Here is a 115,343-nt window from a genome sequence, read left to right as displayed (position 1 = left end):
TCGTTAAGCATATTAACGACGATGCCACCTATTTATGTGTTTGCCTGTACACGAAAGCGCGCCGCCAATATGCCCTAGTCGAAGTCCCTACGAAAAATGTGCCCCGCTTTATCGAGTTGCCCGCTGAAAAAAGTAAAGCCAAAAAACACTTGATTTTGTTGGATAATATTATTCGTCATTGTGTTAATGAGCTCTTTGGTCCCTTCTTCGAATACGATGCCATAGAGGTTTATTCGATGAAACTCACCCGCGATGCCGACTTCGACATCACCGACGAGTTAGAACAAACCCAGCTCGAAAAAATGACCAAAGGATTAAAAAAACGCCTCACCGCCGAACCCGTGCGTTTAGTCTATGACAAAGAAATGCCTGAACACATGCTAGTGATGCTAAAAGAGAATTTGAATATCAGCTCCACCGAATGTTTAATTCCTGGGGGCCGCTATCACAGCTTTAAGGACTTTATCGATTTTCCGAATCCAAGCCGCGATTACCTCGAAAATGAGAAGCTCCCCGCACTGAATAGCGCGGGTTTTGGCCGCTGTGCCAACAGTTTTGATGCGATAAAAATGGGCGATATTATGCTCAATTATCCGTACCATAAATTCTCCCATTTCACTGAAATGGTGCGCCAAGCGGCCTATGATCCTGCGGTGCGTTTTATTCGGATTAATTTATACCGCGTGGCGAAAAAATCCCATGTGATGCAATCGCTTATCGATGCGGTGAAGAACGGCAAGCAAGTGACCGCCGTGATTGAACTGCGGGCCAGATTCGATGAGCAATCCAACATCGAATGGACCCGCATCTTGGCCGAAGCGGGTGTTAAGGTTCACCATGGGATCACTAGCCTTAAAGTGCACTCTAAGCTATGCCTAATTGGCCGTGAAGAGCAGGGAGAGATGAAACTTTACTGCCATGTAGGTTCGGGTAACTTTAACGAAGGCACAGCGCGGGTCTATACCGATTTGTCATTGTTCACCGCCAATCAAGAAATTGCGCGCGAAGTTGAGCAAGTATTTGACTTAATTGAACATCCCTATCGCCGAGATAACTTCCAACACCTGATTGTCTCCCCCTACGATGCCAGACAAAAGCTAGCCCATTTGATCGATCAGGAAATTGTGAATGCAAAAAGCCATATCAAAGCGGCTATTACCCTAAAGCTCAATAACTTACTCGATGATTCTTTGGTTCAAAAACTCTACGAAGCCTCGGCCGCTGGGGTTAAAATCAAGCTACTTATCCGTGGCATGTGCTCACTTATCCCACAAATTCCAGGGATCAGTGACAATATTGAGGTCTACAGTATTGTCGATAGATTCCTTGAACATTCCCGCGTCATGTTGTTCCATGCGGGCGGTGAAAATAAGCTCTTTATCTGCTCTGCCGACTGGATGAGCCGCAATATTGATAATCGCGTTGAAGTCAGTACACCTATCTATGATCTCAATCTAAAGCAGATGATAATGGATATTTTATCTTTACAATTCAACGATAATACTAAGGCACGCATCATCAATAAGGAGCAGAGTAACCCCTATAGAAACCGGGGTAACAAGCGTAAAGTGCGTTCTCAAATTGCCATTTATCAATATCTGATTAATTATGAGAAGCGCCAACAGCAAGAATTTAATGCCTTACTTGACACTGCAAAGGTTGAGGCAGAGCAAACCTCAGGCACACTGACCGCAAGGTTTACGCCCGAGTTACAGGCCAAAGCCAGTTGACAACGCTGGCTTTATTATCGTCTTGATTGCCTAAGGATAATCCGATTGGTTGCCACACATTCACAGCCGCGACACTTTGTCGCCATCGACATGGGCTCTAACAGTTTTCACCTCGTTATTGCCCGTGAACAAGACGGCAGTTTGCAGATATTACACAAAGAAAAACAACAGGTTCAACTCGCGATAGGGCTTAATGCCCAGAATATATTAAGCCAAGAAGCGATGGAGCGTGGCCTCAATTGTCTACGGGATTTTAACCAGCGCTTCTCAAATCTAGATCAAGCCCAAGTCCGGCTAGTTGCCACCCATACCCTCAGAGTGGCCAAAAATCGTGAGCAGTTTATCGAGGCAGCCTTGGGCATTATGCCCTACCCGGTCGAGGTCATCTCTGGCCACGAAGAGGCTCGTCTTATCTACAATGGTATCGCCCAGAGCCAAGTGCTCGGTAAACGGAATATCGTTATCGATATTGGTGGGGGTTCAACCGAGGTTGTTCTCGGGCAAAAAAATACCCCAACCCATTTATCTAGCCTACGTTGTGGTTGCGTCAGTTTTAACGAGCGTTTCTTTATCGATGGGCAAATCACCCCCGCCTCCTTCCGCGCCGCCCAAAGCGCCGCCGATAAACAATTTGCTTCATTATCAAAAGAATACTTTAGTGGGGATTGGGACTTAGTCCTAGGTAGCTCTGGCACAGTCAAGGCCATCTGCGAGGCGATTCAAGAACAACACGGCGATGAAACCATCACCTTACCACGGCTAAAGCAGCTCAAACTCACGCTGATCCGATACGGCCATATCAACCAGATCCAGTTTGCGAATGTGGATGATAAGCGCATCCCCCTTGTCCCTGCTGGGCTTGCCATTTTAATCAGTTTTTTTAGACGCTTACCTATTCAGCAGTTAGAGTTTAGCCCCGGCGCCCTGCGTGAAGGCGTGCTCTATGAGCTGGCAAAAATCGGACAATATCAAGATATCCGCCATCGCACCGTCGACAGTATTGCCCAGCTTTACCACGTCGATATGCCCCACGCCACGAAAGTCCGTGATACCGCCATGGCATTGTTTGAACAGGTCGCCGATGAGTGGGCATTAAGGCCCCATGCCCGCCTGCTTGCCTACGCCGCCACCCTGCACGAAATAGGGTTACACATTAATTCAAAGGCATTGCATAAACACGGCGCCTATATCATTAGCAATAGCGACTTGCCTGGATTTAGTGAGGCGCTGCAACAGGATTTAGCCCGGCTTATCGCCAACCATAGGAAGAAGCCCACCGAGTTGCTGCTGGCCGAAGTAGAACCTCACCATAAACTGACGCTGATCCGCTTACTGTGCCTATTGCGTCTGGCGGTACTGCTTAACCTTGGCCGCATTGCCAAGGCGCTGACCTTAGACAAAATTCAGGTCATCCAAGGTGGGCTAATATTGTTTATCCCCAGCCATAAACGAAAAATCAGCCTGTTTATGAAAGATTTACAGCGAGAACAAAAACAAATGTCGAGCTTAGGAATGACGCTACAACTCGTGTCTAACCTAGGGACAAACGGCGACAGGGGCGTGGATATCAAGCAAGACACCCCTGAGGCCGTTCAAGCGGTTGCAAGCTAAATCTCAGTGCTAAATGAAAGTGCTAAATGAATTATCCCTTTGATTTGGGTAGCTCAAGCCTGTCGAGTTCACAACCACAGCCACTACAGTACAGGGCATCGAGATCATGGCCTAATTTATGGCATTGATTACACGAGCGTAAATCCCGGTGACGCCCCACTTCTTGGGATATTTCCGCCGTCAAGATCCCTGTGGGTATCGCAATAATGGAGTAGCCCAACAACATGGTAAAGGCCGCAATTGCTTGGCCTAATTCCGTTTTGGGCGTGATATCGCCATATCCCACTGTGGTAATAGTCACGATGGTCCAATAGACAGATTTAGGAATAGAGCTAAAGCCATTTTCGGGGCCTTCAACAACATACATCACAGCACTGAGCACCATAATGATCAGACTGACCGAGAAAAAGAACAAAAAGACCTTGCGGCTCGACTGCATCATGGCCCTGAGCAGCAAATTGCCCTCACTTAAATAGCGCAGTAATTTCAGCACGCGAAAGATTCTAAAGAGCCGCAGTATCCTAATGACTAACGTAAAATTCGCCCCAGGAATAAATAAGGCTAAATAAGTAGGTAGTACCGAGAGAAGATCCACCAGACCATAAAAGCTACGGGCATAGAGCACAGGCTGGGTAGCACAATAAAGCCGCAGGCCATATTCGAGGGTAAATATCAGGGTAAAGACCCATTCCAGCACGCGGATCACCTCACCGTAGTCGCGGTGGAATGACTCCACAGTATCGAGAAACACTAAAGTCACACTGAGGACAATACAAATCATTAAGCCGATATCGAAGTAACGCCCCGCAGGGGTATCGGTTCCAAAAATCACGATACGTAATTGGCGCTTTAATGGGCTCTCGGAGTCAACTTGCTCGGGGATTTTTTCAGACATAGGGCTTAAAACGTCCTCACTAAATGGGTTACTATGCTTAATCAGCGAATTTCACAAGTCTGCCACGCAATTGCAACTAGCTCAAAATTATCTAGTCACAGAGAGTGAAAATTGCGGTATGATGCGCGAAAAAGATAATCATCGGTTAATTTTTTAGAGGACGACATGCGCGTTACCTTACTCTCCACACTGACATCACTCGCTATCACCCTAGCGGCATTCGTTTCACCCCAAGTGCTTGCGTCATCGAGTATGGGCAAAGTCGACTTAGTGGTGATTACTAAGTCAGAATCTAATATGGCGCTGCTGCGCGATGGTAAAATCCTCAAACAATACCGGATTGCCATGGGCGACCTACCCGCAGGACATAAACTCAAAGAAGGTGATCAGCGCACGCCCCAGGGCCGTTATATTCTCGATTATAAAAAGTCCGATAGCGCCTATTACAAATCCATTCATATTTCCTATCCAAATGAAGAGGATAAGCTAAGAGCGAAGGCCCTTGGCATTAAACCAGGCGGGATGATCATGATCCATGGCCAAAATCCAAGATCCCCCCTGCCGCCCGAGCAGGCTCAGCAATACAATTGGACCGATGGCTGTATCGCCATTACCAATGCTGAAATGGACGAAGTGTGGAAGGCCGTTGACGAAGGCACACCGATTGAAATCTGGCCCTAGGTTTTATAGCACTTACGCTCTCACGCCCAGTTAAATGGGCGTTTTTATTTCTCCGCCTACGTTTGCTATTCCAAAGGAGTCCCTATGTCATCAGAGATGCTAAGCACAAACCCAACTCAACCCAGCCTAAGTTATACGGATTTACTCCACTCTTGGCCCCAATTTGAAACCAAGATCTTAAACTTACTGGCAAAATTAGATCTCGCTGACAAAAAACTCGAATGTGACCATGTTGCCCTAAGGGTTAATTCCGTTGCCAGCGCCGATGCGCTGCGCCAAGCATTTTGTCAGCTCGGCCACATCATCTCCGATAATCAAATCAATGGCCGCTGTATCCTTATCATCGAATTGAACACCCCTTTGACCTTAGGTGAGTTTTCCATTCCCTGTGTTGAGTTACCCTATCCAAGCGACAAACGTTATCCCCAAGAAGGTTGGGAGCACATTGAGCTGGTGATCCCATCGCAGGCAGAGGACTGCCAAACCCTAAGCGAAGATCTTAAGTTGTTGTGTCCCAAACTCGCACCACTGTTATCGGGTGAGGCATTACCTGAGTCAAGCGAGCCGATTCACATCAAGATGAGTTCCCCCAAGGGAGAAAAAGAGCGCTTAGCCAATCCCACCATAGCTTTTAAGTACCAAGAGGTCTGCGTCAAGGTTCATCCCCATGGCATAAAGGCGGTGATCGCCAGTGAACAAGTTGCTACCATGTAACGAGTTAGGTTTTATTGCACAGCACAGCATCAAAGATGCCCACGCAAAAAAGGAAGCTGAATATGAAGCCACATAAAAACGAAGCGCAATTGTTAAAATTTGCCCTCGAAATCGGTGTAGGTTATGCCAAAAAACGCGGATTTGATGAGTTTGATCGCGGCGTCTCACCCAAAGATAAAGTGGAATGTATTTATCGTCTTCTGGTGACGGATAACCTTATCCAACCCTTGGCCAAGGACAAAGAAGATGGCCCCAATATGAAACACAAGTTGATCCTGTGGATCAGCCGTCAATTGCCCGCCGATCACCCCTTACTCAAATAGCCATAGGCCAAATAATTTAGCCTCATCAATAACAATGGCACCTTAAGTGCCATTGTTATCAATCAGCATAAGTAACGAGATAGTTATCCTGTTACTTTGGGCTTACCGCCGTTTTAGCGGCTTTTTCTTTCACGAGTACAGTCGCCATAGGCGGCACTAGGGTCGTGGGATCGAGGCGCATTTGATACCAATTTACCCGCCAGTCTAAATGTGGCCCATTGGCGCGCCCAGTCGCCCCCACTTCCGCAAGGGCTTGTCCTTGTTTCACGGTTTCGCCCGCTTGGACATAGAGCTTACTCAAATGCAGAAAACTCGAGCTCACACCATAGCCATGGTCGATGATCATAGTGCCGCCCGAATAAAACATGTCAGGCACAGACAAACTTATCACCCCATCTGCGGGGGCGACCACCACAGTACCAGTTTTCGCCGCAACATCGACACCAAAATGAGGATTACCTGGGACATCGTTATAAATGCGCTGACTACCGTATACCCCAGAAATACGCCCGGTGAGCGGCCAAATAAATTCCTGTAAGAACGCGGTTTGTTCACTAAAAGTAGCCCTCGCCGCTTTAACCTGTGCCGTATCCTTGGCCGCTCTTTCCTGGGCGATAGGATCGGGCTTCATGATCTTGTTACTAATGCCTTTTACGCTTTGGATATCGTATTGCCGCTGAGCCACAGTCAAAGGTTTAACTTCAGTCAGTCCGTCAGGATAAACTAAGGTCAATTGCTGGCTCAGCTCTCCATCACGGTCAAAACCAAAGGCAAAGTGACCGTCCGGAGTCACCCTTAACACTTCGCCATTTAAACTGACTTGCGTGCCTGCGGGCACTTGACCCCGAATAAGTGCGCCCTGTTCGAATTTGCCCTCAAAACTCACCTGAGCATTGGCATTTGTCATCATAAGAATCAAGCTTAATGCTGAAAAAATAATGCCATTTACGGTCTTTGTTAAGCTTTGCAGGTAAGTCAATCGCTGAAAAGCAGCATAAGACTCACCAAGACTGCGTGGTTTCGGGTAATCAAACATCTTTACAAAAATCCTTAGTAGGCTGATTAAATAAGGCATTAAGTTAGGCCGACACACCTTTAGTCACTTTCACCTTTAGTCACTATGGCCCCCTTACCTACGCCCTCATAGGCCACCACAGTAAACTGGCTGGTGGGCACCTTAGCCGCCAATATGGTTGCCATATAATCGGCTAACAATTCTACCGTAGTGTCATGGGGAATAAGGTCACAGCACACCTTAGGCATAGCTAATTGGAAATCCCCTTGGGGCGCTTGGTAGTGAAACCCATAGTGGCTGTCATCGGTTATCCGCGTTTGCGGCGAAAGATTGAGGGTCTTAACTGAAACCAAGTCCTCTTCACTGCCTAAATAAATATCATGCCAACGCTTGGCCCAATATTCATCCCACTTAGGTGCCGGACTGCCATTTTCAAACACATTTACCGGACTACGATGACCATGGGCGATACGCTGGCAATTGCCATCATGTTTTCGCAGACCATGGCTGTAATGGTAATAAGGGGAATCAAGGATTTCATGCCTTAAAGTGAGGGTGATCCCCTCGACATTTATCGGTAAGGTTTCCCGTAGCGCTTTTTGCAAAAAGGCATTCACGCTGGGAATATCAATGTTTTCCGTCGGCACTAAGGCAAAGGCTTGGGAAGGACAGGCAAGATGGATTTCACCGAGCAAACTATCAAAATCCATCCACACACGATCCCCCTGCTGCTGCCAGCGCACGCCGCTGCAGGCCGTCGGGACTAATAAACGGTGATCGGCCACCGCATCTATGGTCTGCTTGATGGTACGTTTTACTTTAGCAAAATCGAGCACCATATTTTGCTCGTCTAATCCGCCCTCTAACAGCACATCGACAATCCAACTTTCCCCCACCATGCCACGCTTAGGGCAGAGGTAGGAAAAATCGATCACGGTTAAATCTTTAACAAACAATTGCATTAACGCTCCTCGGCAGAAAAACAGTCCGCCTTAATAGGGATTGCGCCACTTAGCGATGGCCGAGCACGCTCACTTGGACAGACACCAAGCTTACCCAAATAGTGAATAAGGATTCTAATCAATTCCGAGGCTGGCTGCGACAAATGAATCCATTCAGCCGTATATTTTGTATCTGATTTTTATCAAACGCTCGAGAATCAGGCGCTCGATAATCAGACCATCCTATGCCATTCATCCCCTGGGATTTTAATCGAGAGCAACGCAGCCTCGCCTAATGGCAGATAGACAAAAAAATCTCGATGCATCGCCCTAGTCGATTAGCAGATAAAGCCTTAACCTGAATAGCATTAAGCCTAACGAAATAACATTTCAAAAACAGTGAATTAGATCGCAAAAACCTAATCCACAACAGCGATAGACCCAATCGAAACAAAGCATTATCGCTCTGTGGCATTAACCGTTAGCATCCCCTTAAACCATACGAAAACCAAGGTTATATAGGGAGAACAAAATGACCAAACTGACATCTATCGCGTTTTTCATCGCTGGTATGTTAGCCAGTACCCATGCGATCAGTGCCGAACCCATTGAAGTGATTACCCCAGCCAAAATCACTGAGCCAGAAAAGGTTGAGCTGGGTAAAATGCTCTTTTTTGAACCCAGACTGTCTAAATCTGGCTTTATCTCCTGTAACTCTTGCCATAATTTATCGACCGGTGGCGTCGATGCCCTGCCAACATCCATTGGTCATCATTGGCAGGAAGGCCCAATTAACTCGCCTACAGTGCTAAACGCCGACTTTATGCTGGCGCAATTTTGGGACGGCCGGGCCAGTGATTTGAAAGAACAAGCCGCTGGCCCTATCGCCAACCCAAAAGAAATGGGCTTTACCCATGAACTGGCGACCGAAACAATCACCTCTATGCCTGCATATCGCGCACGCTTTGCCAAGGTTTATGGCGATGAAAACGTCACCATTGACCGTTTAACCGATGCGATTGCCACCTTCGAGAAAACCTTAGTCACCCCTAATAGCCCCTTCGATCAATATCTTCTGGGTAAGCAAGATGCCATCAACGCCGATGCCAAAGCTGGTTATCAACTCTTTAAGGATAAAGGTTGCGTGAGCTGCCACAATGGCCCTGCGGTAGGCGGCACTATGTTTATGAAGATGGGTTTAATCAAGCCGTTCCATACCAATAACCCAGCAGAAGGCCGTAAGGGTGTCACAGGTAAAGAAGGGGATAAATTTGTCTTTAAAGTGCCCACACTGCGCAATATTGAACTCACCTATCCCTACTTCCACGACGGCAGTGTTTGGACCTTGGAAGAAGCGGTGAATACCATGGCAGACATTCAATTAGGGCAAAAACTCTCTGATAAAGAAGTCAAAGAGATGGTCGCCTTTCTTAATTCGCTCACGGGTGAACAGCCACAAATCACGCTACCGATTCTACCGCCATCGAATAAAGAGACGCCACGGCCAGTGCCTTTTGCGACAGGCACTCAGTAGAACTGCGCTTAACGTTGTAGTAAGCGTCAGAAACACAAAGGCCGAGGAATGATCCTCGGCCTTTGTGTTTTGTTTAATGCTTAATGCTTGATGCTTGATGCTTAAGCGATATTATGGATTATTCGCCCTTAAGACGACGATCGAGCTGATCTTTCAAGTTTGCCGGTACGCCTTTAATCAAAATGGTGTCGGAGATGGGATCATAAATCACCCGTTGGCCTAGGTGGCCGCCATCGAAACTTAAGGTGACGCCGCCGCCTGTTCCCGAAAACTTCTTCAACTGACGTAGGGTCGATTTATCCGCGGGAAACTCTTCATCGAGTTCATAGCTGCCACCACGGGCAAAATCGTAGAAGGAATCCATACCCTGATCGGCTAACTCATCGGCCAAGTCTTTGATCTCGATGTCAGCGCCCTCATCGAAACGCTCACTGCAATATTCAAACACTTTATTGCGACATTGCTGGCGTTCTTCTTTAGTCAGTTCACTGCTGGCAACAAAATCCTCCACCGCATTCATCAAGGTTTTGTTTTGCGCCTTAGTATTCACCCCTTCGACGCAGCCCATAAAGTCGAGGAAAAAGTCGGCAACTTTGCGCCCCGCACGGCCACGGATAAAGGAAATGTACTTGCGTGAATCTTTATCGGCCTGCCACTCGGTTAAATCGATACGCGCAGCCAATTGGATATTGTTTAAATCCAAGTGGTTATTTTGCGACAGTTCCATATCGTCTAACACTGTCATCGACGACTTAGCACTTAATAGGGCGACAAACAGGTAATCGCTGGTGATGCTGGTATAGCAAGACATCAGCAGGAATCCGCCTTGGCTAAAATCATATTTTGCCAGTTCTTCCTGCAGCAATTTACTGGCTTGCCCCGAAAACTCCACAAAACCGAGCTCGCCGCTACGGTAAGCGCTCAAGGCCGTCGCAAAGGCGGGGTTAGCCTCACCGTCATCACCGTGAATGCCGAAATAGCCGAATCCCTTACCCGCTTTACTGGTATAAGTCTGATGCAATTCGTCCAGCATCATCTCGACAGCCTGACCGTTCAGCAGAGGTTGAGGACGTAAACGGCAACGCAATTGCCCCTGACTGTCCTGGGAAATCTCGTGAATAATTGCTTGTTCGATGTTAATACTCATAAGCCCTGATAGTGATGCTGGAATAAATCCGCTATTATATGCCGCTAATCCATTCCAAAGTGAAACATTTTTTGATTATGGCAATCCAATCGAAATACTCAAACGCACAAGTTGAATCATTAATCGCCGAAGTACTGGCCGTGTTAGAAAAGCATAAAGCCCCGACAGATTTAAGCCTGATGGCGCTCGGCAATTGCGTCACCTATTTGTTAGAGCGTAAAGTCCCTAACGAATCGCGCCAAGCCGTGGCAGAACAATTTGCGAAAGCACTCGCACAATCGGTTAAATCCCATTAAGTTAGTTGGGTACAAACGTTAAAAAAACATAAGATACAACGTCTTTTAGGAATAAGCGGATCACTATGGTCGAGCGAAAAAAGCAAATGAGCCGCGATAGGGTTTCACGGCTCATCAACTGGGGACATTGGTTCGCCTTCTTTAATGGCCTACTGGCCATGATAGTGGGTAGCCGATATCTAAGCAGTGTAGGTTATCCAGAAACTTGGTACGGTTGGATTTATCTTACGGTAAGCACCATTGGCCAATTTAGCTTTCTCGCTTTTATCGCCTATTTGATCTGCCTATTCCCGTTAACCTTAATCTTGCCCTATTCGAAGATATTGAGGGGAATAGCGGCGGTTATTGCGACCTTAAGCCTGTGTATCTTATTGTACGACACGATTGTTTATGCCGATTACGGCATGCATTTAAGTCCCTTCGCCTTCGATTTAGCCTGGGCGGATCTCAATGCCCTGCTCCACGGCACTTCCTATATAGTCACGCCACTGGCGATCATCACGCTTGAACTGACCTTAGCGAATTTTTTGTGGAAGCGCATAGAGAAGATCCAAAAACTCAATTTAGGCAATAAGGTCATCACCTTAGTGGGTGTGTGCTTTATCAGCAGCCATTTGATCCATATTTGGGCCGATGCCAGCGATATTACCGAAATAACGCGATTCGATGAGGCCTATCCGCTCGCTTACCCTGCGACCGCCCGCTCCTTTATGGAAAGCCACGGTATTGATGGCTCGCCTTTGGAGAATAATGGCAATAATACCACTAGCGTACTTAGCTACCCATTGCAGCCATTACTCTGCCAGGCGGAAACCCAAACCAATGTATTGATGATCACCATCGACAGCCTACGTGCCGATATGGTCGACCCTAAAACCATGCCGTTTTTCCATCGCTATATGGAAAACAATCAAGCATTTACTGAGCATTACAGCGGGGGGAACCATTTTAAAACGGGGATGTTCTCTCTACTATACGGCCTGCAAGGCAGCTATGGCGATGCGAGGATCTTCAATAATACCAGCCCAGTGCTAACCAAGAGTTTCCAACAGGCAGGCTATCAGCTGGGACTCTTTATCCCCGAAACGAATCGGAAACTGAGTTCAGCCCAGGCCATGTTTAATGACTTTACTCCTATCGTTGCCAAAGAAACCAATGGCAGTGCCGATGCAGATTTACAGACAGTCGCGCACTTTAAACAGTGGCACAGTGTCCAAAATAAGCCCTGGTTTGCCCTGCTTAACCTAAAGGCACCGGAAAATTTCGATACACCAGTGGGCTTCCTCGGCATTGAAACGGTTAAAGCTAATTTACCGCCTGCCCAAAAGGTATTGTTCAATCAATATCGCCAGTCATTATATTTTATCGATAACCAATTAGAGGCGATTCTTGCCAACATCCCCCAGGATACCTTAGTGGTGATAACCGGGGTGAATGGCAAGATTTTCACCAGTAATAGCGATGAAGCGCTGCGCAACCTGTCGCCAGAAAGTGTGAAAGTGCCGCTGGTTATCCATTGGCCCAATGCCATCCCCGCTAAGGTTAAGTATCGCACCAGTCATTACGGCATAGTGCCCACCCTAATGACCCATGTATTAGGTTGCACCAATAACACCACAGATTACAGTGCCGGTAGAAGCTTACTGCAACCGAGCAAAGAGACCTGGATTTATATTGGCGATAGCCGGATTTTTGCGATTTACCAACAGTCAGAAGTCACTGTCATCGACCGCCACGGTAAATACCGTATTTACGATGAAAACTATGAACATCGTCTTCGCAAAAAAATGAGTGCCCCAGAGCTTATTCAAGTGATGCGTGAAGGCCGGCGCTTGTATAACCATTAAATAGAGATAAAAAAGCCCCATCTCATCTATAGATTGGGGCTTTTTTTATTGGGACAAGCGCTAATATTCGTCGATATTAACCCATTCAGTTAACCTTCAATTTACCTCTGCACTAATCTCAGAAAAATGTTAATCAATAGGTTATAGTTATACCAATTAACAACACCGCATATTGTTACTAATAACATCAAGGCTATCGGTGACAACTTTATGATGAATAAAGCCAAGCAGAATAACGCAGCGGCGAATGACCAAGCCATCAATATCATTCTTAATAGTCTTGATGCCCTCGTCTATGTCTCTGATATACATACCTATGAGTTATTGTATTTAAATGATTATGGGATCTCTGTTTGGGGCTCAGCCAAAGATAAAAAATGCTATCAAATTTTGCAGTCCGGACAACACGCCCCGTGCCAGTTCTGCACAAATCACAAATTACTCGATGCAGAAGGTAATCCCGCGGGCGTTTATGTATGGGAATTCCAAAATACCCAAAATGGCCGTTGGTACCAATGCCGAGATCAAGCGATACGCTGGACCGATGGCCGCTTAGTTCGCATCGAAATCGCGACCGACATCACCGACCGAAAACACATTGAACATGAATTGATGCTCGCAAAAGCACAGGCAGAAAAACAAGCCGACACGGATGAACTGACGCAATTGAATAACCGCCGAGCATTTTTCAACCTCGGCCGACAGGTCGTCCATCAGATGTATCGAACCCGGCAAACACTCTCAATCATCATGTTCGATTTAGATCATTTCAAACGCATCAACGATCAATGGGGGCATGCAACGGGGGATGCCGCACTCATTCATGTCTCCCAACTCGCCCAAAAAACCGTGCGGGCCTCGGATATTCTCGCCAGATTAGGGGGGGAAGAGTTTGGGGTATTGCTCCCTAATGCCACACCGGAACAAGCCAAACTGCAAGCAGAACGCATGCGTAGCGAATTTGAACAACAAGCTTTTCAATTTAATGGACGAATGATCCAGTGCACCGCCAGCTTCGGGATTTCATCCATCAACTTAGCCACGGCTCACCATGAACTTGAACCCCAAGATCTGCTCGAAACCTTACTCAACAGTGCAGATCAGGCCATGATACGAGCCAAACAAGCGGGACGTAATAGAGTATGTGAATTAAGCTGCCCCCTTCAGTCAAACTTGGCCTAACTGAAGGAGGCTACGCAGTCACTGAGTTTCACTCAAGGTAAAACCCTGCAACAAACTTAACGATAAGTCAGCGTTGCAGTATCGGTTAACTTGTCGTTATCTTTAACGGTCAGCTCGACTGTATGTTGACCCCGGCGGGCAAGGCGCAGTACCACTTGACCGTTAGCACGAGTGCCATTATCGAACGTCCACTTATGTTGCTTGATCACGCCATCGGTATCATAGCTAGTCGAGATAAACATATCGACCAGCCATAAATTGATACGCTGAATTTGCGCAACAGGCGGTTGTTTCACCTCTTCAGCAACCACAGACACAGTTTGCGACGTGCTATGGGTTAGGCCGTCATTATCCGTCACCGTTAGCGTGACCAGATACTCACCACTTTGGCTGTAACTGTGGGTCACAACCTCACCCACTGCCACAGTGTTATCACCAAAGCTCCACTCGGCAGAGACGATTTGTCCATCGCTGTCACTTGAAGTGGATGTCAGCTGCACCGCAGCGCCATTCACTACTTGAGTGAAACTGGCTACTGGCGCGACTTTTTCTGCTTCGAGCAAGAGTGAAATCACCACAGGATCGTGATCCGATGAGCGGTAAGCATCACTTGCGAATAGATCTTGAATTTGCGCAGGCGTCTTAAACTCTTCGTTGTAATCCAATACGCGCGGTTCGTCGGTATTGATATGCCACTCAGTCACATCCACCACTTTATCCAGCAGGGCGGCGTTTGCTAAAGCATGGTCCAACTGACCCGATTCAGCCGAGAACACATAGGAATAAGGGTTCGGCTTTTCAAGTTTGGCAAACAGCTCGCTAAAGCCTGCATTAGCTAACGCCGTTAATGGATCTTCCTTCGCATAGGCGTTCAAATCGCCAATCAACAACACGCCTTGATCTGGATATTGCTCGCTAATCCATTGACCAGCAGCGGTCGCCGCACGGGTACGAGTGATATTACAGTTGCCTTGACCATCATTGAGATCAGGATCGCCCGCACATTCACTGCCCTTAGATTTAAGGTGATTAACCGCAACAACCATGCCTTCTTCAGTGCCGTTCACGCTAAAAGCTTGCGTCAGCATGGGACGGTTTTTGCTGTCGTCAAACAGGGGCTGTTGATCGCTATCTAATGGGGAATTCGCACTAGATAGAATACGTGCAGCGCCCTGCGGCGTAACTTTATCGCTACGATAAATCAAGCCGACTGTGATAGCATCGGTGCCAATCGCATTCATGCCTGTTGGCGCGATATAAGCGTAACGCGCTTCACCCACTGCGGCATTCAATCCTGCGACTAAATCGGCAATGGCTGAATTAGCGCCAAAGCCATCGTTTTCAATTTCCATCAAACCAAATACGTCGGCACTGATGCCCACCATGGCACTGACAATCTTCGCCTTTTGACGCTCAAACTCGCTTAGGGTATTGGCACCACGCGCGGTTGGGAAACCTGCACCTTGGCCATCACCATTGAAGTAGTTGAGCACGTTAAAGCTAGCGACGGTTAGATTACCGCCCTCAAGCAATGTAGGCGCAATTGGGCGTGGGTTTTCCGCCACAAAGTTCACTGTCTCGGTTGGCATAATACGATATAGATTAAAGCCATAGTGCATCACACCCATGAGCGATGTGGCTTTATCACCGACACGCACAGTGTTTGATGCGCTCAGACCAGGAGCGGGGAATTGCACAGGATCAGGATTCTGCGCCGTTAAACCATCATCCAATAAAATACTGTCACGTTGGTTGGCTGCACTCACAGCTAGCGCATCCGCGCCCGGAGCAGCCACCTGCGTACCAATAAAGTGGCGCTGACTGCCTAATGAAATCTCGCCATAACGGCCAAGGTTATAGACTTCATTCACCACTAAATCTTGGCTAAAATGAACACGCATGCCCTCAAAGGGCTCAAAATCATCACTGCTGTTAACCGGTAAGGTCACCACTGCCGCCGCGGGCAATGCTTGCCCCGTAGCGCATAACTTGTGCTCCGATACAGTGGTAAGTTCAGTTAAGCCTTGGTATTCAGTGACTTTGGCTTTTAAACGAATACGATCGCCCGCCACATACGCTGTGGGCGCATTGCCGGTATACACAAACACACCTTCCGAGGTTTGCGGATCGCTATCGGCTTCGTTATCGGCCATTTGTACAAAAATGCCCTTAAGACCTGCTTCTTGATTACTGACGACAACCGCCTCAACCACTAAAGTTTGACCATTGAGAGGGCTAGCAGCGCCCGCGCCTTGAAGTGCATGAATTGCAATGGCTTCTTCGCCGCACGCAAGAGAGCTTGATGGCGGGTCGACGGGATCGGTGGGCGTACCCGCGCTGAACTTACCGAGATCAGAAATATCATCCTTTGCAAAACCTAGCCAAGTGCTAAAGCTGACCGCATCGGTACTGATAGGATCGGCAATCAGCAGATCAGGATTACGGCGCAGGGTATTGTCTTGAGTGGAGAGATCACCACTGCCCCACTCGGCACCGGGATCGACACCGACTTGACCTACACTATCAATCACTTGATTTTGATAGGTCAGTTCAATCGCATCGTCGCCGTTAAAGAAGCTAGCGCTACTCTGTTGATTTGTAACCGCAAGGATATCGGCCGAAGCATCGTTATCGGCAACCACATAAGTCGCCCCCGCCGCTAATGAGCCAGTGAGCGCTATGGTCGTGCCGACATTTGTGCTGCCATTAAAATAAAAGCGCAATTGGTATTGGCTTAAATCAATCACGCCCGCGGTTGGGTTATACAGTTCGATGGCTTTATTGTTGCTGCTGCCTTCGACGTATTCAGAAATGATCACATTATCCGCGCCATGGGCAAGCCCACAAACGCTGCTGATGGCTAACGCCAGCACAGTTTTAGTGTTAAACATTGAGACCCCTAAATGTATTGTTTTAATATTGAGTAATAAATTGCTATTTAATTTATGTGCTTAGATGCTTCAAAGAAATATCCCTTGAAAACTGACGATACTATAGGCGACCAAAGTTACAAATTGGTTGCGACTAAGTTGCAACTTAAGGTGGATATTATTCGTGGTATTTGGCAAGCAGGACTAGGAAGAAAGCAGTACGGGAAATGCTGGCCGCCCAGTAATCGTGCGGCCAGCAATAATCAATGTGATAGGGATAAATCGTTCTTAACAGAATAAGATGAAAGCCCTGACGCAGGGCTATAAGGGCTGAAGCTTCTCATCGAGCAAACTGACGAGCAGTAACTCACCTTGGGTGTTCACCCTAAACTCGCCGTATTTAGCGACACTAAAATGCTCGGCTTGCCCTTCTTCAAAGAAAAAGCTGTTCGATGCGAGCTTAATTTGATTACCACGGACACGAAACTGCACTCGTAATTGATCTTTCCCGAGTGCTTGGTCGGTGTAAAAGTCCACAAAACGCGCCACTTTTTGCTCATCTACAGCCAACAATAACTGGCCCTGCAGTTGCTGCGGCGCTAAGGCGCTACGTACATCCCGGGCAATGGCATATTCGAGCGCCATATAATCCCCCTGCATTAACGAGCGCGGATCGACAGGGGCTAGGGCAAATCGCACCACTTGACCGTGATTAAGCAGTTGTTCAAACTTGAAAATGCGCCAATTTACCCCAGTCAGAATCGCCACTGTGGTGAAGAGTACGATCCCAAGTGCCCATTTATGTGACGCCGACAGTTTTCCCAGACTATTTTCCATCACATTTCCCATCACATAGCCTCCTTGGCATACACATTTGCCGGAAATAACCGCCACATCAGCCCCCTTGCCACCAGCAACAGCGTCCCTAAACCCATCAAATAAGCAGATTTCAGCAATAAAGTCGTTTCGAGGGAATAATAGTACCCGCTGACAAATAACAACGCCGATACAATTCCCATCCCCTTAAGCCAAGGTTCGTTGCAATAATGACCAAGTAAGATCAATAGGATAGCCGTTGATAATCCCTGCATAGGTAAGGATAAACCGCTAATAATAATTAAACCGATAACACACCCCAGCGCCGCGAATGAGCTTAAGGATTGTTGGCGTTCACGGAAAATAGTGATTAATAAAAATCCGCAAATACCTAAAATAATCGACAGATGGAGCAGCGTAAATCGTAGACTTTGATGCCAAGGACTGAATAAGGCTTCAAAAATACTGTCCATGCTAAAGGCATGCATCAGTTGCAGCGAAAGTAATCCCAGTGCAAAACCGTAGATCAGCATGCGCGCGCGGCGGTAATGACGTCCGAATCGATTGATATTAAACAGCACTAGGCTAATGCTTAAGGCAAAAAAGCTAGGGCTGAAATGAAGCCATTCGAATTTTGCCATCAGGCCAATCACGCACCAACTTAAGCAAAAAGCGAATACAAACTGAGCTAACCCATGGGCAATTAATCCCCACAGCAGCAAGAGAATGCCCGCCATACACAGATACCAATTGAGGCTAAAATCATTGTCGATTAAATCATATAATCCCCAAGCGACACTGATGACCCCACTCAAACAGGCGGCAAACGCCAATTGCTCAATAAAAATCTGTTGCCGCGGCAACAAGTACAGCCCAATGCCCACGGCTAAATAGGTTAAGCCGATAAATAAAATCACATCCTCTTCAACTCGCTCAAAAATGGCACCCAATACCGCCATCATAAAGCCCAACAGAAACAAGGCCGCTATCCAAGCAGCAAAGGCCTGCATAGTGGCAATATACCAAGGCATATCATGCTGTTCTGGCATTTGAGCCGTGCTGACTTTCCCCTCCGCATACCAGGTTTGCCACTGTTTTATCAGACTTAAATCAGCCAAAGTCGCGGTTGAAGCGACATCCTCCCTTGGAGGAGTCTTTAAAGCACTCGTTGTTAAAGGACTCATCGCCCTCTCACTATCCTGTAAGCCATTATTGCTGCTATAAATATCGCCCTCTTTCCCTTGGGGCAATATCGCTAGAGACTGAGGCTCAAGTTCAGAGATAGGTTCAGATTGAAGTTGTGACTGTGGTTTAAGCTTGCGACTGAGTTCCTTTAACCAAAGACTTAAGCCAGTGCTCGCCAAGATGATGTAAAGCCCAATAAACAAAAACCCGCCTATGGGATCATGGTCCTCAAACATCAGCCGTACTAATAATGCGGCGCCCACGGCAATCAAGCTAAAACCGCCCAAGGCTAAGGGATAAATGCGCGGTAAGCGATAGCGAAAAATAACGAATCCCAACACCAGATGGGCAAGATAGCCACAAATGATCCAAGTACTCGCGCCATCAGGCTTAAAAAGATCATCGAAAATCAACCAAGTAATTAACCAAGTAAAACAGCCCATCGCAAACAGTGAACACACATACTCGAGGATTGGTGCATGCCAGCGCCCCGCGACTTTGCGGTCTAAAAAGATAAAAGCGTAATAGATAGCTAAGTTCAAACAAACAAAGATCAGCAGTTGGCCTTGCTCATCCAAGAAGGTTCCCCATAAATGGGAAAAGGTATCCAGAAATATCCCTATGCTGAGGTTTAGCAGTCCCACCAACAACAACCACAAACCATCGAATCCCGCAACCCAAGCAAAAGGCAAAATCACTAGGGCCCACAGGGCGAATAACTGCCAAGGATCGGCCCCGGTTTGATAGGTTTGCCCAACTAGGGCCAACAAACCACCGACTAACACACAGGCCGCGAGTAATACGGCATTAGCGACCGTCGTCCCAAAAGGCTTGCCCTGGGATCCTGATACTGTAACGGATGGGGTGTTTGATGTGATTGATGGCTGACATGCGGCTCGGTAATAGAGCCACATAAATGCTGAAATAGCGAGCAGTATCGCCGCTTCTAGCAGCGCAAATTTGGCAAATCGGCCCAAGGATTGCCAATTATAGGCGAAGAAAAATATCAATCCGCAAACAAAACCTAATGCTCCAAACCACAGTAATAACCCTGCAATCAATGCTCGCCAGCGACTCGCGTCGGGACGAACAGAAAGCCGATGATAAAGTTGATCCGCCTGTGCTGGGTTTATATGTCCTTGTTCAAGCCATTCACACACTTGAGATGTTAAAGAGCCCAATATGAGATCTCCCTTCAGATAATAGAACTCGCCTGCACAAAATACGCATTAACCTCACTTAAGTGCAATAATTAATTGTATTAACTTGTATCGCACACAGGTAAGCTTAGATAACAATAGCGAACAGGAGAACTTATGCGGTTATGTACTTTCTACAAGCTGCTATTTTGCTTAATACTCAATTGTTGTTTGAGTATCACGACATTTGCTCAGACTCAGATCACCCAAAAGCCACTGATCCGAGTTGGTGGATACCAATTTGCCCCCTACGTAAATCTTCAAATGGATGGCCGCTATACGGGTTTAACCCTAGATCTCATTAATGCCCTTAATCAGGTGCAACAACAGGTGACATTCGAATTTGTCCCCACCAGCATAGAACACAGAAATAAAGCCTATGCCGCCGAACGCTTCGATATGATGCTCTTTGAAGATCCCAGTTGGGGCTGGGAGCACACTAAGATGCAGTTTATTCCCTTGAATATAAAGGATGGCGAGGTCTTTATCGCCCTAAAAAACCGCACGAAAGACCAGCGTTATTTTGCAGATTTAACCAATAAATCCATGGCATTAGTAAAGGGTTACCACTATACCTTTGTCGGTTCTGAAACCGATCCGGAGCAATTGAATAAACGCTTCGAACTGGTGTTTGTCACCAGCAATAAAGCCTCAATTGAGACGATTTTACGTCAGCGTGCCGATATCGCTCCCGTGACCTTCTCTTATCTCAATTATTACTTCACCCTTAATCCTGAAGAAAAAGACAAACTCTTTATTTCAGAACAATGGGCACAACATTATCACCTTGGAGTATTGTTAGCCCCACATTCCCAACTGAAGATTGACCAGCTCAAGCATTGGCTTGAATTACTCGAAGGAAGCGGAAAACTGGCGGCATTAGCCCAAGATTACGGTTTTACCCTCCCGGCTCCCAAAGCCTTAAAGCCTTAAAAGAAAGCGAGCCCTTGGCTAAATTGCCGCTCAGTTAGGATAACGACAGTAAAGGCTCAAGCAGAGCTAACAGACTGATTAACAAGAATACCAAGGCCTGAATACTCAGCATTGGGCTACTATTAGGCGGACTTAAGCTGGCAACATAAAACTGCCATATTGAAAAAATGCCGTAATTGAGCCCTAAAAATAAGATTAAGCTGTAGGCATACATCTCTGGGATAACATTAAGGCTGCAGATCAAAAAAATTACCGTCGAGGTCAGAAAAAACACCGACTGACAATGGAACATACAACGCAATATTTGCTTACTCTGCTCGCTCACATTGGCACTAAGTAGCGGCGCTAAAAGCATTCTTTGACCTTGTACCAAGTGGTAGCCGCACACTACCGCACTCAAAGCCGCAGCGGCCATCAAACTTATTTCCATGACTATTCTCGCTCTATTCATACAGACAGGTATTAGGACCTGTAAAGGAGCACTCCAGTTTCACCGTGACATGAAATAGACTGTCACACTCTGTGGTAAAAACAACAAAGGAGCCGCAAAGCTCCTTAGTGATCACAGACAATACACACCCGACTTACATAGTCGCCATGGTCCAATAGTCCAGACGCTTTTGTGGATCGGCCAACAGGTTTTTACATTCCTCTTTATACTTGCCCATCAAAGCCCCTAAATTGCTTGAGCCGCCTAGGCTCGCAATTTGACGCGCCTTAGCATCGGCAACCGCCTGTGTTACCTCTGTTTCTGTTTGGTATTTTTTAGCGAGGTTTTCGGCTTCAATTTTCGAGCTTTTTAAGCGCTCACCCACGGCCTGCATTTGTGGCGCATTCATAGCACTAATGGCTTCAGAACTTACCTGATAATAGGCCGCACACTCGATCGCTTCTTGACTAAATGCTTTTTCCGCTTCATCGGCCCAAGCCGCGGTACTCGCACTTAACGCTAAGCTGGCGATGACTAACGCTTTTAACATGTTGTCTTTCCTTTTTTATTAGCAATAATGAATAAACCTACTTAAGTGCGGAAGATATCTCAAGCTCATAGGTAAAAAAATCTTGATTACGCACAAAACCCAATCCCTCGTATAACCCCTGTACGCGTAGGTTTTCCCTTTGTGTTTCGAGGATCAAATAGCCCACATTATGGGCCCTAGCGTAATCCGCTGCTCGCTGCACTAATGCCCGCCCAATGCCGACACAACGGGCATGTTGAGTGACAAACACATCGTTAAGGATCAATATAGGCGCCAAACGCAGGGATGAAAAACTGGGATACAACTGCACAAACCCAAGGTCAATCCCTTGAGGATCCTGGGCAATAAACACCACAGACGAGTTCTCTTGTAAACGAGCTCGAATAAACTGCTCTGCTGCAGCTAAATTGTCACTGGCACCATAAAACTGCCGGTATTCATTAAATAACATCGCAACCCCATGGCTGTGGGAAATATCTGCTTGAGTAATGATGCTTGCCATGGGCATTTCCTATCGTAAATTACTGGACTAATGGTCTCTGGCGTAAACGAAATTGCAGACTACTTTTCACCGTCGCCCACTCAGTATCGATAATAGAATAGACAACGGTATCGCGAATAGTGCCATCCTTTAGGATCCGGTTATTGCGCAATACCCCATCCTGCTTGGCACCGAGCCGAGCTATAGCTTGGCGCGAAGCCTGATTATGCCAATGGGTACGGAATTCAACGGCTATCGCATCTAGGGTTTCAAAAGCAAAGGTTAACAGCAGTAATTTAGCTTCGGTATTAATTCCCGTGCGCTGGGCCCGCTTGGCATACCAAGTATAACCAATCTCGAGGTGACGGTGCTCGCTCTCCCAGTGGCAGATCCGTGTACAACCGACAATTTCCCCGGATACCCTATCTCGCACGGCAAAGGGGAAACTCTCGCCCCGCGCTTGTTCTTCTAAGGCCTTAGTCACATAGGCTTTCATCTCGCAAGGCTCTGGAACGCTGGTAAACCATAAACGCCAAAGCTCGCCATCTGCCACCGCTAAACTCAATGCCGCCACATGGGATAAAGACAAAGGTTCCAGCACGACATGTTCACCACTTAAACAACCTAAGTTATCTCCACTGCCCACAGTATCGTCTCCATTAGATAAGTTAAAAGTGTGTTCTTGCGCACATTTTTATCTAGCCTAACATTAATCGATAAGAAAAAAACACCTTATTTTCTGCGTGATTGGATAAATTAATCCTATTATCGGCGCTTTAAATCACCTAAAGCTTAGGATGGAATCTATGGATAAAAGACGGTGGGATCGGGTTGAAATAAATCCTGCGGCGAAAGAATAAAGCACAATAGGGGCGACTAAAAAGCAGCTAAGCGATGTTTCGCCTCTAGCTGCTTACTGCTTACTGCTTACTGCTTACTGCTTACTGCTTACTGCTTACTGCTTACTGCTTACTATTAGAGTGGCAGTTAAAAACCATGCACACTATTACTCACCCTAAACCAACCCGCAATGCTGTTGCGTTGGGCCAAGGTTTGGCGGACTTCATGGGGAAAGCGCTCACTGAGAAAAATCACGAAATGGCCCATTTTAGGGGCGATACGCTCGAGCTCATTATCTTGCTCGTCATAAATGATAAGCTCGCCACAATCGGCTTCTTTCCAATGGGGATTTAAGAAAAAGACTGTGGTTAAGATACGGTTTTGGCTGCCCTTTAGCGCATCGACATGCTTCTTATAAAATGCCCCGGGCTGATACACTGCATAGTGGCTTTCATAGTCAAATAAGCCCATAAACAAACGACGGTTCAAGCCATTTTTGAGCTGCGTCATCAACGCCAAATATTGGCCATCGGGCTCATTGTGCTCTTCTAGCCACTGTATTCTGTCTCGGCGAATATCGGGATTAAGCTGCTGCTCGACGCCGCGACCAATTGATGCGGCTTTAAGTTCATGCGCTTGTGTTGATTGAATTTTTTCCAATAGCACTTGGCTAATATGGGCAGGAACTAAGTCAGTTAAAAAAACATAGCCTTTGTCTACCAAGGCGTCAGCGATCACATCCAGCATTGCTTCACTTAATTGCGAAACCATTTATGCTACATCCAAAAAAGAGGCTACGCTTTTGCTGTACTCAAGGGCTCAAGGGAAGGAAAATTGAGCCTGATTTTCGAGGGGCGTCGATACGGGATCTAGAATATATCCCACAGTCAAATTGGGCGGAATTTTAGAGTAAAGAGAGCGGAAAAACAAGATGATAAAAAAGGCTTGTTAGGTTGCCCTATCAAGCCTTTTCGCCGGTCACATCCTGTCAATTAATCGACTAAACCACGGCGTTTTAACAGTGCATCTGTCGTTGGTTTCTTACCGGTAAAGTGAATGTAATCCTGCATAAGATCTTCACTATTTCCTTTCGATAAGACTTCCTTACGGAATTTATCGCCATTGTCGGCTTTTAAACCTCCCTGCTCGCCCATATAGGCAAAGGCATCGGCGGCAAACACTTCGGTCCACAAATAGGCGTAATAACCTGCAGAGTAGCCACCAGCGAACGCATGGCTAAAGTAGCTCGACTTATAACGGGGTGGTATAGGCGCAAAATCAAGACCATGTTTAGCTAACACTCGGTGCTCAAACTGCTCGACATCATTAATTTGCGTGTCGGCACTGATAGAGTGCCATTCCATATCTAACAAGGCAGCTGACAGATACTCAACGGTATCAAAACCTTGGCCAAACTTATTTGCCGCTAAGATTTTATCGAGCAGCGCCTTAGGAATAGGCTCTCCCGTCTGGTAGTGTTTGGCATAGTTCGCAATCACAGCGGGATCAATATTCCAATCTTCGTTGACCTGGGATGGAAACTCGACAAAGTCACGCGCGGTCGATGTACCCGCCACACTCGGATATTTCACCTTAGAAAATAAACCGTGGATCCCGTGTCCCATCTCATGGAACAGAGTCGTCACTTCATCGAAGGTCATTAAGGTTGGGCCATCGGCAGGCTTAGGGATATTCAGCGCGTTATAGACCACTGGCTTAGTGCCGAGCAAATCGCTTTGGGTGACAAACTCATCCATCCAAGCACCGCCACCCTTGCCTTCTCGGGCATAGGGGTCAAGGTAGAATAAGCCAATAGAACTGTTGTCTTTATCGAAAACTTCAAAGGCTAATACGTCGGAATGCCACACGGGTAAGTCGGTACGCGCTTTAAAGCTGATGCCATAGAGTTTATGCATGGCGAAAAACAGCCCGTCCCTCAGCACTGTATTAAACTCGAAATAAGGCTTGATACTGCCCTCGTCTAGGGAGTATTTCTCTTTACGCACTTTGTCGGCGTAGTAAGCCCAATCCCAAGGTTGCAATTCAAAATCACCGCCCGCCTTTTTGATTTCAGCTTGAATATCAGCCGCTTCCACTTTGGCGCGTGCTAGGGCTTTTGGCGCTAAGTCATCGAGGATTTCATATACAGCACTTGGAGTCTTCGCCATTTGATCGGCAACCGCATAGGATGCCCAGGTATCAAAGCCCAGTAAATTGGCTTTTTTAGCCCGTATTTGCGCCATTTTAACAATCAATGGCCCATTGATTGCCACGGCTCTGTGGGCAGAGGTTTCCCACACTTTTTGGCGCAGTTCACGGTTGTTCAGACTCGAAAGCACAGGCTGGCGCGTCGTATTCACTAAAGTAATCAAATAGCCTTCTTTCCCGGCGGCTTTAGCGGCCGCGGCTAAGGTGGCAATTTCGCTGTCAGATAAACCCTCTAACTGCGTTTTATCGGTCACGATAATCACATCATCTTTATAGGATTTTAAGCTGTTTTGTGAAAACTCAGTCGCTAAGGTGGCAAGCTCGGCATTAAAGCCACGCATCTTAGCCTTATCTTCGGCGGACAATTTCGCTCCCGCTCGGACAAACTGCTCATAGTAATATTCAACTAAGCGCTGATCTTCTGCATTTAAGCTACTTTTTTGCTGATAAACGGCTTCAACGCGGGCAAATAAAGTCGGATCAAGATAAATATTATCTCGGTGAGCCGCTAACTTAGGCGCCATATCCGCTTCAGTTTTCTGGAAATCAGCATCAGAAATCAGACCTGCGAGATTAAAGAAAGTACGCGATACGCGCGTTAATAATTCGCCCGAGGTTTCCATCGCGAGAATGGTATTGTCAAAACTGGCCGCTTGTTTGTTATTCACAATGGCCGCGATTTCAGTATCGTGGGCTTTAATGCCTTGCTCAAAAGCGGGTGCGTAATCGGCGGACTTAATAAGATTAAATTGCGGCGCTTGATCCTGCAGTGGACTCTTGCTCAGTAACACATTCGTGGCTTCAGCTTTGGCGGCGGGTTGAGTCGCTACGGCATTTTTTGCTTCGTTGGTACTTGTGGCTGGCTTGTCTGAACAAGCGCCCAGTAACAAGGCCGCAGCCACGGCGGTGGTAATAACGGACTTACGCATATTAACTCCCTAGAATGTTGCTGCCCTTTCGATTGTATTTTTAAGGTGAAAGGTGCGCTAACGAATTTTGGTTTTCTATTGATACTGTCACTCTTAACGCACGCTTATTGCTGTGTACGTCAATTTAGAGGAGCTACCTTAACAAGTTACGCGCATGTCAGCCAAGGTTTACCCGCCCACAGCGCCGCGAATTTGTATCACTTTATGTGTATTTCGAGTCTAAAAAGGCCTATGCCAACGCTACATTAGACCTAACTCGCCTTAATCAAGCCAAGCCACATGCGAGCATAAGTGCTCAACATTGGCTAAAATTTGATGTAAAAGAATTATTTAAAACAATCCTACTTAAGTTTTAAGTCAAATACCCATTACATAGACAAGAAACTGCGCAAATAAAACGCCATTCCAATAACAAATATTAATTCTTCTTAATAAACTTTTTACCGTGATAATTTAAACATCAATGTAACAAATAAACAGGTTGAATGGCTTATTATTTAAGCAGACGCACCTTAGGTCACAATTTTAAACCACCATTCTCGGATTAATGTCACATTCAGATCATCAAATGTCTTTATAATCCCCCCTCGTTAACTTAGTGACAAATTAACTTAACCGTTCAATGACGCTGAATTAACAGGATGATGGGCATGCTCTGTTATGGAACATGCGTTGGGGTCAAATAAATATAAATAGAGATAACTATGTTAAATAAGAAAATACTCGCAGTGATGATCACTGCAGCCCTTGGTGTGAGTGCCTGTGGCTCAGATGACGACACTAATAGCCAACCTAATGTTCAAGCCGATTTACGAGTACTCGAAACCACAGATCTGCATACAAATATCATGGATTTCAACTACTACAGTGGTAAAGATGATCCCACTATAGGTCTTGCCCGCACCGCAAGCTTGATCCATGCTGCCCGCAGTGAAGCCAAAAACAGTGTCCTCGTCGATAATGGCGATCTGCTGCAAGGCAGTCCAATGGGCGACTATATGGCCAAAATTGGCCTGCAAATGGGCGATGTTCACCCTGCTTATAAAGCCATGAACCTATTAGATTATGAAGTCGGTAATATAGGTAACCATGAATTTAACTATGGTTTAGATTTTTTAAATAAATCCATTAGTGGTGCAGAATTCCCTTATATCAACTCAAACGTTTATTGTGCCGACGATAATGGTTGCTGGAATGGGGTTAAAAAAGGTGCGCATTTGTTCACCCCATATATCATCAAGCAAAAAAACATTATCGACAGCGAAGGCAACAATCAAACCATTAACATTGGTTATATTGGGTTTGTGCCACCGCAAATTCTATTGTGGGATAAACAAAACCTATCAGGGAAAGTCACGGTCGAAGATATCGTTGCAACTGCGAAAAAATATGTCCCAGAGATGAAAGCCAAAGGGGCCGATATCATTATCGCCATCCCACACTCAGGCATTGGTTCCACTGAAAATCCTGGCGATCCTATGGCTGAAAACGCCACTTATGCTCTGACCTATGTTGACGGTATCGATGCGATACTCTTCGGCCATAGCCACTCTATCTTCCCAGATGCCAAATATGCAGACTTACCTAACACAGACGTGACTAAGGGCCTGTTAAATGGTGTGCCAGCCGTGATGCCTGGACGCTGGGGCGATAACTTAGGGGTAGTTGATTTTAAACTGGAGCGTAAAGACGGCAAATGGTCGGTACTCAGTGCAAGCACTAAGGCGCGTCCCATCTATGACGGCGCGAATAAAACCCCATTGGTTGAAGCCGATGCCGCCATTCACGATGCAGTAGCCGCCGAGCACCAAGGCACCCTCGCCTTTGTGGATGAACCTATCGGTGTCGCCGCAGCGGATATGTATAGCTTCCTGACCTTAGTGCAGGACGACCCAACGGTACAAATCGTTTCCGATGCGCAAATCGCCAACGTGAAAGCGAAATTACCGGCAGCATTACAAGGACTGCCAGTACTGTCAGCTTCAGCCCCCTTTAAAGCGGGCGGGCGTCACGGTACAACCAGCGATGCGGATCAATTTGTTCAAGTCGATAAAGGCCCATTAACCTTTAAAAACGCCGCCGATCTGTACCTGTACCCCAATACCATGGTGGCAGTCAAAGCGACGGGCGCCGAATTGAAAGATTGGCTCGAATGCTCCGCGAACCAGTTCAATCAAATCGACCCCACAAAATCTACGCCACAGAGTTTAATCAATTGGAATGGCCATCCAACCTACAACTTTGACGTCCTCGATGGCTTAACCTACAAGATAGATGTGACTCAACCGAGCAAATTTGACCGTGATTGCGCCGTCGTTAATGCCAACGCAAACCGTATCGTCGATTTAAGCTATAAAGACGAAAACGGTAAAGTATTCACAGGCGAAGAATTTGCCGCGAAAGAGTTTGTCGTTGCCTCAAATAACTACCGCGCCTTTGGGGGCAAATTTGCCGGAACGGGTAGCGACCATGTGGTACTCGAACTGCCAGATACTAACCGTGAAGCATTAGCGGCCTATATCACAGCGCAATCCCAGTACAACGAAACCACAGGTAAGTACGAAGGCATGGTCAATCCAAGTGCCGATTACAACTGGGATTTCAAAACCATCACCACCAATGTCGCACTAGACGTTCGCTTCGAAACCCAGGACAGTGACAAAGCCGCTGCCTTTATCGAAGCCAATAAACAACGTGAAATGAAGAAGATCAGTAAGGATGAACTGGGTTTCGCCGTTTATAGCATCGACCTGACCAAATAAACGTTCAATCCCGAGATATCCCACTCAAAAAGGCTCCCCGTGAGCCTTTTTTATTCCCAGCAGCTAAGATTAACGCTAATCTGCGTTTCCTATAAATGACTTTTCGCCATTGATCCATCCCGCCGGCTTTGTGCCACCAAATATCTGTCTTATTATTTAACTTAGCGATGTGATCGTAACAACAGAGAAAGCTTATGAAATATCAATCAATTTTATGTGCCACGGCATTAATGCTTAGCACTGTACAGCCAGCAGCGGCCGATGTTCATCTCAACCTGCCTAAAAACACTGAAGTATTAACTGTCAATGGCAAGTCAGCAGTAAAGAGTGACTCTCTCATTTTAGCCGATGGTATTAATCAAATTGTCTTTCGCTATAGCGCGCAATATCGGCAACAAACAGACTCAGTGCGCTATCTATCCGACGTACTCATAGTGCGTTTTGATGCATCAGCACAAACACTCGCCCTGACACTTCCCGCCATCAACTCCGCCAGCGATGCAAAGAAATTCGATGAGTCGCCCAAATTGGCGCTATTAAATGCTCAAGGTGAAGCCGTGAGTTTTGTCAGCGATAAATTGATTAAGCATGGTATTCAACTGGGGCGGGATTTTGACAACGAGATACTGCAGTACAACCTTAGCAATCACCCTGCGTCATTGAATATCACTTTGCACACCGCAGCAGCACAATCAAACGATGCCACTGCGTCATCGTTAACACCCGTGCTATCGTCAACAACAGCAATAACGGCGAGCCAGCCACAAGTGCAACAAACGCCCGCCGTCGTATCCACTTATCTGGCCGCTCCAACCGTGATTAACCCCACTATTACTGCGGCCAATGACAAGACTCAACAAACGACGCCAGCCTCAACACCTAGCCAAGCTGAAATTAGCCAAATGCTTGATTATTGGTACAAACTCGCCAACGACAAGACCAAAGCCAGCTTCAAAGCGAAAATCAATCAAGAGTAAAAATGGTAACGGGATAATTGCACAGGTTTCAAAGGCTTGGAACGAGTTTATCTCAATCCCTCGAGTACTAAAAAACTCGGCTCAAAAGATAGATAAAACTGACTTAACCTTTATGCAGATAGGGATAAAGGTAGAACAATAATGGATTTAAGGAAATGGAGTTCAGATATAAAAGTCACAGATGCAAAAAAGCCAGCTTATTCAGCTGGCTTCGTTACATCTCAATGAGATAATTATACCAATTATATTAATTATGTGATCTAATTGGTCATCAGTTTTTAATCATACAAAATATGAATCATCCCCACATCGCAGCCTTAGTAAAATCGGAGAAAAGTGCACGCAAACGTATGCGCTATCTTGCCTTACTCCATTTCACTGAAGGTCATTCTCGTACCGCCATCGCAAGCATGCTTAAGGTCAGTAGAACCAGTGTCAATCGCTGGGTCACCGCCTATTTAACCCATGGGCTGACTGGCCTTGACGATGCGCCCAATCCGGGCCGTCCTGCGACACTGTCCATCGCACAGCAAGCTAAGCTTAAAGCGTTCGTACAGCACAGAAGTCTATCTGAACAAGGTGGCAGGTTAATGGCCAAGGATGTCGGCCTATTTATTCAGTCTGAATTTGGTGTGACGTTCAAGCAAGCAAATATCTACCGCTTGCTGCATCAACTTGGCTTCTCATGGATTACCACTCGCTCTCGCCACCCGAAACAATCTGAGGCTATACAAGAGGCTTTTAAAAAACTTCCGGATGGCAACGATCCTTAACACACCTGGGCACGTTGCACTCGATCGCATTGACGTTTGGTTTCAAGATGAAGCCCACTTTGGCCAACAGAATACCACCACCCGTATTTGGGCTGAGAAAGGGACCCGTCCACGGGCCGTAAAGCAGCAACAATTTGAATCAGCGTATCTATATGGCGCCGTGTGTCCGGCAACGGGGGCGACACAAGCGATTATTGCCCCGCATGCCAATAGCGAATATATGAACGAGCATTTAAAACTGATTTCAACCGCCACCGCATTTGGGCGCCATGCGCTGGTCATCATGGACGGCGCAGGCTGGCATCAACAGGATTTGGCCGATGACTTTGATAATCTGACGCTTCTCAAGTTGCCACCTTATTCACCGGAGTTGAATCCAATAGAGCAGGTATGGCAATGGCTGCGTCAAAATGTGTTGGCCAATCGTTGTTTTAGTGGTTATGACGATATTGTCGAACAGTGCTCTATCGCATGGAATACCTTCATTGAGAAGAAAGCAAGAGTGATAGAATTGTGTACTAGACCGTGGACAATGTTGACCAGTTAGTTAATGGAATTGGTATTAGGCGCTTGGCGATGACCTACTCTCACATGGGGGTGAAATCATGGCGCTATAAATGCGTAGTATTTAGCCATGATTGAACGCGAAGAAGCTTGTCTTCGTAGCTGGGGAGGAGACACAGGGATGTGTCGAATGTCAAAAATGCAGGATGCTATTTTTGACCAAGCTTAGCGGCGGGCGACCGCCATGGATGGTGGAAGTGTCAATATTGAAGGAACATTTATTGACCGACATCGAGGTTGGTTTTCGCGGAGCGTATAAACACAAAAGCCCTAGCGGTTTAGGCTAGGGCTTTTGTGTTTATTTGGATGCTTGGCGATGACCTACTCTCACATGGGGAGACCCCACACTACCATCGGCGCGATTGCGTTTCACTTCTGAGTTCGGGATGGGATCAGGTGGGACCACAATGCTATTGTCACCAAGCAAATTCTTACTGGTTAATTGTCCGTCTGACGGCATTGTCTCCTCGCTACTGTGCTCATGTACTAACGTACACTCCGCGCCTCGCTCGTCACGGCTTTGTCAGCCTAACAATTTCCTGCGTAATTAACCTTTTAATTTTAATTTGAAAAGCTGATTGTTTTCTGAGTCCACACTTCATTAAGTGTTTATATTCTGTCTAAGTTCGCTTAGCAAAACCCATCTGGGTTGTATGGTTAAGCCTCTCGAGTCATTAGTACATGTTAGCTCAACGCCTCACAACGCTTACACACCATGCCTATCAACGTCCTAGTCTCGAACGGCTCTTTAGAGGTCTTATAGACCTAGGGATGACTCATCTTGGGGCTCGCTTCCCGCTTAGATGCTTTCAGCGGTTATCGATTCCGAACGTAGCTACCGGGCAATGCCATTGGCATGACAACCCGAACACCAGCGGTTCGTTCACTCCGGTCCTCTCGTACTAGGAGCAACTCCCCTCAATCATCCAACGCCCACGGCAGATAGGGACCGAACTGTCTCACGACGTTCTGAACCCAGCTCGCGTACCACTTTAAATGGCGAACAGCCATACCCTTGGGACCGACTTCAGCCCCAGGATGTGATGAGCCGACATCGAGGTGCCAAACACCGCCGTCGATATGAACTCTTGGGCGGTATCAGCCTGTTATCCCCGGAGTACCTTTTATCCGTTGAGCGATGGCCCTTCCATTCAGAACCACCGGATCACTATGACCTACTTTCGTACCTGCTCGACGTGTCTGTCTCGCAGTTAAGCTGGCTTATGCCATTGCACTAACCGTACGATGTCCGACCGTACTTAGCCAACCTTCGTGCTCCTCCGTTACTCTTTGGGAGGAGACCGCCCCAGTCAAACTACCCACCAGGCACTGTCCCTAACCCCGATTAGGGGTCTAGGTTAGAACATCAAAACTACAAGGGTGGTATTTCAAGGACGACTCCATCAGAACTAGCGTTCCAACTTCAAAGTCTCCCACCTATCCTACACATGTAGGTTCAATGTTCAGTGCCAAGCTATAGTAAAGGTTCACGGGGTCTTTCCGTCTAGCCGCGGGTATACGGCATCTTCACCGCAATTTCAACTTCACTGAGTCTCGGCTGGAGACAGCGTGGCCATCATTACGCCATTCGTGCAGGTCGGAACTTACCCGACAAGGAATTTCGCTACCTTAGGACCGTTATAGTTACGGCCGCCGTTTACCGGGGCTTCGATCATGAGCTTCTCTTGCGATAACCCAATCAATTAACCTTCCGGCACCGGGCAGGCGTCACACCGTATACTTCCTCTTGCGAGTTTGCACAGTGCTGTGTTTTTGATAAACAGTTGCAGCCACCTGGTATCTGCGACTCCCGTCAGCTTAGAGAGCAAGTCTCATCACCAACAAGAGCGTACCTTCTCCCGAAGTTACGGTACCATTTTGCCTAGTTCCTTCAGCCGAGTTCTCTCAAGCGCCTTGGTATTCTCTACCCGACCACCTGTGTCGGTTTGGGGTACGATTCCCGCTAACCTGAAGCTTAGAAGATTTTCCTGGAAGCATGGCATCAACTACTTCAGTCCCGTAGGACCTCGTCATCAGCTCTCGGCCTTAAGATTTCCCGGATTTGCCTAAGAAATCAGCCTACCACCTTAAACGCGGACTACCAACGCCGCGCTAGCCTAGCCTTCTCCGTCTCTCCATCGCAGTTAGCGGAAGTACAGAAATATTAATCTGTTTCCCATCGATTACGCCTTTCGGCCTCACCTTAGGGGTCGACTCACCCTGCCCCGATTAACGTTGGACAGGAACCCTTGGTCTTTCGGCGAGGGGGTTTTTCACCCCCTTTATCGTTACTCATGTCAGCATTCGCACTTCTGATACCTCCAGCGTGGGTTACCCCTTCACCTTCATCGGCTTACAGAACGCTCCTCTACCGCGCAACCCTAATGGGCTGCACCCGTAGCTTCGGTGGTATGTTTAGCCCCGTTACATCTTCCGCGCAGGCCGACTCGACTAGTGAGCTATTACGCTTTCTTTAAATGATGGCTGCTTCTAAGCCAACATCCTAGCTGTCTAAGCCTTCCCACATCGTTTCCCACTTAACATACACTTTGGGACCTTAGCTGACGGTCTGGGTTGTTTCCCTTTTGACGACGGACGTTAGCACCCGCCGTCTGTCTCCCGAGTAGTACTCATTGGTATTCGGAGTTTGCAAAGGGTTGGTAAGTCGGGATGACCCCCTAGCCTTAACAGTGCTCTACCCCCAATGGTATTCGCTCGAGGCGCTACCTAAATAGCTTTCGAGGAGAACCAGATATCTCCCGGTTTGATTGGCCTTTCACCCCCAGCCACAAGTCATCCGCTAATTTTTCAACATTAGTCGGTTCGGTCCTCCAGTTGATGTTACTCAACCTTCAACCTGCCCATGGCTAGATCACCGGGTTTCGGGTCTACACCTTGCAACTCAACGCGCAGTTAACACTCGGTTTCCCTACGGCTCCGCTATTCGCTTAACCTTGCTACAAAATGTAAGTCGCTGACCCATTATACAAAAGGTACGCAGTCACGGTCTCAAGAACCGCTCCCACTGCTTGTACGTATACGGTTTCAGGTTCTATTTCACTCCCCTCACAGGGGTTCTTTTCGCCTTTCCCTCACGGTACTGGTTCACTATCGGTCAGTCAGGAGTATTTAGCCTTGGAGGATGGTCCCCCCATATTCAAACAGGATGTCACGTGTCCCGCCTTACTCGTTTTCATCAATGGTTAGTTTTCGTGTACGGGGCTATCACCCTGTGCCGCTGCGCTTCCCAACGCATTCCACTAACACCCCACTGACTTAAGGGCTAATCCCCGTTCGCTCGCCGCTACTAGGGGAATCTCGGTTGATTTCTTTTCCTAAGGGTACTTAGATGTTTCAGTTCCCCTCGTTCGCCTCATGTAGCTATGTATTCACCACATGATGACCGCTTATGCGGCCGGGTTCCCCCATTCGGACATCGTTAGCTCAAATGCTTGTTACTAGCTCGCCAACGCTTTTCGCAAGTTACTACGTCCTTCATCGCCTCTGACTGCCAAGGCATCCACCGTATACGCTTAGTCGCTTAACCATACAACCCAGATAGGTTTCTTTTCGCTTGTCAGACCTCACGCTGTCGTTATTGTGAACCTCATTTGTCAGTCATGTAGCGCTGCTACACTCCTTCCTTATTCGCTTCACGGCTTAGACATCGTTTCGTCTGACTACGCTTATCTCATTCACAGAAGATAAGAAAAACTCTGAGTCGCATTGCGACCAGCTTGGTTTTACTTGTCTCACTTCTGACCAAAGAAGTGGACGCGCCTTAGACTTGAATATTCAAGACACTTAATAAAGTGTTTGAGAACTCAATGTTCAATGCTTTCGCATTAAACTTTTTTCGTATCAACACAACGAACTCTCGAATAAAGAGATGCATTGTGTTTAATACTATCAGCTTTCCAAATTGTTAAAGAGCACCCTCCACGGATGGAGGAAGTGTCGAAAATCGTATGGAACGATTTCGACCGGGCTTAAAAAAGCCAAAGATAATTTTTCAGTTTATCTTTGGCATCTCTATCCATAATGCATGTCACTTGTTAACTTAAAACAAGCTGTAAATGGTGGAGCTATGCGGGATCGAACCGCAGACCTCCTGCGTGCAAGGCAGGCGCTCTCCCAGCTGAGCTATAGCCCCATTTACATGCAGTGCGAGTAAGTAAGATGTTCCAAACCTCTAAAAGGATTGGTTTGCCAAATCGAGTTATCCGCGACAAATTAACGCGACGTTTAGTTCACTAAACGAGTATTAATTCAACAAAGGAGAACGAAGATTTGGTGGGTCAGAGTGGACTTGAACCACCGACCTCACCCTTATCAGGGGTGCGCTCTAACCAGCTGAGCTACAGACCCATCTTTGATAAACCTATTTAACTAGGTCCATCTTTTACTCTTTCTTCTATCAAGCAAATCTGTGTGAACACTCAACAAACATCAAGTTAGTCGTATAGGTAAGGAGGTGATCCAGCCCCAGGTTCCCCTAGGGCTACCTTGTTACGACTTCACCCCAGTCATGAACCACAAAGTGGTGAGCGCCCCCCCGAAGGTTAAGCTACCCACTTCTTTTGCAGCCCACTCCCATGGTGTGACGGGCGGTGTGTACAAGGCCCGGGAACGTATTCACCGTGGCATTCTGATCCACGATTACTAGCGATTCCGACTTCATGGAGTCGAGTTGCAGACTCCAATCCGGACTACGACGAGCTTTGTGAGATTAGCTCCACCTCGCGGCTTTGCAACCCTCTGTACTCGCCATTGTAGCACGTGTGTAGCCCTACTCGTAAGGGCCATGATGACTTGACGTCGTCCCCACCTTCCTCCGGTTTATCACCGGCAGTCTCCCTAGAGTTCCCACCATTACGTGCTGGCAAATAAGGATAGGGGTTGCGCTCGTTGCGGGACTTAACCCAACATTTCACAACACGAGCTGACGACAGCCATGCAGCACCTGTCTCACGGTTCCCGAAGGCACAACCGCATCTCTGCAGTCTTCCGTGGATGTCAAGAGTAGGTAAGGTTCTTCGCGTTGCATCGAATTAAACCACATGCTCCACCGCTTGTGCGGGCCCCCGTCAATTCATTTGAGTTTTAACCTTGCGGCCGTACTCCCCAGGCGGTCTACTTAATGCGTTAGCTTGAGAGCCCAGTGTTCAAGACACCAAACTCCGAGTAGACATCGTTTACGGCGTGGACTACCAGGGTATCTAATCCTGTTTGCTCCCCACGCTTTCGTGCATGAGCGTCAGTCTTTGTCCAGGGGGCCGCCTTCGCCACCGGTATTCCTCCAGATCTCTACGCATTTCACCGCTACACCTGGAATTCTACCCCCCTCTACAAGACTCTAGTTCGCCAGTTCGAAATGCTATTCCTAGGTTGAGCCCAGGGCTTTCACATCTCGCTTAACAAACCGCCTGCGCACGCTTTACGCCCAGTAATTCCGATTAACGCTCGGACCCTCCGTATTACCGCGGCTGCTGGCACGGAGTTAGCCGGTCCTTCTTCTGTAGGTAACGTCACAGCTACAGTTTATTAAACTGCAACCTTTCCTCCCTACTGAAAGTGCTTTACAACCCGAAGGCCTTCTTCACACACGCGGCATGGCTGCATCAGGGTTTCCCCCATTGTGCAATATTCCCCACTGCTGCCTCCCGTAGGAGTCTGGGCCGTGTCTCAGTCCCAGTGTGGCTGATCATCCTCTCAGAACAGCTAGGGATCGTCGCCTTGGTGAGCCATTACCTCACCAACTAGCTAATCCCACCTAGGTTCATCCAATCGCGGAAGGCCCGAAGGTCCCCTCCTTTCCCCCGTAGGGCGTATGCGGTATTAGCAGTCGTTTCCAACTGTTATCCCCCTCGACTGGGCAGATCCCTAGGCATTACTCACCCGTCCGCCGCTCGCCACCTCAGAAGTAAACTCCCTTGTGCTGCCGCTCGACTTGCATGTGTTAGGCCTGCCGCCAGCGTTCAATCTGAGCCATGATCAAACTCTTCAATTAAAGTTTTTTTGCTTCCGTCTTGCGACTTCAGCGGCTCAATGAATTCTGTCATTTGTTTCCACCATCTCTTCATAAAGAGAAGAAAGTGAAATCAAAATTATGTACATATTGCTATGAACACTCAATCACCTAAGTGACTTGAAGACATTGATTTAAATTTTTTGACTGCCAACCCTAAGGCTAAGCAGTTTCGATTAACTCAACACCTGTGAGTGTCCACACAGATTTGCTTGATATATTGTTAAAGAGCATGGTTAGCAGCTTATTCAGCGTTTAACCTTGACCCCGCTAGGTCAGTGGATGCGCATTATAGGGATGTCAGATTTTACCGCAACCCCTTTTTAGCGAATATTGGTAAAAAACGATTCAAGCGCACACTTTTTAAACTAAATGTCTATTTAAGCAACCCTATTGCTGGTTTCGCGTGATCTCTAACCTAGGCTTTTTAAGTAAACCGGTACATCGGCAATACTATCTAGCACTATTGTCGCATCACTGCTGTCGGCAATAACCTTACCGCTACGCACTAATATACGTGTGGTCACGCCAGCCGCTTTTGCCGCCTGCATGTCTTCGGCTTTATCACCCACCATCACAGACTGCGGTAGATCGATCTTTAAGAATTTAGCGGCATCATTAAGCATGCCTGGTTTTGGCTTGCGGCAATCACAATCAACTTTATATTCACCTATGCCCTTTTCTGCATGGTGTGGGCAATAGTAGATGCCGTCAAGCTCGACACCTTTATCGGCAAAGTTCCAATCCATCCATTCAGTTAGGCTATGAAATTGATCTTCACTATACATGCCTCGGGCGATGCCCGATTGATTGGTTACTACAACCAGCTTATAGCCCATTTGTTTTAATGCGAGGCACGCTTCAAACACGCCTTCGATATATTCAAAGTCATCGACTTGATGTACATAACCATGGTCTTTATTAATAACACCATCACGATCTAAAAAAACGGCTCGATTGACTGCAATCACAGTACTTACTCCACTAACCCAAAACATCGCCTAAATCTGAGGCGTTATGGCGGGTATTATTTCATTCATTGTTATAAATTGCACCGCGAAGTTTATCTTTGGCGGATTACAGCACTAAAGCCACTGCGAATCGGTGTTTTAACGGGTAAGCCACAGCATTCAATCAAGCATTCCCCTTTATTTGTGGTGTTTTTAACGGTAATCTTGTGCGGATAATGATAAAACACCCGAAATAGACGGAAATAATGAGTCGAACTACGCCTATAGTCCATAAAACCCGCACTCAACTCGTTGTAGAAGTGCTCAGAGAGAAAATTCTTTCAGGTGACATAGCCGCAGGAGAACCACTCAGACAAAGTGCTTTAGCCGAAGCCTTAAATGTCAGCAGGATCCCAGTAAGAGAAGCATTGTTACAACTTGAGGCTGAAGGTTTAGTCAAGTTTGAACCCCATAAGGGGGCGACTGCGACCGTGTTATCCGTCGAACAAGTTACCGAACTTTTTGAATTACGTGCGATGATAGAAACCGATCTGCTCGCTAAAGCGATCCCTTTGCTCGCTGAAGAGGATTTAATTAAGGCAGAACGGGTACTGGAACAATTAGAATCGGCCTTTAAACATGAAGATGCCGTAGCTAGTTGGAGTGAGCTAAATACTCAATTCCATACCTGCTTATACCAAGCAGCTAATCGTCCACATACGCTTGAGGTGGTTCATGGCCTCAATACAAACTGTGATAGATATATACGTTTGCAATTGCTATTAGCTGGGGGGATCCCCGCCGCTGAGCATGAGCACCGCGCTCTATTAAATTATTGCAAGCTAAGAGAAACAGAAAAAGCCACGGCGTTACTGCGACATCATATTTTGCATGCCGCAATGACTATTCGAGATCTCGTCGCCAAACAGGTGGTATAGATCACGGAAAGCCATTCGTTATACCGATAAGCTTTGTTGTCGATTCAAGGCAGCACTTCAGGTTCTGCCTTTTTTATTTGAGAGAAAACACCATGCAGTACGCCACTATCACTGGTTGGGGAAAATGCGTTCCACCCGCCACACTGACTAACGATGATCTTGCGACCTTTATAGAAACATCCGATGAATGGATTAAGTCGCGCACTGGGATCAGTCAGCGTCATATCAGCCATGTGAATACTTCTGAATTGGCCTCCGTTGCCGCTAAACGCGCCCTCGCGGCGGCGGGCATTGATGGCAGCGAAATAGATATGATCATTCTGGCCAGCGCCAGCCCAGATACCTTGATCCCCAATATCGCCTCAACGGTACAAGCGAATATTGGCGCCAATTGCGCCGCGTTTGATATTAATGCCGCCTGCAGTGGCTTCCTCTACGGTGTAGGCTTAGCCAGCTCACAAATTAAGAGTGGCCAGAGCAAGAAAGTATTGGTGATTGGTGCTGAGCGTCTCTCTTTCTATTTAGATTGGTCACGCCGTGAAACTGCAGTGTTATTTGGTGACGGTGCCGGTGCTGTCGTGATTGAAGCCTCTGATATTCCTGGCGGCATATTGGGCTATGAGCTCAATAACGACCCGGATGGCCGTGATATTCTCAAGGCAGGTTTTGGCACTGCGATGGATAGATTCTCAGCCGAGTCATTGGATTTTTACATCCAATTTGATGGCCAAGAAATCTTCAAGCGCGCCATTAACGGTATGAACAAATTAAGCACCCAAGTGCTTGAAAAATGTGGTGTAAATAAGGATGAAGTGGATTTAGTGATCCCGCATCAAGCGAATGAACGCATTATCGATACCCTCGTCAGCCGAATGAAAATTCCAAAAGAAAAAGCCTTTGTGAATATTGCTAACTATGGCAATACCTCGGCGGCGACGATCCCTATTGCGATTTGTGATGCATTGGAAAAGGGCCTTATCAAACCGCACCAAACCATACTTTCTTGTGCATTCGGTGCAGGGTTAACTTCTGCGGCGCTATTATTGAAATGGGGCGAGCGAGTCACACCTGTTACCCAAAGTGATGCCCAATTGCCACCTTGCGATAAAACCGGCATTGAATTAGTTAAACGTGCAGTGGACTATTTCTGTAATTAATGAGCTCCTGCCAATAATCCTGGTGCAACACTCGCGACATAGCCATCTTCGGATGGCTTTTTTGCTTTAAAAAGTTAATAACTTAACTGTGGAAACTGCATCTCATCCCAATAAATCCCTTGATTAAAATGCGCCGCCAACTGCTGATTTAATTCGTTAAAGCTCTGAATTGAGATCTCATGTCCGCTAATACATGACCAAACAAAACGATGGCAATTATTGTCGAATAAATCGTATTCGCGGTATTGATAGATAGCCTGCTGGGCTCGTTCCAGCACAGCTTCAGAGACCAAAGGTTGATGTTGATGATTGCAGGCAAGATAGATTTGGCTCCCCGTACGTCCCGCTAAAAAGCGTTTTATCGATACGGCTCGAACCAAGCCAGAGCCATGAAGTTCGACCAAACAATCATCACCGAGCCAAATCCCCGTATGCTCTATCACCCCAAAGACATAACAACAAACAATACTGCCAGGCTCTGGGATCACTTGTTTAAAGCCCTTCTGCCATTGGCTCGGCGCCGCCAGCATAGCGCGATTAGCCAGCGCTTGCTTAGGAGCCCGGCCGAGTAATCTATCGCGTTCAAGCTGCAGACGCTTTTGCCGTTCATCCGCTAAGAACGCGGCACCAAGAGCAGCACCGCCAAGCCAAAGTAACGGTAATGGCATAATGATCTCCCATGCAATCAATTAGGATCTAGATTAGCGAGTTATAGGAGTGAAGTACAACCCCATAAACGGTCAAACCACAGCTCGAACGATAACAGCCATGCTGATGCCATTCAGGGAACCTTCAGGGTTAAGAGGATAGTTTGCGAGAGTTTTGCGAGTGGAATCGTAAAACTAAAAAGCCCCACTTAAAAAGTGAGGCTTTTTATACTCTTAAAAAGAGGAATTTGGTCGGTATGAGAGGATTCGAACCTCCGACCCCTGACACCCCATGACAGTGCGCTACCGGGCTGCGCTACATACCGAAATTTAAGTGACCGACAGATTATCCGAGATAAACCTAAATCACTCTGTACTTAAGGCGCTATTTTTGGGGTTCACCTTAAGTGAGCCAGACTTTAGCAATTGCCTCGCGCCTACGCAAGTGCTTAGTGACATCTCTTTGATTAACTGCTTAGTTTCTAGTCTGAATGGTTAAATTTATAACCGTTCGCGATATTATTACCTTCTAGAAAAGCGAATTGAGCTCCGCATTATCGGCCTCCTTGTCTTTAGCCAAAAATGCAGCATATTTTGCAAAATCAAATGGCGAAACATCTGCTAAGCTAAGATGGCTAAGTCACTTTATGCGGTGATTTATATCACTTATTCAGACTTAGCGATGAGTAAACTTAATTAGAATAATTAATTTCAAGGAACCTGTCTTTGCGTCTACCGGCATTAAATCCAGCGCACCTCAAACTGGCCACTCTCCTAGGACTGCTCGGCCTTATGATCAATCTGTACCCTATTCCCCTCAGTGCCAATGTGCAATTAATTCTCGGGAATACGGCGGTCGTTATCGTGGCAATTTTATTGGGCCCTTGGTACGCCCTATTTACGGCTTTATTCACTGCGACAGGATTAATGCTGGTCTGGCCGAGTCCCCATCTGTATATCGTCTTTTTACTCGAAGCACTGTGGCTAGGTTTCGCTCGCCGCAAGGATTTTCATATACTCTATGCCAGTATCAGTTATTGGCTTTTGGTCGGCTTGCCATTAATGGGTTTATACCTTTGGTTAATAACAGGTTTGCCCCTCAGCCATATTCCATTTTCCACTGTTAAACAAGCATTTAATGGTATTTTATATACCACGCTCGGGGAACTCTGTGTCGTTGCACTGCCAAGTCTTTGGCACCTTAAAGGCAAATTGGTTAACCGTACTCGCCGCACCTTTAGCGCCCAGCTAAGTTATCTGTTTATCTTGATCACTACCATTAGCCTGTTGACCTCGTCCCTAGTGTTTGATCATTATTTTATGAATAAACAACAACAGTTGCTGACCCGTAATCTTAGTGACACTGGAATATCCCTAAGCCACGCTACTGAAACCTATATAAGCACTAACACTAGCACTATCGCCAGTATTGCTAAACTCGTCAGTATTACAGATGTGCCCTTCAGCAAATGGCAGGATTTACTCTACAGTGTCGAGAGTTTGAGCCTCAGTTTTATTACCCTATTTATTACGAATGCAAAGGGGGAAATTACCGCAGCCAGCCCAATTGAAAAACTACAGTACTTCAATCAACTGTCCCCCCAATTCACCCTAAATAATAGGGATTACTTTACGCAGGCCTTTGATAACCTCAAGACCTACATCTCACCCGCATTTATCGGGCAAGGGTTAAGCAACGACATTATCATAGTGATCAGCGCCCCCATCTTGAAGGGACAAACCAATACTCCAATCGGAATTGTGGGGGGAAGCTTAGATTTAAGTTATTTTTCAAGTATTGATAAGCAAAACCGGCATCATCACACTCAAGCCATTGTTTTACTGGATGATAAAAATAATATCATTTATGCATCGGAAAGATTGGGGCTTAAACCAATGGCCCCTTTTACCTATACTGTGGGTGGTGCAGAATATAGCGCAAAACTTAAACTGATGAATATTAAGCAAGTTGATGCAAAGATCCCTGAATATATTTATACCCACCACACCTTGAATAATGGCTGGCAGCTCTATGTTGTTGAGCCTTTTCTCCCTTTGCTTAAACTGGCCGAAAAACAATATGCTAACACTATGATTTTGCTATTAGTCGGTATGTTTATTGCCATAATAGTCGCCAAAGCCATTAGCCGCTTAACCACAACGCCCCTCGCACTGCTCGCCCAGCATTTTAGCCAAGCCAAAGAGGGCAAAGTGCATAAGAAAAAATTTGAGCATCCATTGTTCGACAAGAGTACCCCTAAAGAAATTTATAGCTTATACGAGAGCCTCGCTGCGAATCAGCAAGCTCTCCTTAGCTATCAATCAGAATTAGAAGAGAAAGTACAGCAACGCACCAGGGATTTAGAAATCGCCAATCGGAAATTGCAAGAAATGGCCGAACGCGATCCCCTCACCAACCTCTATAACCGCCGTTACACTGAGCAACAGTTCTTATCTATCCAAGAGCTGTGCGAGCGCGCAGAGAATACCATTGCCGTCGTACTGTTAGACCTCGATTTCTTTAAAAAAGTGAACGATACCTACGGCCATTTAGCCGGGGATGAATGCTTAAGGGTCATGGCACAGGTACTCTCGAGTCACTTTAGACGGGATGTCGACTTACTTTGCCGCTATGGCGGGGAAGAGTTTGTATTAATATTGCCTATGTGCAATGCCTTAAATGTTGAGGAACACCTCAATCAATTCCGCGAACGGCTTGCAAAAGAAGTGATTACCGATCCAGCGAGCCAAAAAAGCTTCAGTGTCACCGTCAGTATTGGCGCGCTGATCGCAGCTGCCTCCTACAATGCGTCCCTAGACGTGTGGCTAAAACAAGCCGATGAAAATCTCTATAGGGCAAAAGATCAGGGCCGCAACTGCGTAATCTGCACCCATATTATCGAACCCATCTAGAAGATGGATGACACATTATGGCTGCATATGGGCCGCTTGATATTGGTCAATCCGTGACAACACATAGGGGAAAAATGGATTCCACTTTTGCCTAAGCATTTCCGCCGCCGAGACACTCAGCACACCACGCTCACCCCGGGCTGCTGCGCCACCAATTTGAATACGGCGCTTATCGGTATCGTTTCTGAGGCCGTAGAGTCCATCATCCTTGGCAAAGAGAATGGCCACATGGGATAAGGCATAGACATCCTCAGGCCAGCTCAAGGTTAAGGGGGTAATATTCTTTGACGTTTGTGCATCTTGATGTGGTAAAACCGCAAATTCACGCGCCTGTACCTGTGTGGTCTCAGGGTTGATATTTTCAATCAAAGTGCCTCGATAATGCACACTGTCCGGATCGGTCGGTAATAGCAGGGGTAAAGGGTCATTGAGCATCATATTGCGGTTAATCGAGGTGCGATTCATATCAAACAAAACCAATTCGTGCCCCTTTGCAGGCAATACTTGATAGAGAGTATTGACCACTGCGCGGCTTGAAACCGTCGCATCCACTACGGATTGAAAGGTTAATATCGACGGGATCTGTTCTCGCTGCACAGGCGTTAACCCCGCCAGCAATCCCTGATTACGCAATGCTAATTGATACACCACATCCCCCGCATTCACCGCAAAGGACATGTATTTAAAGGGATCGTACTCGACTTGAATACTGTTCCACTGCAATTTATCCAACCCTAATAGCTGGCCAATCCAGTTCTGCCAACGCGCCACGGCGGCACTGGGCGCAAGGCCGATTGCCGGCGAGATAAAAATCATCCCAGCATAATCTGGGGACTTATGTTGGTTGATAAGTTCGAGTTCATGGTTGAGAGCGACGGCGGCCCCCGTTGAAAAACCAATCACAAATAAGGGTTTACCCTTAAGCTGTTGCTTCATATGGGCCGTCGCTAAGTTGACCGCCGCGGCTAGATCCTGCCAATAGAGTTCAGTCAGCCCACTGGGAAGCGTGCCGTGTCCGGGGAATCGCAAACCAAGCACATGGGCCTTTCCCTTAAAATGCGCGGCTACATTGGACATAGCATAGGGAGAATCGGACATGCCGTGGAGCAGTAGCACGCCAAATGCCGCCTCTTTTTTCGGCCACTCGAAACTGCGATTCCAATTTTGTGACCAGTGGATAGGGTCTGAGAGACTATTTTTCACATAGCGGTTTACCGGGGAGTGCTCAGACGCGGGGATTTTTTGCCGCACTTTTTTATCGACTTCGGCAAACAGCTTATCTTCCAGCGCACTATATTCACTAAAATCCGTGATCTTAGTGTTATAGCGAAATTCATTTTTAAGCTTTGTGGTATGCCATAGGGAAAGATCGGGCCTCGCATTCAAAAAATAAATGCTTGTCGCAAGTAAAGCGACCAGTATGCCAACACTTGCATAAAATGCGGCTAAAAATAGGTGTTTGGTTGAACCTATGATGATGGCCTTCATAGCAATCCCTAGCACGAAATAAAATATTTTTAATATTATATGGTTAGATAAAAGAAACCTTCAACTTTTTGCATCTTAGACTGCCCATTGGTGTCTTAGTATAGTCAGCATAGATAAGTTCGAGTGAGTATTTATCGCCAGTTAACGATAAATTGTCATCACGCTAGCAGGGATATTTTAAGCAACAAAAAGCCCCCGCGGTAAAACCAACGGGGGCTTTTTAACATCACACTCAATCGTAGATCGTTGGAATAGGCCGACGCTTATGCTGAGTCGCCCTATAGATATTAATCAACTTATCTTCAACCGCTTTATCGACCTCTTTTCCCTCAAGGAAATCATCAATTTGTGCATAGGTGAGCCCCAATGCGACTTCATCTTCCAATAAAGGCTGATTATCTTCTAAATCCGCCGTAGGCGCCTTGTAGACTAAGGACTCCGGCGCACCCAAATATGCGGCTAACTGGCGTACTTGACGTTTATTAAGACCAAATAAGGGGGCTAAATCGCAGGCACCGTCACCCCACTTAGTGTAAAAACCGGTAATATTTTCGGCGCTGTGATCGGTACCGACCACTAAACCACCTACTAAGCCAGCCAATTCATACTGGGCAATCATCCGCATCCGCGCTTTCACGTTACCCTTAATAAAATCGACTTTGGCCGCATCCGGTGAGTGCAATCCCGCTTCGACAAAGGCGGTTAAGGTCGCTTGATGCACGCCATCAACCCCTTGATGCACATTGATTGTGACTAATTTGGTCGGCTGAATAAATTGACAAGCTTGTTGGGCTTCGTGCTCATCTTTTTGAATTTGATAGGGTAAGCGCACCGCAATAAATTGATAGCCACCTTCTGCATTTTCACTATTGAGGCTATCCACGGCCAACTGGCATAAACGCCCAGCGGTGGAGGAATCGACACCACCACTGATCCCTAACACTAATGCTTTGCTGCGGGCTTCTTTCAGTTTTGCCTTGATAAACGCCACACGGCGCTGCACTTCAAATTCTGGCTCAATCGTCTTGAGCACCTTCATTTCTTTTAAGATTTGCGCTTTCACCGAAAATTCCACCTTAAACAATCACTGTGATTTGGGTCGATTTGAACCCACTAACGGTAACATTTATTCGACCTTGTCTGTAGCGAAAAATATCGCCCATTGGGCTAATTGTTGAGGAAAACGTCATCACGCCAGCGCCAAAAACATTGCGCCCATAAAACAACAAGGGCAATAACGGTTTGCCGCTATTGCCCTTATTAACTCAGTCAGAACTGGTTTATCTTTCCCAGTAGGACTCTTCTAAGCTGTCTTCCCGTTCGGGTAAGCCACGGGATAGGCGTGGACTGTGCTGGGCCAACACCTCGTAAGCCACGCGATTAGCGTACTTACAAATTTGCGAGAATGAGGAATAACACAGACCATCACGCTTATGCTTGCTTGAGCCGGGCACATTGGCTTTATGGAACGTATTGGCCGCCAGGTCATGTAACAGCGCCGATAACGCGCCATCCCCCGCGCCGTTAGTGTTACCGATTTTTTCAGGCCCACCCATATAAGGGGAAATATGGGCATACACTTTAATCGGCGTTTCGCAGTCACTTTTCAATTTAGGCCGCGAGAATTCATAACGGTTAAATTCAGGAATAGCTCCCGGCAACAGGGTATGAGTCGTTTCGCGTTTTTCAGAATCTTCGGCATAACCCGCAGTATATAAACCAATAGGGCCTGCGGTGGTTAACACCATATCGCACCACTCTAGCGCTTTTTCACTGGCTAATAGGGGATCGCGAAATCCCGTTAGGGCCTCGCCTTCATCCTCATTCATCGCTAGGATAGTCACATGTTCTTTAATGAAGTTTTGCCACCAGAGTGGATCTTCTTCAATCAAGAACCGAGTGCCTAAGGTCAATACCACAGGGACTTCGGCTTCTTTTGCATACTCAATCGCGCACATAGCCGCATCGGTAATACGATCGCCGCCACTCGCCCGCATTAAGTAAGCGGTTAAGACGAGGGCCGAACTGCCCTGCACTACGTCTTTATCGATAAATTCCGGTGTCAACTTATCCATGGCGCCTTTGCTAATCGCAAAGGTTCGCTCGCCACACTCAGAAATCAGGGTAAAACAGCGGCCAATAGGCCCATCGACGGGTTGCAGAAAGTTAAGATCAACTTTGGAGGAGGTATTGCAAAGGTAACGGTAAGCGTAACTGCCCACTTCAATATTTTGGCTCATCACCCCAAATAACACTGAGCGGTCATCGGCCAGGATAGAATAATTGTGTACTGTATTGCCGATAGTGCCGCCGGCAAATTCATCGCTGATCAACTCATTCTGTTTCAGCTCGGTATAGAGTTGATGGGCTTGCTCATCATTGATCAGGGTCGAATTTCCCTTAGGCAATCCATAACGACTGAGCAGTTCATCCTCCACTTTCGCTTCGATATCCACTAGGGTTTGATCTATACCGCTGATATAAGTGGCAAAAGGTTGAGGCTGTTGAGTCAGCTGCTCAAGCAGTGGGTCTCTGGTTTTGACCGGGAAATAATGTTTCGACTTGCGCTGACCGGGAAACTTCATAGTGGTTCTCTTTTCCTGGCATCCATGCTAATTGGCGTTATGACGAGCATACACTCGCCAGCGTCCTAAAAATAATGAGTCTAGGCTAGCGAGGCAAAAAATCCACTCCCTAGCCACAAGGGCGCAGATTCTACCATAAAATCAGCATGAAACTAGGGGCGTGTTAACGTTTCAAGTAGAGATTTTTAACTGTCATTCGGGCCTCAATCCCATGACTGTGCTTGCTCTTGTACAAGCAGCCTCAGTAATTCGATATGCAGCTCATCATCATTTAAGCAGGGAATAAATCGATAAGACTCACCACCCGCGTGTAAAAAGGTTTCTTTGCCGCCAATGGAGATTTCCTCTAAGGTTTCGAGGCAATCGGTCGCAAAGGCAGGACAAATCATATCGACACTTTTAACGCCCTGTGAAGGTAACTTAGCCAGCAATTCATCGGCATAGGGAGTAAGCCATTCTTCACGACCAAAGCGCGATTGAAAGCAAACCTGCCATTGTGATTCATTTAGCTCGAGTTTTTGCGCTAAGAGCTTAGCCGTCGTAAGACATTGCTCACGATAGGGGTCGCCCTCATTCACATAACGCAGCGGAATTCCGTGGAATGACAGCAGCAATTTATCGGCTTGACCATAGGTTTTCCAATGACGTTTGACGCTGTGGGCCAAGGCTGCGATATAGGCCTCATGGTCAAAATATTGCTTATTAAAGCGCAGCTGCGGTATATCACGTACGGTTTTAGCATAACTGGCAACGGCATCGAACACACTCGCCACCGTCGAGCAGGAATATTGCGGATATAGTGGTAAGACTACAATCCGCTCTGCCCCTTGGGCCTTCAGGCGATCGAATCCTGCCTCGATTGATGGACTACCATAGCTCATCCCCAGTTCTACGGGGATAGTTTGGTTAAAGGTTGCACTCAGATCGACCGCTAGCTTTTGCGATTGACATACACTTATCACCATTAAGGGTGAGCCTTCATCGGTCCAAATACTTTGGTATAACTTAGCCACTTTCGCGGGGCGGGTATTGAGGATAACCCCATTGAGTAAGGGCTGCCAAAGCCAAGGCGAAAGATCGACCACCCGAGGATCGCTTAAAAACTGCTTTAGAAAACGCCTAACGGCCTTAGGGGTAGGTTCATCGGGGGTGCCAAGATTGACCAATAATACACCGAAAGCAGGGGAAGGAGGATTCAAGATAAGACCCATAGTTAGTGACATTCCTTCGCAGGCTAACATTCAGATACCCATAAAAAAAGCCTGCATTGGCAGGCTTTTTTCTAATATGAGAACTTGTTCTCGTAAATGGCGCTTTTTTGGTTACTTCAATACACTTGCAAGCTGTTCACTCACGGCCGCAACCGATTGTGTACCATCAAATTTGTTGTATTTTGTTTGACCAGCAGCAGCCACTTTACCGTAGTATTCAACCAGCGGCTTAGTTTGCTCGTGGTAAATTGCAAGGCGTTTACGTACTGTGCTTTCTTCATCATCGGGACGAATCGCTAAATCTTCACCGGTCACGTCGTCTTTACCTTCCACTTTCGGTGGATTGAAAATCACATGGTAAACACGGCCAGAACCAGGGTGAACACGGCGACCGCTCATGCGCTTAACGATTTCTTCGTCTGGCACATCGATTTCAATCACGTGATCAATGCTAATACCGTTGGCCGCCATCGCATCCGCCTGTGGGATGGTACGTGGGAAACCGTCTAACAGAAACCCTTTAGCACAGTCGTCCTGTGCGATACGCTCTTTAACCAGTCCAATGATCAGATCATCAGAAACCAGCTGGCCTGCATCCATCACTTTCTTCGCTTCTAAACCCAGCGGAGTACCGGCTTTAACGGCGGCGCGTAACATGTCGCCAGTAGAAATTTGTGGGATACCATACTGTTCCATAATGAACTGGGCCTGGGTACCTTTACCGGCACCTGGGGCGCCCAATAGGATAATGCGCATCTCAAGAGTCCTCTTTTTCGCATTGATATTCTTCTTAGGGCGGCGATCTTCGCACATCTGGCCGCCATTGAGAAGGGTTTTAGCTTCGACTTTAGCCTCAGAAACTGCAAATAAACTGCGGATCATCGGCCATTTTACGCATTAATAGAGCAAGGTATAGAGCTTACGGCGATATTGATTTGCTAAGGTATTACCTTGGCCAAGCGCGGTTAAAATCTCCATAAACACTTGTTTTACAGCGCCATTTTCAGCACCCAAATCCTTACTGAGCACAGTGAACAACAGTGCTAACGCCTCATCATCACGGTGAGTCGCGTGGAGCGCCTTGCTTAATTCGAGTAGTAACACTAAATCCTGTGGATGTTGCTCAAATTTTTGCTGTAGATCGCGAATTTCTGGCGTATCCGCCGCATCTAAAGCTAGGGTTAATTTTGCCTTTAAGCTCTGGTAATAACCGTCTTGATCCGCAAGCCCGATTTGCTCGAGTAAGGCTTGTGCCTGGGCAAGTTCCCCCTGCATCAGATACACATCGGCGAGCACTAAACTCACCTCGGCCGCATGATTTGAGGCGCTATAGGCATCTTTGAGTAACACAGCAGCCGTGGCTAAATCGTCACTGGAAACTTGGCTTAAGGCCAGTAAGGCTTTAGCTTGCTCAAGCTGTAATTGCCACAGGGGTGGTAAATACTTCTCCAGCATAGCGCTCACCTGCGCCGCCTCCTGCATTCCGGCAAAACCATCAATAGGTTGGCCTTTATCGAGCACTAAGGTGGTGGGTAAGCTTTGTATGCGGAAATAGTTAGCGATTTCCAGCTCAGTTTCGCAATTCACTTTTGCAAGTATAAAGCGGTTGGCATGCGCCGCTGCGAGTTGTTCCAGCGTCTGCACCATGGCCACACTTTGCGCTTGAGGCTGTGCCCAAAAGGCTAACACCACGATCTGTTGCATCGAAGCATCAACCACTTGCTGAATATTGTCTCTAGTCAGATCGAGGATATTGTCCATGATGTTCCCTTAATATTAAAAGCATCTAAGGTTGAAATAAGTGCTAAAAATAAGGCCCATAGCATGTATTCCTATGGGCCCAAACGTTTCTTACTTCAGATTCGCCAGTAACATTTGGTTCATCAGCTTAATAAAGGCCGATGGATCGGCAAGGCTGCCCTTCTCCGACAATTGCGCCTGTTGCAATAACAGATTCGACCAATCGGCGAAGGTGGCTTCATCTTGAAGATCATTCAAACGCGACACTAATGGGTGCGCTGGGTTGATCTCAAACGTCGGCTTAACCTCTGGTACAGGCTGACCCGCTGCCTGCATTAATTTGATCATCTGAGTCGACATTTCACCTTCACCCGTGACCACACAGGCTGGGGTATCGGTTAAACGTGAAGTCACTTTCACATCGGCCACACTTGCGCCCAATGCCGCTTTAATGCGCTCAACTAATGGTGCAGATTCCTCGGCGAGTTTCTCCTGTGCTTCCTTCTCGGCCGCATCTTCCAGCTCACCTAATTCCAGCTCGCCACGGGTCACTGAGTGCAGTTGTTTCTCTTTGTACTCAGTTAAGTGGTTGATTAACCACTCGTCGATGCGTTCAGACATCAATAAGACTTCGATGCCTTTCTTACGCAGCAGTTCTAAATGCGGGCTGTTGGCCGCCGCTTCGTGGCTGTCGGCAACGATATAGTAAATCTTGCTTTGGCCTTCCTTCATGCGGCTAATATAGTCATCGAGTGACACTGTCGGTGCCGCGCTACCCGTATGGGTCGATGCAAAACGCAGTAAACCCGCAATACGTTCACGGTTAGCAAAGTCTTCCGCTGGACCTTCTTTTAACACTTGGCCAAATTCAGCCCAGAATTTTTGATATTTTTCCGCATCGTCTTTTGCCAGCTTTTCCAACATGCCGAGCACGCGCTTAGTGATACCGGTGCGCATCGCTTTGGTAATATGGTTGTCCTGTAAAATCTCGCGGGACACGTTCAGCGGCAGATCGTTTGAGTCAATCAGGCCCTGCACAAAACGCAGGTAAGATGGCATAAACTGCTCGGCGTCATCCATGATAAACACACGCTGAACAAAGAGTTTCAGGCCATGTTTACGGTCGCGGTTCCACATATCCCACGGCGCTTTTGATGGAATATACAACAGGTTAGTGTATTCCTGCTTACCTTCTACGCGGTTATGGCTCCACAGCAGTGCATCTGTGTAGTCATGGGAAATATGCTTGTAGAACTCTTGGTACTCTTCGTCGCTAATCTCAGATTTATTGCGCATCCACAGGGCGGTCGCCTTGTTCATGACCTTCCAGTAACCCTCGGTCGCTGGAATTTTTTCGCCATCTGGACCATCACGCTCAGGCGTGCCCTCCTGCCACATTTCGACGGGCACAGAGATATGATCTGAGTATTTAGTGATGATGGAGCGCAGGCGCCAATCGTCGGCAAATTCTTTTTCGTCATCACGTAGGTGCAGGGTGATTTCGGTACCACGGCTCGCCTTAGTGATGGTTTCAACGGTGAAGCTACCCTCACCTTCCGATTCCCACAGCACGGCTTCATTGGCCTGATGGCCTGCCGCGCGGGTACGGACTGTGACTTTTTTCGCCACGATAAAGGCAGAATAGAAGCCCACACCGAACTGACCGATTAACTGCGAATCCTTTGAGGCTTCGCCAGAGAGGTTTTTGAAGAATTCGGCGGTGCCCGATTTTGCGATAGTGCCTAAATGCTCAATCACGCCATCGCGGGTCATACCCACACCGTTATCTTCAATGGTCACAGTGCCTTTGTCTTTGTCTGCGCTGATCCGTACCCGCAGCTCACCGTCACCTTCGTATAATGCGTCATTGGTCAACGCGAGGTAACGCAGCTTATCGGCCGCATCCGCAGCGTTAGAGACCAGTTCACGCAAGAAAATTTCTTTGTTGGAATACAAAGAATGGATCATCAAATGCAACAGCTGTTTGACTTCAGTTTGAAAACCATGAGTTTCTTGTTGTGACATGAAATTTTCCTTATTTGTTACGCAATTTACTAAAAATAACGCTCAGTGCTTACTTAAATGGGGCTGCAAATTGGCTTTTCAAGGGCAAGGAATAAAACGAGTCGTGAATGGTGAAAAATAAGGCATTTTGAGGGGTAAAGGCCAATAAAAAACCCGCACAAGCTGTCGCTGGACGGGTTTAATAGACAATGATCTTTTTGAGAAACCGTCAGTTACAACGGCAAACGGCCATTAAAGGACAACGCCAAGGTCGTGCTATCCACATATTCAAGCTCACCGCCAACGGGAACGCCGTGGGCGATACGGCTGATCATCACCCTATGGCGTCTGGCCATATCGGCGATAAAATGCGCCGTTGCCTCCCCTTCAACCGTGGGGTTGGTGGCGAGGATCAGCTCAGAAACATCCCCCGAGGCTAAGTGACGTTCGAGCAAGGCAAGCCCTAACTCGTCTGGCCCGACACCATCGAGGGGAGACAAATGGCCTAGCAGTACAAAATAGCGACCACTGAAATGTCCACCCGCCTCAATGGCTAACACATCCGCCGGGGTTTCAACCACACAGATAGTGGTGGATGAGCCGCGTTTATGGCTAGCACAAATGGGGCACAGAGTCTCTTCAGTATAGGTTCGGCAGGACTGACAATGGCCGATATCACTCATGGCACTGGACAGTGCCGAGGCTAATTTCAGCCCCGCTTTTCTATCCCGTTCAAGCAACTGAAACGCCATACGTTGTGCCGACTTAGGCCCAACCCCAGGTAAACAACGCAGGGACTGAATTAGCTCGTCAAGCAGTGGACTAAATTTCATTGTTTATCTCAGTTAAAACGGCATTTTCATGCCTGGGGGTAACTGCATACCACCAGTGACTTCAGCCATTTTTGCTTTTTGATTCTCTTCGATACGACGGGCGGCATCGTTACAGGCCGCAGCAATCAAATCTTCTAACATTTCTTTATCGTCTTCCATCAAGCTTGGGTCGATTTCGACTTTACGCACAGTGTGTGCGCCCGTCATAGTGACCTTGACCAGACCGGCACCCGATTCGCCCACCATTTCCATGCGGGCAATTTCTTCCTGCATTTTCGCCATTTTTTCTTGCATCATCTGGGCTTGTTTCATCAGATTGCCCATACCGCCTTTTCCAAACATAGTCATTTCTCTTCTATTAGGGTGAGTCGCAAGCTTTAAAGCTGGCTAATCTTACTGAAATAAATAGGATTGGCAATCTATGCCGTTATCCCGTTAATAAACTTATGATCTCGATACGCAGTTTTAGGCATTATTCAAGCCCATCACAGGCCATAGCCTTCGCTTGACGGCTGAAGTGCCAGCATCACGTAGGCTCAGGCAACGCTTGGATCTGCTGGCTGCGTTGGTTTAACAGTTCTGGTGGATACACTAAGGTATCGGTATCAAGCTCTGCCCCAAGACGCTGAATAAGCCATTGAACATTATCGTCTTTAATTAAAGATTGCTGCGCCTGCTGCAATAACTCTTGGTGGAAACGCTTACGCAGTTCGAGTGGCGTTTCCCGTTTTGGATCGCTTCCTATGACCACTTTTACCCGCCTTGGGTTCCCAAGCGTCGTGGTAAGGGCCTGTTCAAGTTGTTCAATGGCGATATCGGCCGCTAAATGCTTCTGATCGGGTTTTAATAATAATGGCAAGGGATCTTCGAGTGCCTGACACACAGAATTCACGGCCAGTTGGCGCACGCGGCCGCCCACGTCTAAACTCGCCATTAATTTATACCAGTGTAAATCCAGCGGATCGCCGCTAATGGGCTCAGCCACGCAGAGCCCCGTTTCACGGCCGCCCGCAGCGCTGGTTTGTACGCTAAGGGCTTGAGCTGACGGCATTTTGGCTTCGCTCGCCCTTGGTGGTGACTGCAAAGCACTCGCGTCAACGGACGATTGTGGCGCAAGCTCAGTGCTGGCTGGTATCAGTTCATTACTGGTCGCAACAAGCTCAGTGCCAGACACAATAAGTTCTGTGCTAGCTGCCGCAGTGGGCGCCTCTTCCCAAGGCGGACGATCGTTACTCTCTAATTGGGATTTCGTGGACGCATTTGTCTTATCATCATAACCTGTTCCATCAAAGCCACGCTTATCGATACTAAGCTCACTAAAATCAGCCTTATCAAAAGCAGCCTCATCAAAATCGGCTTCATCCACATAGGTCTTATCAAAGCCCGCAGTCACTTTAGCCGCAGGCATTACCGATGGCGTTGGTTGGGTGTTCAATACGGGCCGAGCACTGACACTGGGCTCAGCAGTACTCTTACCGAGGGCCGGTACTTTCAGCTTTGGATCCAGTGATGGCTTTTTTTCATCACCGTCCTTAGCACTCAAGGCCTCGAGATCTGACAGCAGCGATTCCCGTGCAGCCAACACCGCCGATAAAATATCGTCATCCTCTAGGGGCGTTGTCACGACTGGATTGGGGGGATTTTGCACACTTAATGGCTGACTTGCCGAGTTAGATGCAGCGGATAGCGGCGTTTCAGAGGTTGAACTCGCCCCTTGCACTGACGTGCTTTCTTGCCCTAACGCTGCGCTATCGCCATTAAAAAAGTAAGCATGATCAATTTGATCGTAATCTTGGTGAGCATCTTGATAGCCATCTTGATAGCCGTCGAGTGATACGGGATCTTCCGCATAATATGCATATTCACCGTAGGCATAATCAAGAGGGCCATTATCTGCAATAGCCTGCCCTGAAACGCCTTGTTCTACTGAACTAGGAGTCCTCGAACCCTCTGTGCTAATGCTCGCGCCGCTATCGCTATTTGCATCGAGTTGTTCGATTTGCGGGCTAAAACCCTGACTCTGTGCTTGGCTGATGATCAGTGTTTGCTCCGCCACGAGTGCCGCATTCTCGGCGGCATAGGACAGAGTTTCATCGACGATAACTTCAGTTTGGGGAGCAACGCTAACTTCGAGAGCAGCTTTAACTTGGGGAGCGATATCAGCTTGGGGAGTCACTTGAACTTGAGTGGCAAGGGAGCCTGCGACTGCGGGCCCTGCTTCAGTGGGTTCAGTGGCTATCGACTCAGTTACTATCGACTCAGCGACAATGGGCTCAGCGACTTTAGACTTAACTACAGCCGGCTCAATTAATGCTGTTTTTTTTTCAGCCATTTCTTCAGCGACTGGAGCGACAGCCGCAGTCGATAGCGGAGTTTGCCCCGAAGGCAAACTCACTTCGGCCGGTGCATCGACTTGCCAGCGTTTCACACTTTTTTCTGGTACAAAGGCAACGGCGCGCAGTAATGCCATTTCCAGACCCGATTTAGGATCCGGTGCATAGGGTAAGTCTTTGCGTCCGGTTAATAGAATTTGGTAATACAACTGCACTTGCTCGGGGGCCAGCTGCTCGGCAAAGGCGTGAATTTGCGCACTGTATAAGGATTGCTGAGCCGCAGCCGGAGCAAATTGCGTTAAGGTGATCTGGTGTAATAACTCGAGCAAACTGCGCAGCACTTCTTGGGCATCGGCGCCATAGGCAAGCACTTGACCACAGGTTTGCATTAACACGCCGATATCAGCATCGGTTAAGGCTTTCAGCAAGCGCAGGACATGCTGCTCATCAATACTGCCGAGCATGGTCTGCACTTGAGTGAGCATTACAGTGCCACCACCAAAGGCAATGGCCTGATCCGTTAAGCTCAAGGCATCCCGCATACTGCCATTGGCGGCTTTTGCCAGCAGTTTTAAGGCTTCAGCATCGAAGGGAAACTGCTCTTGGGTCAAGATATGATTAAGCTGAGTGCCAATTTCCTGCTGGGTCAAACTTTTTAAATTAAATTGCAAACAACGGGATAACACAGTCACAGGCAGTTTTTGTGGATCAGTTGTCGCTAGGAGAAATTTAACGTGCTCGGGGGGTTCTTCTAAGGTTTTTAGCAGTGCGTTAAAGCTGCTGCGCGACAGCATATGCACTTCGTCGATAAGATAAACCTTAAAACGACCCCGGGTCGGACGATACTGCACATTGTCGAGTAACTCGCGGGTGTCATCGACCTTAGTGCGGGAGGCGGCATCGACTTCAATCAGATCGACAAAGCGACCCTGGGCGATTTCAACACAACTACCACAGACGCCGCAGGGCGTTGCAGTGACACCTTGTTCGCAATTTAAGCCTTTGGCAAAGAGTCGCGCTAAGCTGGTTTTCCCCACGCCCCGAGTCCCTGTAAACAGGTAGGCATGGTGTAAACGCTGCTGACTTAACGCATTGGTTAAAGCATGCAATACATGGCTTTGACCAACCATTTGTTCAAATGTGGCAGGGCGCCATTTTCTGGCTAACACCTGATATGACATGGAACTCCCCAGAGTGTGTGATACAAAAATGGGAGCATGCGCCCCGGGAACTTTGAAAGATAACATGTCAGGGTGTGACATGCCATTAAACTATCCCAAGGCGCCTTTGGCTGAAGAATTATTCGCCTTCAAACTCACAAAGTTTAACCAACTCAAGCCCTAATGCCGTTAAACGTGCCTCACCACCTAAGTCAGGTAGGGAGATAACAAAGGCTGCATCCTTCACTTCGCCGCCCAGTTGACGGATAAGTTTAACCGTCGCTTCAATGGTGCCGCCCGTTGCCAGTAAATCGTCAACGACTAATACTTTATCATTGGCAACAATGGCATCAATGTGGATTTCTAGGCTATCGTGGCCATATTCAAGCTCATAGCTCTGGCTAATGGTCGCACGGGGCAACTTGCCCGGTTTACGAACCGGTACAAAACCAATGCCTAACTCTAGTGCTAATGGCGCGCCAAATAAGAAACCGCGGGCTTCGGTACCAACAATTTTGGTAAAGCCTTTACCACGGTATTGTTCCACGAGCAGATCAATAGTCGCCTTATAGGCTGCGGCATTCTCGAGCAAACTAGTGACATCACGAAATAGGATCCCTTCCTTAGGATAATTCGGAATCGTTTTAATGCTTTGCTTTATCAAGGATAAGGTTTCTGTATTCATAGCCATCATATTTACTTAATAAGTTACTTAATCTGTTCGCCAATACTGACGGTAAAAACAAAACGTCCACATCGAGTGTGGACGAGCGTTGAAAAGTCGCACAAAGCTTATGCCGCTTTGGTTTGAGTTGCAACAGGCACTGTGCTCAAGTGATGAATTGGTTATCAATTTGTGCCTTAGATCAAACCCTATTCACACAAGGTAAAACCCATCACAAAAGGGCAAAACACAGGCTATTAGTCAATTTCAGGAATACGGCTAAGATACCAGAGTAAAAACAAAGCCATAGTGAATAATAGCCCCTTTACCCACAGGAGTGGCACCAGCATAATACTGAGGCTAAAACTAAGGGCGCTTAGCATCATGGCTTTTCGCTTCAATCCCTTACGTATTGCTCCCTGCTGTTGCCATTGGGTTAATGCATCGGCAAACCATGGATGTGCCATCAACCAGTTGTGTAGACGTTCACTCGAGCGAGCAAAACAAAAGGCGGCCAATAAGATAAATGGCACTGTCGGTAATAGGGGGAGCACAATACCGAGTAGCCCAAGGGCTAAAGCCGTTAATCCCACGACTAAAAAGAATCCGCGCTTCAATACCATAAGCTGATAATGCCCTTCTCTAAAAAACAAAAGCCACTCAAAGAGTGGCAATTGTATATCAACTCGAGCTTAAAACCCGCTTAAATTAAACCTAGATGTTTTAACCAAGTCAGGCTTGCTGGCAGTGTCGGCAACAATAAGACTAAAATAAAACCAATAAAATACATAAAGTTAAATGGGTCTTTAAATGGCTGACTACTCATTACAGCTCCTCAAGTATGTGCAAGTATAAGTGCGCGGGATCTAATGGTGATGGAGATCACAAAACGGGCGACATTGTAGCGGTTTGTCAAAACAACAAAAACCCTTTTTATGTAAGGTTATTGCATTTATTTTGATGATTTATACCACCTTATTGACGAAGACCACGCACTATCCCTTTTATGGCTAATTGCTCGAGTAACTCTAAAGATCCCTTCGCCAGTATCTCCTGCGCCATCTGCGGATAAGTGTTTGTTAACCATGTGAGTATGTCATTAAACATCACCTTCCCTCGCTCAACCACATAGGCCAAGACTTGGGCGCTCAAGGGGGTTAATTGCAGAAAACACACTTCCCCATCATTGTCTTGATACAGACAAAAGAATACGGGCGTCTCGAGCGCCTGCTCAGGGCGATAATCTTGACGTATATGTTGTACGGGAAAATGATACTGCGCCACCCTCGCCGTCGCAGCTAAGCACAGGGGAACATGGGGGATTTGCTCGGCCTGGATCACCTGCTCATCGCCCTTTTGCTGGGCAACGGCCACCACCAATTCGAGCCATTCATAGTGGGCCAGTTCCAGCATAAACGGTGGATCGATATCCTTGGGTTGGTATTCCTGTTGCAGGAAATGTAAAAACTCCCCTGCAATATCAATAAAAATTGGCGATTGGCAGTCATGCTGACTAAAAAAGGCCTGTACTAATGCCTGCCAATCAGCCTCTGTGTACAAACTCTTAAGCACAGGAAAACCATTGGAGACAAAGCCCATCACATTATTGAAAAACAGTTCACGGTAAACCTGCATCCGCTCAAGGGACACGCCTGTGGGCAATGGCTTTTGGGGATCACGGATATAATCGATAAAGGATTGCTGTACATGTTTAAAATCCATTAGGCCATCCTCCGAGGTGACGTGGGCTTAAGCGCCTGCTTTTGGTGATCATGGATTTGGGTTATTTCCCCGAGCAACTGGGCCGTACTTGGCAAATTAAAGTCCCGTTCGAGTAAGGTGGGGAATACGCCATGCTGGGCGTAACAGGCTTTAAGCAGCGCCCATACAGGGTCATTGATATCTGCACCATGGGTGTCAATCAGCAGATCTTCGGCCTGCTGGTAATGTCCTGCAATATGCAAATAAGCAATACGATCGGTTGGCATGGCGCTTAAAAAGGCACTGGCATCGTAGCTGTGGTTTATCGAATTAACGTAAATATTATTCACATCTAACAGCAGCTTACAGTCAGCCTCTTCGAGCACTGCGGTGACAAATTCCCGCTCTGTCATTTGTGCACTCGGCGCGGCATAAAAGGAGACATTTTCGAGAATAAGCGGTCGCTCTAAAATATCCTCCACTTGTTTTACCCGCGAGGCCACATGTTTGACCGCCGCGTCGCTAAAGGGGATTGGCATCAAATCATACATATGGCCTTGACCAGAGCAGTAACTTAAGTGTTCGGAATAAATTTGAATTTGATGTAGATCCATAAAGGCTTTAATACGGCGCACAAAGTCGACATCTAAAGGCGCAGGGCTACCTATAGATAAACTCAAACCATGGCAATAAAACTCATGCTGCTCAGTTAGTTGGCGAAATTGTCGACCATATTTACCGCCGAGGGTCATCCAGTTTTCTGGGGCGACTTCGAAAAAATGGATCTCACTGGGGACATGCTGGCAAAACTCATCGAGCATTTCTCGCCGTAAACCTAGCCCAACTAATCCTTGATATTGCATCTGCACCACCCTTCACTTAGATAGCTTAGTTAGCGAGTTTCACTTAGAGACATCCTTAAGGGAAAACCGCTAAACAAAGGCCAGCATAGGCTGGCCATATCGCTCAAGCGCGAAATAAACAGGCGCTACTCGAGCGCTTATTTAACTTCTTTGATTTCTTTTTTAACGGCTTCGGTTTTAGCTTCTACTTTATCGGCCGTTTTTTTCATATCGGCGCCACATTTAGCTTCACCACATTTACCTTCATGGGCTTTATCGGCGGCTTTTTTCATATCGGCGCCGCATTTGCCTTCGCCACATTTACCTTCGTGGGCCTTATCGGCGGCTTTTTTCATATCGGCGCCGCATTTAGCTTCGCCACATTTACCTTCTTTGGCTTTCTCAGCTGCCGCTTTCTTCATATCGGCGCCGCATTTCGCCTCACCACACTTACCTTCAGAACCCACAATTTGATAACCCGCATCCATGGCTTCAAATCCAAACGGGTTGGTTTGTGCATTGACGGCAAAAGCTGAGCTCACAACTACAGTGCCAAGTGCAACTGCTACCGCTGTTTTTTTAACTGAATTCATATCCGGTCCCTTCCTATTTATTGATGAATAATGGCCAACCACTGTTTGAGTCGCTGGCTTACTGCAAAAGACCAGCTCAGCTTCAATTCTATTTCAAAAAATATCACTAAATCACAGAAATAATCAAAATATCCTGTTAGGGCAAACTATTTATTGGCCTTATTGGGGTTTAACACTATCGGATCTGATTAACGTCAGCGTGCTTAACGCCAGCGCTTTGTAACTCTGGGGCAATAGAGTAGAATGCACGCCCTTTGAGAACTGATGCGGGTTAACGGCTGTGCGTGTGATTTTGGCTCCAATGGAAGGCGTAGTAGACGATCTGATGCGTGACATCCTATCGACTATCAATCCCTACGATTTGCTGGTCACTGAATTTGTTCGAGTGGTTGACCAACTGCTGCCTGAAAAAGTATTTCTCAAGCTCTGCCCTGAACTGCTCAATGGTGGCAAGACACCTTCTGGCACCCCAGTGCGGGTGCAGTTGCTTGGGCAAGAGCCCCAATGCATGGGTGATAATGCCCTTCGTGCGATTGAACTCGGCTCCCACGGCGTCGATGCCAATTTTGGCTGCCCTGCCAAAATGGTTAACCGCAGTAAAGGAGGCGCCGTTTTATTACAATACCCTGATAGTATTCACGATATTGTCCGCGCCATGCGTCAAGCCGTCCCTAGCGAGCAACCTGTTACGGCAAAGATCCGTTTAGGCTATGAAGATAAGTCGCTGTTTATGGAAAATGCCCTCGCCGTTTATGAGGCCGGAGCAACGGAATTGGCTATCCATGCCCGCAGCAAAGTCGATGGTTATAAACCGCCAGCCTATTGGGAATACATTACCGAGGTGAGAAAACGCCTGCCTATCCCAGTGATCGCTAACGGGGAAATTTGGAACAGTGATGATGCCAAACGCTGCATCGAAGTCACGGGCTGCGACAGCATCATGATAGGCCGCGGCGCGATTTCACTGCCTAATTTAGCCGATACCATCAAAACCGGTGCGACGCCTTACACCTGGGCGCAAACCTTAGGGTTAATGCTAAGTTACACCCAAAGGGAGCTAAGCGGCCGTAAGAGCGACTATTATCCCGCCCGGATTAAACAATGGTTTAGCTATCTCAATCGTCAATATCCCGAAGCTGATACCCTGTTTCGGGAGTTGCGGATCTATAAAACGACCGAAGAAATAGTGCGAGTGTTAGAAAGCTCCCAAAGGGTGTTGCAGCAATAATTCAATATAAATGAATTACTTTTTTGTTTTAAACGGCTCAACAACACGAAAAATCGCGCTGATACTTGATCTTTATCATAGTCGTTGATAGTGGAACTATTAGACTAAACGCCTAGAGTCAGATAAAACAGGCGATTTTACGTGAGCACCATCCATATCAGACAAGTATTGTCAGAGCTTGAAGCGGATCTAAGGAAAGAAATCGGCACGCACCCCGAGTTTATCGGAGTGCTAGGGGCACATTTTGCCAACCTAAGTTTGGGTGAGTTGATCGATAAATTAGCCCTAACGCCTTTGGCTGAACACCCACTCTTTTGCCGTTTAAATAAACTCGATGCCGCCTTCTGCCAACTTGACTTAGGACTCTACGGTCTCTGCTCAGACTGTGAGGCTGAAATTGAATCCGGGCGTTTAAACCAAGATCCGACCGAACAGCGCTGCAGTGCGTGCGCCGAGCACTACTTACATGAGCACCGCCATGAACTACGCCTCACCCATTGAGTGAGCCCAGTTTCAACCATTTGCGTAATGCTTTATCCACAAAAGCAAAAAAACCTCCGCAAGCGGAGGTTTGAGTTATCCAGGGAGGGGACAACTTAAAACTTCTGGTTTATTCTCAGGTAGTAAGTACGACCTAACACATCATATAAACCCACGTTTACATCACGATAATCCGCATAGGTATAATAATTGGGCGCTTCAGCATCAAACACATTATTCACCCCTACCGTGATAGTGCCGTTGTAGGCATGGTTATAGGCAAACTGAATGTTATGTTTAAAGTAATTATCATAATCAACATAACGGTCGGTTTCTTCTAACTCATTGTAATAGCCCGCTGATTGACTACCGATATAGACAACTGTCCATGCCGCTGAGAAGTCATCATATTTCCAACTGGTCGCGAAATTACCGCGCCAATCAGGTGAATCCGTCAGCCCCGCATAGTCGATCATCTCTGCTTCGGCATTATCTTGCTTCTTAAAGTCGAGCACATGGGTCAAGTCCAATTTAAAATTGAAGTCGCCAAGGCCCGTCTCTAAGTTATAGGCAGTCACAAAATCGATACCCGAGGTTTCTACAGTCGCTAAGTTGCGAACTCCCGCCTCGATATACTCAATTTTGCCATCCGAACCACGGGTCACATAGGGAGATGACCCATTCTTGATTTCATCGCGCAGGATATCATCGACATCAATCGACTCAATTTTGTTGTCATAGGTGATTGAATAGTATGATAACTCTAGGTTCCAAGCGTCAGTAACGTTCCACACACCGCCTAAGGTTAACGAGTTGCCCTCTTCAGCCTCTAAGTTCGGGTTGCCACCGTACCAAGTTTTATGTTGGTTATTGGTGGCGCAATATATCGCATCCACATTACCGGGTTCATTACACCACAGGGAATCCACCGCCTTCTCAAAACTCAAGGACTGAGACGAGAACATTTCACTCATATTCGGCGCGCGGAACGAATCACCGTAACTGGCACGCAGTAACAAACTATCCACTGGGCGCCAGCTTAAGCCGAACTTAGGCACCACGGCATCGAAGGTCGATGAATTAACCACTTCACCTTGTGGCCCAGTCAGAGAACCTTCCTGCTCATAACGCTCGTAACGAACTGCGGCAGAAAACTCGACATTGGCAGGTAAACCCACTTGAAACTCGAGATACGCGGCGCTACGGTCACGCGTGGCATCGACATCATCACCACCCGAACCACCGGAAATAATTCCCGCCGCTGATTCTGGATCGCTAGTTTGCTTGAATTTGATCATCTCATATTCAAGACCACCGACCATAGCGACCGAAAAATCACCGTTATCGACAAGTAGCGTCGACGCCAAACCATCTAATTGAGTACTTTCAAATTTACCTTGATACACCCCTGTGTGGGCAGCTTTACGATACAGATCCGTCATCTGTTGGTTCCACTGCTCGTAACTCATACCAGAAGTATTGAAAATATCATATTTCTCAGAATCAATTTCCTGCTGAATAATATCGTCGTTGAGTAAATTGTAATTAAAGCTATTAGTTGTTGATGTTGCATGCTGGGCATTTAATTCCCAGTCGATACCATTGCCATAATCAATGGTGCCAACAAAGCCCGCTAAAATATCAAAGTTATTAGTTTCAGTTAACGTATCACGCTCACCGAGTTGTGCACCTCGCATCGAGAGCGTTAAATCTTCACCGACTGGATTAAATTTATTATCGGCACTCATAACAGGGTAATTAGTGGATACTGGTGTACCGGCATAACGGGTTTCAGTTTCAGCAAGTGACGCAGATGCACGACCACGAAACTTAATATCATCTGATATTTCATAGGAGAAATTAGATAGCACAGAATTACGGGTTTGATCGCCAAATAATTTAGTCACATTGCCATGATTATATAAACAACGACCATTATTATTGCCATCTGTGCTGTCTACAGTGTTTTCGGTTTGCTCACACATGTCTGAATTACTATACCAACTACCGTTGCCCGTTCCATATTTACCATTTGGCACCGAACTAAAACCACTATAAGCCGAATAGCTAGGATCATCCATATTCCAAATATCACGGTCCATCACAGCTTTAGTATCGTAATACTCATAGGTTAACGTGATATTGCCTTTATCGGTATTGTACCCAGTAGCAATCGACAAACGGTTGGCATCGCCACCTTCAACACTTGGCTGCTCAGTGCTGTAATCTAATTGTAAACCCTCAAATTCTTTCTTGGTGATAATGTTTATCACCCCCGCAACGGCATCGGAGCCATATACCGCCGATGCGCCATCCCGCAGGATTTCAATGCGCTCAACAATGGCCATAGGGATTGAAGAGGTATCCGCTACCGAGCCTGAGCTTGAACTGGTGCCAGGCATACGGCGACCATCGAGTAACACTAAGGTGGCCGATGAACCTAAACCACGCAAATTCACATTACTTGTCGAACTCGCACCCGAACCATATCCAGAAATACCACGCCAAGAACCAAAACTGTTTATCGCAGAGTTATTCAAAACATCCGCAACGGTTTTTTCACCTGTCATGGCAATATCGGCAGCATTAATTACAGTTACGGGTGAAACGGTTTCCATATCGACTTGTTTAATACGCGAACCAGTTACTTCAATACGCTCGACTTTAGCACTTTCTTCAGCTGTATTTCCTTCTGCAGCAAAGCCTGAGCCAGAAAAGACCACAGCCGTTGTTGCAACCGTCATTAAACTAGTGCGAACAGCTTTTGCTGTAAGGGTTAAATAACGCATCTATCTCTCCTTGAGGTTTATATTAAAAACCTATAGTTGTTATTTTTATAATGGATATAGCAAGTATCCTCTTGCTGTAGAGATAGTGTTAATTAAGTAATTTTTAGTCAACAACTAAAAGTAATAAACAACACAATTAAAACAATTTGATACATAGATAACGGCAAAGGCCGATACAATATAATTTATTTGTTATTAACTTTTTAAATCAAAAATTTACAACCATAAAAATAAACAATTGATTCGATATGTATCTTTAGAATAAAAATAGTGTGAATCTAACAACAAAAAGAAAATAAAAATGCCACTCGAATGAGTGGCATTGAGGTTTACCTAGACAATATAAACTCAGCGTTAGAGCTTACAACCTTCAACACTAGAAGAGTTTTCGTAAACTATGTCACCGACAGGGTTATAGTCAGCCGCAACAATCGCTTGCTTCTCTTTTAAGAAAGAGTACAACAAGTCAGCGTCCACATAACCCGTTTGGATTGGGCTTGCCAGTTTTGGATAACCGTCGCCGCCCGCAGCATTAAAGCTAGGAACGGTAAACTTGTAGTTTCCTGTTGGGCTAAAGTCTTTACCGTTGATCTCACTGATATTGGCGGTCTTAGCCACACAGTCAATGGTCATTTTCACGCCGGTGATTTGTGCATAACCGCCAGAGCCAATTTGGATACTGCCCACAGCCCCTAAGTATGCTGCAACTTCAGTTCCGGTCATTTCGTTCAGGGTGACCATATTACCAAATGGCTGAACAGTCAGAACGTCACGGTAAGTAATGTTGCCAGGTTGAATCGATGCACGCACACCGCCAGAGTTCATCACCCCAAAATCGGCGGACACTTTACCGCTTTGCGCCATGGCTAACATACGGCCTAGGTTAGTTTGCTTATTACGCACGTTTGCACGCTCACCATCAAGCAATGCATCTGTAGTGGCGATCACTTCATCTAACTTAGCTTGGCCTTTCTCTTGATAGTAAGACAGTAATTCCTTCAACTCAGCATCAGGCTCGATCTTCGCACCGGCTAAATCAGCCGTTTTCTTACCCGCCTCATCGAGTTTGCGCATGTTAACAGGCACAAGCTTATAGCTGGCTAAATGAAGTTCACCATTGAAGTATTCAAAATCTGCACGGCCCACATACTTGCCCCATTCATGGGCTTGCATAATCCAAGTGCCATTTTGCTGATCCGGTGCACAATCATCGCCCGGTTCAAAAGAAGCATAGGCTTTGTTATCGCTGCCGGGTTCCATACACACTGGATTTTGCGAGTGACCACCAATCACAACCTGCAAATCACCTTGATTTAAAGCACGCACCATAGCCACATCGCCAGGGGCGTTGCTACCGTTCTGGCCATCGGCGTAGTGACCCATATGTGTGGTTGCGAAAATAATATCGGCAGATTTTGCGTCTTTAATTTCTTTGATGACTTTGGCGACTTCGGTCTTAGGATCGGTGAAGATTAAATCACTAATAAATTCTGGGTTACCAATCTTAGCGGTATCTTCCGTGGTTAAACCAATAACAGCCACTTTTAGACCGTTAACATCAAAAATTTTATAAGCCTCAAAATAACGCTCGCCTTGAGTACCATCAGCATTTTTACGATAAATGTTTGCTGCCAGCATAGGGAATTCAGCAAGACGACGCTGCATATCTACGACAGATAATGGGTTATCAAATTCATGGTTACCGACCGCCATAGCGTCATAACCAATTTTGTTCATACCCGTAAAATCAGGAATTGCGTCCTGTAAATCCGATTCTGGCACACCGGTATTAATATCACCGCCAGAGAGCAATAAAGTTTGACCACCATTCTTACTTACTTCGGCACGAATTTGGTCAATTAACGTTTTACGAGCAGCCATACCATATTCACCATCACTGTTTTCCCAGAAACGGCCATGGTTATCATTAGTGTGTAATACGGTAAACGTTTTACAAGCACTGCCCGCTTCGGCACAAGTTGTTGGCACTTTAGTGTTGTCATCATCACTATTACAACCAGCGAGAACTGCGAGAACTGCAGTGGCGACTAGTCCTTTAATAAGCTTATTTCTCATTACATCAACCCCTTGATTTTAATTATTTTATCATAAAAATATTGGCGCAAACTCCATCAAGTTCGCGCCATGCATAATATCAAATAATAAAGCTAAATTGTGTCAATTTTATTAATAAACGTGATTTTAATGTGGAATTTTTGGATTATTTAAGACACTTTTGTTTCAAATAAAAAATAAGCTAAAAGACCGATTTTTAAATATTGAAATATAGATAACTGATGATAAAAAAAAGCGGGCTAAATCATTCAATATAAACAATTTAGATTTAACTGGGAGAGAATGTGATTGTTCACTATAAAAAACAGGCATGGGTGATATTTTATTTACCGCATGCCGTTTTTATCAGCAATTAGACTTGGCTACATTTCAAAACGCTGTAATAACCACTGACTAATCTCTTTTAACTGTGCAGGGATCACGGAATGTGGCATTGGGTAAGTTTGCCATTGCACTTTATATCCTCCCGCCATTAACGCTTCTTTCGCTAATAGGCCGGCGGATAATGGCACTACATCATCTTGTATACCGTGTTGTTGTAATATTGGCGTTTGCGCATTCGCAGGGCTTAATTGGGCAGGCAGGGCATCTCCCGTAGGTAAATAACAGGATAGCGCCATAATGCCGGCTAATGTTTGCTCAAAACGTAGCCCAGAGAAAAGGCTCATCACCCCGCCTTGGCTAAATCCTGCTAGTACAATACGCTCACTTGGAATACCGGCGGCAATTTGTGCATTAATAAGCGCTTTAACACTGGCTTCCGATGCAATAACGCCCTGCATATCGGCCCTGTCGTGAAGATCCATACTTTTAATGTCATACCAGGCCCGCATCACATAACCCGCATTGATCGTGACCGCCTGCTCTGGAGCATGGGGGAATATAAATCGAATGCTGTGATCGCTCGGTAACCCTAACGCAGGCACCACAGGTGCGAATCCGGCGCCCGAATCCCCGAGACCATGTAACCAGATCACTGCGGCCGTTGCGGGCGTTTTAGGTTCAACGACAATACATTCAAGTGTGTTAGACATACTTAACTATTCCTAATCTAATCCAATAAAAATCCATGGCGGCTAAAAAGGCCGATGAAAGCTACTCGCAATCAATCCCTAAAATCTCTTGTACTGCTTGGAGCTGCATTTCGTTATCCAATTTTACACTCCAGCACACGGCGCCCCCGTTGGCGATCAACATGGGCGGTTCCCGCCGTAAAGCGATATCTTCCGCGCCCGCCAGCAGCACAATGCTGGCGGCGTTGAGCCTTACCTGCACTTCAAACTCAGTGACAATTAACTTACCCTGCGAGAAATCTATGACCATATCGGACACCATCTGTGAAAAACGCGCCATGATAACAAACTTGCTGCATTTAACCGATGGCAAAATTTGACAAGGATAACAAAACTTCAGGTACACTTTCGCCCTTAGCCTGCGGGGTGAAGATAAACCCAAGCATGGACACACTATTGCCCTAACCCGAACAAAAATAATCATTTAATTAGGTTTAACTATGTATCCCCGTTATCGTTCTATCCTAAGCAGCGCATTAGTGCTGACACTACTCTGCTCTCCTTATCGCTATGCTGCGGCGCATACTGACACCACAAACGCAGGTATCCCAAGTGCTTACACAACTAGTGCTTACACAGCAAGCAGTCACACAATAAGTACTGTCAGCTTAGTGCCAGCGCCCAATCCCGCCGATATACAGCAAAACAGGGATACACTCACCTATGCCAACTACGATGAAGTGAGTGTCAGCCATGTGGATCTCGCCCTACGTCTCGATTTTGAAACCAATAAACTGTCCGGGGATGTGATCCTCAGCTTAGATTGGCATAGTGCGGGTCAAATCCTCATATTAGACACGCGCGATCTCACCATTCACCAGGTCAGTTCATTAAATGATCAAGGTCAATGGCAGCAGGTGCCTTTCAATCTGGCGAAACAGGATGAAGTTAAAGGCGCGGCGCTGACCATAGAACTTGCCGATAAAAATACCCAAAAGGTTAAAATTAACTACCATACGTCCGAAAATCCTTCGGGTATTCAATGGTTAACACCCGCTCAAACCCAAGGCAAACAATTGCCATTTATGTTCAGCCAGAGTCAGGCTATCCATGCCCGCAGCTGGATCCCACTGCAAGATACGCCAGCGGTGCGCCAAACCTATAGCGCGACGATCACCGCCGACAAGGCCATTACCGTGGTGATGAGCGCCGATCGCACATCACTTTCACCCACTCAGACCCAGTTCACTATGCCGCAGGCCATTCCCGCCTATTTGATCGCCATTGCGGCCGGACATTTACAGTTTGCGCCCTTAGATAACATTTCTGGCATTTGGGCTGAACCAGAAATCCTCGATAAAGCGAGCAAAGAATTTATCGATACCCCAGAGATGATCGGCATCGCGGCTAAACGTTACGGTGACTATCGCTGGGGACGTTATGATTTGCTGATTTTGCCCCCAAGCTTTCCCTACGGTGGCATGGAAAATCCACGGCTTTCCTTTATTACGCCAACGGTGATCGCCGGTGATAAAAGCCTAGTGAGTCTTATCGCCCACGAACTTGCCCATTCTTGGTCCGGCAATTTAGTGACTAATGCGACGTGGCGCGATCTGTGGCTCAATGAAGGTTTTACGACCTATGTCGAAAACCGCATTATGGAAGATCTCTACGGCCGTGACCGTGCGCTGATGGAGCAAACCATTGGCTACTCAGAATTACTTGCCGAACTTGAGGTGCTCGCCCCCGAGGATTCAGTGCTGCATATAGCACTTGGCGAGCGGGATCCTGACGATGCCTTTAGCGGCGTGCCCTATGTGAAAGGACAACTATTTTTACGTTTCCTCGAACACAAATTTGGCCGCGAACGCTTCGATGCCTTCGTCAAAAACTACTTTAATCATTTTGCCTTCCAAAGCATTACCACGGCGCAGTTCCGTGAATACCTCACACAAAATTTACTCCAGAAATACCCGAATGTGGTCAGCGAAGCAGAGGTGGATACTTGGATTGAAGGCCAAGGCTTACCCTCATTCTTAGTGCCCCCTAATTCCCACGCCTTTGATGATATCGACAACCAGAGACAAGCTTGGCTGGAGGGGAAAGTGGCGGCCGCGGCCTTAAGCACTCAAACTTGGACTGTGCATCAATGGCTGCGCTTTATTAATGAAATGCCTCGGCTCAATTTAAGCCAAACCCAACTGCTGGAGCTGGATAGCGCATTCCATTTTACTGGAACGAGTAACAACGAGATCGCCTTTGCCTGGTATTCACTCGCGCTAGATAATGGCTATTATCGAGTACTCCCCAATTTAAAACAGCATCTTACCGATATTGGCCGCCGCCGGCTTATTGTGCCCTTATACCAAAAACTCGCCAGCACAGAACATTACAACTGGGCTAAAGGCGTGTATCTCAGTGTCCGCGATGGCTACCATCCACAAACCCAAGCAAGCCTAGATATGATGTTTGCCGACAAGCCAATCGAGCATCAACATAGCCGTTAGCGCCATAAAAACAAAAAGCCCAAACCTAGGTTTGGGCTTTTGCTATTCAATCTGCAGCCTCGATTCATTCAACGTATACTGGACCAATAGTTCAGATAAGAGTCGAGCCCGAAGCCTAAGATTAGTGGTGATGACCACCAGCACCATGGGCGTGACCATGGGCAATTTCTTCAGCGGATGCCTCGCGGGCACCGACGATTTCGATATCAAAGGTTAAATCACGGCCAGCCAGAGGATGATTGACATCCACAGTCGCCATAAATTTACCCACTTTAACGATAGTCACTTGGCGTTGGCCATGGTCGGTATTCACCACAGCCGTCATACCCGGTTTCCACACAGTCGCACCTAATAAGTGCTTTACTGACACGCGTTGGTGCGCATCGGCATCGGCTACGCGCTCACCATAGGTTTCGGCTGCGGGTAGAGTCACAGTGAATTTTTCACCAATCGCTTTACCGTCAATGGCGTTTTCAACACCTGGCATCATGTTGTCATGGCCATGTAAATAAGCGATAGGCTCACGGCCTTCATTGGTTTCAATCACTTCGCCTTTTTCGTCGCGCAGTGTGTAATTAAACTGCACCACCATATCGTCTTTAATGCTCATCGAATATCCTTTGATTTACTTCGATTTCAAATGTCGGCCGAGCTTAACAAAACTGACCTATTCACTCCACTTTTTTATCCCACCAGCAGTTTAATGCCCCGCTTAAAGTGTGATTCCTAGGGCGGTAAAGACCTCTGGGCTTGGAAAACCATCGGCAACCATATTTTGGCTACGCTGGAAGGCTTGGATCCCCGCGGCAGAATTGCGCCCTAAAACACCGTCAGGCTTACCCACATCAAAACCCGCCTCGTTCAGTTTGCCCTGCAATAGCTTAACCTGCTCGCGGCTTAAACGCGGCTGCTCCGGAGGACTTACCTTAAGTGGCTCCCCGCCATTAATGCGATCGGCTAAATGCCCCACGGTAATCGCGTAAAACTCGGAGCGATTCCAACGCATAATGACATTAAAGTTTTCATAGCCTAAAAACGCAGGTCCAGTATGACCTGCGGGCAAATACAGCGCGGCATTGATATCCACTGCGGGTAACGGCTGGCCATTCGTCTGGACAACCGCCTGTTTCGCCCAAGCTGAGAGTGGTAATGCCTGCTTAGCCCCTAGATGATCGTAACTAAAATGCGCTGGTAGCAACACTTCACGCCCCCAGCGCTGATTGCGTTGCCAACCTAAGTGCTGTAAAAAATTTGCCGCCGACGTTAAGGCATCGGCGGTGCTATTCCAAAGATCGGCTTTGCCATCGCCATCACCATCAATGGCGTACTTGGCATAGGCCGATGGCATAAATTGTGTATGCCCCATCGCCCCCGCCCAAGACCCCACCATAGTGCCTTTATCAAAATTATATTTTTCTTTTAATTTAAGTGCCTGCATCAATTCAGTGGTGAAGTAACTGCTGCGACGCGGCTCACAGGCCAAGGTTGCAAGGGAGTCGAGTACCGACATTTTACCCTTGTAAGAACCGTAATTAGTCTCTAATCCCCAAAACGACAAAATATACTGGGGCGGTACGCCGTATTCCTGAGCGAGTTTATCCAGTAATACTCGATGTTTTTGCAGTAAACGCCGGCCTTCGTTAACCCGCCAATCGGTGGCGCGTTTATTAAAATAATTGGCAAAGGTTTGGCTAAATTCTGGCTGCTGCTGATCAAGCTCAATGACCTTAGGCACAAATTGCAGGTTGGCGACGGTAGAATTAATCGTATCGTCCGATAGGCCTTCGCTGCGCGCCCGCGTCTGTAAAGTAGTGATGCACCCCGCAAACGCATCGGCATTTGCTTGAATTGTGGCATTAATATCTAGCTCACTGCTCTGGGACTGGGACTTGACATCGGCAACGGCGCTATTGCTGCTTGGGCTCGATGTCGGGGCAGTTGAACAAGCACTTAAACTCACACTGGCAGCAAGGCTAGCGACAAGGTAGGTAATTCCTTTAATTCTAATCAAACCTATCACTCCAATATTTGATTCCCAAGGTAAAAATACACGTTGAGACGATAGCAATACGCGTTAAAACAATAGCAATCCTGACCCATAGCGCCAGTTAACACAATCCTTATGACGACAAATACTGGGATAAACTGACTTACTTGCTCAGTTAACCAACACAAGAAAAATCTTAACAAAGAATCCCTTGGCCTATGTCGATGTTACCGTATAATGGGTATGTTAACAGCACACTTCAAAGAGACCTATCATGACTGAAATCAATGCGGCTTTGGCTGGCTTTATCGAAAATGTAAAACAACATCAGACGCTTTGGGGTCTAATGGATGAAACTGGCGAAGGCTGGGTCGTTTGTGACTCCAGTGAGTTTGAAGACACAGACGTGATGCCATTATGGTCAAGCGAAGCGGCGGCAAAGTCCCACTGCAGTGAAGAATGGCATGATTACCAAGCCGTTTCTATTTCACTCGAAGAGTTCTTGGAATATTGGGTTTCTGATCTGAATGATGACGGTGTATTAATCGGTGTGGATTGGCAAACCGATGAAGAATGTTTAGAGCTAGATCCTATCGTTTTAGCCAAAGATTTAGTTGATGTTGAAGAAGTTTAAGCCCTTTAGCTTAAGTGATGTGGCATCAAGGTCTGGGGCTCTCAAACCTTGATGTCAGCTATCACGCCCATTGATATCCCCTTCGATAAACGTCATATCTGCTGGTTCTGTGGTGAGCCCTGTGATCGCTATTTTGAATATCACAGTCAAGTACATACTCCCCATCCTTCCCTCGCCGTGCCCGCCTGTGGCGAATGTTTAACTCTGGCTAAGCAACATAGGCTGACCTCCATTTGGGATTGCCGCATGGCGGTAAAGGATGCCTTGATGCGCATTTATGCCAAACACTTGGCTATAGGGATTAACTGGACTGAAGAAGAACTCGCCGAGTCGGAATTCTCCTGTAAAGTCTTTGAGGGATTTAAGAAAAGTGCTTGGATGATGTATCAAATTGCCCGCGACAGGATAAATGCTCCCGGCTGGCCGATTGTGCTCGAAGGCGTCGCTATTGATGATCAAGGGCATGGCGCAGGCTTTGAATTTGATGGGGTCATTTATACTTCGCTACACGCAGCCATCCACTATTACAGCACCCAATTTACCCTAGACCCACGCTTTTTTGCCGAATTGGTTAGGCTCCTCGGTCGGGGGCGATTTAGCTATGCCCTAAGGCTTGCTCGCATCCATATTGCCGCCGCCAAGGAAATGAAACAGCAAGTATTAGCCGATATCAAAGCCGAATTAGCCGGCTAAACTGCCCCCATTAAGCCTTAACCTCGTTATTAACGACATAGCTTAGTTATTAATGACTTGCCTTAATCTTTCCTGCACGACCTCCACCAGCAAATCGGGTTGGAATTTAGAGATAAAACGATCACAACCGACTTTCTCAACCATGGCATTATTAAAACTGCCACTAAGGGAGGTATTGAGAGTAATAAATAAATCCGCCATGGCTTTATCGTTACGCACTTCATAGGTCAGTTTATAACCGTCCATTTCCGGCATTTCAGCGTCGGTTATCATCATTAACAATTCTTTGGAAACTTGTTTGCCCTCATCACGCCACTTTTGCAGCAAATTTAGGGCCTGTAGGCCATCTGAAGCCTCAATAATTTCAATCCCTAACTGGCCGAGTGTTTCCCTCACTTGTCGCCTTGCGGTGGAAGAGTCATCGACAATCAATATTTTTCGTCCAGGCATTTCATGGACTAAGTTTTCATCCAGCACCCCTTCGGAAAGGCGTACATCGTAGTGAATGATCTCCGCCAGCACCTTTTCCACATCGATGATAGAGACTAAATGGGATTGCCCTTGGTATTCAATGCGGGTGATGGCCGTCAGATAATTATTCCGCCCAGCCGTTTTCGGCGGCGGCATAATGTCACTCCAAGTCATGTTGATAATGTGCTCAACCTTACCGACTAAAAAGCCCTGCACGCTGCGGTTATATTCTGTGATGATCATGTTGGCATCATCCCCAGGAGGAATGGGGCTAAAGCCTATCGCCGAGCGTAAATCAATCACAGGGATAGACATGCCACGAATATTGGCCACGCCAAAAATATGCGGATGGCTCCCCGGCATAGCATTGAGTGGCGGCAGCTTGACAACTTCTTTGACCTTGAAGACGTTAATAGCAAATAGCTGTGTAGAGTTAATCCGAAAAAGCAACAACTCAAGCCGATTCTCACCGACGAGTTTGGTACGTTGATCTACGGTTGCAAGTACGTTTGCCATAATGCTGCTTCTCTACTCTGGAGGAAAACCTTTCCTCGCATGCTAAGGATTAAGCTAAATTATAGCGGCAAACTAAGGATGAGAACTATGCCAAGGCGCGCTTTTATCTAAAAATTACAATCACTCTCGCACAATAGAGGAACCATTGTGGCTTATTTGAGCCACCCAAAGCGCAAATTTCCCCAGCGGAGTCACAGATAAATATAGCCTCATAAACGCAGTGTTTTTTGAGCAAGCACCATACCCGCAAGATTAAACGCATTTCGCTCACAGACGATCAAAAACCCCGCTTGGCGTAATACCGCCAAAAATTCCCGGTGATTAAAACGGTTTTGTTGTGGATGCTCAAATAGCCTGCGACTGAGCGGATTACAGATAGCCGCGCGGTACAAGTCCTCCACCACAAAAAAACCATCGGGTTTTAACACTCTGGCGACCTCTTCGATGGCCATTTGCCAATCGGGAATATGGTGGAAAACAGCAAAGTTAAACACTATATCAAACTGGGCATCGGCAAAGGGGAGCCGAGTCGCATCCGTAATGGCAAAATCGAGATCCTTTAATCCATGGGGTGAGCGTTGCCAGCGCCCCTTTGCCGCAGCGACCATTTCGGGATCAATATCCACGGCGGTAACGTGTCCGGCGCCAAAATGCTCACGGATCAGGTGAATACCGTTACCAAAACCACAACCGATTTCGAGCGCCTGCTCAAAACACGCCATAGGTTTAGGCATCATGGACGTCAACAATGGGGCTTCGATATGGTTCTGTAGCCAAAATCGCAATGGATGTCGGACTATCTGCTTCTCAAATGGATTTAGCTTCATATCATCCCCTTAGTGTGAGTAAACTCTTATACGAATAACTGATCAAATTTCCGCTATGTTACGTAATGATATAGACATTAGTTCACCCGAGGCCACTATGAAATTACCTCTTTTCCCATTGCCTATCTGTTTATTACCCGAGGGATACACCCAACTGCGGATCTTTGAACCTCGCTATAAACGCTTAGTGGCAGAGTCGTTAAAAACCGAGCAAGGCTTTGGCCTATGTATGATGGCAGACGATGGAAAAACCATTCAACCTATTGGTACTTTAGTGCATATCATCGATTTTGAAACCTTAGCCGATGGCACCCTAGGGATCAGCATTCAAGGTAGTCAACGCTTTAAACTTAATCATATTGAGATTGAAAACGATGGATTAAAACGCGGAGATATCACCCTCATCGATAATTGGCCTGCGGTCCCCATCGCCACGGACGAACGCTACCTTAGCCAAATGCTACAAAATATTCTTAAGGAATATCCTCAACATTTACAGCATTACCAAGCGGCACAATTTGAAGATATCGCCTGGGTTTGCCAGCGCTGGTTAGAAATATTACCCGTACAGGCCGCGGAAAAATACACTTGTATCAATAGCCAAGATCACACTGTGGCGCGAAACTTACTCCGAGCCGTAATAAAATAAATAATCCAGTGATCTTTTATCTTGCCACTGACGTATTACTCAACACTGAAGGGGGAAATGGTCCACTACCGACATCTGTTTAGGGGATAAGGGCAAAATAATGGAAAATATTCAATCACTACCTGAGCAAAATCGGTATCATAGACCCATCTCATCCCTGATAAACACGGCTATGGATAATGAAACTCATGCTCAAGATTTAACTGAGCAGCAGGTAGAAATAGATCGATTGACCGCAGCGATGTTAAAAGTTGCCAATCAAAGAGACAAAGCCGCCTTTGGCGATTTGTTCACTCATTTTATGCCTAAGATCCGAGCCTTCGGCTTACAGCGCCTAAATCAACAGGGCCTGGCAATGGATCTAGTACAAGAAACCATGACCAGCGTATGGACAAAAGCCCATCTTTACAATGCAGACAAAGGTTCGGTGACCACTTGGATTTTTACCATAATGCGTAACCAGTGCTTTGATATGTTGAGGCGAGTCCAACACAATAAAGAAGATGTTTTTGGTGATGATATATGGCCCCTTTGCGATACGGTAAGCCAAGAGATACAGCCCGATCATAAACTTACCGCAAAACTACTCGAACATGTGGATGCCCTTCCCCTCACTCAGCGCCAAGTGGTACAGGGCATTTATATGCAGGAACTCACCCAGCAAGAGTTAGCAGACACCTTAAATGTCCCCATTGGCACGATCAAATCCCGCCTACGACTGGGGTTAGAGAAGCTAAAAAGCTTTTTGGAGACACATAATGATTAAACATCATCCACAGGAAGCGCTACTGCTTGCCCATGCAAAGGGTGAACTCCCACTCTCTATGGCTATTGCGATATCGGCCCACTGTAGTCTGTGTGATAAATGCGCCGCTATTGTCGCAGCATTGACCGAACAGCAGGCTCAACAGGTGTTGAACGCACAAAGCAATGAGGATGTAATAACAGCATCCCAGACGGACATGACCTTAGTGGCGGATCCGCTTCCAGATGAGTTACAAGCCATGTTGGCACATATTTTTAGTCAGCCAGAGGCGAATATTACGCTTAGCTATTCACCTATATCGCTGTCAATAAAAACGGCAATCTACAATATTCCAGCGGTATTTCGCCAGCATTTAACCCGTCCATGGCAACAACTTGGCAAAGTCAGCCGCATGCGCTTCGATGTGGACGAATTAAACACCCGCGCCAGTTTATTACACATAGATGCACTTGGGGAAATACCTCAACATACCCATAAAGGATATGAGCTAACCCTACTACTTGCGGGTGAATTTACCGATATTAACGGTGAATATGTCCCTGGGGATTTTATTTTATTAGACCATCAAACCCATCATGCCCCAAAAACAAAAACAGGTTGCTTATGTTACACGGTATTAGATGCTCCCCTGCATTTCACTAAGGGCCTGAGTAAGCTACTTAACCCTATAGGTGAACTGATTTATTAACGCTAAAACTGAAGCGCTAACGGCCTTATTTTTTATGTTTACCCGACAAATGGGTTAAAATTGTTAACATAAGTTTAATATGTCGCAATTTATAATCTCTCTGGGTAAAAAATAAACTTGCTTAAGTGAATTTTGCTGATATACTGCGCTTCGTTTTGAGATCCACCTTGTTGTTACCTTTTTAATCCAGTTTGATCGATATGTATCAAACCTTGGTCCTCACGAAGAAAGCCTACTACAAGCAAAACCCCGTAAACTCAATCAATTAGTGCTAACAGTATTTGATTTTGTCTAATGAACTTATTAAATTTATTGCTGTCATAGTCTTGTCATTAAGCTATGTTCAACTGGTTTAATTGAGTGAATCCATTGACATAATCGATGAGATACATTAATTATCGATAAGTCATCTCTTGCTCAACCGTTAAGAGATGGGGTAACCTCGACACTATTAGAACCATCTTTCGCACTGTTGCTAAGGATATTTTATTGTTATAACTCTCTCACCTAAGGGTGAATTAAATAAAAGGAGTGTGGCTTATGTCATACAAAATTAACGGACATGAAATCACAGTGAACTTCCCTGTTGATTCAATCTCAGTAAACAAAACCTCTATTGCTTTTACCGATAGACAAGGTAAAAACAGACAGACTTTTTCGAAGCGCACAGAAGCCATTAGCTTTATGAAATGGTTATTGTCAGCAAACAAATAAGTCAAATTAATACTGTAATACCGCTTGCTTAAATTAGGTTAATTCGGTTTCCATTTTCCTCGCCGTACCGATAACTTAAGCAGCCGATAGCTAAATGTCACGCCTTGCTATCCCACTACGTCTCTTTGACGCAACTCATTTGGTTCTGGCTATATCTTACTCACACAGATATCTGCCGAACCAAATGTGTATATTAGATTTAGATCACCTTTTTTCATTTTCGCATCCACTAATATTCCCCCCCAAAACCCCCATTCAACGCTGAGTCATGCCAAAACCCAACACCAAAGTCGCTATGCAAAACATGATTAGCGTAATTAAACAGCGTATTCCATTTCATTTGGATGAGGCGCAAATGTGCCAGGGAGAATGTTTAGGTTGCTCGAAAAAAATGCTTGAAATGCTCGATGCAGAAATAAGCTACTGGCAGTATAGCGAATCCGATCCGAGTTTATTGGACTTAAAAAATCTCGAAAAAATGAGCCTTCGAACCTATAAGATCCTGAAAAGAAATCACCTAGTACCCTAAAAATATATGCGCGTTTTATTGCGCAGCCTTCTTAAATATCACTCGCAAATTTACGCCGGTAACGCGGCAGCATAGTGTCATTACCAAACAACCCACCTTGGTGGATATACATCACAGGACTAGAACCACAGCCTTGTAAATAATCCTCAAGCACAATGAACCCTAAGGGATCGTAGAGCAGCTCAAACTGCACCCCTGAGGCGCAGACCCGCTGCCACATGGCATAAAACTCAGCATAAAGTTTACCAAAGTGGTATTTCTTGCCCACATTCACTATCTGTGGGTGTTCACTTAAATCTGGATTCAGCATAGTAAACTGTTGTCTCAGATAGGCATCCCCGCCAACAACTGCACAGGTAACGACACGAATATCCGTCTGTTGCCGAATAAAATACTGATTTAAAAACAGCGCGGTAGTCCCCGTTCCCGAGGGTAAAAACACCTTTAAATCTGAGATGTTATGCGTTTTTGACCACATGACTATCTCGTTTGCAAGTATGCTCACGCCATATTCGGCGTAACTACAGCGTCCGCCTTCGGGGATAAAAAGTGCTGCAGGTTCATTGGGTAATACCTGCTGTTCGATATACCCTTGGCACCGAATAGTCGTATCCGGGGTAGATCTGCCCCCTAACTGACTCAAATCGATGATATTAGTGCCATTCGCCACAGCTGCAGCATAATTTCCCGAAGGGTTGTTAAGGATATGACTAGCGATATGATCGACATAATAATCACACTGCCAGCCTTTGATTTTTGCAAGGGCCGAGAGCGAATAAAGGGAGTTAGCCTGTGGTGAACCGTGACCAATCACTTTTTTAATGCCAGCAAATTCGTGTGCTAAAAAATAGGCAAACTTACGGGCCTTATTACCACTAAAGGCCGGATGCAATAAATCATCACGTTTTAGAAAAATATCACGGCCAGCAAAAAACATCTTTTCGACAGGGGTATTAGCAAACATAGGTGCACTCAAACAATAAACGTCTTGGTCTCTCAAAGGTATGGGCTAGTGTAATACCAATCGTATTAAATATCTGTTCATTCAGCGGGAGTTCAACGCGCTTTAGACAAGGCGAAGGCTTGAAGGCATAATGGTGCTCTGTCGAAAGCCTTGAACGCAGTATAAAGCGCGTTGCCATGTAGTGAACGTCAGCCGCCCTTCGGGAGCCACACAGGCACCCCACTCCCGTGTTGCATTGACTTAAAAGGGAATGACCATTTCTGCGTCAATGCGCCTTGGATTGAGATGCCTGTGAGGCTCTGAACTGATTAGATATTTAATGTGATTGGTATAAAGCCCCTTTATAAAACATGCCCTTAAGAAGTTAGTAATTTCACGACTTTTTGGTGAAACTCACAATCAGCACTCAACAAAAACAAGACAATAGACTGATTATTAAGAACAAAATAACTGGCACAATTCTCGCAATATCAAATTAACGCTCGGTGGTGGCAGAGGTATTTCCCAAGCCGTAGGCCAATAAAATAAGTCTGTAAGATAATAAGGAGTTTTCCATGGCGCTTTTACGCTTAGTATTCAATATTGCGTGGTTTGTCCTAGGAGGGTTTGTGATGGGACTGGCTTGGTGGCTCGCCGGTATTTTGTGCTTTATTAGTATTATCGGTATTCCCTTTGGCCGCGCCTGTTTTGTGATTGGCGAAATGACCTTCTGGCCCTTCGGTCAAGAGCAAATGAATCGCCGCCATCTAACAGGGCGTGAAGATTTAGGCACCGGCGCCTTTGGTATGATAGGCAATATCATTTGGTTCTTACTCTTTGGGATCTGGTTAGCCATAGGCCATTTAGCCCATGCCCTCGCCTGCTTTGTGACCATAATCGGCATCCCATTTGGGATCCAACATATTAAATTGGCACTGTTAAGCCTCACCCCAATAGGTCAAACCGTCGTGGCTAAAGCTTAACGACCAACGCAACTTAACGTGGATCGGCGCTATTCACACTCAACCTTGGATAGCGCCTTTTTATCCCACTCCAGCAACCCAGCCTCATCTTGCCTTCGCTCTTCATCCAGTATGTGAACATTTTTGACGCTTGTTTCAGCCTGTAAAGTGGATTTGGGGATCTTAACCGACTGCGCCAATGCCAACAGGTAATGTGCCAACTTAGCTGGTACATCGATGGCCGCATCATGGCCACAATAGGCCAATACAATTAATTCAGTTTGAAAATGCCTTGCCAAGGCACGACTGGACTCAATGCTCACGAGCGCATCACGGTCACCGCAAAGTACGCTAACTGGGACAAAAAGTGTGGCTGGGCACTGATATATCAATGCCGCCCAAAGCTGGCGCCATGTGTTACTCAAACTAGGGCAAGATGCCCTACGCAACTGACTCCAATGGGCAATAAGCTGCCTATCATTGCGGTGGCGAAAACTGGTCAAACGCACAATGCTCGATTCTATCGCATTTAAATCTTTGCCTTTTTTTCTCAAAAAAATAGCTTTAACTGCATGAATTGGATTAAATCTTTGAAACCAAGTTGATAAATTAGCAGCGCTACTATTAAGGATAAATACCTGTTTTATCTGCCATGGCCTTTGGCGAGCCATCTCCATTGCTAGCATGCCGCCCATGGATAAACCGAGCAGATAAAAAGGTTCAGCCTCACTGCAATGCTCGTCAATTTGCTGCCAGACCGCCGCGGCATAGTCGGCGATGTTCAGCGGACTCGTAATATGTGTAAGGCGGCCATTTCCGGGGAGATCGGGGGTTAAGACTCTCAATCCCTTCTGCCGAAGCCGCTGATCAAAGCCATGCCAATGGCGCTGATCTCGCATTAAGCCGCGTAATAACACCCAAGTCGTCATGACTTAGCCTCCCGATACCAAAAATGCTGTGCGCTCTGGGCCAATTCGGCTAAACGCTCAGACGATAATTGCTCTAATTCTTTAGCATAGGCCGCCTCCATTAAAAATTGCATCAGCACTGTGTGCCTGCGCAAAATCCTGTGGTGACGATGGGTTTTCTGCGGGTTAAAAAAACCTGCAAAATTAAAAATCTGCCTTGGGTTTTTCTTTATCCATGCCCAAGATCCCATTTCAAGAGTCAAGGGCAAAAAGGGCACTGCCGCGTTCGACATCTCACCCTGATGCTGGCAATAGAGATAATCCCAAATGTCACCGTGGGTGCGATAAAATTGACTCTGCGGCGCTAATCGATAATGGCCATGATGGGGATAACTTATTTCAAACAATTGCTTAAGATGAAAGATAAAATGGGCATTTTCAAAGGCGGCGCGGGTATGGGCATAAGGAAACCAAATATGATCGGTCAAGCCGAAACCCGAATGGGCATCTAATGAAATCAGACTCGTACTGCGCTTGAGTAGTTGCTGTACATAGGCAACCACACCTGCGGTCTCAAGCTCCATACCACCAATGCCTCGAAACCATGGCAGACGGGGGGATAAACGCTGGCCCCCAACCATAAAAGACACTTTTTCAGCGGAGTCTATCGGGGCATTGCGCATCAAATCCACTTGATTGCCATTACCTCGAGTTCCCAGAAACAAACCAACAGGGTTGACCACGGGGACAAAGGCGAGCCGAATTCCGCTCAACAGTTGCTGTAAATGTTTATCCCATACAAGGCGTTGCAGCAAGCTGTTCAGCAGTGCCAATATCACCTGAGCACCAATGCGCTCGACACCGTGTACACCACCAACAAACAGCACAGTTGGACAAGGCTCGGCAATCACCCCAAGTTCAACGCTATAAAGGGGGAAATGCTCATTTCGAAAGGGAATGTCAGCGAGGATTTGGTACTGCAACTTAAGATGATGAGTATCAATAAGTTGTTGCAGTGTATCTAACTCAAAGGGAAGTTTATCCATATCATCCAGAATAGTGAGATGAGCAATGACTCATACCGTTAAACTGATGCTAATGGCAAATTACGACAGCTGTATGACAGGAACTATTCAGTAACAGCGTCATCATGGTAGAGCAGATCATTGGCTAAGGCTTCGGCATCAATTTGTGCTAGCCCGCGATCGACTATGTCCCGCCAACGACGGCCTTCATCATTGTTTCTAAAGGCTATATAAAGCTGCTTATTTGCGAGAAGCTGTCGATTAATTTGAAGCTTATCAGCCAGTGGCTGCAGGGTTTTCTGTTTCAATAAATATTGCAACACATTCACATCTATTACCGCTGCATCAATACGGCCTGCGGCCACCTTTTTAATATTATGTTCATCCGAAGTGACGGCTTCTACGGCTTGGGCACCCGATACAATCATGCTATCGAGCACATCAGTATTCACATAATCTTTCACGACACCTAAAGTGTAGCGATTAAGATCTGCCACATAATGCCAACTGATGGGATGGGATGTTTGTTCGACCAATCCTAATGGGCTAGTACCAATGGAGCTAGAAAATACAAATTTTTCAGTATCATAGTAGTATTCAGGCAAATAACCTTGGTAATCGCCGCTAGGCATAGAGGCCAATTTAACCGCGCGGCTCCAAGGGTAAAAGTCCACTTTCAACTCGTGCCCCATCACTTTGAGTGCCGCACGGGTAACCGCAATACTCGCGCCCTGCTGCGCTAATTGTTGTCCGGAATAAGGGGGCCAAAGTAAAGAAGTCAGTACTAAGGTGTCAGCCCTAGCGGGAGTCATCGACAAGCCAATGAAAAACAAGGCCTGACAAAGGAGTGCTACACACCATCTGACCATATTGACTCCTTGACCATAATGGAACTATCTACTTTAAATAACCGTTAACGCCGTAAAATACTACATCCTCGTTTAGTATATGCCTGAAGTCACTATGGAAAAGTGAAGATTTATGACAAATGATAGAAATCAAGCCGCATGGTGCGGCTTGAGGAAGGCACTAACAAAATAGTATCAGGCTAAACACAGTAGCGTTTAGCCATTAATATCTTGATGCAGTTCTTGATACATAAGCTCGCGCATTTTGAATTTTTGAATTTTACCTGTGACAGTCATAGGATACTGCTCCACAAATTTGATATAGCGCGGCACCTTAAAGTAGGCAAACTTCTCGGTAAGAAAATGCCGAATATCCGCCTCTGAAATCGAAGCTCCCGAGCGAACTTTGATCCAAGCACAGACTTCTTCACCGTACTTATCGCTTTGTACCCCAAAGACCGCCGCATCCTGCACATCTTTATGGGTATAGAGCTTCTCTTCGATTTCACGGGGATAGATATTCTCGCCACCGCGAATAATCATATCTTTAATTCGGCCAACAATTTGCACATAGCCTTGCTCATCCATTTGGCCAATATCGCCCGAATGCAGCCAACCCTCACTGTCAATGGTTGCCGCCGTTTTGTCGGGGTCGTTCCAATAACACTGCATAATGCAATAACCGCGACTGCAGACTTCACCGGGTTGATTAATCGGCAACACCTCACCAAATTCATCAACGATTTTCACTTCGGTGTGGGGTAATGCTCGCCCCACAGTCAATACCCGCTTTTCGACGGGGGAATCAATCTCAGTGATGTGGTTAAGCGGGCTACATTCAGTTTGACCGTAGCCAATAAGTACCTCCTGCATATACATCAGGTTTTGTACCCGGCGCATCACCTCCTCTGGGCAAGTTGCCCCCGCCATGACACCGGTTCGCAGTGAACGCAAATCAAAACGCGCAAACTCAGGGTGTTCAAGTTCGGCAATAAACATGGTTGGAACACCATGCAAAGCTGTGCAGCGCTCATTTTCAACAACTTGCAAGGTTGTGAGCGGATCGAAGGACTCCCCTGGAAATACTGCCGCAGCGCCTTTCGCTAAACACACTAAATTACCAAGCACCATGCCAAAACAATGGTATAAGGGAACCGGAATACAGAGTTTATCGTGACAGGTAAATTTCATCGCCTCTGCGACTAAATAACCATTATTCAAAATGTTATGGTGAGATAGGGTCGCACCTTTCGGGCTACCCGTGGTGCCAGAGGTAAACTGGATATTAATGGCATCAAAGGGGCTTAATTCCTTAGCAATACTCTTGAGCATTATCCTGTCAGCGGCGGTCACATCAACGATCAAGTCATCAAAATTCAACATACCGACGGATTTTTCAGCGCCCATACGGATCACAAACTCAAGCTCAGGTACGGCTTTGGCTTGTAATTTACCTGCAGGGCAAGTCGTTAACTCGGGCGCCAATTGGTATAACATCTCAAGATAATTGCTGGACTTAAACCTATCGGCACAAATCAGGGCGCGGCACCCCACATTGGTTAAGGCATACTGCAATTCTTCAGGGCGATAAGCAGGGTTAATACATACCATAATGGCGCCAATTTTAGCGGTCGCATATTGGGTTAGGCACCATTCAATATTGTTAGGCGACCAAATCCCCACCCTATCACCAGACTTAATACCGAGTTTTAATAATCCTGTGGCAAGCGAGTCGATTTGCGCAAGATACTGACGATAATTCCAGCGAACATCTTGATGATGAACCACGACAGCGAGCTGGTCGGGATAAGCTTTAGCAATATCATCCAGATATTGGCCTATGGTTTTATCAACGAGTTCGGGGGTTGTTCCCCCCCGAAACTCGCTGTATTTGAGTGGGGCGGGCTTGAGGGAATCGCTTGCTTGGCGAGTTGAAACAGACATTTAGGCCTCCGTGCATTTATTATTATGGTTAGCGAACTCCAAACTAACCAATCCACGGATTAGGTCACAAGTAAAAAAACGCCTTATTAGACTAAAGAATATGGCAAGTCATTCGCCATAGGTTTAACGACTTATAAATTCAAAATGTGTATCAGATTTAGATACATTCAAACTTTGGAGCCGTTCAACAATCGCCAGCAAAATACCTTGACGACGCATATTTTCTAACACGCCGGGGCTAAAGACTTCTAAGCGCGTCATTGCGGTCAACAGCAACTTGCATTGGGCAATGCTTGCATCGCGAATATAGGCAGGCTTGTCGACTAAGTAGCTGTTATTGTACCAATAATCCCAGGTGAAATTCGCTAACAACCAGCCTTGGGTGGTCAAATCGTTGATGAATTCCAACATGCGATCATGGTGTAAACTCACGTCACCTGCGGTGAGATCTTTGAGATATTTAGTGTACAAACCACAGTCAGACGTCATGGTTGAAGTTGTCGACATTGTTGAAGTTACCATATAGTGCACCCCACTGATTTGGGTTATCAAAGAGCCAGTGAACACGCTCGAAATTGACGCTTTGCCTAATGCACTGAAAGCTGCATAAGGCATACCAAACATCATTGATGCCTACAGGGTAAGCCGCGCTATCTGAACAGCAACTTAATCAAATCAACAATAGCCATAACAGGTGGTTAACTAGGGGATGAGGAAAGATTAAGTTAAACTCAAGGGCATTAAAGCAATTAACAGAAATGAGCAGTAAGGAAACAAGATGAACTATTGGCTTATGAAATCAGAGCCCGATGAATTCAGCATCGATGATCTTAAGGCTTGCCCGAACCAGACCGAAGCTTGGTTTGGCATTCGCAACTATCAGGCGCGTAATTTTATGCGTGACGCCATGCAAATTGGCGACAAAGTGTTTTTTTATCACTCAAGCTGCAAAGTCCCCGGAATTGTGGGGATTGCCGAAGTCGTGACACAGGCCTATCCCGACAGTAGCGCCTTTGATCCCGACTCAAAATATTTCGACCCTAAGTCAGATCCCGCTAAACCAAGATGGCTAAGGGTCGACATTCGTTTTGTCGAAAAATTTAATGATATTATTCCCTTAAGTCTGATAAAAAGCCTGCCACAACTATCGGATATGTATTTAGTCTCTAAGGGATCTCGGCTCAGTATTCAACCCGTCACGGCCGAACAATGGCAAGCGGTACTCATGTTAACCCGTCAATAAACCCGATGACATAGTACGTTCAGCTAAGGTTCATTTAAGCTAAACTATTGTCACTGTATCAACTAAACGCTTTTAGGAGCATAGATGAATAAATTAACCTTAGTGATTATCACAGGCCTCACATTCAGCCTAATGGCCCCCATGTTAGCCTTTGCTAAACCTGACAATGATCAAGTTAAAAAAGACAAAGACTTACCACCAGGATTACAGAAAAAAGTTGAGCGAGGAGAGCCACTACCACCGGGTTGGCAGAAAAAACTTCGCCGTGGCGATGTGCTTGACTATGACATCTATGACCGCGGCCGTATTGTCGTTCCTTTAGATAAAGATGGCCGGATCAGCATTCAAGTCGAAGATTCTATTATTAAGTTAGATGAAAAAAGCCGTCAAATTCTCGATATAGTCAATATCATTACCGATTAACTTCGCATGGCAAAATGGTATTTATAACTGACACTTTTACAACTACGCCCAGTTCTTATCTGGGCGTAGTTGTACTTCCTAATACTGCTTTGATCTATCAAAAAACATTGTCTGTAAGACAATTTATCACCCCAGTCCTCACTCAATAACGTTCTAACTTACAATAAAGCAACATATTGATATTTATCATATCTTTACTATCTGGCTATTGGTCGTAAATTGGCTAAATGCTAGACTCATGTAGGGTGAAAAGATATTGAACAGAACAAGATAAGTGTCACCTAAAAATACTCATGCGACTAAGGCAAAATCTTAATTGAATTCATAGCATCCCGATAATGACCGTAGACTAACGCTGGATTTTGATAATGGAAAGCACCTCACTTCAACGGGTTAAGCAGGCAATTATTGCGGGGTTCTGGGCATCACTCGCCAGTATTTCTGTGGGGTTTCTATTTAAACTCTGGCTAGCACAATGGGTTGCCAAAGCCGATCTAGCGCTCTATCACACAGTGATCGACATTATCTCACTGTCGCTAATCCTAATGACGGGATTTCGCTCCTCTATGGTGGTGACCTACTCCCAGACCAAGCAAGATGTGGATATCACCAATATATTCCGCTACAGCTTGATCGCTATGGTACTACTGACATGGGGCTTAGTTTTACCCTATATCAAGCACAAATTGCATCTTAATGTAGAATATTTTCAATTGGTTGGGATTATTTTGAGTATGGGGCTCAAGGTCTATTTTACCAATCAAATTGCCATGTACCGGCTATATGCCATCTCCAATCGAGTCACTTGGTTAGAGCCGCTCGCGCAAGTGACTAGCTTTTTATTATGTTTCTATGGCTTAAAACAAACCGCCATTGCATCACTCTTTTACAGCATGACACTGTCTTCGCTCATCATTGCCTTATATATGTACTTAAAACGGCGCAAAGATATTGCCACTCCGCCCTTAAGTGCAGTGCATTTTGATACGGGTTTACGCAGTTTTATGAAGAAAAGCCTGACGGCGTCCATGGAAGCGGGTGCCAGTATCTTGATGATTTACATCACTGTACTGCTGACTATTGCCTATTTCAGCATAGATGAACTGGGTGATTTCCAAGTAGTGGTGCGGCCGATGATCACTTACCTCACCCTACTTTTTGTCTTTCCCATCTACCGGTTTGTACTGCCCGAAGTTGCAGTGTGCGTACGAGAAAACCGTTTTGCTGAAGTCCAACAAATAAAGTCATGGCTGACGAAAGTTTCTTTGTGGATCAGCGGTATTTTTTTTGTCGTTATGGTCTTTGCGAGCAAGCCGTTAGTCGCTTGGTTGTTCCCCGAGCAATATATTAAAGCGGCCCCAGTATTAATGCATTTCTCCATGTTTTTTATATTTATGATGCTCAATGGCTACCAGCTAGCTTATATCAAAGCTCATGGCTACTTTACTCAAAGCCTACTTATTCGCCTTGCTGGTATCGCAGTACTGGTCGGTACTTTCTACGCTTACCGCCTGTATACGGAGAATGTCGTCGCGGTGATTTTAGCCTTAGGCACGGGCTATTTGATGATGTATCTCATATCTAAACTAGTTGAAAGACGCATTCAGCAAAGCCTTAACAACCAAACGCGGCCTTAGCAACAACTAAAGACGCTTGAAACGTTGAAGGAAATGACAGGTTTCACCTTTTAGTTCTTTTTTCACTAAGGTGCCGCCCGCATGGATAAACGCCATACCATCACCCTGTAAGCTTTGCAGAATAAATCCTTCGCCACCGAAAAATCCCGTACCTAAGCGGCGATTCAATTTCATCGTCACGCGTGTACCTAAAGCTGCAACCAAAAAAGCCTGACTCAGGCCCAGAGCCATCGCCCATAAAAAGTTAAGATGCAATTATTTTATGCGGTAACTTATATCAAACGATGACAAGCAAAGACTTATCACCCCAAACCCACACCATTAAACTGCTCTGCCTTAGCAAATTCTTCTAAAATCAATTCAGTAAAGAGCTGCCCTGCACGCCCTAATGGCCGTTCTAACGTCGAGACTAACTGTGGAATAAAGGTGTAGCGGCTGCCACCCACAAAATCAATTTCAACTAATTCCCCCTTGGCCAACTCTTCTTGCACTAAGAAATCCGGCAACCAACCAAAACCCAAGCCTTTTAGTAAGGCGTTTTTCTTCATAATAAAACCAGAAAGATAAAACACTTTATCGCCGCCAAACTGCATTTCATCCCGATAACTTTTATTCGGTGACGAGTCTTCGATCGTCAATTCCACATGCTGCTGCAATTCAGGCAAACTAATTTCTTTAATGACCGCGAGGGGGTGGGATGCACTCGCCACCAGAATACTGGTGATTGCGGGTAACGGCTGCGGATGATAGTAGGGGCCTGTACGGTAGTCTTTCACCAGCATAAGGTCGGCATTATCCCGCTCGAATCTGTGCTGTACGCCGCCTAAAAACTCCATATTGAGTTGGATTTTTGTGGGGATCTGATGCTCCGCCATACGCTTAAGCGCCGTCATTATCGGCTCCATAGGCAGGGCACCATCTATGACTAATTCCAGCTTGGGCTCCCAGCCTTCACTAAAGCGACTGGCTAAATGTTCAATATTTGCAAGATGTTGCAGTAATCTTTGCCCCTCGGCCAAAATCACTCGCCCTTCTGGGGTCAACTCTGCGCGGTATTGCTCACGGCTAAAAAGCGATACGCCTAAATGCTCCTCCAACTTTTTAACTTGATAACTCACCGCCGATTGCGCCTTGTGTAACCGCTCCGCCGCCTTGGCAAAACTGCCCTCTTCCACCAGCACCTGCAGTACATTAAAGGCCTCAATATCAATGCGCATGGTGACTCCTTGGCGCTAATGAAAATGTCACGTAAACAATACGATTCGTAAAGATTAGAATACCATCTATTTTTTAGATTGAGATAACAGATTTATTATTCTTTTTTTTGTTCATCTAAGCAACTAAATTGATAACAAGATCACACTTATGCAACTTGCAGTATAACGACCAGCGATGTAGGCAATCCTGCAACGCAATATTGAAGGAATAACCATGCCATTTTATGTGAAACAAGGCCAAATCCCCCAAAAGCGCCATATCGCATTTGAAAAGGAAAACGGCGAGCTATACCGCGAGGAGCTTTTCTCCACCCATGGTTTTTCCAATATTTATTCCAATAAATATCATCACAATATGCCGACCAAGGCGTTAGAAGTCGCGCCCTACAGCCTAGGCCATGGTGCAAACTGGGAAGATTCACTCGTACAGAACTATAAACTCGATTCCCGCGAAGCCGACCGTGAAGGCAACTTCTTTAGCGCCCGTAACAAGATTTTTTATAACAATGATGTGGCCCTTTATACCGCCAAAGTAACCACAGATACCGCTGAGTTTTACCGTAACGCCTACGCCGATGAAGTGGTTTTTGTTCATCAAGGTGAAGGCACTCTCCTGAGTGAATACGGCACTATTAGCGTACAAAAGTGGGATTATTTAGTCATTCCCCGCGGCACCACTTATCAGCTTAAATTCAATGATTACAGTAATGTACGTTTATTTGTGATCGAAGCATTCTCTATGGTGGAAGTGCCTAAACATTTTCGTAATGAATATGGCCAGTTGCTCGAATCCGCCCCCTACTGCGAACGGGATATTCGTGTGCCTAGCCTACAAGCGGCTGTAGTTGAACGCGGTACCTTCCCCTTAGTGTGTAAGTTTGGTGATAAGTACCAACTCACCACACTCGAGTGGCATCCCTTTGATTTAGTGGGTTGGGACGGTTGTGTCTACCCTTGGGCATTCAATATTACCGAATACGCCCCTAAGGTGGGTAAAATCCATTTGCCACCGTCGGATCACTTAGTCTTTACCGCCCATAACTTTGTGGTGTGTAACTTTGTGCCACGCCCATACGACTTCCATCCCAAGGCGATTCCAGCGCCCTATTACCATAACAATATCGACAGTGACGAGGTCCTCTATTATGTGGACGGCGATTTTATGAGCCGCACCGGAATAGAAGCGGGCTATATCACCTTACATCAAAAAGGTGTTGCCCACGGACCACAACCGGGCCGTACTGAAGCCTCTATCGGCAAAAAAGACACCTATGAATATGCAGTGATGGTGGACACCTTCGCCCCACTGAAATTAACCGAACATGTACAAAATTGCATGAGCAAAGACTACAACCGCTCTTGGCTAGAAAACTAGCCCTAAGTCACCAAGGCTCCCGCTGGAGCAATGAGAGTGATAGCGTGTTGCACCAATAAATGAGGAAAGGATCATGGCAAGCGAACTCAATCCACTGGGCTTATTAGGTATCGAATTCACCGAATTCGCCAGCCCCGATAGTGATTTTATGCATAAGGTCTTTATCGATTTTGGTTTTTCCCTGCTGAAAAAAGCCAAAAATAAAGACATTCTCTATTATAAACAGAATGATATTAACTTCCTGCTCAACACTGAGCGCGACGGATTTTCGGCTAAATTTGCCAAATCCCACGGTCCTGCAATTTGTTCTATGGGCTGGCGTGTCGAAGATGCAAACTTTGCCTATCGAGTTGCCGTTGAGCGCGGCGCAAAACCCGCCGATGATGCCAACAAAGATCTGCCCTATCCGGCTATCTACGGCATTGGTGACAGCTTAATTTATTTTATCGACACCTTCGGTGCGGATAACAATATCTATGCCACTGATTTTGAAGATTTAGATGAGCAAATCATCACCCAAGAGAAAGGCTTTATTGAAGTCGATCACTTAACCAACAACGTCTACAAAGGCACAATGGAACATTGGGCTAACTTCTATAAAAACATTTTTGGTTTTACGGAAGTGCGCTACTTTGACATCAGCGGCGTACAAACCGCGCTAGTGTCCTATGCCCTGCGCTCACCCGATGGCAGTTTCTGTATTCCCATCAACGAAGGTAAAGGCAACGATAAAAACCAAATCGATGAATATCTTAAGGAATACAATGGCCCAGGTGTGCAGCACTTAGCCTTTAGAAGCCGCGATATCGTCAAATCCTTAGATGCAATGGAAGGCAGTTCGATTCAATGCCTAGACATTATTCCCGAATACTACGACACCATTTTCGATAAATTGCCCCAGGTGACTGAGGATCGTGATCGTATCAAACACCATCAAATTTTAGTCGATGGTGATGACTCCGGTTATTTACTGCAGATATTCACTAAGAATCTATTCGGGCCTATTTTCATCGAAATTATTCAACGTAAGAATAACTTAGGCTTTGGTGAAGGCAACTTTACCGCCCTGTTCCAGTCGATTGAACGGGATCAAATGCGCCGCGGCGTACTGTAAAGCTTACCAGATAAAAAAACGGTGCCATTGCGCACCGTTTTTTTATATGAGTAACATAACCCATTCGAGCAAGTTAACCAGCGCACAGGGACTGCCCTATACATTGACGCATATTTGTTTCAACTTATCCGCCATGCTCCCCTAGATTCCGCCCTAGACTCCGCCCTATATTTAGACTAGGTCTGTTGCCGCTTCGAATTTAACAATGCAATTTTTCCCCTTCGCCTTTGCTTGATAAAGGGCTTTGTCGGCTAAGTGCAATAGAGCCTCACCTTCTACTCCAATACCACTTTCCGCCCACCCAATACTCACAGTACAATAAATAGTGCGATCCTCTGCGGCAATGGACATATTCGCCAACCTACTGCGAATACTCTCAAGCAAAGGAAACACTTGCGCTGCGTCGATATCCTTTAGCACTAAGGCAAACTCCTCCCCACCTAAACGCGCGGCAATATCTTGGCTACGGCAATGATTATGAATGATCTGCGCCAGCAGTTGGATCACCCTATCACCCACTCTATGACCATAGGTATCATTGATCGCTTTAAAGTTATCCAAATCCAACATTGCCACGCTGCAGCGACCTTGATATGCATTTTCTGTCGTCAATTGTGCAAGTTGCGGCATAAAGGCACGTCGGTTCATCAAACCTGAAAGGGGATCATATTGTGCTTCTTTTTCAGCCGTTTGCTTATCTTTTTCAGAACGACGCAACTGTGCCCGCTGCAGTGAAACTCCAAAAATGGTCAATGCCGATGACAATACAAACGCCATCATCTCTGCATTCGTCTGTACTTGTGTTTGGTTAATGAATGGCCCAACACCTTGCGCCGTCGCTAAAATCATAAACAACAAAGATAAGCTGCTAAATATTGCGAGGTAAAAGCGAGTAACTTCAAAGGCTAATACCACTAAAAGCGGTGGAACAATATAGAATAACCAACCCAAGTCAAACAATACGCCCACAATGCAAAATAGGGGCAAACCGATAAGTGGTAGCAGTATATGGCGCTTGCGTTCAATCTTTAGGGCATTAACTTCCATCCAACCGGCATAGATCTGATATACCAAGACGATACCCAGTATGTCGGCGAAAAAGAACATTTGCCCCATATCCCAAAAAGCCGAAGGCTCAATGTAATGCCCCAGCACTAAGTTCCACGATAATAGGCCGCTAGAGCATAAAATAGGTACTATCCCAGCTAGGACAACAAATTTGAGTAAATCATTGGCGTTACGGGCACCATAGGGTAAAAAACGGCGCAGTAACAATAAAGATAAGGTTGGCGCCAGCGCATCGACTACAGCCGCCACCGATGTATGCAGCACAGATAAGGCCACAGAGTTTTGAAGTAACATGCCCTCAATATTGAGTAAAAAACTGCCGATAAAAATCAGCCCCAAGGCCCTAAAACCCCAGATGAGCAACATGACTAGTGCAATGCCTGAAGGTAACCAGATAAGGGTGATATTTGATGGTTGCAAACTAAAGAGTGTTTGCCCCATAAAACCTGCACAGTAGTACAGAACTGCCGCGAGAATAAGCGATAACAACCCCTCCTTTGCGGGAAGGTGTCTTGATAAAAGTGTCTTCAATCCGTATATAAACTCCGTTGATGCGCCGAGATCACTATCGCGAATGAAATGCCAATTTAGGCAACTCAGCAGGTTCGGTGCAAAAATTCAGCTTCGAACGAGCGATTTCATCACATTATAATTATTGATGTCTTTGTCCACTTGGCTGGTATCCAATAGGGTTAGATTATGAGTGTTGTAACAGAATTTACCAATAAGGAAATGAACACCTTATCAACTCGCCATCTTAGACAATGGAAACATAGCTGGAGTGAAGTCACAGAATTTACACACTAAGTTACAGTTACTTGCCTAAACACAGGTGTCATGCATTGGCTAAATCCCCCATTTTCATTACACTAACGGCCCTCTAGTACAGACTCAAAACGAACCGAACCATGCCAGATTTTGCCTTACTCGCGGTGTTTATCCCGACTTTCTTCTTTGTTGCTATCACTCCGGGCATGTGTATGACCCTAGCCATGACGCTTGGGATGAGCATAGGCGTGCGTCGCACCCTGTGGATGATGCTCGGCGAACTTGTAGGAGTAGCATTAGTTGCCACCGCTGCCGTGATGGGTGTTGCCAGCATCATGCTTAACTATCCGGAAGTATTTCAAATATTTAAATGGATTGGCGGCATTTATTTAGGCTATATCGGTGTGCAGATGTGGCGTGCCCGCGGCAAGATGGCCATTTTAAGCGATGATAAAACTAACCCAAGAGTCAGTAATTTCACCTTGATATCCCAAGGCTTTATCACTGCTATAGCTAATCCTAAGGGCTGGGCATTTATGGTGTCGCTGCTGCCCCCCTTTATCAATGCCGAGCGCGACGTTGCCCCCCAACTTATCGCATTGCTGAGCATTATCATGATGACGGAGTTTACTTCCATGCTCGCCTACGCCAGTGGTGGCAAAAGCCTGCGACTCTTCCTAAGCCGTGGTGATAATATCCGTTGGTTAAATCGTATTGCGGGTAGCCTTATGATAGGCGTAGGTATTTGGTTAGCCATAAGCTAATTGGCCAAGCTCAATGCATAACGAAGAGCTAAATGCACCGCGATTTACAAGCTTGATAAGCGATCTACAAATCCGTTAGATCGCTTTTTTATAGGGCAGCATATCTCGCATTTGCACTATATATTGCTGCATTTGCTCCGTTTCCTGCATGACAACATCCGCAATCGCCGCCTTAAATCCCGAATGGGCAATGTTATGGTAGGAATACATCTCAACGGGCTCAAAGCCGCGCAGCACCTTATGTTCGCCCTGCGCTCCCGCATCAAACAATTGGAACGCATGTTCAATACAATATTGAATGCCTTGGTAATAGCAGGCTTCAAAGTGTAAGCCGTCGAGTTCGACCGTCGTGCCCCAATAACGACCGTATAAGCATTTCTGCCCTAAGGTATGCTCGCCTTTAAGATACAAAGCCCCTGCGATCATCTCGCCCTTTGCATCTTCTACCACTAACAGTAGGAGGTGTTCGGCTAATTGCCCCGCCAACTGTAGAAAAAATGCTGGGGTTAAGTAACCCCGATGGCCTGAGCGCTTAAGATAAGTTAATTGATAACACTGGATAAATGTTTGCCACTGCGAAGCGCTAATCTGTTCACCTTCAACAAAATGAAACTTAAGATTAAACGGCTGTAACTGCGCCCGCTCCTTCAAGATATTTTTACGCTTACGCGAGCTAAAACCCGCCAGAAAATCCTCAAAATCCCGATAACCCCGATTATGCCAATGGAATTGTGTGCCTAAGCGCCTTATAAGCGGCGCCGACACGCGCTCAAATAAGGGAACTTGTGAGGGTGACACAAATAAACAGTGCCATGAGGACAGCGGGGTATCATCCCGCGCTCCCATTAGTTGGCTATCCAATGTTTGCAGCAAGAGTTCGGCTATGCGTATTTGCTCCACATTGGCTAACTCGGGCTGAATGCCCAGCCGCCGCCCCTGTACTGGGGTAAAAGGGACAGCATTCACCCACTTAGGATAATAATCCAAGCCATGGCGCTCATAGGCCTCTGCCCACGCCCAATCGAACACATATTCACCGTAGGAGTGGGACTTTTGGTATAGGGGCATCACAGCTAAAAGCGGCAAATCGATAAAATGCTTTGCGCCCTGCGAACTCAAGCTAATGCTATCGTCAATCACCTCTGCATATTCAAGGTGAGTCATGCCACTGGCATCAAATACACACAGATGTTTAGGGAGCCAGCCCGTTGCGGCGCTGGCTGAGCCACTCTGTTCAAGCGCCAACAGAAACTCATGGCGGCAGAAGGGGTTAGCCTTGCCCATCACGGCATTCCACCCATGGGATGCAATATCAGCGATTGAACTTGCAAAGGCCAAAATCAGCGGCGTCATCAGGTAAATTCTCATCCTTAGGGTGATAAGCAAACATATGAGGTTGCAATTAAGCCTAATTCTCGGCACATTGCATAGCCATAACAAAAATAAATTCAGGATTGAACATGCGTCCAACAAAGCAGCTTAAACCGCTTCTTCTTGCCATTGCCATGGCTTTACCACTGTTATCCTCCCCAACGCTTTATGCCGATGAACCTTCCATTTTCAGCCAAATGGCCACCGCACAACCTGTGTGGGCTAAGCATGGCATGGTTGCCAGTCAAGAAATGCTCGCCAGTCGTACGGGGGTAGAAATTCTTAAACAAGGCGGCAATGCCGTCGATGCGGCCGTGGCGGTTGCCTTCAGCTTAGCCGTCACTTTACCCCGGGCGGGCAATATTGGCGGTGGCGGCTTTATGTTGGTGCATATTGCCAAAGAAAACAAAACCATCGCCATCGATTACCGCGAAATGGCCCCATCCAAGGCGAAAAAAGAGATTTTCCTCGATGAAAATGGCGATGCCGTGCCGAAACTAAGCCGCGAGCACGGCCTTGCGGTGGGCGTCCCAGGTACGGTAATGGGCATGAGTTTAGCCCTTGAAAAATATGGCACTATGACGCTTGCCGAGGTCACAACCCCCGCCATTAAAATGGCACAGGAAGGTATTAGTGTCACCCCCGATTTGGCAGTGTCCCTCACAGGCTTAAAACGCCGGATGAGCCAATGGCCAAGCACTGCCGCGATTTTCTATAAAGCCGATGGCAGCGATTATCAAGTCGATGATATTTTAAAACAACCCGAACTCGCCCACTCGCTACGCCTTATCGCTGAACAAGGCACTAAAGGTTTTTACGAGGGTGAAACAGCAGCCAAGCTCGTCAATGCTGTGCAGGAAGCTGGCGGCATTATGACCTTAGACGATCTTAAAAATTATAAGGTTGTCGAACGAGAACCCGTGCGCGGCGAATACCGAGGCTACGAGATAGTCTCTATGCCCCCCCCTTCATCGGGCGGCATACATATCATTGAAATGCTCAATGTGCTTCAGCAGTTCCCCATCGATAAGTTCGGCCATAATACCGCCCAAACACTCCATTTGATGACGGAAACCATGAAACAAGCCTATAGCGATCGCAGCGAATACTTAGGCGACCCCGACTTTTATAAGGTGCCCGTCAAAGCTTTAACCAGTAAGGACTACGCCCAAAAAATTGCCAGCAAAATCGCCATCAATAAAACGACTCCAAGCGAGGAGATCAAACCGGGTAAACTCGCGCCCTATGAGAGCGATCAAACCACCCACTTCTCGGTGGTGGATAAGTGGGGCAATGCAGTGTCAAACACTTATACCCTAAACTTCAGCTACGGCTCAGGGTTAGTGGCAAAGGGAACGGGAATTTTACTCAATAACGAGATGGATGATTTCTCAGCTAAACCCGGCGTGCCAAACGGCTACGGTTTAGTTGGCGGCGATGCCAACGCGGTTGAAGGCAATAAGCGCCCGCTGAGTTCCATGAGCCCAACCATAGTGATGAAAGACGGTAAACCTTTCTTAGTCACCGGCAGCCCTGGCGGCTCGCGGATCATCACCACAACCTTACAGATCATCATGAATGTGATAGACCACGGTTTAAATATTGCCGAAGCCAGCAATGCGGCGCGGGTGCACCACCAATGGCTACCCGATGAACTGCGGGTCGAATCTAGCCTTAACCGCGATACCATTTCCCTGCTCGAAGCCAAAGGCCACAAAGTGAAAGTACAGTCCGCTATGGGCAGCACACAATCAATCATGGTGACCGAACAAGGGATTTTTGGCGCTTCAGATCCGCGCCACTCGGGTAGCGAAGCTATAGGCTACTAGCCTATTTATGCTGTCGATTAAACAGCCCTGCCATTCATCACTGCATGTATCAGGGCTTTTTATTGTGCAGACTTCGGGAAAAAAGCTAAAAGAGACATCACCTTATTAGATTTTTAGCTCTAATTGGTGAGTTTCAGATTAATACATCTATGGGGTAACGCGAAGCTTTAAGGCAGCTGCGTAGCATAAGCCATCCCAGCCGAGCTAGCGGTGACAATACGCCTTGTTATGTGATGACGTTACTATTTACATTTGTAGAAAGCTCTCTTAAAAACTAGCCATCCATTTTAAATCAACAACATAATGCACTTTCAGATTGCCTACAACCTATACTGGCTAAAATGGCTTGTATGAAAATCATCAAAAGTCGCAGAGGCAGCATCTGAGGCAAAAATTTGAGCTAATTTATTCCAAAATGGTGTATTTCAGGCGTGGCAAGTCAGCCCATAGTGCTTGAGAATAAAAACTAGCCATCCATTTTAAATCAGTAAAAACTAGCCATCCATTTTAAATCAACAACATAATGCACTTTCAGATTGCCTACAACCTATACTGGCTAAAATGGCTTGTATGAAAATCATCAAAAGTCGCAGAGGCAGCATCTGAGGCAAAAATTTGAGCTAATTTATTCCAAAATAGTGTATTTCAGGCGTGACAAGTCAGCCCATAGTGCTTGAGAGATACTCAACAAGGGTTGCTTTCGAAGCGATATAAATCGCTATCAGTTGCAGTGAAAGTGCTGACAGTTTGCCGCAAAGTGCCGTCGTCGCTTTTCTAAATGTTCGCAGTAATCAGTCAGTTCTTGCAGCGTACCCACTGGACCATGAAATAATTTGCCAAACTCAGTAGTGAGCTTAAGCCAATTGTCATGGGGGATATTTAATCTTGTCAGTAACTTGGTGCTATTTTCACTGATGGCACCCCGTTTGTCATTGCGGATAATTCGACCTGTATCCTCTACCAATTCGAGGTAATCCGATAATGAAAACGCAATGCCATTGGGCTGGTTATCGCGCTCATTACCGATAAAAGGCAGTAGATTTTTGGGCTGCTCACCTTTTAGCGCCGCCCTAATACGCAACTGGATACTGGTATGGTCGGATTGCTCTGGCGTATCAGCCAGTTGGGCCCTAATCAGATTTAAATCAACGTAGGCCATACAAGCTAAAACGGCAGCTTCATCGAGTAAGGCCTGTGATTTAAACCGCCCCTCCCAGAACCTGCCAGTACAGTTATCTTCTTGATTTGCTTGCCTTGCGATGGGTTCATTAAGGCAGCGCATAAACCAGCTAATATCACACAAACGGCTGCGATAAATGGCGATTGAATGCCTTAATCTGTTGACCTCATGCGCTTCAACTAACTCACCTTTGGCGAATTTTTGCGTTAATTCATCGCCTTTAAATAGCTTATGCCACTGCTCAAGCACTTCGCGGTCAGTCCAACGGTTGGCGCTGTCGATATCGACCCGTAGTACCACATGCAGATGATTGGACATCACCGCAAAGGCCGCCACATCAATAGCGAAAACCGCTTCAAGTTCAAACAGTAGCGATTCTACCCAAGCACGACGATGGTCATAATTTTTACCCGAATAAGCATCATCGCCACATAAAAACGCACGCCGCACAACGCGGCTACAGCAATGGTAATAGGGACTGATGTTAAGGTGAGAGTTCAAGACTTATCTGAGTTCTGCGAGGACGCGGCATACCAACCTCCTTGTTTAATGCTTAACCAAAGCATAGTAGGAGGTTAACTAGCACGCCATTTAGGATGGGTGTCTCTGTTGTTTTTCTGTTGTTTTTCTGTTGTTCCTGTTGTTCTCTGTTGTTTCGGTTAAAAAATATCTCACAGATAGAGCACTCCAGACACCGCAGTGTGCATGGTTTTATGCTCAATATGATTGCGGGACTTATCGCCTATAAATTGAAAGACAATAAGCCACAACTGAACATCACTAACGCAGAGTTTAATGCTATTGCAGTTATGGCTTGTTAAACCGATCTCAGGTTAAATTACAAATAGAATTACCACTAAACGGAAAAGCATTAATGGTATATGCCTTCTGTACTGCCCTGCGAGCGTAAAGCCATTTTCCCTATACTTTAAGAGTCTTGCGTACATATTTATTTTCATCAACGGCTCGATTATAGTTGTGCAACTAACGTTTGGTTAAGGGGCGGGCTTTAGCCCGTCCCAGTGAGCGAAGCGAACGGTTTGAACCTATTGTTAGCTGCTTGCACGATTTTTATTTAGAACACTTGCGTAATATTTGCTGTACGCGACTAGAGCAGGATAGCTGTGTAGCGTAATTTTGACTACGTCCGTGGTTCCAGCCTTATCTGTGGCTTTTCGCACGCCTTCTTCAAGAAGGCGCCAAGTGAGCTTATAGCTTATGAATTCTTTAATTGGGAATGCATGTGTAGGGCCGCCTGGAGTTATGTTTTTTATGGGAAATCCAGCGCTAATTGGAAGGAATTCTTCATCGAAAGGCAATTCAATGAATAAAGTTGACTCCATAACTCGATAGCCACGAATAAAATCTAACTCAGATAAGGGTTCACTATCGGTAGCGAATTCAACTCCCGGATACAATGTGAGGGCCGTTCCATGGAGGGCTAAAGGATAACCATGATAAGTGGCGTTCCGAAGTGCTTTTAGAATATTTGTATATACATTCCAGCCAGTAAATTCTCCTGCTATCCAGTTCTCTCCGGTTAGAGCGTGGTACTCCTTGCGCATTGTTTCTGTTAACTGCTGGCTTTTGTATATGTACTGTTCAAATGCCTGTCGGAATCGAAAAGGGTACCGTCTGGAATTATTTATTTCGTAGTACAGACGCTTAAGATCCTCTGCAACGATTTGTGTTTTTAGAAGGTCCCGCATGCGTTTCTCTGCAGTTAACGTTTGGTTAAGGGGCCGGCTTTAGCCGGTCCCAGTGAGCGAAGCGAGCGATTTGAACCATTTGTTAGGCAATTGCATAACCGGATGCCTTGAGGTCTTTAATGATGCTATATGCCACTTCTTCAATATTGCTCGTAAATTTTTTGTAGATCATTCCGCCTACATCGCTCGGTAAAGAAACATCCCCGGTGTATAGGCAACAAACTCTTGATCTGCCTAGTTTTCCTACAAAATAGCCAAACTCAAAAATCACGTTTGGTCTTGCACGAAATTCTTTTTCCCGCTCATTGTCTTGTTTTGCTTGTTCGGACTTAATGTAGGCGATTTCATCTGGCGTTAATAGAATAAATGCATAACCTACATCGCTATGCTTCTCAAATTTCTCGATAACGGTTAAGCCCTCGTCTGCTTGTCTATGCAGAACAACGGGTTCTAACCCTATTTCATGAAGAAAAACCTCTAAACTGGTTTTTGCAACTTCGTCGTGCCCGTGGACAATAAATACCTTCTTGGTCTTAGATTGAGTGTGTGACGAATTTTCCTCTGCCGCTGTGTCCGACGAGGTGGTGTTTTTCAATGGAATAAGCTCTAGCCTTTCAATAATCGAATCTATGCGATGAATTTTTCTATCGATATTCTTGTATAGGTCTGAAATTTTTTCGCCAAGAGATGGCTCGTGCATTGCTATGGTGCTGATGCCGCTCCAGCGGGAGTATTCTTCCGAAAGCTCATCTGTTGTGAAAATTCTTTTTAGGAGTTCAGTATTGAATGAATTCCACTTGCTGTATTCGTTGTTTGCCGTGTCGAGTGCTTCTCTTGAGCTTATTTGGACTTGCTTTATCTCAAGCCCTTTTTGAATTCTTTCTTGAAGTTTTGATTTGGCATCGTCTCTTGAGATCAACAGTTCTGCAGGGACCTTGGGTTCCGTAGTTGTTGTTTTCTTTCTGGTTGCCACAGTGACCTCCTTAATTGCCTAACAGTGTATTACCCGGACTTCTAACGAAACCCAAGCCGTAAATGGCTTAACCTTCGAACAATCCGAATAAATAATTTAAATATTGCAGTAACTTAGCATCGCTTATGAAGAGTTTTCAACATTTTTTCATTCAGAAAAATCGAGACCTTACATACCAAGAAGCGTTTTAGCACGGTATGTAAATTACACATAATTAAAAACATAATATTTTCAATACATTAATTTTCAGGAACAAACTCCTATTGTCTTATCCCCCCAATAAACTACAAGTAGCATTGCGGGCATGACCACGAGCAGCCCTCCTTGGTCGGATCTTGATTAAAAATCAGGGGTGAAACCCCACGACTTTGATTTTGATTAAAGAATTTAAACGAAGTTTTTCATGGCAAAAACCTAAGATTTCACCGCCGATAGTTCGATAAATGCCGCGGTATACATTTTTAGGTTCAGCATAAATTGCTTATGGGTAATAAACTCTTTTTCGGTATGACCCGTGTATTCCACGCCCGGCATGGCGGGGCCGAAACTTAAGGCACTGGGGAACAGTTTACTATTGGTCGAACCGCCAATGGCTAAGGGTTTAGGGTCGACTATGCCAGTGAAGTGGGCAAATACATCGAGCAGGGTTTGTTGCTGCGGCGCATCTTTCATCACCATAGGCTCACCCCAGTAGCTTTCAATATCGTTCAATTTTACCTGATGTTTATCCTGCCAGTTTATTAATGCCGCCTGCGCTTGGGCAGACAATAACTCAGGGGTCTTACCGATTGGGCGGCGCAAATTAATGGTGACTTCAGTGCCCTTCTGCGTTTGCGCAACCACAGTGGGCGCCAGTGTCAATGCGCCCATAAAGTCATCTTTATAGGCCAAATCACCAAATTGCTCGGCATAAATCCCTAATCCCACCAGTTCATTCATGGCGGCAAGGGTTAAAGAGGCGGTCGTTTTTGGCCAAGAGTGCGCGTCAAGCAGGGCCGCTAAGTGAGTTACGGCATTGACACCATCTTCCGGCGTCGAAGAGTGAGCCGCCTTGCCATCGGCAAAAATATGCACATCACATTGGCTGTTGGCGCAGTTATGCTCGAAGCGATACTTCATCCCCTGTTGATGCGTGGCGCGATCCTGTAACTTAGCAAATAATTCAGGGGTTAGGGCTTTAATTTCCGCCTCAGCCTGCTGCGGTATTTGGCTGGCAAAATAGCCGCCAGAGAAAGCGGTTAATATGGGCGTTTGAGTTGAAGCCTCTGCTTTAATCTCACCATTGGGGATCGCAAAGTTAGGCACAGTAAAACTAATCTTGCTCCAGCCTTTTTCGGCGGTAACCACGGGATATTCTGCATCGATAGTGATGTTTATGTCCGCGGGTGTGTAGCTGGCTAAAAAGGTTTTTAGGGGGTCCCAGTCGGACTCTTCGGCTAAATACACTAAGAGTTCGATGCGCCTATCGCGCTTAATTTGCTTATCTTTAATCGCCTTCATCGCATACATGGCGGTGACAATCGCGCCCTTGTCATCCTCAGTGCCGCGGCCAATCAGTTTGCCAGGTTCAGATTGGGTATCGAGCAGATAAGGGCTCTGCGCCCACAATGCCGGATTGGCTGGCTGCACATCGCCGTGGGTGACTATGCCCAATTTTTTGGTTTGATTATCCGCCGCATTGGCATTAAGACCTATCAACACAACATAACCATGGTCGGCATAATCTAGCCCGAGAGCTTCGCTCAGTTGCTTCAAACTCGACTTAAAACCCACAAAGGCGGGGTTAGTATCAGGAGTCTGCCCCGCTATCGCCTCGGTATTAAAACTCACTAACTGAGTTAAACTTTGCACCATAGCCGTATCGTATTGAGTGACCGCATAATCGGCGACCTTGAGCGCATTTGCACTCAGTGAGGGAACCTTGATTTCAACGGATTGGGTTTCAACGGCTTGGTTTTGAACGGTTTGAGAGGCAACACTTTGACTCGACACAAAAAGTGCAGCAGCTAACACTGAATAAGAAAAAGCTCTACTGCATTTGGCATAGTTAAAAAGAGGCAGATCCATAGGGGTCCTATTTATTATTTTAGGGATTTAGGAACGTGCAACAAGCGACTGAGAAGCATCGGCTATCATATTGGGCTTAGAAGCAGCGCCAAGTTTGCCATAGTTTTTTGCGTAAAAGTCTGCTACTCAATATTTGTTACAAACAAAATACAAAATCGATGGAACCCCTCGCTCGATACATGTAAAACAGACAACTTAACATCCATTTAAGGGTTATTGGCTATCTGCCATTGCAACCTCCATCACCACCATAGACAGAACGGGAAACAAATAATGAAGGGACTAATACTCAAACCACAAGCCCTCAAACCGCGCGCAGCTAAACTCACCTTCAGTGCAATCGCACTCGCTTTGGCCTTAGGCGGTTGCAGCGCCCAGCAAAGCGACACGGCTGTGCAAGCTATCGCGGCGCCGAATGCGATGTCGGCACAGATCATTAGCGAAAATGCAAGCAATCCATTCTTCAAACCCTATGATACTTTTATGGAAATTCCGGCCTTCGACAAAATTAAGCCTGAGCATTTCCTCCCAGCATTTAAAGCGGGGATCGCCCAACAGCACGAAGAAATTCAGGCCATTGTCGATAATAAAGATAAGCCCACCTTCGCCAATACCATTGAAGCCATGGAGTTTTCTGGCGATCTCATCACCCGAGTCTCTAACGTTTTCTTTAACCTAACGGGCGCAGATACTACGCCTGCATTGCAAGCCATTTCGAAAGAAGTGTCGCCCATGCTATCGTCCGCCGAAGACGATATTCTGCTTAACGATAAACTGTTTCAGCGCGTTAAAACCGTTTACGATGCCAAAGGCAGCCTAGGGCTCAATACGGCGCAGGCCAAATTGTTGGAAGATACCTATAAATCCTTTACCCGCGGCGGCGCTAACTTAAGCGAGCAGGATAAGACTAAGCTGCGAGCACTCAATGAGGAAATCGGTAAACTGAATTTAGCCTTCGGCGACAACCTACTCGCCGAAACCAATGCCTTTGAACTTGTGATCGACTCCAAGGACGATTTGTCCGGTTTACCCGATGATGTGATTGCCACCGCCGCCCAAACCGCGACCAAACGCGGCCATGAAGGCAAATGGGTATTTACGACTTCACGCCCTTCAATCACGCCCTTTTTAACCTACGCCGATAATCGTGAGTTACGTGAAAAGCTCTACAAGGGGTATATCGAGCGCGGTAATAACAATAACGCCAACGATAACAAGATTATCCTCGCTAAGATTGCCGCCCTGCGTGCCGAACGCGCCCAGTTGATGGGTTACAAAACCCATGCGGACTTTGTCCTCGAAGAACGCACCGCCAAGACCCCAGAAAATGTCTACGGTTTACTGAATAAAGTATGGCCAGCGGCACTCGCCCAAGCCAAAGCGGAAGTGGCGGATATGCAAGCCCTGATCGACAGCCAAGGGGGCAAGTTTACCCTGCAAGCGTGGGACTGGGATTACTACGCCGACAAAATTCGGGTGGCTAAGTACAGCTTTAACGAGCAACAGACCCGTCCGTATTTCTCCCTCGACAGCACATTAAAGGGCGTGTTCTACACGGCGAACCGTCTATACGGCCTGACCTTTAAAGAACGTACCAACTTACCCAAATACCATCCAGAGGTCCGCACCTTCGAAGTTTACGATAAAGACGGCAAGTTAATGGCCATCTTTATGGGTGACTATTTCGCCCGCGACAGCAAACGTGGCGGCGCTTGGATGAACTCCTACCGCAAGCAATACAATATGAATGGTGTTGATTCTAAACCTATTATTGTTAACGTACTCAACTACCCTCGCCCAGTGGGTAATGAACCCGCACTGCTGACCTTCGACGAAGCCAGCACACTCTTCCACGAATTTGGTCATGCCCTGCACGGCATGTTATCGAAGGTGGAATACCGTTCACAGGGCGGCACCGCAGTGCCACGTGATTATGTGGAATTCCCCTCACAGGTGAACGAAAACTGGATGACTCAGCCAGAAGTGCTGGCGCAATTTGCCAAACACTACAAAACTGGAGAAGTGATCCCGCAGGAATTGGTGAAGAAAATCCAAGCGGCCAGCAAGTTCAATCAAGGTTTTACCACGGTTGAATATGTGGCGGCGACCAAACTCGACCTAGACTGGCACACACTGACGGATACCACTCCCAAGGATGCGGCTCAGTTTGAGGCCGACTCATTAACGGCGATGGGATTAATTAAAGAAATCAGCCCACGCTATCGCAGCACTTACTTCTCGCATATTTTTGCGGGCGGCTATTCTGCTGGGTATTACAGCTACCTCTGGTCGGATATTTTAGGGGCGGATGCCTTCGAAGCCTTTAAAGAAAATGGGATTTTCGACAAGGCCACCGCAGATGCCTTCCATAATAATATCCTGTCAAAGGGCGGCAGCGATGATCCTATGTTGATGTATAAAAACTTCCGCGGTAAAGAAGCCGGCATAGAGCCGCTGCTACGTAGTCGCGGTCTATTGGCGGATTAAAGCGCGAGGCTAAGCGCTTATCCATAGCATAAAAAAATGCCGTCCCATTTGGGACGGCATTTTAGTTAATACGGGTGATTAACGGGCTTGCAGTGCTGCAATACGTTTCTCCAGTGGAGGGTGACTCATCATCATCTCCGCCATTGAACGCTTGCCATTGATACCAAAAGCCGACATCTGAGCAGGCATCGCCGTGCTTTCTGGGCCATGACGTAAACGCTCCAGCGCAGCAATCATCTTGTGTTTGCCGGCTAAACGCGCAGCACCTTCATCGGCACGATACTCACGAATACGTGAGAAGTAAGCAACGATGATCGAGGCCAGAATACCGAACAACATATCCAGCACAAAGACAACGGCCATATAAGCAAACATGCCTAGACCCTCACCTTCCTCATCATTGCTGGAAACGAAGTTGTTAATAATCCCTGCAACAACACGGGCAGCGAAGATAACGAAGGTATTCACTACACCTTGGATCAAGGTTAAGGTCACCATATCGCCATTTGCCACGTGGCTCACTTCGTGGGCTAATACGCCCTCGATTTCATCTTGGCTCATGCCATAGAGTAGACCCGTGCTCACGGCCACTAGCGAGTTATCTCGGCTTGGACCCGTTGCAAAGGCATTCATTTCTGGTGATTGATAAATGGCCACTTCTGGCATTTTAATCCCAGCTTTCTGCGCTTGACGGGCAACAGTGTCAACGAGCCAACGTTCAGTGCTATCACGTGGGGTGGTGATCACCTCACAACCCATGGCTTTTTTCGCCATCCATTTGGAAATGGCTAAGCTGATAAAGGCCCCGCCGAATCCAAAAATCGCCGCGAATACCAAGAGTCCACCCATGGTCGACGTATTCACGCCGAGAATAGACATCACAATTGAGGCTACCAGCAACACGGCTAGGTTAGTCGCAATTAATAAAAAAATACGCTTCATTTCAGCTCCTTTAGGGCAATAATTGCCATTTAACTTTGCTCAAAGACATAATATGTCCAAATAATCGAAATTCAAGTGATAAATGTAAAGAGTTTTTCTATTGGGCTATTTTTCGCTTATTTAGGCTTTCTCTTATTCAGACTCTCTCTTATTCAGGCACAGTCTCTCATGGGTCGTGAGTCTAGGGACAGTAGATTAATCGAAACTTAAATCTACACGCAGCCTAAGCTATAGACTCACTCCTGTGGGTTTCTGTATGTTTATCGTGATTAATCTTTGTTAACATACCGGCACTCCCCCGAGATTTCAGGATAAAAAATGACAATCAATGCCTTACTACTGAGCAGTTCTCGTGTCGGTGACACTCCTTACCTTAACCATGCCATTCGCTTTATTAAGCCACTAACGGAAAAAGCCCAAAAGTGGGTCTTTATCCCCTACGCGGGGATCAGCATGGGCTATGACACTTATTTAGCCTCAGTCGTCGCCGGTTTGAGTGAGCTGCAACTCGATATCAGTAGCATCCACCAACACAGCGATCCCCGCCAAGCGATCAAAGATGCCGATGGGATTATGGTGGGGGGTGGCAATACATTCCACCTTCTACACGAACTTTACAAATACGATCTGGTGCACCTTATTCGTGAAGAAGTCGCCCAGGGCAAACCTTACATTGGTTGGAGCGCAGGTTCTAACGTCGCAGGTTTAAGCATTAGAACCACTAATGATATGCCGATTATTGAGCCGCCCTCATTCACCGCATTAAATATTGTGCCTTTTCAACTCAATCCACATTATTCCAATTACCGTACGCCCGGTCATAATGGTGAAACCCGTGCCCAACGTTTATTTGAATTCACTCGAGTCGACCCCTTAACGCCCGTTATCGGCATTGTCGAAGGCAGCGCACTCTGGCGTCAGGGGGATACACTCTCGCTCTTAGGTGACAGTCCTGCCTATTTGTTCTGTGGCGAACAGCAGGAAATCCCGATCCCCCTTGGAAGCGATTTATCCCATTTACTCAAATAAGATCGACTAAACGCTTCATTCACGCTTTAAGCACGCTTTATTCAAAACAAGCGTGCTAGGCTTAAAAATCAGGGGAATGTTGCGAGCGCAGAGTTTGTATCCATGCATAACGTTAATGTTATGCATGGGTTAAAAACTAAGAAAAGGCTTGCGCCACTCGCATATCTGCACTAATTTCGTTAGCGATCAGTTTGATATACAAAGTGAAACTGATATCCATTCCAAGTAGAAGATCCCATTAATGGCAAATTTGCCAGATAAGCCACTTATCATTGAGGATTTAAGTGATCAAAAAATGCTGCATTGGCATTCAAAGATCATAAAAGTGAGGAGTTTCCATTTTGCGACCGCATTTAACATTCAACCGTCCAAACCACAATCCCGCTTTTACAGCAAAGCAACCAGGTCACACATATAAACGCTTGCTAGGCACAGCTTTCGCTTGTTTTATCGGCGCCCATAGTCTGAGCCCAGCCCTAGCCACGACCCCAGATGACGCTAAAAAAGCCCAAACATTCTCCCAAGCGACCGTTATCAGTCTCGCCCAACAGCTGGCTCAAACACCCTTTAAAGAGGCGAGAAAAGCACCTAAAGAATTGATTGATTTGGATTATGCCACCTATGGCAAAATTAATTATCAAGAAAATGCCGCCATTTGGGGCGGCACGCCCACCAAGTTTTCCGTGCAGCTATTTGCTCCGGGGTTTTTATATAAAAACCTCGTCGATATCGATGTGGTCGAAAATAGCCACGCTTACCCCCTTGAGTTAACAGAAGCTTCCTTTGATGTACCCAGTGATGCCATTGAGAAACTGCTGACCCAGGTGGGCCAATATGCGGGTATACGTCTCCACTACCCGATTAATGACGATGATGCCAAAGATGAATTCATCATGTTTCAAGGCGCTAGCTATTTTCGAGCCCTCTCTAAGGGCCAAACCTACGGTTTATCCAACCGTGGCCTAGCCATTGATGTCGCCCAACCTAAGGGAGAAGAATATCCCTTATTTAAGCGCTTTTGGGTTGAACGACCCTCAAAATATCAAACCGCCATCGTGGTTCATGCCCTCTTAGACAGCCAAAGTGTAACGGGTGCCTATCGTTTTGGGATTTACCCCGGCTCACCAACCCGGGTTGAAGTGGATGTCACGCTTTTCCCTCGCCGCGATATTGCCCATGTGGGGCTCGCGCCGCTAACCTCAATGTTTTTATACGGTAGTGTAGACACGCCGGACAAACCTGATTATCGTCCTGCGGTACATAATTCCGAGGGGTTACAAATCGATCGCGGCAATGGCGAACGCCTATGGCGTCCATTAAACAATCCAAACAAATTACAGATCAGTGCCTTTGGTGACGAAGACATTAAAGGCTTTGGTTTGATCCAACGCCATCGCAACTTCAATGACTATCAAGATCTCGAGTCGAATTACCACCTGCGCCCCTCAGCTTGGATAGAGCCGCTCAATGATTGGGGAAAAGGTCAACTGGTACTGCTTGAAATTCCATCGAATGCCGAAACTAACGATAATATAGTGACCTATTGGGAACCCCTTGGAGGACTAAAAAAGGATCAGTCCTACCATTATTCCTATCGCATTACCGCCGCGAATGACAGTCCAAATACCGCATCTAAGGCGCGCATTGTACGTAGTTCAAAGGGACAAAAACTGACAAAAGGTAAAGAGCTGCAAATCGATTACAGCAATATCAAAGCCCAGGACTTAGATAAAATGGTGATTGATGCCAGCATTAGTAAAGGCAAAATCCTATCGACTCGCATTGTCGCCCACCCTGATATCAATGGCGCCCGAGTATTCGTCACCTTCGATCCTGAAAGCACTAATTTGGCCGAACTGCGTATACAGCTGAAAAAGGATAACAAACCACTCGCTGCCACATGGCTGTATCGCTGGAATAGTGACGATTGGCCCTAAATAATGCTAATGCACGCCCTATCAACGGGCCTCCCATTCACGGACATGATTTAGCCGTGAATGATGGCCCCTTTTAATAAAAAAAACGCCAATATATATTGGCGTTTTTATTTAACTTTAAATAAGACTATATAAATCTAACAAAAAGATGAACCCTCAGTTCCAATATTTACCCTCTATATTGGGAACTAAACCCAGCACTTACGTTTACTCTAATTTGCCATAAAGGTATATTAACCCACTATTACGACTGGGAAATATCAACTTTATCTGTAAGGTTTTACAATACTGTCTTATTCCTTATTCATAGTTTAATCTGCCCCAGCCTAACCGCTTTCAATAGACATGCATGATTGTGTTAGAGAAATCACCATGAAATTACCCACATTTAATAGCGCTTATTTTTGTAAGCCCACTACTATGATTATAATATCAAGCCTCATACTCTCCTTTGCTTTGCTGCCATTTTTAGGGCGAACATTATGGCTTGCACTGGTATTACTTTTTTATGCGTTAATCTAGCCATAAACAAAAAATGTATTAACAAATTTGATAGCGTCTATTAACATCGGCAAACATGAATTTAGATTAAATTTGATTATTTAAAAATCAATAAAAATATTTTTATCCATTTAATCATTTCACATTTAATTAACTCAAGCTGAGCAATGGTTTTATATCTAAATAAATTGCTGCATTTTCTGCCGTCGGCTCACTCAGGTGGGGAATACAACCGAGGAATGGCGCTGACATCATCTCTTTAAGTGTCGCTAAATTCTCGTCAAACACACTCATATGTGGGTCGATACGGTTAGCAACCCAGCCCGCTATCTCAAGTCCATCAGCCAGTATTGCCTCTTGGGTTAACAGGGCATGATTTAAACAACCCAGCTTCATTCCCACGATAAGGATCACAGGTAGCTGCAATTGTTGAACGAGTTCAGAGAGATAACGTCCATCACCTAAGGGTAAACGCCAACCACCCGCCCCTTCGAGTAAACACAGATCCGCCGCAGCAAAGGCGGGCAAATCTAATTGTGCAGCAATCGCCTCGGGGGATAGATTAATGCCCGCGTTTTTAGCGGCAATATGCGGCGCAATGGCGGGCAAAAAGCTAAAGGGGTTAACCTGTTCGTAGGACAACTTGAGGGTGGAACAAGCCATTAACTGTAGGGCATCACTGTTACGTAAGCCTGATGGCGTTATCTCACAGCCCGAAGCAATAGGTTTTACCCCAAGGGTTAACCACTGGGAGCCTAAACGCGCACTTTCACGGTTAAAGGCCATTAATAAGCCAGATGTAACTAAGGTTTTACCGCTGTCGGTATCTGTGCCTGTGACAAAAAACATCGTTAATCCTTTATTGAGCAGATATCGATAGGGCCTAGCCTAATCGACGGGCACGAATTTGTGCAATCTGATAGGTCAAAGGCAAGCCTTCGGCTTGGCGTAATGTTTCGGCGTGCGAGACTAATGCCAGCCAATCCTTTCGACCACGAAGCCTATGTATTTCATTCGCTTGTGATGCACAAGCCTGATGGGATTGCACCGAAGCACCGACGCCTTTTATCGAGTAAAGCAGGGCTTTGAGGGTGTCAAAATGCACCGTTATCGGCACTAATTCAAGGTCGAATAACTGCCACTGCTTAAGATCAAAGGCGCTGCGTAGCTCATCCATAGGTGAAAACGCATTCACTCGCAAACCTAACGCCGCGAGCTGTTTGAGACTGCCATCGGCCACCACAGTGATATGGCATTCCCCCTTTGGCTTTAGCACCCGTGCCATTTCGGCGACGGCGGCGGGGAAATCCACACACCATTGCAGCGCAAGATTCGAATAGATGCAATCCATAGTGTTATCGCCAAAGGGCAATTGCTCAGCGTCGGCGCAAATACTCTGGTAATGGGGATAAGCCTGCTTAAGTTTTTGCAGCATTCCCAGCGCGATATCGAGGGCAAATACTTTAGGAGGATCATCTGCCGTGTGTTGGCTATCGAACCGAGTGCCGGGGCCAGCGCCAATATCTAAAAGATTACCTTTAACTGAAAATCCATTGAGTAAACTTGCCGCACTAAGCCGCTGTAACTTATTGTGTTCTTGATAACTATTGGCGGCAGCAGAAAAACGCTCGGCAATATTGTCTGCCCGCACATCCAACTCACTAGTATTAAGCTCGCGCTCACTGACCCTAGGCACTTTCGCATCCTGCAGCACCTGTGCTAACACATTGACGCAATGGGCGATATCCCCAGCACTATGGGATGCACTTAAGGTAATGCGAAGCCGCGCGGAACCGACGGGCACTGTTGGCGGACGGATTGCCCCAACCCAAATCCCCGCCGCCTTGAGTGCATCTGCCACCCTCAAGGTTTGCAGGGTATCACCTATGATCAATGGCTGAATGGCGGTATCGGAACCGAGTAATGACACATTCGCACTATGGCATAACTCTTTAAATAATTTGATATTTTCAACTAGCTTATGCCGCAGTTCAGGGTGGGTTCTGCAGTACTCCGTCGCGGCCAGCGCCAACGCTGCGTTAGCGGGCGAGAGTGCGGTGGAGTAAATGTATTCCCGGGCGTTACTCACCAAAAAATCGATCAAGGCTTTGCTACCTAAAACCGCGGCGCCCTGACAACCTAAGGCTTTGCCAAAGGTCACCACTTGCACGTCAATCCGCTCGGCGGCGTTGCCATAGTCAAAGCCCTCTAGTACGCCAAAACCATGGGCATCATCGACAATCAACCACGCCTGATGTTGACGGCATAGTGCCGATAATGCAGCTATGGGAGCACAATCGCCATCCATACTAAATACACTTTCGGTGATCAGCGCCGATGCACAGTGGCGGCTAAGTAACCGCTCGACACTCTCGAGGGAGTTATGTAAAAAGCGTTTTAATTCAGCACCACTGTCACGTAAACCATCGATAATGGATGCATGAACGAGCTTGTCGGCAATCACCACATCCTGCTTATCGAACAGGGTTTTCATCAAGGCCGTGTTGGCACTAAAGCCTGAGCTAAATAGCAGCGCCGCTTGGTGACCCGTTAATTCACAGAGCCGTTGTTCGAGGGCAAAGTGAGCCTCACTGTAACCTGTCACTAGGGGGGAGGCTCCACCACCAACCCCATATTGCTGCGCCGCGCTATGCAGTGCCTCAATCAATTCAGGGTTACGACTTAGGCCGAGGTAATCATTGCTGCTGAAATTAAGGTAACTTCGCCCTTCGAATAAAAACCGCGGACTGACATCCAAAGCGCGATCAGTGAATAGGGTTTGGCGTTGCCTAAGCAGTCCTTGATCAGACAAGGCCCGCTGACGGGCGGCAATTTTAGCCTCTAGGGCAACACTCATTTTATTCACTCTTAAACAGTAATTTAGCTAGCACTATCATAGCATTAGCCAAATTATAACGCCGCCGCATCGTAGAACTGCGCCGTCGATTTATCTTGATGGGCGGCAGCTTTGGCAAGCACTGCCTGTTCATCATCTAGGGTGGCAACTGCACCCTGCTCCGGGCGTAAACCTAATCGGCGGAATAACCCCATATCATCGCTTTCTTCTGGGTTTGGCGTGGTCAGCAACTTACAGCCGTAGAATATGGAGTTCGCCCCGGCAAAGAAGCACATGGCCTGCAACTCATCGGTCATGTTTTCACGGCCAGCGGACAGGCGCACACGGGAACGTGGCATCAAAATACGCGCCACGGCTATGGTACGGACAAACTCTAAGGGATCGAGATCATCGAGTTTTTCAAAGGGCGTGCCCGCCACTTTAACCAACATATTG

The 115,343-nt window shown here is 46.5% G+C and carries 93 protein-coding genes, 3 tRNA genes, 3 rRNA genes and 5 pseudogenes (2 of these 104 running past the window's edge); 38 read left to right on the top strand and 66 right to left on the bottom strand.

The features are described 5' to 3' along the window. Positions 1-1,730, top strand: the 3' portion of a protein-coding gene (gene ppk1 / locus JFT56_RS08410) for a polyphosphate kinase 1 (RefSeq protein WP_198783181.1). 442 nt of this gene lie to the left of the window's left edge; 1,730 of the gene's 2,172 nt are visible here — the last part of the coding sequence; the start codon falls outside the window, past its left edge; it ends in the stop codon at positions 1,728-1,730. A gap of 45 nt (positions 1,731-1,775) precedes the next feature. Then, a complete protein-coding gene (gene ppx / locus JFT56_RS08405) occupies positions 1,776-3,341 on the top strand; it encodes an exopolyphosphatase (RefSeq protein WP_198783180.1) in 1,566 nt (521 codons plus the stop codon). A gap of 31 nt (positions 3,342-3,372) precedes the next feature. On the opposite strand, the gene JFT56_RS08400 is transcribed toward ppx, so the two are convergent. Next, entirely contained in the window at positions 3,373-4,236 is an 864-nt protein-coding gene (locus JFT56_RS08400; protein WP_198783179.1) for an ion transporter, read from the bottom strand. 165 nt (positions 4,237-4,401) lie between these two features. Here JFT56_RS08400 and JFT56_RS08395 point away from each other — a divergent pair, with 165 nt between their 5' ends. The 3 genes from JFT56_RS08395 (at position 4,402) to JFT56_RS08385 (ending at position 5,954) form a co-directional block, all read left to right on the top strand. After that, positions 4,402-4,917, top strand: coding sequence for a L,D-transpeptidase family protein (locus JFT56_RS08395; RefSeq protein ID WP_198783178.1), 516 nt, complete (start codon positions 4,402-4,404; stop codon positions 4,915-4,917). 84 nt (positions 4,918-5,001) lie between these two features. Further along, positions 5,002-5,631, top strand: coding sequence for a VOC family protein (locus JFT56_RS08390; protein WP_198783177.1), 630 nt, complete (start codon positions 5,002-5,004; stop codon positions 5,629-5,631). Positions 5,632-5,693: 62 nt separating this feature from the next. Beyond that, positions 5,694-5,954, top strand: a complete 261-nt coding sequence (locus JFT56_RS08385) for a DUF5062 family protein (protein WP_007648517.1) — start codon at positions 5,694-5,696, stop codon at positions 5,952-5,954. A 91-nt stretch (positions 5,955-6,045) separates the two neighbouring features. On the opposite strand, the gene JFT56_RS08380 is transcribed toward JFT56_RS08385, so the two are convergent. Both JFT56_RS08380 and JFT56_RS08375 read right to left on the bottom strand, forming a co-directional pair. Beyond that, positions 6,046-6,864, bottom strand: coding sequence for a M23 family metallopeptidase (locus tag JFT56_RS08380; RefSeq protein WP_233095583.1), 819 nt, complete (start codon positions 6,862-6,864; stop codon positions 6,046-6,048). Between the two features lie 185 nt (positions 6,865-7,049). Then, on the bottom strand, positions 7,050-7,931 hold the full coding sequence (locus JFT56_RS08375; protein WP_198783175.1) for a 6-carboxytetrahydropterin synthase: 882 nt from the start codon (positions 7,929-7,931) through the stop codon (positions 7,050-7,052). Positions 7,932-8,442: 511 nt separating this feature from the next. Here JFT56_RS08375 and JFT56_RS08370 point away from each other — a divergent pair. Beyond that, positions 8,443-9,444: a cytochrome-c peroxidase gene (locus JFT56_RS08370; RefSeq protein ID WP_198783174.1), complete on the top strand. Its 1,002-nt coding sequence runs from the start codon at positions 8,443-8,445 to the stop codon at positions 9,442-9,444. Positions 9,445-9,562: 118 nt separating this feature from the next. On the opposite strand, the gene yejK is transcribed toward JFT56_RS08370, so the two are convergent. Continuing rightward, positions 9,563-10,591 carry a nucleoid-associated protein YejK gene (gene yejK / locus JFT56_RS08365; RefSeq protein WP_198783173.1) on the bottom strand — a complete coding sequence of 343 codons (1,029 nt, stop codon included), beginning with the start codon at positions 10,589-10,591 and terminating at the stop codon, positions 9,563-9,565. A 77-nt stretch (positions 10,592-10,668) separates the two neighbouring features. Between yejK and JFT56_RS08360 the strand changes: the two genes are divergently transcribed. The 3 genes from JFT56_RS08360 to JFT56_RS08350 all read left to right on the top strand — a co-directional run bounded on the left by JFT56_RS08360 (position 10,669) and on the right by JFT56_RS08350 (position 13,916). Then, positions 10,669-10,887, top strand: a complete 219-nt coding sequence (locus tag JFT56_RS08360) for a YejL family protein (RefSeq protein WP_007648530.1) — start codon at positions 10,669-10,671, stop codon at positions 10,885-10,887. A gap of 65 nt (positions 10,888-10,952) precedes the next feature. Beyond that, entirely contained in the window at positions 10,953-12,734 is a 1,782-nt protein-coding gene (locus tag JFT56_RS08355; RefSeq protein ID WP_198783172.1) for a DUF3413 domain-containing protein, read from the top strand. Between the two features lie 210 nt (positions 12,735-12,944). After that, the gene (locus tag JFT56_RS08350) at positions 12,945-13,916 is read left to right on the top strand and encodes a GGDEF domain-containing protein (protein ID WP_198783171.1); all 972 of its coding nucleotides are present in this window, start codon (positions 12,945-12,947) and stop codon (positions 13,914-13,916) included. 56 nt (positions 13,917-13,972) lie between these two features. On the opposite strand, the gene JFT56_RS08345 is transcribed toward JFT56_RS08350, so the two are convergent. The 4 genes and pseudogenes from JFT56_RS08345 to JFT56_RS08330 form a co-directional block, all read right to left on the bottom strand. Next, on the bottom strand, positions 13,973-16,807 hold the full coding sequence (locus JFT56_RS08345) for an ExeM/NucH family extracellular endonuclease (protein ID WP_198783170.1): 2,835 nt from the start codon (positions 16,805-16,807) through the stop codon (positions 13,973-13,975). 300 nt (positions 16,808-17,107) lie between these two features. Then, on the bottom strand, positions 17,108-17,623 hold the full coding sequence (locus JFT56_RS08340; RefSeq protein ID WP_420136017.1) for a GDYXXLXY domain-containing protein: 516 nt from the start codon (positions 17,621-17,623) through the stop codon (positions 17,108-17,110). Between the two features lie 11 nt (positions 17,624-17,634). Continuing rightward, a complete protein-coding gene (locus tag JFT56_RS08335) occupies positions 17,635-18,786 on the bottom strand; it encodes a DUF4401 domain-containing protein (RefSeq protein WP_198783533.1) in 1,152 nt (383 codons plus the stop codon). A 36-nt stretch (positions 18,787-18,822) separates the two neighbouring features. Next, a pseudogene (locus JFT56_RS08330) lies at positions 18,823-19,968 on the bottom strand (DUF2157 domain-containing protein); the annotation flags it as partial. 135 nt (positions 19,969-20,103) lie between these two features. On the opposite strand from JFT56_RS08330, the gene JFT56_RS08325 reads away from it, so the two are divergent. After that, positions 20,104-20,919 (top strand): substrate-binding periplasmic protein, encoded by an 816-nt coding sequence (locus tag JFT56_RS08325; RefSeq protein ID WP_198783168.1) that lies wholly within the window; start codon positions 20,104-20,106, stop codon positions 20,917-20,919. Positions 20,920-20,953: 34 nt separating this feature from the next. Here JFT56_RS08325 and JFT56_RS08320 read toward each other — a convergent pair whose 3' ends face one another. The 6 genes from JFT56_RS08320 to JFT56_RS08295 all read right to left on the bottom strand — a co-directional run bounded on the left by JFT56_RS08320 (position 20,954) and on the right by JFT56_RS08295 (position 26,357). Continuing rightward, complete coding sequence (locus tag JFT56_RS08320) at positions 20,954-21,349, bottom strand: hypothetical protein (RefSeq protein WP_198783167.1); 396 nt, start codon at positions 21,347-21,349, stop codon at positions 20,954-20,956. Positions 21,350-21,503: 154 nt separating this feature from the next. Further along, entirely contained in the window at positions 21,504-21,899 is a 396-nt protein-coding gene (locus tag JFT56_RS08315) for a hypothetical protein (protein ID WP_198783166.1), read from the bottom strand. A gap of 37 nt (positions 21,900-21,936) precedes the next feature. After that, positions 21,937-22,401 carry a GNAT family N-acetyltransferase gene (locus JFT56_RS08310; protein ID WP_198783165.1) on the bottom strand — a complete coding sequence of 155 codons (465 nt, stop codon included), beginning with the start codon at positions 22,399-22,401 and terminating at the stop codon, positions 21,937-21,939. 19 nt (positions 22,402-22,420) lie between these two features. Continuing rightward, on the bottom strand, positions 22,421-23,026 hold the full coding sequence (locus JFT56_RS08305) for a GNAT family N-acetyltransferase (RefSeq protein WP_198783164.1): 606 nt from the start codon (positions 23,024-23,026) through the stop codon (positions 22,421-22,423). 341 nt (positions 23,027-23,367) lie between these two features. After that, positions 23,368-23,991: a 2OG-Fe(II) oxygenase gene (locus tag JFT56_RS08300; RefSeq protein ID WP_198783163.1), complete on the bottom strand. Its 624-nt coding sequence runs from the start codon at positions 23,989-23,991 to the stop codon at positions 23,368-23,370. 221 nt (positions 23,992-24,212) lie between these two features. Continuing rightward, a complete protein-coding gene (locus JFT56_RS08295; RefSeq protein WP_198783162.1) occupies positions 24,213-26,357 on the bottom strand; it encodes a M3 family metallopeptidase in 2,145 nt (714 codons plus the stop codon). A 704-nt stretch (positions 26,358-27,061) separates the two neighbouring features. Between JFT56_RS08295 and JFT56_RS08290 the strand changes: the two genes are divergently transcribed. The 3 genes from JFT56_RS08290 to JFT56_RS08280 all read left to right on the top strand — a co-directional run bounded on the left by JFT56_RS08290 (position 27,062) and on the right by JFT56_RS08280 (position 31,416). Beyond that, entirely contained in the window at positions 27,062-29,119 is a 2,058-nt protein-coding gene (locus JFT56_RS08290) for a bifunctional 2',3'-cyclic-nucleotide 2'-phosphodiesterase/3'-nucleotidase (protein ID WP_198783161.1), read from the top strand. Between the two features lie 194 nt (positions 29,120-29,313). After that, positions 29,314-30,096, top strand: a complete 783-nt coding sequence (locus tag JFT56_RS08285; RefSeq protein WP_198783160.1) for a DUF2057 domain-containing protein — start codon at positions 29,314-29,316, stop codon at positions 30,094-30,096. A gap of 293 nt (positions 30,097-30,389) precedes the next feature. Beyond that, positions 30,390-31,416, top strand: a protein-coding gene (locus JFT56_RS08280; RefSeq protein ID WP_198783159.1) for an IS630-like element ISSpu8 family transposase whose coding sequence is annotated in 2 segments (ribosomal slippage) — positions 30,390-30,839 and positions 30,841-31,416 — 1,026 coding nt in all. Because the reading frame shifts where the segments join, the coding sequence is not laid out codon by codon here. Between the two features lie 325 nt (positions 31,417-31,741). On the opposite strand, the gene rrf is transcribed toward JFT56_RS08280, so the two are convergent. The 6 genes from rrf to gmhB form a co-directional block, all read right to left on the bottom strand. Beyond that, a 5S ribosomal RNA gene (rrf, locus tag JFT56_RS08275) occupies positions 31,742-31,857 on the bottom strand. Positions 31,858-32,086: 229 nt separating this feature from the next. Beyond that, positions 32,087-34,980 (bottom strand): 23S ribosomal RNA (locus tag JFT56_RS08270). A 530-nt stretch (positions 34,981-35,510) separates the two neighbouring features. Continuing rightward, positions 35,511-35,586, bottom strand: a tRNA-Ala gene (locus JFT56_RS08265). Between the two features lie 138 nt (positions 35,587-35,724). Further along, positions 35,725-35,801 (bottom strand) — tRNA-Ile (locus JFT56_RS08260). Between the two features lie 99 nt (positions 35,802-35,900). After that, a 16S ribosomal RNA gene (locus JFT56_RS08255) occupies positions 35,901-37,443 on the bottom strand. The 16S, 23S and 5S rRNA genes sit together here with 2 tRNA genes alongside, the layout of an rRNA operon. A 431-nt stretch (positions 37,444-37,874) precedes the next feature. Then, positions 37,875-38,459 carry a D-glycero-beta-D-manno-heptose 1,7-bisphosphate 7-phosphatase gene (gmhB, locus tag JFT56_RS08250; protein WP_198783158.1) on the bottom strand — a complete coding sequence of 195 codons (585 nt, stop codon included), beginning with the start codon at positions 38,457-38,459 and terminating at the stop codon, positions 37,875-37,877. A gap of 218 nt (positions 38,460-38,677) precedes the next feature. On the opposite strand from gmhB, the gene JFT56_RS08245 reads away from it, so the two are divergent. Together JFT56_RS08245 and JFT56_RS08240 are read left to right on the top strand one after the other, a co-directional pair. Continuing rightward, entirely contained in the window at positions 38,678-39,349 is a 672-nt protein-coding gene (locus JFT56_RS08245) for a GntR family transcriptional regulator (RefSeq protein WP_198783157.1), read from the top strand. A 92-nt stretch (positions 39,350-39,441) separates the two neighbouring features. Further along, a complete protein-coding gene (locus tag JFT56_RS08240) occupies positions 39,442-40,506 on the top strand; it encodes a ketoacyl-ACP synthase III (RefSeq protein ID WP_198783156.1) in 1,065 nt (354 codons plus the stop codon). A 74-nt stretch (positions 40,507-40,580) separates the two neighbouring features. On the opposite strand, the gene JFT56_RS08235 is transcribed toward JFT56_RS08240, so the two are convergent. Next, positions 40,581-41,174: a lecithin retinol acyltransferase family protein gene (locus tag JFT56_RS08235; RefSeq protein WP_198783155.1), complete on the bottom strand. Its 594-nt coding sequence runs from the start codon at positions 41,172-41,174 to the stop codon at positions 40,581-40,583. Between the two features lie 228 nt (positions 41,175-41,402). Next, positions 41,403-41,479: transfer RNA gene (locus tag JFT56_RS08230), tRNA-Pro, on the bottom strand. 400 nt (positions 41,480-41,879) lie between these two features. Here JFT56_RS08230 and JFT56_RS08225 point away from each other — a divergent pair. Then, entirely contained in the window at positions 41,880-44,066 is a 2,187-nt protein-coding gene (locus tag JFT56_RS08225; RefSeq protein ID WP_233095582.1) for a sensor domain-containing diguanylate cyclase, read from the top strand. 15 nt (positions 44,067-44,081) lie between these two features. Here JFT56_RS08225 and JFT56_RS08220 read toward each other — a convergent pair whose 3' ends face one another. From JFT56_RS08220 to JFT56_RS08150, 16 genes are all read right to left on the bottom strand, one after another. After that, positions 44,082-45,554: an alpha/beta hydrolase gene (locus JFT56_RS08220; protein WP_198783154.1), complete on the bottom strand. Its 1,473-nt coding sequence runs from the start codon at positions 45,552-45,554 to the stop codon at positions 44,082-44,084. A 232-nt stretch (positions 45,555-45,786) separates the two neighbouring features. Beyond that, positions 45,787-46,617 (bottom strand): ammonia-dependent NAD(+) synthetase, encoded by an 831-nt coding sequence (nadE, locus tag JFT56_RS08215; protein ID WP_198783153.1) that lies wholly within the window; start codon positions 46,615-46,617, stop codon positions 45,787-45,789. A 217-nt stretch (positions 46,618-46,834) separates the two neighbouring features. Next, positions 46,835-48,139: an inosine/guanosine kinase gene (locus tag JFT56_RS08210; RefSeq protein ID WP_198783152.1), complete on the bottom strand. Its 1,305-nt coding sequence runs from the start codon at positions 48,137-48,139 to the stop codon at positions 46,835-46,837. Positions 48,140-48,342: 203 nt separating this feature from the next. After that, positions 48,343-49,350, bottom strand: coding sequence for a ferrochelatase (gene hemH / locus JFT56_RS08205; protein ID WP_198783151.1), 1,008 nt, complete (start codon positions 49,348-49,350; stop codon positions 48,343-48,345). A gap of 111 nt (positions 49,351-49,461) precedes the next feature. After that, positions 49,462-50,106, bottom strand: a complete 645-nt coding sequence (adk, locus tag JFT56_RS08200; protein ID WP_198783531.1) for an adenylate kinase — start codon at positions 50,104-50,106, stop codon at positions 49,462-49,464. A gap of 141 nt (positions 50,107-50,247) precedes the next feature. Continuing rightward, entirely contained in the window at positions 50,248-51,111 is an 864-nt protein-coding gene (locus JFT56_RS08195) for a tetratricopeptide repeat protein (RefSeq protein WP_198783150.1), read from the bottom strand. A 90-nt stretch (positions 51,112-51,201) separates the two neighbouring features. Beyond that, positions 51,202-53,115, bottom strand: a complete 1,914-nt coding sequence (gene htpG, locus JFT56_RS08190; RefSeq protein ID WP_198783149.1) for a molecular chaperone HtpG — start codon at positions 53,113-53,115, stop codon at positions 51,202-51,204. A gap of 212 nt (positions 53,116-53,327) precedes the next feature. After that, positions 53,328-53,927 (bottom strand): recombination mediator RecR, encoded by a 600-nt coding sequence (recR, locus tag JFT56_RS08185; protein WP_198783148.1) that lies wholly within the window; start codon positions 53,925-53,927, stop codon positions 53,328-53,330. 12 nt (positions 53,928-53,939) lie between these two features. Continuing rightward, a complete protein-coding gene (locus JFT56_RS08180) occupies positions 53,940-54,269 on the bottom strand; it encodes a YbaB/EbfC family nucleoid-associated protein (RefSeq protein WP_007648738.1) in 330 nt (109 codons plus the stop codon). Between the two features lie 184 nt (positions 54,270-54,453). Continuing rightward, a complete protein-coding gene (gene dnaX / locus JFT56_RS08175; RefSeq protein ID WP_198783147.1) occupies positions 54,454-57,441 on the bottom strand; it encodes a DNA polymerase III subunit gamma/tau in 2,988 nt (995 codons plus the stop codon). A 118-nt stretch (positions 57,442-57,559) separates the two neighbouring features. Then, positions 57,560-58,111 (bottom strand): adenine phosphoribosyltransferase, encoded by a 552-nt coding sequence (gene apt / locus JFT56_RS08170; RefSeq protein ID WP_198783146.1) that lies wholly within the window; start codon positions 58,109-58,111, stop codon positions 57,560-57,562. Between the two features lie 230 nt (positions 58,112-58,341). Next, positions 58,342-58,707, bottom strand: coding sequence for a YbaN family protein (locus tag JFT56_RS08165; RefSeq protein ID WP_198783530.1), 366 nt, complete (start codon positions 58,705-58,707; stop codon positions 58,342-58,344). A gap of 80 nt (positions 58,708-58,787) precedes the next feature. Next, complete coding sequence (locus JFT56_RS20000) at positions 58,788-58,910, bottom strand: hypothetical protein (protein WP_269820000.1); 123 nt, start codon at positions 58,908-58,910, stop codon at positions 58,788-58,790. Between the two features lie 149 nt (positions 58,911-59,059). Then, entirely contained in the window at positions 59,060-59,806 is a 747-nt protein-coding gene (locus JFT56_RS08160) for a DNA-binding domain-containing protein (RefSeq protein WP_198783145.1), read from the bottom strand. Continuing rightward, positions 59,806-60,648 (bottom strand): DUF692 domain-containing protein, encoded by an 843-nt coding sequence (locus JFT56_RS08155; RefSeq protein WP_198783144.1) that lies wholly within the window; start codon positions 60,646-60,648, stop codon positions 59,806-59,808. Before JFT56_RS08155 ends, JFT56_RS08160 begins: the two co-directional genes overlap by 1 nt. A gap of 137 nt (positions 60,649-60,785) precedes the next feature. Beyond that, entirely contained in the window at positions 60,786-61,220 is a 435-nt protein-coding gene (locus JFT56_RS08150; RefSeq protein ID WP_198783143.1) for a hypothetical protein, read from the bottom strand. A gap of 280 nt (positions 61,221-61,500) precedes the next feature. On the opposite strand from JFT56_RS08150, the gene JFT56_RS08145 reads away from it, so the two are divergent. Both JFT56_RS08145 and JFT56_RS08140 read left to right on the top strand, forming a co-directional pair. Next, entirely contained in the window at positions 61,501-62,448 is a 948-nt protein-coding gene (locus JFT56_RS08145; protein WP_198783142.1) for a tRNA-dihydrouridine synthase, read from the top strand. A gap of 141 nt (positions 62,449-62,589) precedes the next feature. Continuing rightward, the gene (locus tag JFT56_RS08140; protein WP_198783141.1) at positions 62,590-62,949 is read left to right on the top strand and encodes a TraR/DksA family transcriptional regulator; all 360 of its coding nucleotides are present in this window, start codon (positions 62,590-62,592) and stop codon (positions 62,947-62,949) included. Positions 62,950-63,044: 95 nt separating this feature from the next. On the opposite strand, the gene JFT56_RS08135 is transcribed toward JFT56_RS08140, so the two are convergent. The 4 genes from JFT56_RS08135 to JFT56_RS08120 form a co-directional block, all read right to left on the bottom strand. Continuing rightward, positions 63,045-65,717 carry a TonB-dependent receptor gene (locus tag JFT56_RS08135; protein ID WP_198783140.1) on the bottom strand — a complete coding sequence of 891 codons (2,673 nt, stop codon included), beginning with the start codon at positions 65,715-65,717 and terminating at the stop codon, positions 63,045-63,047. A gap of 354 nt (positions 65,718-66,071) precedes the next feature. Continuing rightward, entirely contained in the window at positions 66,072-67,793 is a 1,722-nt protein-coding gene (gene ushA / locus JFT56_RS08130; protein ID WP_198783139.1) for a bifunctional UDP-sugar hydrolase/5'-nucleotidase UshA, read from the bottom strand. A gap of 362 nt (positions 67,794-68,155) precedes the next feature. Next, entirely contained in the window at positions 68,156-68,827 is a 672-nt protein-coding gene (locus tag JFT56_RS08125) for an alpha/beta hydrolase (RefSeq protein ID WP_198783138.1), read from the bottom strand. A 61-nt stretch (positions 68,828-68,888) separates the two neighbouring features. Beyond that, the gene (locus JFT56_RS08120) at positions 68,889-69,116 is read right to left on the bottom strand and encodes a DUF3389 family protein (protein ID WP_198783529.1); all 228 of its coding nucleotides are present in this window, start codon (positions 69,114-69,116) and stop codon (positions 68,889-68,891) included. Positions 69,117-69,306: 190 nt separating this feature from the next. On the opposite strand from JFT56_RS08120, the gene JFT56_RS08115 reads away from it, so the two are divergent. Continuing rightward, complete coding sequence (locus JFT56_RS08115) at positions 69,307-71,313, top strand: M1 family metallopeptidase (protein WP_198783137.1); 2,007 nt, start codon at positions 69,307-69,309, stop codon at positions 71,311-71,313. A 121-nt stretch (positions 71,314-71,434) separates the two neighbouring features. On the opposite strand, the gene JFT56_RS08110 is transcribed toward JFT56_RS08115, so the two are convergent. Both JFT56_RS08110 and JFT56_RS08105 read right to left on the bottom strand, forming a co-directional pair. Next, positions 71,435-71,923: an FKBP-type peptidyl-prolyl cis-trans isomerase gene (locus JFT56_RS08110; protein ID WP_198783136.1), complete on the bottom strand. Its 489-nt coding sequence runs from the start codon at positions 71,921-71,923 to the stop codon at positions 71,435-71,437. Between the two features lie 102 nt (positions 71,924-72,025). Continuing rightward, positions 72,026-73,324 (bottom strand): lytic murein transglycosylase, encoded by a 1,299-nt coding sequence (locus tag JFT56_RS08105; RefSeq protein WP_198783135.1) that lies wholly within the window; start codon positions 73,322-73,324, stop codon positions 72,026-72,028. A gap of 250 nt (positions 73,325-73,574) precedes the next feature. On the opposite strand from JFT56_RS08105, the gene JFT56_RS08100 reads away from it, so the two are divergent. Then, positions 73,575-73,934, top strand: coding sequence for a DUF2750 domain-containing protein (locus JFT56_RS08100; RefSeq protein ID WP_007648782.1), 360 nt, complete (start codon positions 73,575-73,577; stop codon positions 73,932-73,934). Between the two features lie 51 nt (positions 73,935-73,985). Then, positions 73,986-74,627 carry a hypothetical protein gene (locus tag JFT56_RS08095; protein WP_198783134.1) on the top strand — a complete coding sequence of 214 codons (642 nt, stop codon included), beginning with the start codon at positions 73,986-73,988 and terminating at the stop codon, positions 74,625-74,627. Between the two features lie 42 nt (positions 74,628-74,669). On the opposite strand, the gene JFT56_RS08090 is transcribed toward JFT56_RS08095, so the two are convergent. Beyond that, on the bottom strand, positions 74,670-75,614 hold the full coding sequence (locus JFT56_RS08090) for a chemotaxis protein CheV (RefSeq protein WP_198783133.1): 945 nt from the start codon (positions 75,612-75,614) through the stop codon (positions 74,670-74,672). A 209-nt stretch (positions 75,615-75,823) separates the two neighbouring features. Beyond that, the gene (locus tag JFT56_RS08085; RefSeq protein WP_198783132.1) at positions 75,824-76,441 is read right to left on the bottom strand and encodes a class I SAM-dependent methyltransferase; all 618 of its coding nucleotides are present in this window, start codon (positions 76,439-76,441) and stop codon (positions 75,824-75,826) included. 97 nt (positions 76,442-76,538) lie between these two features. On the opposite strand from JFT56_RS08085, the gene JFT56_RS08080 reads away from it, so the two are divergent. The 5 genes from JFT56_RS08080 (at position 76,539) to JFT56_RS20030 (ending at position 79,787) form a co-directional block, all read left to right on the top strand. Continuing rightward, positions 76,539-77,090 carry an LON peptidase substrate-binding domain-containing protein gene (locus tag JFT56_RS08080; RefSeq protein WP_198783131.1) on the top strand — a complete coding sequence of 184 codons (552 nt, stop codon included), beginning with the start codon at positions 76,539-76,541 and terminating at the stop codon, positions 77,088-77,090. A gap of 100 nt (positions 77,091-77,190) precedes the next feature. Further along, entirely contained in the window at positions 77,191-77,856 is a 666-nt protein-coding gene (locus JFT56_RS08075; RefSeq protein ID WP_198783130.1) for a sigma-70 family RNA polymerase sigma factor, read from the top strand. Further along, positions 77,849-78,544 (top strand): ChrR family anti-sigma-E factor, encoded by a 696-nt coding sequence (locus JFT56_RS08070; protein ID WP_198783129.1) that lies wholly within the window; start codon positions 77,849-77,851, stop codon positions 78,542-78,544. Before JFT56_RS08075 ends, JFT56_RS08070 begins: the two co-directional genes overlap by 8 nt. A 540-nt stretch (positions 78,545-79,084) precedes the next feature. Further along, positions 79,085-79,258, top strand: a complete 174-nt coding sequence (locus tag JFT56_RS08065) for a hypothetical protein (RefSeq protein ID WP_006082106.1) — start codon at positions 79,085-79,087, stop codon at positions 79,256-79,258. A 268-nt stretch (positions 79,259-79,526) separates the two neighbouring features. Continuing rightward, positions 79,527-79,787, top strand: a complete 261-nt coding sequence (locus JFT56_RS20030; RefSeq protein ID WP_332874932.1) for a hypothetical protein — start codon at positions 79,527-79,529, stop codon at positions 79,785-79,787. 31 nt (positions 79,788-79,818) lie between these two features. On the opposite strand, the gene JFT56_RS08060 is transcribed toward JFT56_RS20030, so the two are convergent. Next, positions 79,819-80,751, bottom strand: a complete 933-nt coding sequence (locus JFT56_RS08060; protein ID WP_198783128.1) for a pyridoxal-phosphate dependent enzyme — start codon at positions 80,749-80,751, stop codon at positions 79,819-79,821. Continuing rightward, on the bottom strand, positions 80,741-80,929 hold the full coding sequence (locus JFT56_RS19920; RefSeq protein ID WP_233095581.1) for a hypothetical protein: 189 nt from the start codon (positions 80,927-80,929) through the stop codon (positions 80,741-80,743). Before JFT56_RS19920 ends, JFT56_RS08060 begins: the two co-directional genes overlap by 11 nt. A 376-nt stretch (positions 80,930-81,305) precedes the next feature. On the opposite strand from JFT56_RS19920, the gene JFT56_RS08055 reads away from it, so the two are divergent. Next, a complete protein-coding gene (locus JFT56_RS08055; RefSeq protein ID WP_198783127.1) occupies positions 81,306-81,713 on the top strand; it encodes a YccF domain-containing protein in 408 nt (135 codons plus the stop codon). Positions 81,714-81,742: 29 nt separating this feature from the next. Here JFT56_RS08055 and JFT56_RS08050 read toward each other — a convergent pair whose 3' ends face one another. The 5 genes from JFT56_RS08050 to JFT56_RS08030 all read right to left on the bottom strand — a co-directional run bounded on the left by JFT56_RS08050 (position 81,743) and on the right by JFT56_RS08030 (position 86,939). After that, the gene (locus JFT56_RS08050; RefSeq protein WP_198783126.1) at positions 81,743-82,621 is read right to left on the bottom strand and encodes an alpha/beta fold hydrolase; all 879 of its coding nucleotides are present in this window, start codon (positions 82,619-82,621) and stop codon (positions 81,743-81,745) included. Then, positions 82,618-83,646: a M14 family metallopeptidase gene (locus JFT56_RS08045; protein ID WP_198783125.1), complete on the bottom strand. Its 1,029-nt coding sequence runs from the start codon at positions 83,644-83,646 to the stop codon at positions 82,618-82,620. Before JFT56_RS08045 ends, JFT56_RS08050 begins: the two co-directional genes overlap by 4 nt. An 83-nt stretch (positions 83,647-83,729) precedes the next feature. Continuing rightward, entirely contained in the window at positions 83,730-84,494 is a 765-nt protein-coding gene (locus JFT56_RS08040) for a substrate-binding periplasmic protein (protein WP_198783124.1), read from the bottom strand. A 195-nt stretch (positions 84,495-84,689) separates the two neighbouring features. Next, the gene (locus JFT56_RS08035; RefSeq protein WP_198783123.1) at positions 84,690-86,417 is read right to left on the bottom strand and encodes an AMP-binding protein; all 1,728 of its coding nucleotides are present in this window, start codon (positions 86,415-86,417) and stop codon (positions 84,690-84,692) included. Between the two features lie 123 nt (positions 86,418-86,540). Then, the gene (locus JFT56_RS08030; RefSeq protein WP_233095580.1) at positions 86,541-86,939 is read right to left on the bottom strand and encodes a DUF6508 domain-containing protein; all 399 of its coding nucleotides are present in this window, start codon (positions 86,937-86,939) and stop codon (positions 86,541-86,543) included. Between the two features lie 256 nt (positions 86,940-87,195). On the opposite strand from JFT56_RS08030, the gene JFT56_RS08025 reads away from it, so the two are divergent. From JFT56_RS08025 to JFT56_RS08015, 3 genes are all read left to right on the top strand, one after another. Continuing rightward, positions 87,196-87,660 carry an EVE domain-containing protein gene (locus tag JFT56_RS08025; protein ID WP_198783122.1) on the top strand — a complete coding sequence of 155 codons (465 nt, stop codon included), beginning with the start codon at positions 87,196-87,198 and terminating at the stop codon, positions 87,658-87,660. An 84-nt stretch (positions 87,661-87,744) separates the two neighbouring features. Continuing rightward, on the top strand, positions 87,745-88,083 hold the full coding sequence (locus JFT56_RS08020) for a hypothetical protein (RefSeq protein WP_198783121.1): 339 nt from the start codon (positions 87,745-87,747) through the stop codon (positions 88,081-88,083). Positions 88,084-88,448: 365 nt separating this feature from the next. After that, positions 88,449-89,720 carry a hypothetical protein gene (locus tag JFT56_RS08015; protein ID WP_198783527.1) on the top strand — a complete coding sequence of 424 codons (1,272 nt, stop codon included), beginning with the start codon at positions 88,449-88,451 and terminating at the stop codon, positions 89,718-89,720. Positions 89,721-89,759: 39 nt separating this feature from the next. On the opposite strand, the pseudogene JFT56_RS08010 reads toward JFT56_RS08015, so the two are convergent. Further along, a pseudogene (locus tag JFT56_RS08010) lies at positions 89,760-89,930 on the bottom strand (AIM24 family protein); the annotation flags it as partial. 92 nt (positions 89,931-90,022) lie between these two features. Continuing rightward, positions 90,023-90,937 carry a LysR family transcriptional regulator gene (locus tag JFT56_RS08005; RefSeq protein WP_198783120.1) on the bottom strand — a complete coding sequence of 305 codons (915 nt, stop codon included), beginning with the start codon at positions 90,935-90,937 and terminating at the stop codon, positions 90,023-90,025. A gap of 214 nt (positions 90,938-91,151) precedes the next feature. On the opposite strand from JFT56_RS08005, the gene JFT56_RS08000 reads away from it, so the two are divergent. Together JFT56_RS08000 and hppD are read left to right on the top strand one after the other, a co-directional pair. Beyond that, positions 91,152-92,312 carry a homogentisate 1,2-dioxygenase gene (locus JFT56_RS08000; protein WP_198783119.1) on the top strand — a complete coding sequence of 387 codons (1,161 nt, stop codon included), beginning with the start codon at positions 91,152-91,154 and terminating at the stop codon, positions 92,310-92,312. A gap of 73 nt (positions 92,313-92,385) precedes the next feature. Then, positions 92,386-93,426, top strand: coding sequence for a 4-hydroxyphenylpyruvate dioxygenase (gene hppD / locus JFT56_RS07995; RefSeq protein ID WP_198783118.1), 1,041 nt, complete (start codon positions 92,386-92,388; stop codon positions 93,424-93,426). Between the two features lie 171 nt (positions 93,427-93,597). Here the strand turns inward: hppD and JFT56_RS07990 are convergent, their stop codons facing one another. Further along, positions 93,598-95,025: a diguanylate cyclase gene (locus tag JFT56_RS07990; RefSeq protein ID WP_198783117.1), complete on the bottom strand. Its 1,428-nt coding sequence runs from the start codon at positions 95,023-95,025 to the stop codon at positions 93,598-93,600. A gap of 377 nt (positions 95,026-95,402) precedes the next feature. Between JFT56_RS07990 and JFT56_RS07985 the strand changes: the two genes are divergently transcribed. Next, positions 95,403-96,026: a LysE family translocator gene (locus JFT56_RS07985; RefSeq protein WP_198783116.1), complete on the top strand. Its 624-nt coding sequence runs from the start codon at positions 95,403-95,405 to the stop codon at positions 96,024-96,026. 75 nt (positions 96,027-96,101) lie between these two features. Here JFT56_RS07985 and JFT56_RS07980 read toward each other — a convergent pair whose 3' ends face one another. After that, a complete protein-coding gene (locus JFT56_RS07980; RefSeq protein ID WP_198783115.1) occupies positions 96,102-97,379 on the bottom strand; it encodes a GNAT family N-acetyltransferase in 1,278 nt (425 codons plus the stop codon). 107 nt (positions 97,380-97,486) lie between these two features. On the opposite strand from JFT56_RS07980, the gene ggt reads away from it, so the two are divergent. Continuing rightward, positions 97,487-99,226 (top strand): gamma-glutamyltransferase, encoded by a 1,740-nt coding sequence (ggt, locus tag JFT56_RS07975; RefSeq protein WP_198783114.1) that lies wholly within the window; start codon positions 97,487-97,489, stop codon positions 99,224-99,226. 721 nt (positions 99,227-99,947) lie between these two features. On the opposite strand, the pseudogene JFT56_RS19915 reads toward ggt, so the two are convergent. Continuing rightward, positions 99,948-100,938: pseudogene (locus tag JFT56_RS19915) on the bottom strand (transposase). A gap of 124 nt (positions 100,939-101,062) precedes the next feature. On the opposite strand from JFT56_RS19915, the pseudogene JFT56_RS07965 reads away from it, so the two are divergent. Beyond that, positions 101,063-101,227, top strand: a pseudogene (locus JFT56_RS07965) (IS982 family transposase); the annotation flags it as partial. A gap of 231 nt (positions 101,228-101,458) precedes the next feature. Here JFT56_RS07965 and JFT56_RS07960 read toward each other — a convergent pair. From JFT56_RS07960 to JFT56_RS07950, 3 genes are all read right to left on the bottom strand, one after another. Beyond that, positions 101,459-101,971 carry a hypothetical protein gene (locus JFT56_RS07960; RefSeq protein WP_198783113.1) on the bottom strand — a complete coding sequence of 171 codons (513 nt, stop codon included), beginning with the start codon at positions 101,969-101,971 and terminating at the stop codon, positions 101,459-101,461. A gap of 226 nt (positions 101,972-102,197) precedes the next feature. Next, positions 102,198-103,088, bottom strand: a complete 891-nt coding sequence (locus JFT56_RS07955) for a TIR domain-containing protein (RefSeq protein WP_198783112.1) — start codon at positions 103,086-103,088, stop codon at positions 102,198-102,200. Positions 103,089-103,502: 414 nt separating this feature from the next. Next, on the bottom strand, positions 103,503-105,155 hold the full coding sequence (locus JFT56_RS07950) for a dipeptidase (RefSeq protein ID WP_198783111.1): 1,653 nt from the start codon (positions 105,153-105,155) through the stop codon (positions 103,503-103,505). A gap of 273 nt (positions 105,156-105,428) precedes the next feature. Between JFT56_RS07950 and JFT56_RS07945 the strand changes: the two genes are divergently transcribed. After that, positions 105,429-107,642, top strand: a complete 2,214-nt coding sequence (locus JFT56_RS07945; protein ID WP_198783110.1) for a M3 family metallopeptidase — start codon at positions 105,429-105,431, stop codon at positions 107,640-107,642. 78 nt (positions 107,643-107,720) lie between these two features. Here JFT56_RS07945 and htpX read toward each other — a convergent pair whose 3' ends face one another. Beyond that, on the bottom strand, positions 107,721-108,584 hold the full coding sequence (htpX, locus tag JFT56_RS07940; protein ID WP_198783109.1) for a protease HtpX: 864 nt from the start codon (positions 108,582-108,584) through the stop codon (positions 107,721-107,723). A 318-nt stretch (positions 108,585-108,902) separates the two neighbouring features. On the opposite strand from htpX, the gene pepE reads away from it, so the two are divergent. Together pepE and JFT56_RS07930 are read left to right on the top strand one after the other, a co-directional pair. Next, positions 108,903-109,613, top strand: a complete 711-nt coding sequence (pepE, locus tag JFT56_RS07935) for a dipeptidase PepE (protein WP_198783108.1) — start codon at positions 108,903-108,905, stop codon at positions 109,611-109,613. Between the two features lie 341 nt (positions 109,614-109,954). Next, entirely contained in the window at positions 109,955-111,550 is a 1,596-nt protein-coding gene (locus JFT56_RS07930) for a glucan biosynthesis protein G (RefSeq protein WP_198783107.1), read from the top strand. 651 nt (positions 111,551-112,201) lie between these two features. Here the strand turns inward: JFT56_RS07930 and bioD are convergent. The 4 genes and pseudogenes from bioD to bioB all read right to left on the bottom strand — a co-directional run. Beyond that, positions 112,202-112,900: a dethiobiotin synthase gene (gene bioD, locus JFT56_RS07925; protein ID WP_198783106.1), complete on the bottom strand. Its 699-nt coding sequence runs from the start codon at positions 112,898-112,900 to the stop codon at positions 112,202-112,204. A gap of 34 nt (positions 112,901-112,934) precedes the next feature. Beyond that, a complete protein-coding gene (bioC, locus tag JFT56_RS20095; protein ID WP_233095600.1) occupies positions 112,935-113,747 on the bottom strand; it encodes a malonyl-ACP O-methyltransferase BioC in 813 nt (270 codons plus the stop codon). Continuing rightward, positions 113,724-114,908 (bottom strand): annotated as a pseudogene (locus JFT56_RS20090) (aminotransferase class I/II-fold pyridoxal phosphate-dependent enzyme); the annotation flags it as partial. The gene bioC and the pseudogene JFT56_RS20090, both read right to left, overlap by 24 nt. A 53-nt stretch (positions 114,909-114,961) precedes the next feature. Then, on the bottom strand, positions 114,962-115,343 hold the final stretch of the coding sequence (gene bioB, locus JFT56_RS07915; protein ID WP_198783104.1) for a biotin synthase BioB. It continues 671 nt past the right edge of the window; 382 of the gene's 1,053 nt are visible here — the last part of the coding sequence; its start codon lies beyond the right edge, outside the window — the gene reads right to left on this strand; the stop codon is at positions 114,962-114,964.

It is taken from the genome of Shewanella putrefaciens, from assembly GCF_016406305.1.
Classification (GTDB): domain Bacteria; phylum Pseudomonadota; class Gammaproteobacteria; order Enterobacterales; family Shewanellaceae; genus Shewanella; species Shewanella putrefaciens_C.
This window is presented reverse-complemented; position numbering and strand designations above follow the sequence as displayed.

Excerpts from the sequence above, each read along its gene's own strand:
- JFT56_RS08040 (WP_198783124.1), bottom strand. The coding sequence starts at position 84,494 with ATGGTCAGATGGTGTGTAGCACTCCTTTGTCAGGCCTTGTTTTTCATT.
- JFT56_RS08345 (WP_198783170.1), bottom strand. The coding sequence starts at position 16,807 with ATGTTTAACACTAAAACTGTGCTGGCGTTAGCCATCAGCAGCGTTTGT.
- JFT56_RS08195 (WP_198783150.1), bottom strand. The coding sequence starts at position 51,111 with ATGGACAATATCCTCGATCTGACTAGAGACAATATTCAGCAAGTGGTT.
- yejK (WP_198783173.1), bottom strand. The coding sequence starts at position 10,591 with ATGAGTATTAACATCGAACAAGCAATTATTCACGAGATTTCCCAGGAC.
- JFT56_RS08400 (WP_198783179.1), bottom strand. The coding sequence starts at position 4,236 with ATGTCTGAAAAAATCCCCGAGCAAGTTGACTCCGAGAGCCCATTAAAG.
- JFT56_RS08385 (WP_007648517.1), top strand. The coding sequence starts at position 5,694 with ATGAAGCCACATAAAAACGAAGCGCAATTGTTAAAATTTGCCCTCGAA.
- JFT56_RS08315 (WP_198783166.1), bottom strand. The coding sequence starts at position 21,899 with ATGTTAAAAGCGTTAGTCATCGCCAGCTTAGCGTTAAGTGCGAGTACC.
- JFT56_RS08240 (WP_198783156.1), top strand. The coding sequence starts at position 39,442 with ATGCAGTACGCCACTATCACTGGTTGGGGAAAATGCGTTCCACCCGCC.
- JFT56_RS08075 (WP_198783130.1), top strand. The coding sequence starts at position 77,191 with ATGGAAAATATTCAATCACTACCTGAGCAAAATCGGTATCATAGACCC.
- JFT56_RS08335 (WP_198783533.1), bottom strand. The coding sequence starts at position 18,786 with ATGAGTCCTTTAACAACGAGTGCTTTAAAGACTCCTCCAAGGGAGGAT.
- JFT56_RS08030 (WP_233095580.1), bottom strand. The coding sequence starts at position 86,939 with ATGGTAACTTCAACAATGTCGACAACTTCAACCATGACGTCTGACTGT.
- pepE (WP_198783108.1), top strand. The coding sequence starts at position 108,903 with ATGACAATCAATGCCTTACTACTGAGCAGTTCTCGTGTCGGTGACACT.
- bioD (WP_198783106.1), bottom strand. The coding sequence starts at position 112,900 with ATGTTTTTTGTCACAGGCACAGATACCGACAGCGGTAAAACCTTAGTT.
- JFT56_RS07950 (WP_198783111.1), bottom strand. The coding sequence starts at position 105,155 with ATGGATCTGCCTCTTTTTAACTATGCCAAATGCAGTAGAGCTTTTTCT.
- JFT56_RS20030 (WP_332874932.1), top strand. The coding sequence starts at position 79,527 with ATGCCAAAACCCAACACCAAAGTCGCTATGCAAAACATGATTAGCGTA.
- JFT56_RS08350 (WP_198783171.1), top strand. The coding sequence starts at position 12,945 with ATGATGAATAAAGCCAAGCAGAATAACGCAGCGGCGAATGACCAAGCC.
- JFT56_RS08160 (WP_198783145.1), bottom strand. The coding sequence starts at position 59,806 with ATGGATTTTAAACATGTACAGCAATCCTTTATCGATTATATCCGTGAT.
- JFT56_RS08120 (WP_198783529.1), bottom strand. The coding sequence starts at position 69,116 with ATGGTCATAGATTTCTCGCAGGGTAAGTTAATTGTCACTGAGTTTGAA.
- ggt (WP_198783114.1), top strand. The coding sequence starts at position 97,487 with ATGCGTCCAACAAAGCAGCTTAAACCGCTTCTTCTTGCCATTGCCATG.
- JFT56_RS08150 (WP_198783143.1), bottom strand. The coding sequence starts at position 61,220 with ATGAATTCAGTTAAAAAAACAGCGGTAGCAGTTGCACTTGGCACTGTA.
- htpG (WP_198783149.1), bottom strand. The coding sequence starts at position 53,115 with ATGTCACAACAAGAAACTCATGGTTTTCAAACTGAAGTCAAACAGCTG.
- JFT56_RS08000 (WP_198783119.1), top strand. The coding sequence starts at position 91,152 with ATGCCATTTTATGTGAAACAAGGCCAAATCCCCCAAAAGCGCCATATC.
- JFT56_RS08320 (WP_198783167.1), bottom strand. The coding sequence starts at position 21,349 with ATGGAAATAAGTTTGATGGCCGCTGCGGCTTTGAGTGCGGTAGTGTGC.
- JFT56_RS08340 (WP_420136017.1), bottom strand. The coding sequence starts at position 17,623 with ATGGAAAATAGTCTGGGAAAACTGTCGGCGTCACATAAATGGGCACTT.
- JFT56_RS08085 (WP_198783132.1), bottom strand. The coding sequence starts at position 76,441 with ATGAAGCTAAATCCATTTGAGAAGCAGATAGTCCGACATCCATTGCGA.
- JFT56_RS08125 (WP_198783138.1), bottom strand. The coding sequence starts at position 68,827 with ATGTCTAACACACTTGAATGTATTGTCGTTGAACCTAAAACGCCCGCA.
- JFT56_RS08220 (WP_198783154.1), bottom strand. The coding sequence starts at position 45,554 with ATGAAGGCCATCATCATAGGTTCAACCAAACACCTATTTTTAGCCGCA.
- JFT56_RS08285 (WP_198783160.1), top strand. The coding sequence starts at position 29,314 with ATGAAATATCAATCAATTTTATGTGCCACGGCATTAATGCTTAGCACT.
- JFT56_RS08110 (WP_198783136.1), bottom strand. The coding sequence starts at position 71,923 with ATGAGCATTAAAGACGATATGGTGGTGCAGTTTAATTACACACTGCGC.
- JFT56_RS07960 (WP_198783113.1), bottom strand. The coding sequence starts at position 101,971 with ATGCGCAAGGAGTACCACGCTCTAACCGGAGAGAACTGGATAGCAGGA.
- JFT56_RS08025 (WP_198783122.1), top strand. The coding sequence starts at position 87,196 with ATGAACTATTGGCTTATGAAATCAGAGCCCGATGAATTCAGCATCGAT.
- JFT56_RS08380 (WP_233095583.1), bottom strand. The coding sequence starts at position 6,864 with ATGATGACAAATGCCAATGCTCAGGTGAGTTTTGAGGGCAAATTCGAA.
- JFT56_RS08390 (WP_198783177.1), top strand. The coding sequence starts at position 5,002 with ATGTCATCAGAGATGCTAAGCACAAACCCAACTCAACCCAGCCTAAGT.
- adk (WP_198783531.1), bottom strand. The coding sequence starts at position 50,106 with ATGCGCATTATCCTATTGGGCGCCCCAGGTGCCGGTAAAGGTACCCAG.
- JFT56_RS08210 (WP_198783152.1), bottom strand. The coding sequence starts at position 48,139 with ATGAAGTTTCCCGGTCAGCGCAAGTCGAAACATTATTTCCCGGTCAAA.
- JFT56_RS08235 (WP_198783155.1), bottom strand. The coding sequence starts at position 41,174 with ATGCCATTACCGTTACTTTGGCTTGGCGGTGCTGCTCTTGGTGCCGCG.
- JFT56_RS08020 (WP_198783121.1), top strand. The coding sequence starts at position 87,745 with ATGAATAAATTAACCTTAGTGATTATCACAGGCCTCACATTCAGCCTA.
- dnaX (WP_198783147.1), bottom strand. The coding sequence starts at position 57,441 with ATGTCATATCAGGTGTTAGCCAGAAAATGGCGCCCTGCCACATTTGAA.
- ushA (WP_198783139.1), bottom strand. The coding sequence starts at position 67,793 with ATGAGAAATAAGCTTATTAAAGGACTAGTCGCCACTGCAGTTCTCGCA.
- JFT56_RS08115 (WP_198783137.1), top strand. The coding sequence starts at position 69,307 with ATGTATCCCCGTTATCGTTCTATCCTAAGCAGCGCATTAGTGCTGACA.
- hemH (WP_198783151.1), bottom strand. The coding sequence starts at position 49,350 with ATGGGTCTTATCTTGAATCCTCCTTCCCCTGCTTTCGGTGTATTATTG.
- gmhB (WP_198783158.1), bottom strand. The coding sequence starts at position 38,459 with ATGTTTTGGGTTAGTGGAGTAAGTACTGTGATTGCAGTCAATCGAGCC.
- recR (WP_198783148.1), bottom strand. The coding sequence starts at position 53,927 with ATGAAATTTAGTCCACTGCTTGACGAGCTAATTCAGTCCCTGCGTTGT.
- apt (WP_198783146.1), bottom strand. The coding sequence starts at position 58,111 with ATGGCTATGAATACAGAAACCTTATCCTTGATAAAGCAAAGCATTAAA.
- JFT56_RS08310 (WP_198783165.1), bottom strand. The coding sequence starts at position 22,401 with ATGGCAAGCATCATTACTCAAGCAGATATTTCCCACAGCCATGGGGTT.
- JFT56_RS08375 (WP_198783175.1), bottom strand. The coding sequence starts at position 7,931 with ATGCAATTGTTTGTTAAAGATTTAACCGTGATCGATTTTTCCTACCTC.
- JFT56_RS08360 (WP_007648530.1), top strand. The coding sequence starts at position 10,669 with ATGGCAATCCAATCGAAATACTCAAACGCACAAGTTGAATCATTAATC.
- JFT56_RS08035 (WP_198783123.1), bottom strand. The coding sequence starts at position 86,417 with ATGTCTGTTTCAACTCGCCAAGCAAGCGATTCCCTCAAGCCCGCCCCA.
- JFT56_RS08245 (WP_198783157.1), top strand. The coding sequence starts at position 38,678 with ATGAGTCGAACTACGCCTATAGTCCATAAAACCCGCACTCAACTCGTT.
- JFT56_RS07980 (WP_198783115.1), bottom strand. The coding sequence starts at position 97,379 with ATGACGCCGCTGATTTTGGCCTTTGCAAGTTCAATCGCTGATATTGCA.
- JFT56_RS08090 (WP_198783133.1), bottom strand. The coding sequence starts at position 75,614 with ATGGCAAACGTACTTGCAACCGTAGATCAACGTACCAAACTCGTCGGT.
- JFT56_RS08080 (WP_198783131.1), top strand. The coding sequence starts at position 76,539 with ATGAAATTACCTCTTTTCCCATTGCCTATCTGTTTATTACCCGAGGGA.
- JFT56_RS08055 (WP_198783127.1), top strand. The coding sequence starts at position 81,306 with ATGGCGCTTTTACGCTTAGTATTCAATATTGCGTGGTTTGTCCTAGGA.
- JFT56_RS08050 (WP_198783126.1), bottom strand. The coding sequence starts at position 82,621 with ATGACGACTTGGGTGTTATTACGCGGCTTAATGCGAGATCAGCGCCAT.
- JFT56_RS08180 (WP_007648738.1), bottom strand. The coding sequence starts at position 54,269 with ATGTTTGGAAAAGGCGGTATGGGCAATCTGATGAAACAAGCCCAGATG.
- JFT56_RS08300 (WP_198783163.1), bottom strand. The coding sequence starts at position 23,991 with ATGGTTTCGCAATTAAGTGAAGCAATGCTGGATGTGATCGCTGACGCC.
- JFT56_RS08095 (WP_198783134.1), top strand. The coding sequence starts at position 73,986 with ATGTCAGCTATCACGCCCATTGATATCCCCTTCGATAAACGTCATATC.
- JFT56_RS07945 (WP_198783110.1), top strand. The coding sequence starts at position 105,429 with ATGAAGGGACTAATACTCAAACCACAAGCCCTCAAACCGCGCGCAGCT.
- JFT56_RS08060 (WP_198783128.1), bottom strand. The coding sequence starts at position 80,751 with ATGTTTGCTAATACCCCTGTCGAAAAGATGTTTTTTGCTGGCCGTGAT.
- JFT56_RS08325 (WP_198783168.1), top strand. The coding sequence starts at position 20,104 with ATGCGGTTATGTACTTTCTACAAGCTGCTATTTTGCTTAATACTCAAT.
- JFT56_RS08070 (WP_198783129.1), top strand. The coding sequence starts at position 77,849 with ATGATTAAACATCATCCACAGGAAGCGCTACTGCTTGCCCATGCAAAG.
- JFT56_RS08355 (WP_198783172.1), top strand. The coding sequence starts at position 10,953 with ATGGTCGAGCGAAAAAAGCAAATGAGCCGCGATAGGGTTTCACGGCTC.
- JFT56_RS08100 (WP_007648782.1), top strand. The coding sequence starts at position 73,575 with ATGACTGAAATCAATGCGGCTTTGGCTGGCTTTATCGAAAATGTAAAA.
- JFT56_RS08370 (WP_198783174.1), top strand. The coding sequence starts at position 8,443 with ATGACCAAACTGACATCTATCGCGTTTTTCATCGCTGGTATGTTAGCC.
- JFT56_RS08395 (WP_198783178.1), top strand. The coding sequence starts at position 4,402 with ATGCGCGTTACCTTACTCTCCACACTGACATCACTCGCTATCACCCTA.
- JFT56_RS08135 (WP_198783140.1), bottom strand. The coding sequence starts at position 65,717 with ATGCGTTATTTAACCCTTACAGCAAAAGCTGTTCGCACTAGTTTAATG.
- JFT56_RS08165 (WP_198783530.1), bottom strand. The coding sequence starts at position 58,707 with ATGGTATTGAAGCGCGGATTCTTTTTAGTCGTGGGATTAACGGCTTTA.
- JFT56_RS08290 (WP_198783161.1), top strand. The coding sequence starts at position 27,062 with ATGTTAAATAAGAAAATACTCGCAGTGATGATCACTGCAGCCCTTGGT.
- JFT56_RS08065 (WP_006082106.1), top strand. The coding sequence starts at position 79,085 with ATGTCATACAAAATTAACGGACATGAAATCACAGTGAACTTCCCTGTT.
- JFT56_RS20000 (WP_269820000.1), bottom strand. The coding sequence starts at position 58,910 with ATGAGTAGTCAGCCATTTAAAGACCCATTTAACTTTATGTATTTTATT.
- JFT56_RS08155 (WP_198783144.1), bottom strand. The coding sequence starts at position 60,648 with ATGCAATATCAAGGATTAGTTGGGCTAGGTTTACGGCGAGAAATGCTC.
- hppD (WP_198783118.1), top strand. The coding sequence starts at position 92,386 with ATGGCAAGCGAACTCAATCCACTGGGCTTATTAGGTATCGAATTCACC.
- JFT56_RS08005 (WP_198783120.1), bottom strand. The coding sequence starts at position 90,937 with ATGCGCATTGATATTGAGGCCTTTAATGTACTGCAGGTGCTGGTGGAA.
- JFT56_RS07985 (WP_198783116.1), top strand. The coding sequence starts at position 95,403 with ATGCCAGATTTTGCCTTACTCGCGGTGTTTATCCCGACTTTCTTCTTT.
- JFT56_RS08045 (WP_198783125.1), bottom strand. The coding sequence starts at position 83,646 with ATGGATAAACTTCCCTTTGAGTTAGATACACTGCAACAACTTATTGAT.
- JFT56_RS08295 (WP_198783162.1), bottom strand. The coding sequence starts at position 26,357 with ATGCGTAAGTCCGTTATTACCACCGCCGTGGCTGCGGCCTTGTTACTG.
- JFT56_RS19920 (WP_233095581.1), bottom strand. The coding sequence starts at position 80,929 with ATGGCAACGCGCTTTATACTGCGTTCAAGGCTTTCGACAGAGCACCAT.
- htpX (WP_198783109.1), bottom strand. The coding sequence starts at position 108,584 with ATGAAGCGTATTTTTTTATTAATTGCGACTAACCTAGCCGTGTTGCTG.